66 protein-coding genes, 5 tRNA genes and 2 pseudogenes (2 of these 73 cut by a window edge) are annotated in these 115,343 nt (G+C 66.5%); 40 read left to right on the top strand and 33 right to left on the bottom strand.

Annotated features, from left to right (window positions below):
* From RAB70_RS13630 to RAB70_RS13590, 9 genes are all read left to right on the top strand, one after another.
* On the top strand, positions 1–801 hold the 3' portion of the coding sequence (locus RAB70_RS13630) for a glycosyltransferase (protein WP_148828720.1). It extends 141 nt beyond the left edge of the window; only the last 801 of its 942 coding nucleotides appear in the window; its start codon lies off the left edge, out of view; its stop codon occupies positions 799–801.
* Positions 798–1,964 (top strand): hypothetical protein, encoded by a 1,167-nt coding sequence (locus RAB70_RS13625; protein WP_148828721.1) that lies wholly within the window; start codon positions 798–800, stop codon positions 1,962–1,964. The genes RAB70_RS13630 and RAB70_RS13625 overlap by 4 nt, the downstream gene beginning before the upstream one ends.
* Positions 1,965–1,975: 11 nt before the next feature.
* Positions 1,976–2,824, top strand: a complete 849-nt coding sequence (locus tag RAB70_RS13620; RefSeq protein ID WP_148828722.1) for a Wzz/FepE/Etk N-terminal domain-containing protein — start codon at positions 1,976–1,978, stop codon at positions 2,822–2,824.
* A 108-nt stretch (positions 2,825–2,932) separates the two neighbouring features.
* Positions 2,933–3,781 carry a class I SAM-dependent methyltransferase gene (locus RAB70_RS13615; RefSeq protein ID WP_148828723.1) on the top strand — a complete coding sequence of 283 codons (849 nt, stop codon included), beginning with the start codon at positions 2,933–2,935 and terminating at the stop codon, positions 3,779–3,781.
* Positions 3,782–3,783: 2 nt separating this feature from the next.
* Positions 3,784–5,016 (top strand): amidohydrolase family protein, encoded by a 1,233-nt coding sequence (locus RAB70_RS13610; protein WP_148828724.1) that lies wholly within the window; start codon positions 3,784–3,786, stop codon positions 5,014–5,016.
* A complete protein-coding gene (locus RAB70_RS13605) occupies positions 5,013–5,708 on the top strand; it encodes a class I SAM-dependent methyltransferase (protein WP_148828725.1) in 696 nt (231 codons plus the stop codon). The genes RAB70_RS13610 and RAB70_RS13605 overlap by 4 nt, the downstream gene beginning before the upstream one ends.
* Before the next feature lie 23 nt (positions 5,709–5,731).
* Positions 5,732–7,243 (top strand): B12-binding domain-containing radical SAM protein, encoded by a 1,512-nt coding sequence (locus RAB70_RS13600; RefSeq protein WP_148828726.1) that lies wholly within the window; start codon positions 5,732–5,734, stop codon positions 7,241–7,243.
* Between the two features lie 2 nt (positions 7,244–7,245).
* Positions 7,246–8,394 (top strand): glycosyltransferase family 4 protein, encoded by a 1,149-nt coding sequence (locus RAB70_RS13595; RefSeq protein WP_192578930.1) that lies wholly within the window; start codon positions 7,246–7,248, stop codon positions 8,392–8,394.
* Positions 8,391–9,527 (top strand): glycosyltransferase family 4 protein, encoded by a 1,137-nt coding sequence (locus RAB70_RS13590; RefSeq protein ID WP_148828727.1) that lies wholly within the window; start codon positions 8,391–8,393, stop codon positions 9,525–9,527. The genes RAB70_RS13595 and RAB70_RS13590 overlap by 4 nt, the downstream gene beginning before the upstream one ends.
* A 154-nt stretch (positions 9,528–9,681) precedes the next feature.
* Here RAB70_RS13590 and RAB70_RS13585 read toward each other — a convergent pair whose 3' ends face one another.
* Both RAB70_RS13585 and RAB70_RS13580 read right to left on the bottom strand, forming a co-directional pair.
* The gene (locus RAB70_RS13585) at positions 9,682–10,965 is read right to left on the bottom strand and encodes a nucleotidyltransferase family protein (RefSeq protein ID WP_148828728.1); all 1,284 of its coding nucleotides are present in this window, start codon (positions 10,963–10,965) and stop codon (positions 9,682–9,684) included.
* Entirely contained in the window at positions 10,962–12,470 is a 1,509-nt protein-coding gene (locus RAB70_RS13580) for a B12-binding domain-containing radical SAM protein (protein ID WP_148828729.1), read from the bottom strand. The genes RAB70_RS13585 and RAB70_RS13580 overlap by 4 nt, the downstream gene beginning before the upstream one ends.
* A 185-nt stretch (positions 12,471–12,655) precedes the next feature.
* Between RAB70_RS13580 and RAB70_RS13575 the strand changes: the two genes are divergently transcribed.
* The gene (locus RAB70_RS13575) at positions 12,656–13,717 is read left to right on the top strand and encodes a serine kinase (protein ID WP_148828730.1); all 1,062 of its coding nucleotides are present in this window, start codon (positions 12,656–12,658) and stop codon (positions 13,715–13,717) included.
* Positions 13,718–13,816: 99 nt separating this feature from the next.
* A complete protein-coding gene (locus tag RAB70_RS13570; RefSeq protein WP_148828731.1) occupies positions 13,817–15,529 on the top strand; it encodes an ABC transporter ATP-binding protein in 1,713 nt (570 codons plus the stop codon).
* A gap of 191 nt (positions 15,530–15,720) precedes the next feature.
* Here RAB70_RS13570 and RAB70_RS13565 read toward each other — a convergent pair whose 3' ends face one another.
* The 3 genes from RAB70_RS13565 to RAB70_RS13555 form a co-directional block, all read right to left on the bottom strand.
* Positions 15,721–15,996 carry a hypothetical protein gene (locus RAB70_RS13565; protein WP_017910537.1) on the bottom strand — a complete coding sequence of 92 codons (276 nt, stop codon included), beginning with the start codon at positions 15,994–15,996 and terminating at the stop codon, positions 15,721–15,723.
* Between the two features lie 272 nt (positions 15,997–16,268).
* Positions 16,269–17,549: a phospholipase D-like domain-containing protein gene (locus RAB70_RS13560; protein ID WP_225851621.1), complete on the bottom strand. Its 1,281-nt coding sequence runs from the start codon at positions 17,547–17,549 to the stop codon at positions 16,269–16,271.
* 332 nt (positions 17,550–17,881) lie between these two features.
* On the bottom strand, positions 17,882–18,112 hold the full coding sequence (locus RAB70_RS13555) for a hypothetical protein (protein WP_017910539.1): 231 nt from the start codon (positions 18,110–18,112) through the stop codon (positions 17,882–17,884).
* A 190-nt stretch (positions 18,113–18,302) separates the two neighbouring features.
* On the opposite strand from RAB70_RS13555, the gene RAB70_RS13550 reads away from it, so the two are divergent.
* Genes RAB70_RS13550 through RAB70_RS13525 form a run of 6 tightly spaced genes read left to right on the top strand, consistent with a single transcriptional unit; the run spans position 18,303 to position 22,830 of the window.
* Positions 18,303–18,812: a DUF2796 domain-containing protein gene (locus tag RAB70_RS13550; protein WP_148828732.1), complete on the top strand. Its 510-nt coding sequence runs from the start codon at positions 18,303–18,305 to the stop codon at positions 18,810–18,812.
* Positions 18,809–19,522 (top strand): ATP-binding cassette domain-containing protein, encoded by a 714-nt coding sequence (locus tag RAB70_RS13545; RefSeq protein ID WP_148828733.1) that lies wholly within the window; start codon positions 18,809–18,811, stop codon positions 19,520–19,522. The genes RAB70_RS13550 and RAB70_RS13545 overlap by 4 nt, the downstream gene beginning before the upstream one ends.
* Positions 19,523–19,524: 2 nt before the next feature.
* Complete coding sequence (locus RAB70_RS13540; RefSeq protein WP_173003419.1) at positions 19,525–20,778, top strand: FtsX-like permease family protein; 1,254 nt, start codon at positions 19,525–19,527, stop codon at positions 20,776–20,778.
* A 2-nt stretch (positions 20,779–20,780) separates the two neighbouring features.
* Positions 20,781–21,374, top strand: coding sequence for a DUF3299 domain-containing protein (locus RAB70_RS13535; protein WP_148828735.1), 594 nt, complete (start codon positions 20,781–20,783; stop codon positions 21,372–21,374).
* A complete protein-coding gene (locus RAB70_RS13530; protein WP_225851622.1) occupies positions 21,361–22,011 on the top strand; it encodes a DUF3299 domain-containing protein in 651 nt (216 codons plus the stop codon). The genes RAB70_RS13535 and RAB70_RS13530 overlap by 14 nt, the downstream gene beginning before the upstream one ends.
* A gap of 12 nt (positions 22,012–22,023) precedes the next feature.
* Entirely contained in the window at positions 22,024–22,830 is an 807-nt protein-coding gene (locus RAB70_RS13525) for a hypothetical protein (RefSeq protein WP_225851623.1), read from the top strand.
* Between the two features lie 95 nt (positions 22,831–22,925).
* Here RAB70_RS13525 and RAB70_RS13520 read toward each other — a convergent pair whose 3' ends face one another.
* The 11 genes from RAB70_RS13520 to RAB70_RS13470 form a co-directional block, all read right to left on the bottom strand.
* The gene (locus RAB70_RS13520; RefSeq protein ID WP_148828736.1) at positions 22,926–23,585 is read right to left on the bottom strand and encodes an RloB family protein; all 660 of its coding nucleotides are present in this window, start codon (positions 23,583–23,585) and stop codon (positions 22,926–22,928) included.
* A 7-nt stretch (positions 23,586–23,592) separates the two neighbouring features.
* Complete coding sequence (locus tag RAB70_RS13515; protein WP_148828737.1) at positions 23,593–24,924, bottom strand: ATP/GTP-binding protein; 1,332 nt, start codon at positions 24,922–24,924, stop codon at positions 23,593–23,595.
* Positions 24,925–25,066: 142 nt separating this feature from the next.
* Positions 25,067–25,222, bottom strand: a complete 156-nt coding sequence (locus tag RAB70_RS13510; RefSeq protein ID WP_170268130.1) for a hypothetical protein — start codon at positions 25,220–25,222, stop codon at positions 25,067–25,069.
* A gap of 72 nt (positions 25,223–25,294) precedes the next feature.
* Positions 25,295–26,476, bottom strand: a complete 1,182-nt coding sequence (locus RAB70_RS13505) for a VWA domain-containing protein (protein ID WP_148828738.1) — start codon at positions 26,474–26,476, stop codon at positions 25,295–25,297.
* Entirely contained in the window at positions 26,473–28,788 is a 2,316-nt protein-coding gene (locus RAB70_RS13500) for a DUF5682 family protein (protein WP_148828739.1), read from the bottom strand. The genes RAB70_RS13505 and RAB70_RS13500 overlap by 4 nt, the downstream gene beginning before the upstream one ends.
* A gap of 14 nt (positions 28,789–28,802) precedes the next feature.
* The gene (locus tag RAB70_RS13495; RefSeq protein WP_017910372.1) at positions 28,803–29,885 is read right to left on the bottom strand and encodes an AAA family ATPase; all 1,083 of its coding nucleotides are present in this window, start codon (positions 29,883–29,885) and stop codon (positions 28,803–28,805) included.
* Positions 29,886–29,911: 26 nt separating this feature from the next.
* Complete coding sequence (locus RAB70_RS13490) at positions 29,912–31,438, bottom strand: DUF5691 domain-containing protein (protein ID WP_148828740.1); 1,527 nt, start codon at positions 31,436–31,438, stop codon at positions 29,912–29,914.
* On the bottom strand, positions 31,435–32,778 hold the full coding sequence (locus RAB70_RS13485; protein ID WP_267083448.1) for an SWIM zinc finger family protein: 1,344 nt from the start codon (positions 32,776–32,778) through the stop codon (positions 31,435–31,437). Before RAB70_RS13485 ends, RAB70_RS13490 begins: the two co-directional genes overlap by 4 nt.
* Before the next feature lie 225 nt (positions 32,779–33,003).
* The gene (locus tag RAB70_RS13480) at positions 33,004–33,204 is read right to left on the bottom strand and encodes a hypothetical protein (protein WP_148828741.1); all 201 of its coding nucleotides are present in this window, start codon (positions 33,202–33,204) and stop codon (positions 33,004–33,006) included.
* Positions 33,205–33,480: 276 nt separating this feature from the next.
* Positions 33,481–34,731: a cell wall metabolism sensor histidine kinase WalK gene (locus RAB70_RS13475; protein ID WP_148828742.1), complete on the bottom strand. Its 1,251-nt coding sequence runs from the start codon at positions 34,729–34,731 to the stop codon at positions 33,481–33,483.
* Positions 34,728–35,417 (bottom strand): response regulator, encoded by a 690-nt coding sequence (locus RAB70_RS13470; RefSeq protein WP_148828743.1) that lies wholly within the window; start codon positions 35,415–35,417, stop codon positions 34,728–34,730. Before RAB70_RS13470 ends, RAB70_RS13475 begins: the two co-directional genes overlap by 4 nt.
* 73 nt (positions 35,418–35,490) lie before the next feature.
* On the opposite strand from RAB70_RS13470, the gene RAB70_RS13465 reads away from it, so the two are divergent.
* The 5 genes from RAB70_RS13465 to RAB70_RS13445 are packed head-to-tail and all read left to right on the top strand — an operon-like array spanning position 35,491 to position 43,913.
* The gene (locus RAB70_RS13465) at positions 35,491–36,987 is read left to right on the top strand and encodes an efflux transporter outer membrane subunit (protein WP_148828744.1); all 1,497 of its coding nucleotides are present in this window, start codon (positions 35,491–35,493) and stop codon (positions 36,985–36,987) included.
* Between the two features lie 26 nt (positions 36,988–37,013).
* Positions 37,014–37,832, top strand: a complete 819-nt coding sequence (locus RAB70_RS13460) for a MipA/OmpV family protein (RefSeq protein WP_148828745.1) — start codon at positions 37,014–37,016, stop codon at positions 37,830–37,832.
* Between the two features lie 23 nt (positions 37,833–37,855).
* Entirely contained in the window at positions 37,856–38,974 is a 1,119-nt protein-coding gene (locus RAB70_RS13455) for an efflux RND transporter periplasmic adaptor subunit (protein WP_148828746.1), read from the top strand.
* Positions 38,971–42,045 (top strand): efflux RND transporter permease subunit, encoded by a 3,075-nt coding sequence (locus RAB70_RS13450; protein WP_148828747.1) that lies wholly within the window; start codon positions 38,971–38,973, stop codon positions 42,043–42,045. Before RAB70_RS13455 ends, RAB70_RS13450 begins: the two co-directional genes overlap by 4 nt.
* Positions 42,042–43,913 carry an alpha/beta fold hydrolase gene (locus tag RAB70_RS13445; RefSeq protein ID WP_148828748.1) on the top strand — a complete coding sequence of 624 codons (1,872 nt, stop codon included), beginning with the start codon at positions 42,042–42,044 and terminating at the stop codon, positions 43,911–43,913. Before RAB70_RS13450 ends, RAB70_RS13445 begins: the two co-directional genes overlap by 4 nt.
* Before the next feature lie 402 nt (positions 43,914–44,315).
* On the opposite strand, the gene RAB70_RS13440 is transcribed toward RAB70_RS13445, so the two are convergent.
* Together RAB70_RS13440 and RAB70_RS13435 are read right to left on the bottom strand one after the other, a co-directional pair.
* Positions 44,316–44,391, bottom strand: a tRNA-Glu gene (locus RAB70_RS13440).
* Between the two features lie 44 nt (positions 44,392–44,435).
* A tRNA-Ala gene (locus tag RAB70_RS13435) sits at positions 44,436–44,511 on the bottom strand.
* Between the two features lie 237 nt (positions 44,512–44,748).
* On the opposite strand from RAB70_RS13435, the gene RAB70_RS13430 reads away from it, so the two are divergent.
* The 14 genes from RAB70_RS13430 to RAB70_RS13365 all read left to right on the top strand — a co-directional run bounded on the left by RAB70_RS13430 (position 44,749) and on the right by RAB70_RS13365 (position 96,789).
* Positions 44,749–45,150: a hypothetical protein gene (locus RAB70_RS13430; protein ID WP_148830001.1), complete on the top strand. Its 402-nt coding sequence runs from the start codon at positions 44,749–44,751 to the stop codon at positions 45,148–45,150.
* A gap of 477 nt (positions 45,151–45,627) precedes the next feature.
* A complete protein-coding gene (locus RAB70_RS13425; RefSeq protein WP_148830000.1) occupies positions 45,628–47,334 on the top strand; it encodes a cyclic peptide export ABC transporter in 1,707 nt (568 codons plus the stop codon).
* Between the two features lie 138 nt (positions 47,335–47,472).
* A complete protein-coding gene (locus RAB70_RS13420) occupies positions 47,473–48,486 on the top strand; it encodes a TauD/TfdA family dioxygenase (RefSeq protein WP_148829999.1) in 1,014 nt (337 codons plus the stop codon).
* A gap of 94 nt (positions 48,487–48,580) precedes the next feature.
* The gene (locus RAB70_RS13415; RefSeq protein WP_353949533.1) at positions 48,581–66,607 is read left to right on the top strand and encodes a non-ribosomal peptide synthase/polyketide synthase; all 18,027 of its coding nucleotides are present in this window, start codon (positions 48,581–48,583) and stop codon (positions 66,605–66,607) included.
* A gap of 156 nt (positions 66,608–66,763) precedes the next feature.
* Entirely contained in the window at positions 66,764–79,879 is a 13,116-nt protein-coding gene (locus RAB70_RS13410; protein ID WP_353949532.1) for an amino acid adenylation domain-containing protein, read from the top strand.
* On the top strand, positions 79,869–87,971 hold the full coding sequence (locus RAB70_RS13405) for a non-ribosomal peptide synthetase (RefSeq protein ID WP_148828226.1): 8,103 nt from the start codon (positions 79,869–79,871) through the stop codon (positions 87,969–87,971). Before RAB70_RS13410 ends, RAB70_RS13405 begins: the two co-directional genes overlap by 11 nt.
* Before the next feature lie 27 nt (positions 87,972–87,998).
* Positions 87,999–90,290: a M20/M25/M40 family metallo-hydrolase gene (locus tag RAB70_RS13400; protein ID WP_148828225.1), complete on the top strand. Its 2,292-nt coding sequence runs from the start codon at positions 87,999–88,001 to the stop codon at positions 90,288–90,290.
* 105 nt (positions 90,291–90,395) lie between these two features.
* Positions 90,396–90,713: a PadR family transcriptional regulator gene (locus tag RAB70_RS13395; protein ID WP_148828224.1), complete on the top strand. Its 318-nt coding sequence runs from the start codon at positions 90,396–90,398 to the stop codon at positions 90,711–90,713.
* Complete coding sequence (locus RAB70_RS13390; protein ID WP_148828223.1) at positions 90,710–91,438, top strand: DUF1700 domain-containing protein; 729 nt, start codon at positions 90,710–90,712, stop codon at positions 91,436–91,438. The genes RAB70_RS13395 and RAB70_RS13390 overlap by 4 nt, the downstream gene beginning before the upstream one ends.
* Before the next feature lie 323 nt (positions 91,439–91,761).
* A complete protein-coding gene (locus RAB70_RS13385) occupies positions 91,762–92,922 on the top strand; it encodes an efflux RND transporter periplasmic adaptor subunit (protein WP_148828222.1) in 1,161 nt (386 codons plus the stop codon).
* A complete protein-coding gene (locus tag RAB70_RS13380) occupies positions 92,919–95,960 on the top strand; it encodes an efflux RND transporter permease subunit (RefSeq protein ID WP_148828221.1) in 3,042 nt (1,013 codons plus the stop codon). The genes RAB70_RS13385 and RAB70_RS13380 overlap by 4 nt, the downstream gene beginning before the upstream one ends.
* 58 nt (positions 95,961–96,018) lie before the next feature.
* Positions 96,019–96,423 carry a hypothetical protein gene (locus tag RAB70_RS13375; RefSeq protein WP_148828220.1) on the top strand — a complete coding sequence of 135 codons (405 nt, stop codon included), beginning with the start codon at positions 96,019–96,021 and terminating at the stop codon, positions 96,421–96,423.
* 169 nt (positions 96,424–96,592) lie between these two features.
* Positions 96,593–96,668, top strand: a tRNA-Ala gene (locus tag RAB70_RS13370).
* Between the two features lie 45 nt (positions 96,669–96,713).
* Positions 96,714–96,789, top strand: a tRNA-Glu gene (locus RAB70_RS13365).
* 222 nt (positions 96,790–97,011) lie between these two features.
* Here RAB70_RS13365 and RAB70_RS13360 read toward each other — a convergent pair.
* Positions 97,012–97,098 (bottom strand) — tRNA-Leu (locus RAB70_RS13360).
* 134 nt (positions 97,099–97,232) lie between these two features.
* Between RAB70_RS13360 and RAB70_RS13355 the strand changes: the two genes are divergently transcribed.
* Positions 97,233–97,613 (top strand): response regulator, encoded by a 381-nt coding sequence (locus RAB70_RS13355; protein WP_017909846.1) that lies wholly within the window; start codon positions 97,233–97,235, stop codon positions 97,611–97,613.
* Between the two features lie 159 nt (positions 97,614–97,772).
* Positions 97,773–101,576, top strand: a complete 3,804-nt coding sequence (locus RAB70_RS13350) for a PAS domain-containing protein (protein WP_225851572.1) — start codon at positions 97,773–97,775, stop codon at positions 101,574–101,576.
* Positions 101,577–101,655: 79 nt separating this feature from the next.
* On the opposite strand, the gene RAB70_RS13345 is transcribed toward RAB70_RS13350, so the two are convergent.
* The 3 genes from RAB70_RS13345 to RAB70_RS13335 form a co-directional block, all read right to left on the bottom strand.
* The gene (locus tag RAB70_RS13345) at positions 101,656–104,019 is read right to left on the bottom strand and encodes a Tex family protein (RefSeq protein ID WP_148828218.1); all 2,364 of its coding nucleotides are present in this window, start codon (positions 104,017–104,019) and stop codon (positions 101,656–101,658) included.
* Between the two features lie 96 nt (positions 104,020–104,115).
* Entirely contained in the window at positions 104,116–105,750 is a 1,635-nt protein-coding gene (locus tag RAB70_RS13340) for a hybrid sensor histidine kinase/response regulator (protein ID WP_148828217.1), read from the bottom strand.
* 75 nt (positions 105,751–105,825) lie between these two features.
* Positions 105,826–106,041, bottom strand: a complete 216-nt coding sequence (locus RAB70_RS13335) for a hypothetical protein (RefSeq protein WP_017907884.1) — start codon at positions 106,039–106,041, stop codon at positions 105,826–105,828.
* Positions 106,042–106,218: 177 nt separating this feature from the next.
* Between RAB70_RS13335 and RAB70_RS13330 the strand changes: the two genes are divergently transcribed.
* Positions 106,219–107,430, top strand: a complete 1,212-nt coding sequence (locus RAB70_RS13330) for an FAD-binding oxidoreductase (protein WP_148828216.1) — start codon at positions 106,219–106,221, stop codon at positions 107,428–107,430.
* Between the two features lie 150 nt (positions 107,431–107,580).
* Here the strand turns inward: RAB70_RS13330 and RAB70_RS13325 are convergent, their stop codons facing one another.
* Genes RAB70_RS13325 through RAB70_RS13300 form a run of 6 tightly spaced genes read right to left on the bottom strand, consistent with a single transcriptional unit; the run spans position 107,581 to position 111,543 of the window.
* Positions 107,581–108,036: a hypothetical protein gene (locus RAB70_RS13325; protein ID WP_017913022.1), complete on the bottom strand. Its 456-nt coding sequence runs from the start codon at positions 108,034–108,036 to the stop codon at positions 107,581–107,583.
* A complete protein-coding gene (locus tag RAB70_RS13320; RefSeq protein WP_026144177.1) occupies positions 108,033–108,233 on the bottom strand; it encodes a PspC domain-containing protein in 201 nt (66 codons plus the stop codon). Before RAB70_RS13320 ends, RAB70_RS13325 begins: the two co-directional genes overlap by 4 nt.
* A 28-nt stretch (positions 108,234–108,261) precedes the next feature.
* Positions 108,262–108,636 (bottom strand): DUF5329 family protein, encoded by a 375-nt coding sequence (locus RAB70_RS13315; protein ID WP_148828215.1) that lies wholly within the window; start codon positions 108,634–108,636, stop codon positions 108,262–108,264.
* Between the two features lie 52 nt (positions 108,637–108,688).
* On the bottom strand, positions 108,689–109,765 hold the full coding sequence (locus RAB70_RS13310) for a class III poly(R)-hydroxyalkanoic acid synthase subunit PhaC (protein ID WP_148828214.1): 1,077 nt from the start codon (positions 109,763–109,765) through the stop codon (positions 108,689–108,691).
* Positions 109,762–110,883 carry a class III poly(R)-hydroxyalkanoic acid synthase subunit PhaE gene (gene phaE, locus RAB70_RS13305; RefSeq protein WP_148828213.1) on the bottom strand — a complete coding sequence of 374 codons (1,122 nt, stop codon included), beginning with the start codon at positions 110,881–110,883 and terminating at the stop codon, positions 109,762–109,764. The genes RAB70_RS13310 and phaE overlap by 4 nt, the downstream gene beginning before the upstream one ends.
* A 45-nt stretch (positions 110,884–110,928) precedes the next feature.
* Entirely contained in the window at positions 110,929–111,543 is a 615-nt protein-coding gene (locus RAB70_RS13300) for a phosphatidylcholine/phosphatidylserine synthase (RefSeq protein WP_017909499.1), read from the bottom strand.
* A gap of 141 nt (positions 111,544–111,684) precedes the next feature.
* On the opposite strand from RAB70_RS13300, the gene RAB70_RS13295 reads away from it, so the two are divergent.
* Positions 111,685–112,443: a 3-hydroxybutyrate dehydrogenase gene (locus tag RAB70_RS13295; RefSeq protein ID WP_148828212.1), complete on the top strand. Its 759-nt coding sequence runs from the start codon at positions 111,685–111,687 to the stop codon at positions 112,441–112,443.
* Positions 112,444–112,984: 541 nt separating this feature from the next.
* On the opposite strand, the pseudogene RAB70_RS13290 reads toward RAB70_RS13295, so the two are convergent.
* The 5 genes and pseudogenes from RAB70_RS13290 to RAB70_RS13270 form a co-directional block, all read right to left on the bottom strand.
* A pseudogene (locus tag RAB70_RS13290) lies at positions 112,985–113,113 on the bottom strand (7,8-dihydro-8-oxoguanine triphosphatase); the annotation flags it as partial.
* A gap of 133 nt (positions 113,114–113,246) precedes the next feature.
* Positions 113,247–113,342, bottom strand: a pseudogene (locus tag RAB70_RS13285) (7,8-dihydro-8-oxoguanine triphosphatase); the annotation flags it as partial.
* A 160-nt stretch (positions 113,343–113,502) separates the two neighbouring features.
* Entirely contained in the window at positions 113,503–113,991 is a 489-nt protein-coding gene (locus RAB70_RS13280; RefSeq protein WP_148828211.1) for an 8-oxo-dGTP diphosphatase, read from the bottom strand.
* A gap of 69 nt (positions 113,992–114,060) precedes the next feature.
* On the bottom strand, positions 114,061–114,567 hold the full coding sequence (locus RAB70_RS13275; protein WP_017909496.1) for a DUF1249 domain-containing protein: 507 nt from the start codon (positions 114,565–114,567) through the stop codon (positions 114,061–114,063).
* A gap of 155 nt (positions 114,568–114,722) precedes the next feature.
* Positions 114,723–115,343 carry the 3' portion of a pyruvate, water dikinase regulatory protein gene (locus RAB70_RS13270; RefSeq protein ID WP_010342958.1) on the bottom strand. 201 nt of this gene lie beyond the right edge of the window, so the window shows 621 of its 822 coding nt (coding positions 202–822); its start codon lies off the right edge, out of view — the gene reads right to left on this strand; the stop codon is at positions 114,723–114,725.

Below are 115,343 nucleotides of genomic sequence, written 5' to 3'. Positions count from 1 at the left end.
GACGGGTCCAGCGACGGCACCGCCGAGCGCATCGCCGAGTGGATCGCGCAGCACGGCGACAGATTGCACGTGCGCTTCTGGCCGCGCGAGAACCTCGGCATCGCCGCCACGCTCAACCACCTGGTGGCGATGGCGCGCGGCGAGTTCCTGCGCCTGGGGGCCAGCGACGACTATCTGCTGCCCGGCGGGCTGGGCGTACAGGTGGCCTACCTGAGCGCGCATCCGCACAAGGCCGCGGTGATCGGCGACGCCATCGTGGTCGACACCCAGGGCCGCACCGTGCACCAGAGCAGCATGCGCGACCTGCACGGCGTGGACAAACGCCTGTACCTGAGCGAGGCCGGCATCCGCCGCGCGGTGATCCGGCACTGGGCGGTGAGCGGGGCGGTGGCGCTGGTCCGGCGCAGCGCGCTGCAGCCGGGCGCCGAATGGGACGAGGGCCTGCGCATCGAGGACTGGGACTTCTTCCTGCGCCTGGTCGCGCGCGACGCCCTGGGCTTCCTGGATGTGGCGGTCTGCGCCTACCGCGTGCACGACCACAACGCCAGCCGCACCCGGCATCTGCCCAGCCGCCTGGCCAACCTGGCCGAGTCGCGGCAGGTGGCGTTGCGCCGCGCACGCTTGTTCGATCCGGCCTGCCGCACCCTGCTGCACGCGCAGGCGCACTACATCGCCGCCAAGATCGCGTTCCTGCGGCGCAGCCCGCTGGCGCTGGGCGGGCATCTGCTGGCGCATGCGTGGCTGTCGCTGTTGGCGCGGCTGCGCCAGGGCGGCCAACCGACGCTGGCCCAGCGCGGATGAGCCGGCTGCTGCGCCTGCCGTCGGCGTATTTCGGCCTGCCGCTGCTGCTGAGCTGCGCGCTGACCCTGCTCACCTTCGACCTGCCGCCGGGCTATCTTGCCGGCATCGCACTGCTGGCCGCCGTGGCGCTGGCGACGCTGGGCCTGGATGCGCTGCTCGGCATCCGCCTGCCGCCGCTGGCGGCGTTCCGGTCGCGCGAGTACGCCGGCACGCGCGAGGCCTTCGTCGCGCTCGGCCTCGCCGCGGCGGTGGGGCTGTTCTGCCTGCTGGACCTGCTGCTGTTCCCGATCCCGTTGCTGCACAACCCCTCCGCCTACGCCGACCTGAGCCCGCTGCAAGCGCACGTGCGGCATGTGTCGAACATATGCTGGATCCTGCCGCCGATCGGCCTGCTGTGCGTGCGCGAGCGCAGCGTGCGCAATGCGCTGCTGTTGGCCGGCTTCGCGTTCCCGGTGTTGGTGATCGACCGCAACCGCCTGTTCGCGGCAGTGTTCAGCGTCGGCCTGTTGCTGTTGCTGCGCCGCGACCCGGCACGGCCGCTGCCGTGGAAACGGGTACTGGCGCTGCTGTGCGCCGGCGCCGCCGCGTTCTCGCTGTTGGGCACGCTGCGCTCGGGCTCGCTGGATTCGGTGGCGCTGCCGTTCGGTGCGCTGTACCGGGCCGCGCCGCAGGGCATCAAGTGGCTGCTGCTGTACATCGGCGCCGGCCCGTACAACTTCGGCGCGCTGCTCAGCAAGGGCTACGCCAACGCCAGTTTCCTGATCAACCAACTGGTGCCGCTCAGCGGTTCCATCGCCACGGCAGGGACCGGCATCCCGTTGGATGCGCCGAACATCAATGTCGGCACCGAGTTCCTGCCGTTCCTGCTGGCCGGCGGCCCCGGTGCCGCGCTGGCGGCGATGCTGGCGCTGTACGCGGCGCTGCTGTGGAGCGTTCGCCTGCTCGGACGCGGCGTGGCGCTGTTCAACCTGCTGGTGTTCCTGCGCATCGCCTACGCCTGCGTGATGTCGCCGTTCGCGCCGCAGGCGTTCACCTGGACCAATGCCGGCTTCGTCGCGCTGTGCCTGCTGCTGCACGCCTGCAGCGCCTTGCTGCCGAACCGCCGCGAGCCCGCCGCGGACGCGGCCCTGCCTTCCGTTTCCCCGAGATCCCCGCTGCCATGACCGACACCGCCATGCCCCAAGACGAAATCTACCTGCTCGACCTGTGGCGGATCCTGCGGTGCGAATGGCGCTGGTGCCTGCTGCCGCTGCTGCTGGCATTGGCGCTGGCGGCACTGTTCCTGCACGGCGCGACCCGCCAGTGGCAGGCCACCGCCTGGGTGCAGGTCGGCGAGTTCGGCCCGACCCCGGCCGGGCGCGACCCCAAGCTGGAGCCGTTCCAGCGGGTGATCGACCGGATCAAGACCCGGCAGTTCCAGGAACAGGTGCTGCACAGCGCCGGCGTGGCCCTGGACAGCCGCCAGGCCGCGCTATACCGCGACAGCCTGAAGCTGGACCCCGACCCGTACGCCAACCTGATCCAGTTGACCCTGCGCGCGCAATCGCCGCAGCAGGCGCGACAACTGGCCACGGCCACCATCGCACAGTTGCAGGCGCTGCACCGGCGCATCCAGGCCGGTCCGCTGCAGCAGGCCACCGCGCGGCTGCAGGAGCTGGCCGCGGACATCGCCGCGACCCAGGCCGAGCGCGACCGCCTGCTGCAGCAGCAGCGCGAAGGCCGCGGCAGCGTCGAGCAGCAATTGCTCGGCAACATGCTGTTGTCGGAGAAGACCACCACGCTGCGCGGCCTCAAAGCCGAGCGCGAGGATCTGCTCGGCCGGCTCGGCACGCGCTACACCTACGACACCTCGGCGCCCTGGGAGACCTACGTGCCGCCGCGCGCGGCGTTTCCCAACCCGGTGCTGGTGCTGGCGGCGGCGCTGCTGGCCGGGCTCGGCGGCGGCGTGCTGGCCGCGGTGGTGCGCAATGCGCTGCGCCGGCGGCAGGCGCGGCCGACAGAGGCAAGCGTCGCCGCCGCATAACAGCAGCTCGTCGATTCAACCAAACGGCGCTGCCGCCGCACCTACCTGCAGTACCGCGCGCTCGATGCGCGCGGATTCCGACAAGGGCAGGGCAGTGGAGAGGTGCAGGTGACAGCGAATGGCAAGGCGGGTGCAACGGCGCACACGACCACTCTGGACCCGGTGCGGTTGCTGGACACGCAGCGCGCCTTCGACAGCGTGGCCGCCGATTACGACGGCCCGCGCGGCAACAACGCGCTGATCCAGCGCATGCGCACCACCCTGTGGGACACGGTGGCGACGCAGTTGCCGGTCGGCTCGCGGCTGGTCGATCTGGGCTGCGGCACCGGCCTGGATGCGCACGCCTTCGCCCAGCGCGGCTACCGCGTACTGGCCACCGACTGGTCGCCGCAGATGGTGGAGCGCACCCGTGCCCGCGCGCAGGATCCCAGTCTGCGCGGCCGGCTCAGCGTGGCCCATGTCGGCATCCAGCAACTGGATCTGCTCGACGGCGAGTTCGACGGCATGTACTCCAACTTCGGCCCGCTCAACTGCGCGCCGGATCTGCCCGACGTCGCGCGCCACTGCGCACGGCTGCTGCGCCGCGACGGCCGCCTGGTGTTCTCGGTGATCGGTCGCCTGTGCCCGTGGGAGCTGGGCCACTACCTGCTGCGCGGCCGCGTTCGCCGTGCCGCCGTCCGCGCCGCACGTGGCGCCACCGCCGTGGGCATGAACGGGCACACGATCTGGACCTGGTACTACTTCCCACGCGAGTTCTACCGCGCGTTCGCGCCGCATTTCGCGCTGGAGTCGTATCGCGCGCTCAGCCTGTGCCTGCCGCCGCCGTACCTGGTCGACCACTACCAGCGCCATCCGCGCCTGGGCGAGGCGCTCGGCCGCCTCGATGACCGCGTCGGCGGCTGGCCGCTGCTGCGCGACATGGGCGATCACTTCCTGATCGTGATGCGCAAGCGCTGAGCATGGCCGCGTCTGCCGCCCCCATCGACCTCTGCCTGGAGGGTGCGCGCGTCGCGCACGCCTGTGGGGCGGTGCACGCGCCGCTGGCGCTGCGCGCCGGCCGGATCGCCGCGGCGGCCACGCCGGCCGCGCTGCGCATCGATCTGCACGGGCAATTGGTGCTGCCCGGCTTGATCAACGCCCACGAGCATCTGCACGTCAATGCGGTGCCGCCGCTGCCGCAGGCCGCACCATTCGCCAACAGCTACGCCTGGATCGGCGCCTTCGCCGCGCATTTCCGCACGCCGGCGGTGACCGCCGCGCTGGCCCTGCCCAAGTCGCTGCGGCTGCGCCATGGCGGGCTGAAGAACCTGCTGGCCGGGGTGACCTGCGTGGCCCACCACGATCCCTGGCATGCCGCGCTGGACGCGGCCGACTTCCCGGTGGCGCTGCTGCGCGAGTTCGGCTGGAGCTACACCTTGCACGGCCCCGACTACGGACCGCCGCTGGCACGGAGCTTCGCCGCGGCGTCCGCCGCCGGCTGGCCGTGGATGATCCACCTGGCCGAAGGTACCGACGCGGTGGCCGCCGGCGAACTCGCCGAGTTGGAGCGGCGCGGCTATCTGGCGGACAACACGGTGCTGATCCACGGCGTGGGCCTGGGCGCGGACGACGTCGCCCGCGTGCTCGCCTGCGGCGCGGCGGTGGTGTGGTGCCCGAGCAGCAACCTGACCCTGCTCGGACGCACCCTCGATCCGCAGCGCCTGAGCGCGGCCGGGCGCCTGGCGCTGGGCAGCGATGCGCGGGTCAGCGGCGGACGCGACCTGCTCGAGGATCTGCGCCTGGCTGCCGCCCACGGCCTGGACGCGACCCAGGCACTGCGCCTGGCCACGACCGCCGCGGCCGACATCCTGCGCGTGCCGGATCGTGGGCATCTGGCGCCGGGCGCACACGCCGATCTGCTGATCGTCGCCGACCGTGGCGGGGCGCCGGCGCAGAGCCTGGTCGGGCTGCCGCGCAGCGCGCTGCGCGCGGTGGTGCGCGATGGTCGTCCGCGCATCGCCGATCCCGATTTCGCCCCATGGTTCGCCGCGTCCGGGGTGGATACGGTGCCGGTGACGCTGGACGGCGTGCCGAAGCTGCTGGCCACAGATCTCGCCGACCCGGCGCTGCTCGCGCTGGAGCCGGGCCTGGAAGTCCAGATTGCGCCGCCGCGTTCACGACTGACCCATTTGTCGCAGGAATGCCCCGCATGAGCGCCGTCCCGACCCTCGATCCGCTGACCGCCTATGCGCTGTGGGCGGACAGCTACCCGGCGCAGGCGCACAACCCGGTGATGCAGGCCGAGCAGCGCGCCATGCTGGCCTTGCTGCCGCTGTCGTTGCGCGGCCAGCACGTGCTAGATGCCGGCTGCGGCAGCGGCCGCTACCTGCTGCATGCGCTGCAGCGTGGCGCCGGCCACGTCACCGGCGTGGACCTGTCGCCACAGATGCTGACACGCGCCGCGCAGGAACTGGGCGACGTCGATACCGGCCGCTACACGCTGCGCGAAGGCCGCCTGGAGGCCTTGCCGCTGGCCGACGCCAGCGCCGATCTGAGCCTTTGCGCGCTGGCGCTGGGGCACCTGCCGCAGCTGCCGCCGGCCCTGGCGGAACTGCGCCGGGTCACCCGTCCCGGCGGCTGGGTGCTGTGCAGCGACGTGCACCCGATCGGCCCGGCGCTGGGCTGGCGCCGCGACTTCAAGGCCGGCGGCCAGCGCTACGCGGTGCGCCACACCCAGCACCTGTACAGCCACTGGCACGCCGCCTGCGCCGCGCTCGGGCTGGCTATCGACGCAGTCAGCGAACCGATGCTCGACCCGGCGGACATCCCTGCCGGCGCCCATTTCGATCCCGCTGCATTGGAGGTGCCGGTGGCCCTGGTGCTGCGCCTGCGGCGCCTGCCGTGACCCCCGTCCTGCGTTCGCCCCGTATGTCCTCCACACCCAACACGCTGCTGGTCAATCCCACCATCACCAAGCCGTCCAGCGCCCGCTTTCCGCTGTCGCTGCTGAACCTGGCGGCGGCGCTGGATCGCACTGGCGACAGCCGCATCATCGACGGCAATGTCGACCGCGACTTCATCGACCGCAGCCTGCAGGCGCTGCAGGAGCAGCGCTTCGATGCGGTCGGCATCAGCGTGATGGGCGGGCCGCAACTGGCACCGTCGATCGCACTGTCGCAGGCCATCCGTGCGCGCTTCCCGGCACTGCCGATCGTCTGGGGCGGCTATTTTCCCACGCTGTACCCGGACACCGCGCTGGCCGCGCCGTACGTGGACTATGCGATCCGCGCGCAGGGCGAGGACACCTTGCCGGAACTGCTGGCCGCCTTGCGTGGCGAAGGGCCGACGCTGGCGCAGGTCGACGGGCTGTCCTGGAAGCAGGACGGGGCGGTGGTGCACAACCGCAACCGCGCGTTCCAGCGTGGCGATGCACTGCCGTCGCTCCCCTACGAGAAGCTGGGTGAGCCGCGCCGCTACCTCGGCCGCACCTTTCTCGGCCAGCGCACCGCCTCGCACCAGGCCGCGCTGGGTTGCCGCTTCCGCTGCACCTTCTGCGGGGTGGCGGCGATGTTCGGCGGCGCCACCGCCTTGCCGACCGCGGCCCGCCTGGAACGCGAGCTGGGCTATCTGAAATACGGCCTGGGCGCGGACTCGATCCAGTTCTTCGACCACAACTTCTTCGACCGCGAAGCCGACATGATCCCGCTGCTGGAGGTGATGGCGAAGCTGGAACTGCCGTGGTGGTGCTACGCCCGCGCCGACGCGCTGCTCAACCTGTCCGAGAGCACCTGGAAGCTGGTGCGCAAGAGCCGCCTGCGCATGGCCTACATCGGCGCCGAGTCGCCGAGCGGGGCGATGCTCAAGGAGATCCGCAAGGGCACGCGGCCGGACCAGACGCTGGAAGTGGCCGAACTGTGCCGGCGCAACGGGGTGATCCCGGAGCTGTCGTTCATGGTCGCGCCGCCGCAGGACAGCGAACGCGAGACCGAGCAGACGTTCGAGTTCATCCGCGAGCTGAAGCGGATCAACCCGCAGTCGGAAATCATCGTCTACGTGTACACGCCGCTGCCGGACAGCAGCCGCCACGAGAAGGACCGCGGCCGCCGCGCCGGCACGCCCTTGCTCGACCGCGACGGCGTGCCGGTGCAGTTCCCGCGCACGCCGGAGGAATGGGCCCAGCCGCAGTGGGTGGACTACGCCTGCCACGCCGATGCGCCCTGGCTCACCGATGCGCTGCGCCAGCGCATCCGCGATTTCGTCACCGTGCTCGGCTGCCGCTATCCCACCGCGCAGGACCAGCGCTCGCCGGGCTGGGCCAAGCGCGGCCTCAGCGCGCTGGCCGCGTGGCGCTACCGCTACCGGCGCTACGACCGGCCATGGGAACTGAACCTGGCCAACCGGCTGGTGCGCCTGCACCGGCCGCAGGTGTCCGGGATCTGAGCATGGACGGCAACGTCGACCGCGCCGTGCATGCCGTGCAACTCAACTTCGTGCCGTTGCCGGACGGGGTGACGCCGGAGCAGGCGTTCGCGCTGTGGCCGTCGCTGGTCGACATCGCCGAGGCGGTGGCCAGCGCCGGCACCCGCGTTTCGGTGATCCAGGCCGCCGCGGTCGATGCGCACCTGCAGCGCAACGGCGTGAACTATCACTTCGTGCGCCGTGCCGAGAGCGGGCGCCGGCGCCATCTGCGCCGCATCGCCGCGCTGCTGGCCGAGCTGGAGGCCGACGTGGTGCACGTGCATGGCCTGCAGTTCGCGCGCGAGGCGGCGACGCTGGCGCGCTGGCGGCCGTCGCGGCCGATCCTGCTGCAGGACCACGCCAACCGTCCGCCGCGCTGGTGGCGGCGGCCGCAGTGGCGGCGCTGGTACGCCGCCGCCGCCGGCATCGCCTTCACCTCGCTGGAGCTGGCGCGCGGTTTCGTCGGCGCCGGACTGTTCGCCGGATCCACGCGCCTGTTCGCCATTCCCGAATCCAGTTGCCGCTTCACTCCCGGCGAGCGCGATCAGGCGCGCCGCGACAGCGGGCTGCATGGCGCGCCCTGCGTGCTGTGGGTCGGCCATCTGAGCGAGGGCAAGGATCCGCTCACCGTGCTCGACGGCGTGGCCCGCGCCAGCGAGCAACTGAGCGGGCTGCAGCTGTTCTGCGCGTTCGGCGATGCGCCGCTGCTGCCGGTGGTGCAACAGCGCATCCAGGCCGATCCGCGGCTGGCCGGCCGCGTGCACCTGCTGGGCCGAATGGAGCACGCGCAGATCCAGACCCTGATGCGCGCGGCCGACCTGTTCGTGTCCGGCAGCCTGGGCGAGAGCTGCGGCTACGCGGCGCTGGAGGCCTATGCCTGCGGCACGGTGCCGGTGTTGACCGACATCCCGGCGTTCCGTGCGCTCAGCGACGGCGGCCGGGTCGGCGCGCTGTGGCCCTGCGGCGACGCCGAACGCCTGGCCACCGCGCTGCTGCGGGCCTCGCGCGACGGGCCGTCGCGGGCGCTGGTGCGCGCGCATTTCGATGCGCAGCTGTCGTTCGCGGCAGTCGGACGGCGCTGGGCGCGCGCCTATGCGCAGTTGCTCGGTGCCACGTCGCGGAGCGCGGCATGAAGCTGGCGCTGGTGGTGCCGGGCGGCGTCGACCGCAGCGGCGAGTACCGGGTGATTCCGGCCTTCCTGAGCCTGATCGAACGCCTGGCGCGCATGCATGAATTACACGTCTTCGTGCTGCACCAGGAACCGCTGCCGGCGCAATGGGACCTGCTGGGTGCGCGGATCCACAACATCGGTGCGGCGCGTACGCGCTGGCGCGCGATCGCCGCGATCCGCGCCGAGCACCGCCGCGCGCCGTTCGACGTGGTGCAGTCGCTGTTTTCCGGCCACTGCAGCCTGATCGCGGTGGCGGCAGCGCGCTGGCTGCGGCGGCCGAGCCTGGTGCACATCGCCGGCGGCGAACTGGTCGCACTGCATGCGATCGGCTACGGCGGCCGGCGCAAATGGCAGGGGCGGCTGCGCGAAGCGCTGGTGTTGCGCCTGGCGAGTGCGGTGACCGCCGCCAGCGCGCCCATCCTCGACAGCTTGCGGGCGTTGGGCATCGCCGCCGAACGCGTGCCGCTGGGCGTGGACCTGCGCGCCTGGCCACCGCGCCCGCCGCGCCCGCGCGGGGAGGGTCCGGCGCGGCTGTTGCACGTGGCCAGCCTCAATCCGGTGAAGGACCAGACGACCCTGTTGCGCGCACTCGCTGCGCTGGCCCGCGCCGGGGTCGACTTCCGCATCGACTTGGTCGGCGTGGACACCCTCGACGGCGCGATGCAGCGCCTGGTCGCCACGCTGGGCCTGAGCGCGCGCGTGCGCTTCCTCGGCTTCAAGACCCAGCGCGACCTGCGGCCGCTGGTGGAGGCGGCGGATCTGCTGGTGTTGTCGTCGCAGCACGAGGCCGGGCCGCTGGTGTTGCTGGAAGCGGCGGTGGCCGGCGTGCCGACCGTGGGCACCGCGGTCGGGCATCTGCAGGAGTGGGCGCCGTCGGCGGCGCTGGCGGTGCCCGTGGGCGACTGGGCCGGGCTGGCCGATGCGCTGCGCCAGGTACTCAGCGACGACGACCTGCGCCTGCGCCTGGCCTGGGCGGCGCAATGCCGGGCCTTGCGCGAGGACGCCGACTGCAGCGTGCGCGGCTTCACCGCGCTGTACCAGCGCCTGTGCGCACCGCGCCGCACCGATGAGCGGCGCGCGGCGCAGAACGGTTGACGCGCAGCGCGGCGTGCCGGCGCTTCGCCTTTAAGAGGGCATCGCGTTTTGTCGTAGGAGAGGCTTCAGCCGCGACAGCCATTCCTGTGGCGTGTGTCGCGGCTGAAGCCGCTCCTGCGACGGTCGTTTACTGCGCGCTCTAGGAGGGCGTGCGTCACTCCGACGACGGCGCATAGCCCTGCAGCGCGGTGCGCACCGCGTACAGCGTGTCCATCCGCGGCACCGGGCGCAGCAGGCGCTGCAGCACGCGGCGGCGCTGCGGCAGGCGCACCCAGTCCTGGCCCTGCAACCACAGTTGGGTACGGATCATCTCGGCGCGTTCCTGGCGGCTTTCCGCCGAGGGCTGCAGGCGCTGGCGCAGATAGTCCAGCACCTCGCCGCCCGAACGCGCCCATTCGATGCCCGGCAGCGCCGGCAGCCACAGGTGCGAGCACGACGCCGCGGTCAGGTCCAATCCGCGCGCGCGCAGACGCAACAGCGGCGGACACTGCGCGCGCAGTTGCTTGAGCACCGCCGACGGAATCGCCGCGCGGTAGTAACGCAGCATCAACCGCAGCGGCGGCCATGCCCACCAGGCGTCGGTGCCGGTCAGCATCTGCCAGTCGCTGGCGCGCATGCGCGGAGCGAGCAATGCCAGGTCGTGCAGGTGCATCAGCCGCAGGCTGCGGCTGCACAGTCCGCCGGCCGCGTGCAGCAGCAGGTGACGCATCAGCGCGCCGTTGCTGGGGTAGGGATTCAGGCCGGGCCTGCCGTCGCCCGGCAGGAGCTGCGTGCCAAGGTCGACCGTGCGCAGCGGCAGGCGCTCCTGGATGCGCACGTGCAGTTCGATGTTGATCGGCGTGTCGCGGTGCTCGCCCAGGCCACCCACCGCCTGCGCCTGCGCTGGACGGAAGGTCTGGTGCTTCCACTGCGCGAACTCGGCCACGTAGCCCAGCGCGGCGAGCAAAGTCGCGGCACGCTCGGCGTCCTCGGGGCGCACCAGCAGGTCGATGTCGGCCATCGGCCGGTCGCCCGGCCGATACAGGCCTTGCGCATGCAGCGCCGCGCCTTTCAGCGGCACGATCGCCAGGCCGGCGGTCTGCGCCAGGGCGTCGATTCGCTGCAGCAACGCGGCGATGCGCTGGTAGCGCTGCGCCACGTGCTCGCGTTGTCCCTCCAGGAACGCGCGCCACGGTCGGTCCGGCCATTGCGAGCGCTGGCTCAGCAGTGGCGCCACGCCGTGCGCGACCGCCGCGGCTGCGGCCAGTTGCCAGTGCAGGCCGCTCCAGTCCGGCATCGGCGCACCGGGGCGTGCCAGCTCGTGCGCCAGGGTTTCGGTGGTCAGGCGCAGGCCACGGCCGATGCGCCGCAACGGCAGGTGTGCCGGCGTCGCCGCGGCTGCCGCTGTCGGCAGGTCGGCCGCCACGGCCGGAGACGAGGGCGTCGCCAGGTCGCTCATGAGCGCTGCACCAGCGGGATGCGGCGGCTGCCGCCGGCGGCGACCGCCTTGGCCGCCGGCGCTGGCGGCGCGTCGGTCCGATGCTCGGCTTCGCGCGCGATCAGCGCTGCCCAGTCGGCGTCCAGCGCCGCCCAGTCCTGCGCGTGCGTCGGCGCCGGGCGTGCATCCTCGCGGCATTGCAGGTCCACCTGCCGGTGCAGCAGATCGCGTACCTGGCGGTAGAACGCCGAGTCGTAGGCGCCACGGAACATCATCGCCAGGTCGTCGCTGTCCTGCCAATGGGTCTTGCGCCCGAGCTGGTCCTTGACCTGCTGGTAGAACACGGTGCCGGGCAGGGGATAGGACACGCTGACGCCGATGTCGTCCGGGCGCGCCTGCGCCACCAGCCGGCGCGTGGCGAGGATGTCGTCGAGTTGCTCGTCCAGGTAGCCCAGCTGCAGGAAGAAGCCGACGCGGATGCCCTGCGCGCCAAGTCGCTGGCGCGCGGCGATCACGCCGTCCACATCGGTGCCCTTGGTCATCTTGTCGAGGATGCGCTGGCTACCGCTCTCCGCGCCGATCCAGGCCTCGCGGCAGCCGGCTCGCGCCAGGGCGGCGGTCATGCGCTCGCTGCATAGGTCGGCACGGGTCTGGATGGTGAAGGGCACCGCGCCGTCGGCGGCGGCCAGCGCATCGGCGAAGTCCTCCACCCAGTCCACGTGGAAGCCGAAGATGTCGTCGGCCATCCACACATGGTCGGGCGCGAAGCTGCGCTTGAGCTGGGTCATCTCCGCGGCCACGTCCTGCGCCTCGCGGCGCTTGTAGTGATTGCCCCAGATCGGCTTGGCGCACCAGTTGCAGCGGAACGGGCAGCCGCGCGAGGCGGCCATGTTCAGGCTGAAATGGCCGTGTCGCTGCTGCCAGAACGCGCGGTAGCGCGGGATATCCAGCAGGTCCCAGGCCGCCGTCACCGACAGCCGCGGATCCGGCGGCCGCGCGCCGATCTGCGCGCGCTTGAGTTGCGGCAGCACCGCGCTGGCCACCTCGGCGAGGCCGGCCACCCAGCGCGCCGGGTCGATGTCCGGTTCCGCCTGCAGCCGCGCCACCAGGTCCAGCAAGGCCGCGATGCCTTCGCCGATCAGCACCGCGTCGGCACCGGCCGCAAGGAACGCCTCCGGATGGTCCGAGGCGTCGGAGCCGGCGACGAGTACCCGGCTGCCGCCGGCGCGCGCCTCGGCGATCATCCGGCACGCGGCCTCGCGCATCCGGCTCAGGCACATCTTGGTGAGGAAGTTGAAGTTGTCCTCGTAGAACACCACCAGGGCCGGCCGCTGCGTGCGGACGGCGTGGTCGTAGTCCTCCACGCCCTCGGCCAGCATCGCGTCGAACAGCGTCACCTGGTGTCCGTGCTGACGCAGCAGTGCCGCCACCTGCAGCGTGGCCAGCGGCGGGTACGGCTTGCCGCGTTCCCATTGCTTGGGGTCGTAGCGCAGGAAGTAGGAGTGGCTGACCTGGATCTTGAGCATCGGCGAAAGGTCTCGTTCGGCGCCGCGGGGGAGGGGCGCATGCAGCGATGGCCGCGCGCAGGTGGCCGTGGCGGTAGGTGCCGTGGCTGCGCCGTTTGGTTGCGCGAAACACCGGCATGACCCCGCGCAACCTTTGGCCGCGGCAGGCGCACCCACGCTGCATCCACCCAAGCGACTCTTCTCCGATGCAGCGATCGACCGTGCGTGTTCTGGACGTGGCAACAAGCGACCACGCCACGCCAGTCGTCGCTGCGGGCGGTGCCTGCGATCCGTTCCACACCCAGCTGCGGCGCCCCCACACCCTCAGCAAACAACTGCTCGGTGGACGCTTCCACTTCGAGAGCAACAGTCCGTCGCTGCTGGCCTTGGTGGAAGCGGCATTCGGCGCGGTGCCGGCGCATCGTCTGCCGGAGAGCGCCGCGTTCCGCATCGAACTGACCCTGGTGGACCGTGGCGACGCGCCCTACGCGCTGGCAATGGAGCCGCCGCCGGTGCAGACCCATTCCGGCGCGGGTGTATTGAGCGGGGTGATCGATGCGCACAACTACGTCGTGCTGGTGCCCGAGCAGCGCAGGGCGCTGGTGGTGGTGTCCGAGGACATGCTCGCGCACGCCTACCACGTGCGTTACGAACTGATCGAGTTCGCCGTGTTCGTGCTTGCCGCGCACGGCATGCGCCTGGTGCCGCTGCACGGCGCCTGCGTCGGCCGCGACGGCCGCGGCGTGCTACTGCTCGGCGGCAGCGGCGCCGGCAAGTCGACCCTGGCGCTGCACAGCCTGCTGCGTGGGCTGGAGTTCCTTGCCGAGGACGCGCTGTTCGTCGCCCCGCACTACCTGCTCGCCACCGGCATCGGCAACTTCCTGCATCTGCGGCCGGAACTGTTGCACCTGCTCGATCCGCAGACCCGCGCCTGGATCGCCGCGGCGCCGATGATCCGCCGCCGCAGCGGCGCGCTGAAACACGAGGTGGACATCCGCCAGGGCGAGGGGCGCCTGGCACAGGCACCGTTGCGGCTGGCCGCGGCCGTGTTCGTCTCGGCCACCATGGCCGCCGATCCGCAGCGGCTGCTGCAACCGATGCCCGACGCGGACGTGGCGGCACGCCTGGCCGCGGACCAGCCCTACGCCGCGGGCCAGCCGCACTGGCCGTTGTTCGCGCGCCAGTTGCAGCGGCTGGGCGTGTACGAACTGCAGCGCGGCACGCATCCGGAGGCCTCGGTCGATGCGCTGCAGACACTATTGGCCTGATCCCGTGCAAAACGTGACGGTGCCGGCGACGTGCATCGCCGGCGCAGGGGAGTGCGGATGGCGCACCGCGTCGATGGTCCGCCGCATGGATACCCATCGATGAGCACACGTCCGGAACCGGCATCGCACTTGCTGCGCGCCTTCGTCGCCGTGCTCGGCCGCGGCGAACGCCTGCGCATCGCCGGGTACGTGCTGCTGTCGCTGCTCGGCGCGCTGGCCGGCGCGCTGGCCGCGGTCGCGCTGGTGCCGCTGGTGCAACCCGGCCACGTGCTGACCCTGGCCGGCCACGCATTGCCGTTGCCGACCGGCTTCCTCGCGCAGACCCTGCTGTTCGTCGCCGCCAGCAGCGGCTTCGCCCTGCTGCGTTGGTGGGGCACACGACAGGCCGCGGACCTGGCCAGCCGCCACGCGCTGGACCTGCGCCGGCAGGTACATGCGCGGCTGCTGCAGGCGCCGCTGCCGGCCCTGGCCGACGCCAGCTCGGCGGAAATCGCCAACCTGCTCACCTACAACGTCGAGATCGTGGTGCAGGGCTTCAGCGCGCTACTGCAACTGCTGGTGGCGGCGATCACCGCGGCGGTGAGCCTGGCCGCGGCGTTCCTGGTCTCGCCCATGCTGGTGCTGGCGCTGCCGCCGCTGCTGGCGCTGGGCCTGCTCGCCTTCCGCATCGCCGGCCACGAACAGGCCCGGGTCAGCCGCCAGTACGTCGCCGACATGACTCGGCTGTTCTGGCTCAGCGAGGATTTCCCGCGGCGCCTGCGCCACGTGCGCTCGTTCGCCCGCGAGGCGCGCGAGCAGGAAGCCTACGAGGCGATCGCCGGTCGGCTCGCCTATGGCTACGCGCGCCAGCAGGCGCTGGTCGCCTCCGGCCGCCTGTTGCTGGAACTGGCGGCGGTGGCGGCCATCGCCGCGATCATGCTGCTGGCCGGAGTGTGGCACGGCATCGACCGCGGCGCGCTGATCACCGTCGGCCTGCTGCTGGGGCGGCTGCTGCCGTACTTGGTCTCGACCCGGCAGAGCGTGCAGCAACTGCGCTCGGCCGCGCCTGCGCTGGAATTGTGGCAGCGCTACGTCGCGCTCAGCGCGCTGCCAACGCCACCTGGCACCGTGGCGGCACAGCCCAGTGCGGCGACAGAAGCGACGGCGCCGATCCAGATCGAACGCATCGGCCTGGCGCCGCCGCTGGCCGCGGTGGCCTTGACCGGTCTGGTCCTCGCACCGGGCACGCTGACCCTGATCAGCGGCCCATCCGGTGTCGGCAAGAGCAGCCTGATGGACGCGCTGGCCGGCATGGTCGCGCCACCGCAGTTCGCCGCGCACTGCGACGGCCGTGCGCTCGACTTGGCCGGCTATCGCGCCGCGCTGCAGCCCTTGGCCTATGTCGCCCAGGGCGTGCGGCCCTGGCAGCACAGCGTGCGGCAGTGCCTGGCCTGGGCGGCGCCGGCGGCGAGCGAGGCGGCGATGTGGGAAGCGCTACGCGACGTCGGCCTGGCCGCGCGCCTGCAGGGCGGCGCCGGCCTGGACACCGCCGCGCACGGCGCCGGCGCGCGCCTGTCCGGCGGCGAACTGCAGCGGTTGCTGCTCGCCCAGGTGCTGCTGCGGCAACCGCGCGTCGCCTTGCTCGACGAAGCCACCAGCGCGCTCGACGCCGCCGCCGAACAGCAGGTCCTGAGCACGTTGCGGCGGCGGCTGCCGCAGACCGCCCTGGTCGCGGTCTCGCACCGCCTCGGCCTGACTGCCATCGCCGACCAGTGCGTGATGGTGCAACGCGGGACCGTGTCGCCGCTGCTGTTGGCTGATCGGGCTTCCTGAGCCGACAGCATTCCCTCAGCGTCGCACTCATCAGCAGGGGCCGAACTCCGCTCAGCCCGCTACAGCCTACTGCTTCGTATGCGTCAGGCAGTCCGATATTTGGGACCAGCAGAAAAACAAAACCCCGCAAGCGGGGTCTTGTTCCTAGGCCATGCCATCTGGACAGGCAAGGCTAAATGGCCACACGCCCCCTACGGGATGTCGCACTTCATCTTTCCATCCACGTAGTACGGCTTGGGGACGTCCGGATTCTGGCTGGTCTTTTCGAACACCACCTCGAACGAGTTGGGGTCCGGCTTGCCCTTGCGTTCGGTGCAGGCGTCCTGCAACTTCTTCTTGACCGCGGCGATGCCGGCGTCGCGGTTGGCACCGTCGGCGCTGTTGGTGAGATTGGCGACCTCGGCGAAGGCCGGCGAGGCGAGGCCCAACAAGCTTCCTGCGAACACGAGTGCGTGCAGCGTCTTCATGGCGTCTCCTTGTTTTGATGTCCGTACGCGGTGGGAGGCGTGCGTTGCGGCGCATGCGGCAATGCCCGGCGCCGCGGCCGCCCTCCAGCGCGGAGCTAGGATAGGGAGCGCTGGTTAAGGCTTCGTAGGGATCGGCGCGCAAGACCGTCGCAGCAACATTCGACGGGTCAACGCAGCGCATTGACGCGGCGCTGGATCTTCGGGCCGAGCACATGCTTTGACACGCGCCGGCTCGCCCATGGACGCACAGGCCGCGCAGGACGACTCAGCGACTACTCGGTACGCGGCGCCTCGTAGTTCTGCCCAGGCTGCAGCGTGGTGACGTAGGGGCCGTTCCAGTCGCGGTCGAAGATGCGCGTCAGCGTCTCGGCTGGCCCCTTGCCCTTGACGAACACCGAGGCGTCCACCGCGGTATTGAAGTAGCTCCATTCCCAGTTGCCGGTGCCGATCACGCTGCTGCGGTCGTCGGCCACCGCGTACTTGGCGTGCTCGACCCGCGCATACGGAATGAAGCCCTGTGGCGCCGGTGGCAGGCGGCTGAACTTCACCGCGATGTTCGGCAGTGCGGCCAGGCTTTTCAGATAGGCCTGCATCGGTTCGCGCAGCGCCCAGTCGGCGACGATGATGTGCACCTGCACGCCGCGGGCGGCGGCGTCGCGGATGGCGCCGTCGACCGGCGCCCACCAGCCCTTGGGCCCGAAGCTGCGGATCGCCGAGAGCGTCATCACCTGGATGCGCAGCGCATGCTGGCTGGCGCGGATCATCTCGACCAGGGCCGGCTCCTCGGCGCTGACCCACGCCGGCTGCAGCGCCGGCGGGCTGAACGCGGGGAAGGCGACCAGCGGCGCATCGCTGCCGGCATCCAGCAGCACCGGATCGGTGGCGGTGACCGGAACGAAATCCGGCGGCTGCACACCGCGCGCCTGCGCCTTGGCCAGATTGCCTTCGTCGGCCAGGCGCCAGCTGTAGTCGAAGCTCGCGGCGAAGGTCTTGGCGAAGCGCGCGTCATCGATACGCGCGCCGATCTCATGGATCTGCTCCAGCGCCCGCCAATCCCAGTTCTGGCTGCCGACGAACACGCTGGCGTCGTCGACGATCATGTACTTGGCGTGCAGCACGCCGCCGGTCAGCGTATCGACCGGCAGCACCCGCACGGTGATGCCCGGCACCTTGCCCAGCCAGGCGACGCTGTCCGGGTTCTTGGCCAGGAAGGTGTGGTCGACCAGCAGGTGGACCGCCACCCCGGCGCGGGCGCGGGCGGCCAGTGCGTCCAGTACCGGCGTCAGGCCGGTGCCGGGCTTCTCGGAGATGTAGAACGCGGCGATGTCGATGCGCTGCCTGGCCCCGTTGATCATCGCCAGCCAGGTCTGCTGGGTGCGCGGCACGCCGGGTTCGCCGTAGACGCTGGCCTCGGGCACGCTCTCGACGATATGGAACTGCGAGGGCTGCGGCCGGGCCTGGGCGCCGGTGGCTGCCGACAGCAGCAGGCAGGCCATGGCGGTGGACAGGAGGCGGCGTGCGGGATGCACGCTGGCGATGGAAACGAGAGGCACGTTGGGTGTCCTTGCGGGAGCGTGGGAAGTGGATGCCGGGCGGCGATGCGCGTGCATGCTACCGGCAGCTGTCGTAGCTTGGCAGCCTGCTTTGCAGCGCATATGTCAGTCAGATGGTGACGGCTAAGTTGGCGTTCCCGTCCAGGGGCGTCAGCGCTTCAAGGCAGAGCGCGCCACCAATGCGCACGCAGGCCGCGGCCGACCTTCATCGCTTGACCACTCACGGTCCTGATTGGATCAGGACGTCGCCATGCCGCGCCGTGCGGCGTTCGCAGAAGGAATGCATCGCCGTCCAACGGCACCGGCGACCACGTCGTGCCGTGCGAGAAGATTCATGCCCGACCGTCGGCGAATGCGGCCTGCGCCTGCGCAAACCACTGCAGCACCTGCTGGCGATGCGGCTCGCCCCAGCAGCGCACGAACTGCTGGGTGTGGTGGTCGGTGAGGTCGTTGAGCGCGGCGATGCGTTGCGCGACGTAGGCAGGCTCCAGTCGCAGGCCGCAGTCGACCTCGATGCAGTGGCGCCAGGCGGTGTAGCTGTCGGGAATGATGGATGAAGACATGAAGATCCCTGGAGTTCGGCGCCCGTCGCGGCACAGGGCCGCCGTGCGAGGCGCGTCGGTGGTGGCCGGATGCGAACCGCGGCTGACTGACGGCAACGGCAGGCTTGCGCCCGCGCTCGATAGTTCACTACTGTTATAGTGTAACTCAACCGATGCGCTGCATATGCGACCTGGCATTCCCCTAATCCTGTTGCTCCTCTCCGCCAGTTCGCCAGCCACCGCTGCGATCCGCCACCATGGCCCGCACGTGCACGGCCAGGCCAACCTGGAGGTCGCCGTCGACGGCACCGCCGTGGACGTGCAGCTCAGCGCGCCCGGCATCGGCATCCTCGATTTCGAACACCCGACGCGCGATGCCGGCGAGCGCCAGCGGCTGGAGGCCGCGGTCGCCACCCTGCGCGGTGCGGGCTGGTTGCAGTTCCCGGTCGCGGCGGCCTGTTCGCTGCGCAGCGCGCAGGTCACCACCGAGGGCTACGACGTGGCGATGGCCGATCCGGACGAGCCCGGCCACAGCCACGCCGAGTTCCACGCCCGGTACGCGTTCAACTGCGCCCAGCCGGCGCGACTGGATCACCTGCAGGTGCTGTTGCCGCAACGTTTCCCCGGGCTGCACACGGTGCTGGTCGATGTCGCCACCGCTGCGGGCCAGGGTCGAACCGAGGTGGTGCCTGGGCAGACCCGGGTGAAGCTGCCGGAATGAACCAGCACCACGTCGTCGAACTGACCGAGGTGCGCTTCGGCTATCCCGGCGCCGCCGCACCGGTGCTGGACATCGCATCGTTTGCGCTGCCGCGTGGGCAGCAACTGTTGCTGCGCGGCGCCAGCGGATCGGGCAAGAGCACCTTGCTTGCCTTGATCGCCGGCGTGCTGCAGCCCACGGCCGGCTGCGTGCGCGTGGCCGGGCAGGACCTGGCGGCCTTGCGCAAGGCCGCACGCGATCGCTTTCGCGCCGACCACTGCGGCGTGGTGTTCCAGCAGTTCAACCTGCTGCCGTTCCTGAGCACCCGCGACAATATCGCGCTGGGCCTGCAGTTCTCGGCGCGCCGCGGCCGGCTGGCGGTGGGCACGCAGGCGCTGGACACCGAGATCGAGCGGCTGATGGTCGCGCTGGGCCTGGACGTGGCGGCGCTATGGTCGCGACCGGCTGCCCGCCTCAGCGTCGGCCAGCAGCAACGCGTGGCCGCCGCGCGCGCGTTGATCGCACGGCCGCCGCTGCTGCTCGCCGACGAGCCCACCTCCGCGCTCGACCCGGTCGCGGCGCAGGCCTTCCTGCAGTTGCTGTTCGCCGAGTGCCGGCAGGGCGGCACCAGTTCGATCGTGGTCAGCCACGATCCGTCGATCGCGCCGCTGTTCGACGCCCAGGCCGACCTGGCCACGCTCAACCGCGCCGGCGCCGGAGGTGCGCGATGAGCCTGTTGAAGCTGGCCCTGGCCAGCCTGCGCAGCCGGCGCCTGGGCGTGGCCTTGACCGTACTGGTGATCACCCTGAGCGTGACCCTACTGCTGGGCGTGGAGCGGATCCGCACGCAGGCGCACGAAGGTTTTGCCAGCACCGTGTCCGGCACCGACCTGATCGTCGGCGCGCGCTCGGGCCCGGTGAACCTGTTGCTGTACTCGGTGTTCCACATCGGCGACGCCACCAACAACGTGTCGTGGAAGAGCTACCAGGACCTGAGCGCGATGCCCGAAGTGAAGTGGGCGGTGCCGCTGTCGCTGGGCGATTCCTACCGCGGCTACCGGGTGGTCGGCACCAGCGCCGGCTTCTTCGAGCACTACCACTACGGCGCCAAGCATCCCCTGGCGTTCGCGCAGGGCAGGGCGTTCGACGATCTCTACGATGCGGTGATCGGTGCCGACGTCGCCGCCGCGCTCGGCCGCCACCTCGGCGACGAGATCGTGCTGACCCATGGCACCGGCCGGATCAGTCTGGCCACCCATGCCGACAAGCCGTTCCGGATCGTCGGCATCCTGCGCCGCACCGGCACGCCGGTGGATTCCAGCGTGCTGGTCTCGCTGCAGGCGATCGAGGCGATCCATATCGATTGGCACTCCGGCGTGCGCCTGCCGGGCCACCACGTCAGCGCCGCGCAGGCGCGGGCGATGGACCTGACCCCGGACACCATCACCGCCTTCATGCTCGGCCTCAAGACCCGCATCGCCACCTTCTCGGTCCAGCGGCGGATCAACGAGTACCCGGAGGAAGCGATGCTGGCGATCATGCCGGGCGTCACCCTGCAACAGTTGTGGGGCACGCTGGGCACGGCCGAAGGCGCCTTGCGGATGATCGCCTCGCTGGTGGTGCTGCTCGGCCTGGTGTCGATGGTCGCGCTGCTGGTGGCCACGCTGCAGGAGCGCCGGCGCGAGATGGCGATCCTGCGCGCGGTCGGCGCACGGCCGCGCGACATCGCCTGGCTGCTGCTGTTCGAGGCCGGCCTGGTCACCGTGGTGTCGTGCGTACTGGCGCTGCTGGCGGTGACCGCGGCCAGCTGGCTGGCGCGCGGCTGGGTGCTCGATCATTTCGGCCTGGCGATCAACCGCATCGCACCCAGTGCGGCGGAGTGGGGCTGGCTCGGCTGCGTGCTGCTGGCCGGCGTGCTCGCCGGCATCGTGCCGGCCCTGCTGGCCTATCGCCGCACCCTGGCCGATGGCCTGTCGCCGGAGCTGTGAGCATGACCCGCTGGATCCTTCCCTTGCTGGCGCTCGCACTGCTGTGCGGCTGCGGCCGCCAGCAAGCCGCTGCCCCGAAAAAGACGCAGGAGACTCCGGCGGCGCAGCCAGCACCGGCCAACGAAGCGGCGATCAACCCGCCACTCGGCGAGCCCGACGCCGACGGCTATCGTGAGCTGGACTGGAGCGCGATGCTGCCGCCGGCCGAGTTGAAGGCCCTGGAAAACAGCGACGAAGCGCCGGTCGACCACACCGGCAAGCGTGCGATGCCGCAGACCGGCACCTACAACACCGTGGCCGCCGTGCTGGCGCGCAAGGTGCGCCTGCCGGGCTACGTGGTGCCGCTGGACAGCGACGACGCCGGCCGCGTGCGCGAGTTCCTGTTCGTGCCGTACTACGGCGCCTGCATCCACGTGCCGCCCCCGCCACCGAACCAGATCGTGCATGTGCGCCTGGATACCCCGATCGACCCGCCCGACATGTACAGCCCGTTCTACCTGAGCGGCCAACTGCGCGCGGAAACCCTCCACGGCGAACTCGCCGGCACCGCCTACACGATGGAGCAGGCGCACCTGCATCCCTATGAAAAAGGCTGATCGCCATTTCCTGCTGACTGGAGTGCTGTGCCTGCTGGCGGGCTGCCACGGTGATGGCGGGAAGCAGCCTGACACGACGCCGGCACCATCGCCGGCAGCGACGCATGCGACCGCAGCCGCCGACGCCGTCCCGGACACAGTGGAGCGCTGGGAACAACTGGCACCGGCCAACGACATCTACCAGCGCCCGCCGCCGCGGATCGGCACCGCGTGGCGGGGCGACGCCGCGGTGCTGGATCAGCCGGCGCCGGTCGACGATGGCCCCTCGGTGGTCAATGGCATGCCGATCGACCATTCCGGCACCCAGCGCGCCGCGCAGTTCGGTTCATCGCAAGTGGTGAAGGGCCTGGAAGGCAAACGCTTCGCCCTGGACGGCTACGTGGTGCCGCTGGAAAGCGACGACCAGGGCAAGGTCAGCGAACTGCTGTTCGTGCCGTTCTATGGCGCCTGCATCCACGTACCGCCGCCGCCCCCGAACCAGATCCTGCACGTGGTGCTGCGCACCCCGATCGACGTGCCGGAGTTGTGGGACCCGTTCCACCTGCAGGGGCGGCTGCATCTGGCCGACTTCAAGGCCGATATCGCCAATGCCACCTACGAGGCGGAGGACGCCACGCTCACCCCGGTGCAGGGCTGAGGGCGCGGTCCGATGCGCCTGAAGTCGCCGATGCGTTTGGCGATCGCGATCGCCGCCTGTGGCGTCGTCGTTGCCGGCGGCGTGCTGTTGGCATTGCGCACGCACGGGCATGTGGCACCGACACCGCGTGCCGCTGCGACCACCGCGATCCACCCGCCAACGGTGCCCGCATTTCATGTCGCACCATTGTCCGAAGATGCAGCCGACAAACGCATCACCGCACTGCTGCACAGCGATCCCGCATTCGCGCGCGACGCCACATTCCTGATCGTAGCCAGCGTCCGCGAACGCTGCGCACCGGCCCATTCTGGTGAACTGGCGAAGATGGCCAACCGCGCGCGCCTGCCGGTACTGGTCGCAACATCCGAGGTGACGACGCGCGAACCCGACCTGGACCATCCGATCTACCAGGCGATCCAGCGCACCGCCGCCGCTGCGCCCTGCGGGCGCGCGCTCGACCTGACAGCGACCGGCCTGCCGCTGCAACTGGACCCGGAACGCTACGCGGCGGCGTTCCCCGACAGCTACTACCAACCCACGCTGGACACCGTGCCGCACGAGTACGCCGGCCAGCCGCTGGGCACCCGCGCGGCACAGGAATGCCAGTCGATCGCCTACGCGGTGCTGCCGCTGGGCCGGGATGGCTGGCAGTGCAGAGCGCTGTGGTCCGGCATGCGCCCGCGGATCGTCAAAGCCTGCGAACAAGCCCGTAGCGAAGGCGGGCAGGGGGCAGGTGAGGCGATTCCGCCGGAGGTCGCGAAACGGCTGACGCCGGTGGTGGCGGGCTTGCTGGAGAAGTTGCCGGAATCCTGTCGCTGAGCATGGTTATTTCGTGTTTTGCGCTGCGAAAGCAAACCGCTGCCAACAGCAAGAGTTGAGCAAGACAGAAACTCGCGCGGGGGAAGGGGGCAAATTCAGGCTTTGATGCGGAAATTTATTCGACCGTTATCGATGATCTTCTGTACCAAATTACCGACAGTCGTCGATGGGCAGCCGTTAGGGCAGCCCTCATTCTCTCTTGAGATATTTAGGTGTGCGGCTCTGGAAATTGCCGCACCGACATGACTCTTCATCATCTCAAAATCGACGCGCGCGTTATTTGTGTGATGATAGCCAGGCATCACAAGGTTGAGATGTCGTTGAACTTCATGCCTCCCCTCCTGCGCCCCGTACTCCTGGTTTAAATGCAAGAGCGGCCACAGTTCAAAACAAGGATTTGAGAACGCCAGGCCAATTTTGTTGGTCCGTGCAAGCGCAAATGCTGGTTCAACGTCGTGTTCGTCACGATCAAACACTGCCCATACGCTAAACGGAATACGGTCCGCTAAAGGCGCCTTCCGCGCCTTTAACTGGAGCTTCTCTTTCTCAGCAACTGCGGCTTTCACAACAGTCATCGGGACCCCAGTTCTGGGGAGGATTCGAAGCCTTACGAGGCCCGCGCCGTAATAGCCAATGCACTTCTGAAAGTAGTCAGGCTCAGTAACAGTTCCTTCACAAGCAATTACAACCTCAACTTTGGATTCAAGATGAGGAGATCTTCGCTTAAGTGATGGCGGGCTTGGGATGCGACTCATTTTTCGTCTATTCCGAAACGTAAAGTGGAGAGTCTTCAAAGCCGAAGAATGGAATCGCACCAAATCTGCCCCTAAGGTATCCAGCTTCGAAGTTATCGTCCGCTCGAATTCTGATATCGCTTAACGAATAGGTATGAGTAGCGCCCTCACGATCCTTCTCTGCAAACCAAATCTGGTCTCTTCTAAGAATTCTTCCAGAAAGCAAATTAGTGTCATGGGTGGAGAAAAGGAGCTGGGCCTTCCCTGGGTTTGTCTCAGGATGCGAAAAAAGTCCAATGATCTCGCGCGAAACGAGTGGATGGAGTGTACTATTTAATTCATCAATAATCAGCACGCCACCTTCCATCAGCCTCTTAAGGACTGGACCGAGCAGCCCCAAGAGTGCAATGGTTCCGGCGCTCTCCCAGGTCATTTCGAGCGAGTAGCTTTTTCCTGCAGCCCCGACGTGCTTCACTCCAACCTTTGCCTCCTCCGTTCTCTTGGGAAGGTTGATTTTCTCCTCATCAAGATGACTATTAAGGACGCGTTCAAATTCCTGCACTAGTGCCTGACGTTTTTCATCTATTGGAACTTTTGAGAAGTCTATTCCGACTATGCCAGTGTCTGCAGAAGACAAAAACTGGATAGCCCTGGATCTTAGTTCTTCGTCTTCGCCAAAATAGGCCAGAAGCTGCTCCGGCAAGAGAATCTCAGAAGTCTCCTGCATTCTATTAGTAATTTTTTGCGCAAAAAACTTGAAAATAGGAGAAAGCTGAGAGTGTGAATTCTGAGCGGCCGCGGAAAGAAATAGGCTATTTGGACGAACAAGTTTCGATATGACGCGATTCTCGCCTTTTAAATTTTTCCCAAAATAGAACTCTTCGTCCGCTTCGAAGTCTCGGGTGAACAAGGTCGTTCTAACATTTCGCGACCCATCTACCGGAAACGAGTAAAGCCACTCGCTGCATACGCGCTCGTTGGATATGATGTAACCATAATGATAGCGCACGCCGCTTAGAACTATATCGACATCATACCGTGATGGCTTCTTTCGCCCCTCTTCGTCTAGCAAAAAAGGCCTATGCGGAACTTTTCGTGTGGCAGAGCGCGCATGGGAAGATACGATTTCACCGACAAAGTGCTGCAATGCATCAAGTAAGGTTGTTTTTCCGGAAGCATTGGCGCCATAGAGTGCAAGAACTGGAACTACTTGAAGCTTTTTTCGCACCGTAACATTGGTCGCTAGCTCGACCGCCTCGAGAAGACCGTGCTCAGCGTCCTTCAGGGGAGTCGCGACTAACGAAATCTCCTGATAAGTCTTGATGGATTTGTGGTTTTCAACGCCAAATCGGAGCAACATGACTAGCCTTCAGGGTGTTCATTTGAGAAATTATCGCACAATTTCTCACTAGAGGGAGGCGTACGAGTCCTCAACGGCATCCACACAAGGTGGGGGGAGCCACACGAGTTCGTGAGCGGCATGATGATCCAGGCCGAGACTGTCAGCCCAAAAGGGTCCCCGTTTCTTTCAGCACACTGAAGACCTTCCTTGATGGAATACCGATGCCTGCCTGCCATGCGGTGAGTGCGTTGTAAGGAAACTGCACAGCCACCATGACGACGAGGCCAACAACCACCAGCACCACGTTATTTCGCATAATGTATCTTATGTAAGATCAACCAGGCCAGAGGTGGCCCCGCAACCCAAGACGCTATCAGTCCCACCAACCTCACCGCACTGTCACCAACCCCTGCGCCCCCGCCCACTGCTGGATGTCGTCACGGCGGATCGCCGCGGCCATCAGGCCGGGGAATGCGTCCGGGGTGCAAGCGAACGACGGCACGCCTAGCGCCGCCAGCTTGGCGGCCAGGGCGCGGTCGTAGGACGGTGTGCCTTCGTCGCTGAGGGCCAGCAGCACGATGAACTGCACGCCGGATTCGACCAGTTCGCGGGCACGCGCCAGCAACCGCTCCTCGACGCCGCCTTCGTACAGGTCGGAGATCAGCACCAGGATGGCGTTGTGCGGTTCGCGGATGATGCTCTGGCAATAGCTCACGGCGCGGTGGATGTCGGTGCCGCCACCCAGTTGCACGCCGAACAGCAGGTCCACCGGATCGTCCAGTTGCTCGCTCATGTCGACCACTTCGGTGTCGAACACCACCAGGCGCGTGGACACCGCCGGCAGCGAGGCCATCACCGCGCCGAAAATGCTGGAATACACCACCGAGGCGGCCATGGAGCCGCTCTGGTCGATGCACAGCAGGACTTCGCGTTGCGGCTTCCTGGCCTTGCGGCCGTAGCCGACCAGGTCCTGCGGTACCACGGTGCGCAGGTCGGGTTGCCAGTGCCGCAGGTTGCTGCGGATGGTGCGGTGCCAGTCGATCTCGGCCAGCCGCGGGCGGCGGTTGCGGCGAGCGCGGTCCAGGGCGCCGGTCACCGCCGAGCGCATCGGTTCCTCGAGCTGGCGCAGCAGGCTCTCCACCACCTGGCGCACGACCATGCGCGCGGTGTCCTTGGTCTGCGCCGGAATCACCTGGCTCAGGCCGATCAGGTTGGCGACCAGGTGCACGTCGGGCTGCACCTGCTCGAGCATTTCCTTTTCCAGCAGCATCTGGGTCAGATCCAGGCGCTGCAGGGCGTCGCGCTGCATCACCTGCACCACCGACGAGGGGAAGTAGCGGCGGATGTCGCCCAGCCAGCGGGCCACATTGGGCGAGGAGGCCCCTCGCCCGCCGCGGCGCCCCAGGCCGCCTGGGCCGTCGGGCTCGTACAGCGCGGCCAGCGCCTGGTCGATGCCCTGCAGCGGCTTGTGCAAGGCGCCGCAACTGGATTCGGCCTCCTGCCCCAGGATCAGGCGCCAGCGCTGCGCGCGCGAGGTGGGCGTGTCGGGTGTGGATGGCATGTCGGTCATGCGGGCAATCCCAGCAGTTCGCGCAGCGTCGGCACCGCGCGCTCGGCGCGGGCCAGGTTCCAATCGGGGACGACAGCGGCCTCGGTTTTCTCCACCGGCGCCTGGCGCACGCGCGTTCCCAGGTCGCGGCGGTCGGCGGGCTGGAAGGCGGCGAAGGTGCGCCGCACCAGCGGCAGCACGCGCACCAGTTGCGCCTCGTCCAGCGCCACGACCCAGGCGTCGATCATCTGCCACACGGCATCGTCGTGCAGCAGCACGGTGGCGTTGCGGTTGAGGAAGCCGTCCAGCCATTGCGCGGCCTGCAGCGGTTCGGCACCCGGCGACAGGTGCTGCTGCAGTTGCAGGTACACGGTGGTGCCCTGCACCGCCTGGGTGTCGAACAGCAGCCGCAGCGCAACGCCCTGCAGCAACGCGTTGCATGCCGGCGACAGCGCCACGCGTTGCAACGCCTGTTGCCAGTTGGCGCTGCCGTCCGCATCGCCGCGCAGGCCGATGGCGCGATCGGCGTCCAGGACGATGCTGCGCGCCTGCTCGGCGCGGGCCTCGTCGAGGCTGGACAGCGCCAGGGTCAGGCCGATGACCGCGCGCGCCAGCATGCTGTCGAACAGGTGCGCGACCTGGTGGCCCTCGGTCTGGCGGACATTGCCGTAGCGGTACACGTTGGCCAGTGGCGGCAGTGCGCCGAGCAGCGCCAGCGGGTCGGCATCGGTGGCGGCGCGGGCCTCGAGCTCGGCGGCGATCGCGCTGACCGCCTGCGGCAGATCGGCCAGCAGCACTTGGTCCACCAACGCGGACAAGGCCGGCAGCGCCTCGGCCTTGCGTGCCTGTGCGGTGGCCATGCTGGACGCGGCATCGGCCAGGGTCTGCCCGTGGCGGCTGGCTTGCACCAGGTCCACCAGGAACTGCGGCTGCCAGGCCAGTTGCCAGATTTCGTGGAAGGTGCCGCGTGCGGACTGCCCGGTGCGCGCCAGCCGGCCCCATTCGATGCCGATCAGGCGCAGCCGATGCAGCAGATGGCTGCGTGCCAGGTCGGTGTCCTTGCGCAGATCCAGATCCAGGGTTTTTTCCAGCGCTTCGGGTTTCAGGCGCAGGCGCTTCTGCTGCGCCTCCAGGTCGCGCTGCAGCGGCACCGCCGGCACGCTGTCGGGTACCTGACCCAGGGCGTCGCCGACCATCAGGCGCTCGCGGATGAGCCGCATGGGCGCGTCGTCGCCGTTGCAGATGACCGCGCGGCTGGCCTCGGCGATGTCGTCGAGGCCCGGGGCCGGATGACCACGCAAGGCGGCCAGGGTGTCGGCCAGGCGTGTGGCCTCAATCAGATGCGCCGACGAGCAGTCGAGTCCGTGGTCGCGCAACAGGCGCCCCACCCGCGCATACCAGCCGACAGCGCGTTGGTCGTGGACGCCATTGCTGCGCCACAGGTGGTCGTACCAGCCCGGCGCTTCCACGCCGGCGCCGTAGCCGCTGTCCATGCTCAGGTGGCGATAGGTCCATGGCACCCAGGTGCTCTGCGTCTTGCGCTTGGGCATGGCCTTGAGCACGCGGCTATCCGCGGTGGCGCTGTTGGCGCGCAACGCGGCCGGCTGCAACGCCGGCACATGCCAGGCGCCACAAACCACCGCGACACGCGCGAACGCCTTGCTGGCGCTGCGCAGCGCGCTGCGCATGTGGGCTTCGCGCACGGCCTCGTGTTCGCCGCGCAGGCCGGGAGGCTCCGGCGTGTGTTCGCGCACGGCGGCCATGGCCTCGGCGATGGCATCGAACAGCCCCTGCCCGTCGCCCCGCTCTTCCACCATGTGGTTCCACCAGGCCTCGCCGTCGGCATGGCCGGCGGCGCGCGCCAGCCAGTCCAGCGGATCGGACGGGCGCACCTCGGCGCGCTCGTCCCCGGCTGCGTCGGCGTCGTCCTGCGCCGGTGGCGGCGTGTCCGCCGGTTCCGGCATTTGGTCTGCAGGCGCAGCCATGCGCTCGGCACGCGCCTGCGCCTGCCATTCCAGGGTCAAGGCCGGCGGCACGTCCATGAAGCGCACCGCCACGCCGTTGCGCAGCGCCCAGTGCATGGCCTGCCATTCCGGGGAGTACGCCGCATACGGATGGAACACGGCCAACTGCGGGTCGTCGACGCAATAGGACAGCAGGGCCACCGGCGGCTGCATGCCCTCCTCCAGCACGTGCGGCAGCAATGCCTCGTTACCTGCCGGCCCTTCGATCAGCACGCAGTCCGGCTGCAACGCCGTCAACGCGGCCACCAGGCTGCGCGTGCAGCCGGGACCGTGGTGGCGAATGCCGAACAGGGAGATGGCTTCGCTCATCGAGGCCGGCTCGCTCAGGCCTGCTCGCGGAACGCGCGGTACAGGTCCTTCCAGTCCTCGCGCTCCTTCACCACGGTTTCCAGGTATTCCTTCCACACCAGCGCGTCCTGCACCGGATCCTTGACGATGGCGCCGATCATGCCGGCGGCCATGTCGCCGGGGCGCAACACGCCGTCGCCGAAATGGCCGGCCAGGGCCATGCCGTTGTTAATCACGGAAATGGCCTCGGCGGTGGAGAGCGTGGCGGTCGGGCTCTTCAGCTTGGCCTTGCCGTCTTCGGTCACGCCATTGCGCAACTCGCGGAAGATGCGCACCACCCGCGCCACTTCCTGCAGCGCCGGCGGCTCGGCCGGCAGGTCCAGCGCCGCGCCCATTTCGGCCACGCGCTTGCGCACGATCGCCACTTCGTCCTCCTCGCTGGACGGCACCGGCAGGATCACGGTGTTGAAGCGGCGCTTCAGCGCGCTGGACAGTTCGTTGACGCCCTTGTCGCGGTTGTTGGCGGTGGCGATCACGCTGAAGCCGCGCACCGCCTGCACTTCGCTGCCCAGCTCCGGGATCGGCAGGGTCTTTTCCGACAGCACGGTGATCAGCGCGTCCTGCACGTCGGCCGGAATGCGGGTGAGCTCCTCGATGCGGGCGATCTTGCCCAGGCGCATGGCCTGCATCAGCGGGCTCGGCACCAGCGCCTTCTCGCTGGGCCCGTTGGCCAGCAGCTGCGCATAGTTCCAGCCGTAGCGGATCTGCTCTTCGCTGGTGCCGGCGGTGCCCTGCACCAGCAGCGTGGAATCGCCGCTGATCGCCGCGGTCATGTGTTCGGACACCCAGGACTTGGCGGTGCCCGGTACGCCGAACAGCAGCAGGGCGCGATCGGTGGCGATGGTCGCCACGGCCACTTCCATCAGGCGGCGGTCGCCGATGTACTTGGGGCTGACCACGAAGCCGTTCTCCAGCGTGCCGCCGAGCAGGTAGGTCACCACCGCCCAGGGCGACAGCTGCCAGTTGGCAGGCCGCTGGCGGTTGTCCTGGCGGCGCAGTTCCTCCAGTTCCTCGGCGTATTGATGTTCGGCGTGCTGGCGCAGGACGGCAGTGCTCATGAGGTCTCCAGTGGAAGGCGTAAGGATCAGGATGCGGCGTGCAGGGTCTGGCGCAGGACCAGGAGCTGGCGGGCCTGCTGCACGCAATCGAGCAAGGCGGCGCTGGCGTCCGCCGGCGGATCGGCCACCTGCACCCGCGGCAATGCGGATGGATGCAGGACGGCGAGCAGTTCCAGCAGCGCGTCGCGCAGCAGATAGTCGTGGCGCAGCATCGGAGCGCCGAACAGCGAGCCCAGGTCTGTCGCCAGCGACTGCGAATAGGCGGCGCTCAAGTGCTGGCCGTGGGCGGTGCCGGCCAGCACCTCGCCGAGCAGCGCCTGTCGCTGCAGTTGCGCGGTACTCGGCGGCCAGTAGCGCTCGCGCTGCTCCGGCGGCAGCAGGGCCAGCAGCTCGCTCGGGCTGCGCTGCCGTTGCTCCACGTCGAGCAGGGCTTCCACCCAGGCCGGCTCGCTGGCGTCCACCTGCTCAAGCCAGGCACGCAGCAGGGCGGCGTCCCACTCCGTGGTGCGGGACCAGGCCAGCACCTCTTGCGGGGTCTTCTCCAGCGTGCGGCACCACCAGGCGAGCGGCAACTGCCGCGCCAGTTGATAGAGCCACCAGGCGCGCTCACCGAGCGCGTCGCTGCCGGGCCGCTTGCTGTCGATGGCCGCCTCGTTCCAGCCGGCATCGGCCGCCCTCGGCGCCTCCAGGGTCCAGCTCACCCGGCGCAACAGGCCCGTGCGCTGCTGTTGCAACACCGCCGACATCTGCGCTTGCAGGTACTGCGCATGTGCGGTGGACGGCAACCGCGCCAGCATCGGCCCGGCCAACTGGCGGACCTCGCGGCTGCGGTCCTTCAGCAGTTGCTGCAGGAACGGCGCATCGGCCTCGCACAACTGCGGCCGCAACGCATCGACGCAGGCGGCGCGTTCACGTGCGGACAGTTCATTTTGCGCGTCCTGCAGGCGCTGGCGCGCGCCGTCGGGGTCGGACGCGCGCAACTGCCGCAAGGCCAGCAGGCGCGCATCGAACGTGCCCTCCTCCCAGATCCGCGCCAGATCGGCAGGCGTCTGCGCCGCCGCTACCGCATCGGCGGCGTAGGTCCACTCCGCGTTGCGCGCCGCGAGCCAGCGGCCACGCGCGCCCAGCACCGGGCGCAATGCGCCCCGCAACGCGCTCAGGCGCGCCCCCGCGTCCAATGCCTGCGGCAGTACTGCGACCGGCAGATGCTGGCCGCGTGCGGCCAGTTGCAGGCAGGCTTCGTGGCGAAGGCGTTTCAGCCACGCTGCGGGCTGCGCGCTGGCGAACAGCGCCCGCAACAGCGGCACCCAGGCATGGTCTGCGGGCAGCGCTTGCGGATCGGGCGGCGCGGGCGGCGGTAGCGGCAGTGGCGCGCCGAGACGCAGCGCCGCACGCCGGCAGGCGGCCAACGCGCCCACCTGCAGGCTGTAGCCCAGTGCGGCATCGTCCTGCGTGGCGATGGCGGCGAGCACCTCGCCGAGTGCGCCATCGAGGGCAATCCGTTGCGGGCGATCGATACCCAGCAGCGCCGGTTTCAACCAGGCCTCGTTCATGCCGCGCTCCTTTCCCAACGCTCGCCCTGTGCGTTCCACGCGCTGAGCGGCGACAGCGTGTCGCCGTCCCACTCGCCCATCAGGCAGACAGGATGACCGCCGGCGAACGCGAGCAGCGCCCAACCCTGCATCGCGGGCAGCTGCAACGGCAGGCTGCCTTCGCTGTGCTGCGCCCGGACGCTGCGGCCATCGTGCGCGATCTGCGCCTCCTGCAGGCGCATCGGCACCTGCGGCAGCCATGGGTTGAGCGCATGCGCACGGGCGGCGGCGTCCAGGGTGTCGGTGCGTGGCAGCGCGGCGCCGGCCTCCACGCCGGCATCGAGTTCGCCCGGCACGGCGCGCAACGGCACCGTACCCGGATGGAAATGCAGGCAGCCGGCATGCACATGACCGTTACGCCAATGCTGCTCCCATCCGCGCCCCCCGTGGCTGTACTCCTGCAGCAGCGCGGGGCGGCCACTGTCCAGGCCCTGCAGCCACACCCGGCGTTCCAGCAGATTGCCCGGCTGCTCGATCAGGTGCTGGCCCTGCACATGCCAACGATCGTGCACCGCCTCGCCTTCGCGCAACACGGTGTCGCGCTCCAGCGGCCAGCCCAGCGCGGCACGCAGGTCCGCCTGGCGCGCGGCGCTGAAATCCCCTGCGTGCGGCACCGCCTGTGCCAACAGTTGCAGCAGGCCGAGGCGTTCGCCGAGGTCGGCGAGCTGCGCGAGATCGCGGCCGCCCTCGCCCACGGCGCGCTCCAACTGCGCGGCCAGGCCGGGAGCCTGCGCATCGACCATGCGCGCCATCATGCGCCGCGCGTCCTGGTCGAATTCCGCGCCCAGATTGGCCAGGCCCTGGCGGAACTGGTCGGCGATCCAGCGTTGCAGTTCGGCCGCGCCGGCCTGCATGCGCGCCCAACGCGCCTGTTCGCGCCTGGCCGCCGCCGCGGCCTGGACCTGCGGATCGGGCGGCGGCTTGCTGGCGGCGACTTCCTCCTTGCGCGCCGCGCGTTCGCGACGTCCCTGCATCCATTCCTCGACCCAGGCCGGGCGGGTGCCCGGCACGCAGCGTGGGTTGCCGTCGGCATACAGCAGCAGCATGGCCAGCCCGTGCTTGCACGGAAACTTGCGGCTGGGGCACGAGCAACGGCTGACCAGTGCGACTAGGTCCACCTGGGTCTGGTAGGGCTTGGCACCACTGCCCTGGCATTCTCCCCACAGCACCTCGGCGTCGGCGCCGAGAAGGCCCCACTTCCCGTCCGTGGCCAGGCCGGCGGCCGCCTTGGCCGATGCCGCATCCGGCGCAAGCGCGAGGACCTGCTCGCGCGTGAGTCGCACTTCCATATCCTTACTCATCTCAGCGTCTGGCCGATGATAGCCGAGGTCGTGTGGCAATCAGCGACATGGTCGGCGCCGGACACGCGGCACGTGGGCGGCTGCGTCGTTGGCCCACCGACCGCGTGTGCCTTTGCGCTGACAACTGGGCATGCGACGCCGGTCGATGGCGCCTGTCATTCCCTCGCTGGCTGCGGCATCACGCACCCCTCGCATGTCGCACTGCCGCACCTGCGGCCGCGGGATTCAGCCGCCCCGCGCCAACCGCCGCCGGATCTGGGCGCGCTGTTTAGCGCTGAACGCAGCGGCGTGGGTCTGCAGCAGCGCGATCACCGCCGTATGCGCCGCCTCGGTGCGACGTTGCAGTTCCCGGGTGGCGGCGTGCTCGATGGAGCGCCATTCGGCGGGGGTGGTTCCAGTTGGGAGGGCGGTGCTGTCTGCGTGCATTGCGGGATCCGATTTGCGGCACGGGCGGGCCGATGCAGGTGTCGACCTTGATGCACTTTACCGCCAAGCCGGTCATCGGTGGTTCGTGCCGCGTGGACAGCCAGATGAAGAACCGCATCTGCGCTCCGCAGTTCGGCGCGTGGACGTGCCGCGGTCGACGGGTTCATCGACGAGGCGCCGTTCGCCACGACATCGAGCATGGGCACTGCGATGGGGCGAATTGTGCGCCACTCCCGCTGGCCAAGCCCCCGCCACATCCCACAGTCGTTAAGAGCCTCAGGCCAGGCGCTTGCGTGGGTTCGCCGCGGACGCACCTGTGACCAGCGCATCCGCGTCGCCGGCAGGCGCATGCGGCAGGCGCACCCGCGCGCACAGCCCACCGCCCGCGCGGTTGGCGAACTCCAGCGTGCCGCCGTGGGCCTGGCAGATGGCCGCGGCGATCGACAGGCCGAGGCCGCTGCCGCCGGAATGGCGTGCCCGCGAATCGTCGGCGCGCCAGAAACGGTCGCCCATCCGCGCCAGCGCTTCCTCGTCGACGCCGGGACCGCGATCGGCCACGAGGATCAGCACGCCATCGGCATCGGCCTGCGCCTCCAGCACCAGTTCGCCGCCGGTCGCGGCGTAGCGCAGCGCATTGTCGATCAGCACCGACAGCACCTGGCCCAGGCGGTCGCGGTCGGCGCTGATGTGCAACTGCTCGGGAATGCGCACCTGCACCTGCATGCCGGCCTCCTGCAGCGGCTGCGCCGCCCAGGTCAGGCGTTCGCGGACCAGGGCGCCGAGTGCGAACCGCTGCGGCTCCAGCATCAACTGGTTGGCGCGGGCCATCGACAGCAGGTGCAGGTCGCCGACCAGGCGATTGATCTGCTCCAGCTGGCGCTGGACCATGCGCAACTGCTCCTCGCTGCTCGGGAACACCTGGTCGAGCATGCCCTGCACCCGCCCCATCGCCGCGTTGAGCGGGGTGCGCAGTTCGTGCGCCAGCATCGCGCTGGACTCGCGCACCTCGCGCTCGTACCGCTGCAGCTGCGCGCTCATGCCATTGAAGTCCGTCGCCAGCCCCGCCAGCTCGTCGGGGGCGCCAGGCACCACCCTGGCGCGTGCGGCGAAATCGCCATCGCTGATCCGCCGCGCCGCCTCGGCCACATTGGAGAACTGCCGCGACAATGGCCGCGAAGCGAGCAGGCCGCAGACCACGATCACCGGGATCGACGCCAGCACCATGCCGGCCAGCAGCCACCAGTCGCGGCTGGCCAGCCCGGGCAGGAAGTCGGCCACGTCGTAATAGGTTTCGAACAGTTCCCACAGGCGCCGCGCATTGCTGTGCGGATCCTCGCGCAGCTGCAGCATCTCCTGCCGGGCCTGCGGCGGCAGGCGGCTCAGGGTGGAGACGTCCCAGATCGCGAAGCGCAGCACCATGCCCAGCGCGATCGCGATGATGGTCAGCACCGCCAGCGCGCTCATGCGCAGGCCTACCCATTGCCACAGCGGCGCGTGGCGTTTGCGGCGGAACCAGGCCCAGTTCATCGGAAGCGGTAACCGATGGCGCGCACCGTCACCAGCAGCCCGGTGACCTGCTCGTGTTCCAACTTCTTGCGCAGGTTGTGCACGTGCGCATCCACCACCCGCTCCAGCGCATCGCTGTCGGGCAGGCAGATCTCCAGCAGTTCGCTGCGGGTGAAGGCCTTGAACGGCGTCTTCATCAGCGTCGCCAGGATGTTGAATTCGGTCGGGGTCAGTTCCAGCGCCACCTCGTGGCCGTCGGCATTACGCACCATGGCGCGCACCGCCGCGGTGTCCACGGTGAGGCGCTCGTGGCGCAGCGGTTCCTCGCTGGCGCGCGCCGGCCCGGCGCGGCGCAGCACCGCATACACCCGCGCCACCACTTCCTTGGGGCTGTACGGCTTGACCACGTAGTCGTCGGCGCCGTAACGCAGCGCGCCGAGCTTCTCCGGTTCGTCGCCCATCGCGGTGACCATGATCACCGGCGTGTCGCTGCTGCGGCGGATCGTGGACAGCACCTCGGTGCCACTGAGCCGCGGCAGCATCACGTCCAGCAGCACCAGGTCCGGCTTCCACTGCGCATGCACCGCCACCGCCTTCTGCCCGTCCTCGGCGATGGTGACCTCGAAGCCGTCGCGGCGCAGGTAGGCCTCGAGGATGCTGGCGCTGTCGGCATCGTCTTCGACCAGCAGGATCTTCTTCGCGTGCATTGCCCGGTGCCCGTGTTTGGCGTCTTGATGGAATCTTGAAGATTCCTAGAAGGCGGCTTGAACATGCCCGCCGATGCTGGCAGTCGAGTTCGATCACCCGACCGCTGCCATGATTCTACCGTCCCTGCCGCTTCGCCCGTGTCGCACCCGCGCCCTGCTCGGGCTTCTCGCACTCGCCTTGGGTGGCTGCTCTTTGGCGCCGGTCTACCAGCGCCCGCAAACCGCACTGCCACCCACCCTGGGCGCGGCCACCGCAACCGTGGCCGCGGCACCTGGCCGAAGCGATAGTGCGCTCACCGAGCAGGAGCAGCAGTTCGTGCGCACGTTCTCGCCGCAGCACGACCTGACCCCACTCGTCACCCTGGCGCTGGCACACGACCCGGACTTCCGCAATGCCGTGCTGACCGTGCAGCAGGCGCGCGCCCAGTACCGCATCGAACGCGCGCAGCAGCTGCCGCAGCTGGGCCTCGATGCCCAGGGCGCGCGCCGCAGCTACGACGACGCGGCCACGCAGGCGCGCTATGGCCAGAAGCTGAGTACCGTCGCGGTCGGCGTGGATGGCTTCGAACTGGACCTGTTCGGCAAGCTGGCCTCGCTGTCGGCTGCGGCGCAACAGCGTTACCTGGCCTCCGAAGAAGGCCGCCAGGCGGCGCGCGGCGCGCTGATCGCCGAGGTGCTGCGCGCCTACACACTGGAGCGTGCTGCCCTGCAGAGCCAGCAGCAGGCGCAGACCATCGCCGAGCGCAGTGCCGCACTGCTTGCGATCGCCACGCGCCAGCAGACGGTCGGGCTGATCTCCCGCGATGCGCTGGACCGCCAGCGCCACGACGACGACCAGGCGCAGGCGCGCGCGCAGCAGGCCACCAGCGATCACGCCGCCGCTCGCCGCGCCCTGCAACTGCTCGCCGGCTACGCTACGCCGGACGGCGCCGGCACCTTGCAGGACCTGCTGCCGGGTGCCGGGCAGGACGACGGCCGCACCTGGCGCGACCTCGACTCGCAGTTGCTGCTGCAGCGCCCGGACATCCGCCAGGCCGAGGCCGAACTGCGCGCGCGCAATGCCGACATCGGCGCCGCACGCGCCGCGTTCTTCCCGTCGATCCGCCTGAGCACGTCGCTGGGCACCGCCAGCGAGGCGTTGAACGGCCTGTTCATGCCCGGCAGCCGCACCTGGAGCTTCATGCCGCAACTGGTGCTGCCGCTGTTCGACGGCGGCCGCAACCGCGCCAACCTGGACATCGCACAGCTGCGCAAGGACGGCGCGGTGGCCGACTACGAGAAGACCGTGGAGGCCGCGTTCCGCGAGGTCGCCGATGCGCTGGATGCGCTGCCGGCACTGCAGCAGCGCGAGCGCGGCGAACGCTCCAATGTCGAACGCGAACGCCAGCGTGTGGCGCGCCTGCAGCAGCGCGTCGCGCAAGGTCTGCAGGACCGCCCCGAGCTGTTGACCGGCGACATCCAGGCCGCGCAGGCCGAACTGACGCATCTGCAGGCGCGGCAGGACCTGTTGCTCGATCGCATCGCGCTGTTCCGCGCGTTCTACGGCGTGCCGTTGTCGCACGCGCCCTGAACTTCCCCCCGCACGAGGTTGCCCCGATGAAACATCTCCTGTCCGTTCTGTCGCCCACGCTGACCGTGGCGGTGCTGGCGCTGCCGCCGGCCGCGCACGCCGCAGACCCCGATCCGGCCCCCAGCGCCGGCCTGTTCGGCGACCGCACCCAAGTGAGCGTGGGCGCCGGCGCCATGCTGACTCCGCGCTATCCCGGCTCCGCCGACGACCGCGTGCAGGCGGTGCCGGTGTTTTCGATACAGCGCGGCATCCTGTTCGCGGACACGCTGCGCGGCGCCGGCGTCCAGTTCCAGAACGCGCACGGCTTCTCCGCCAGCCAGTCGTTCGGCTACGACCTGGGCCGTCTGCAGCGCAACAGCAGCTGGCGCCCCGGCTCCAAGCGCCTGGCCGGCATGGGCGACGTGCCCGGCGCGATCACCGCACGCAGCCTGGTCATGCAGCAGCTCACCCCGTACCTGGCGCTGGACGCCGAGGCGGAGTTCGCGCTGAAGGACGGTGCGCGCCGCAACCGCTACCGCGCCGGCGCGCGCTTCACCCTGCTGCAGGCGGCGGCCGACAACGTGACCCTGGACCTGGACGCGCACGTCGGCGACCGCCGCTTCAACCAGGCGTACTTCGGCGTCACCGAGGCGCAAAACCTGACCAGCGGATTCCAACCGCACCGCGCCGATGCCGGCGTGTACGCCTACACCGTCGGCGCCGAATGGGATCACACCCTATCGCCGCACTGGACCGCCTCGCTGCTGCTCAACGCCACCCGCTACGTCGGCCCCGCCGACGGCAGCCCGGTGGTGCGTCGCCGCGCCGCTGCCGGCGGCGGCGCCACCGTCACCTACACCTTCTGAACGTTCCCGGGACACCGCCGATCATGACCCTGCGCCCCACCCTGCTTCTTTCGCTGTGCCTGCCGCTGGCCGTGCTGGCGCTGTCCGGCTGCGGCCGCGAGGCCGCACCGCCCGCCGACGCGCCGCGCGCGGTCAAGCTGGAAACCGTCGGCAGCGATGCCGCGCGCGACAGCACCCGCTACCTCGCCCAGGTGCGCCAGCAAGAACGCGCCGATCTCGGCTTCGAAGGCGGCGGCCGCATTGCCGCCATCGCCGTGGACGTGGGCGACCGCGTGCGCGCCGGCCAAGTGCTCGCACGCCTGGACCCGGAACCGAACAACCTGCGCCTGCAGCAGGCCGAGGCCGGCGTCGGCATCGCCGCGGCAGACCTGCAGCAGCAGCAGACCCAGCTCGCCCAGCAGCAGGCCATGTTCGACGACGGCGCCGCCTCGGCCGCGACCCTGACCGCGGCCAAGAGCGCCTTCGCCGCGGCGCAGGCGAAGGTCCGCAGCGCGCAGTCGGACCTGGCGCTGGCGCGCCGCGCGGTGCGCCAATCGGAACTGCGCGCACCGTTCGACGGCAGCGTGGTGGCACGCCTGCAGCAGCCCGACAGTCTTGTGAGCGCGGGCCAGCCGGTCCTGCAACTGGACGGCGCGGATCGCGCGCAGGTGCTGGCGACGCTGCCGGCCGATCGCGCGGCGGCGCTGCAACCGGGCCAAAGCGTCCTCGCCTACCGCAGCAGCGCACCGCAGCAGGCGCTGCCGCTGCGCCTGCGCAGCGTGTCCGAACGCGTGGACGGCGGCGCCACCGTGCAGGCGCTGTTCGACAGCACCGGCGCCGACGCGGCGCAGCCGCGCAGCGGCGAATCGCTGCTGCTGGCCCTGCCCGACAGCGCCGCCGATCAGGCGCCGAGCGTGCCGTTGAGTGCGCTGATCCCGAGCATGGCCGACGGCCAAACCATGCTGTTCGTGTACCGCCAGGACAGCGGCAGCGTGCGCCGTCGTCAGGTCGTCACCGGGCACGCCGAAGGCGGCCGCGTGCAGATCCTGCATGGCCTGGCCCCGGGCGAGCGCATCGTCGCCGCCGGCGCCGCCTTCCTCCACGACGGCCAGCACGTCGTGCCGTTCCGTCCCACCACCCGCCTCGGCACCACCTCGCCATGAACCTGACCCGCGCCACCCTGCAATCGAGCCGCCTGGCGCTGTTCAGCGCCGCCCTGATCCTGATCGGCGGCATCGTCACCTTTCTCGGTTTCCCCTCGCAGGAGGAACCCAGCGTGACCGTGCGCGATGCGATCGTGCAGGTCGGCTACCCCGGCATGCCCAGCGAGCGCGTGGAGAACCTGCTCGCACGTCCGCTGGAGGAACGGCTGCGCGAGGTCAGCGGGCTGAAGAAGATCGTCACCACCATCCATCCCGGCAGCGCCATCGTGCAGGTCACCGCGCAGGACAGCGTCAAGGACCTGCCGGCGTTGTGGCAGCGGGTGCGCAGCAAGGCGGCCGAGGCCGGTGCCGAGCTGCCCGCGGGTACGCAGGGGCCGCTGGTCGACGACGACTTCGGCCGCGTCGCCATCGCCTCGATCGCGGTCACCGCGCCCGGCTTCAACACCGCCGAGATGCTCGGACCGCTGCGGCAGATGCGTGCGCAGCTGTACGCCGTGCCGGGCGTCGAGCGGGTCACCTTCCACGGCCTGCAGGACGAGCGCGTCTATGTCGCCTTCGACCGCACCAGGCTGGGCGAGGCCGGCCTCACTCCGGCCGCGGTCGCGCAGCAACTGCGCGCGCAGAACGTGGTCGCCGGCGGCGGCCTGGTTGCCGCGTCGGGCATGGCGATGACCGTGACCACCTCCGGCGAGGTGCGCGATCTCGACGACCTGCGCAATGCCCCGATCGCCACGCAGGGCGCCGACGGCCCACGGCAGATCCCGCTGGCGCAACTGGCGCGGATCGAGCTGATGCCGGTGGATCCGCCGGAGGCCGGCGCCATCTACCAGGGCCAGCCGGCGGTGGTGGTGGCGGTGTCGATGGCGCCGGGCAACAACGTCGCCGAGGTGGGCAAGGCGCTGCGCCGCACCCTGGGCGAGACCGCCAAGATGCTGCCGGTGGGTTTCGCGCAACACGTGGTCACCTTCCAGGCCGACGTGGTCGAGCGCGAGATGGGCAAGATGCATCACGTGATGGGCGAGACCATCGTCATCGTGATGGCAGTGGTGATGCTGTTCCTCGGTTGGCGCACCGGCCTGATCGTCGGTGCGATCGTGCCGCTGACCATCCTCGGCGCGCTGATCGCGATGCGGGTGTTGGGCGTGGAACTGCAGACCGTGTCCATCGCCGCGATCATCCTGGCGCTGGGCCTGCTGGTGGACAACGGCATCGTCATCGCCGAGGACATCGAACGGCGCCTGGCCGCCGGCGAGGAACGCCGCGCCGCCTGCGAGGCCGCCGGCCGCAGCCTGGCGATCCCGCTGCTGACCTCTTCCCTGGTGATCGTGCTGGCGTTCTCGCCGTTCTTCTTCGGCCAGACCAGCACCAACGAATACATGCGTTCGCTGGCGATCGTGCTGGCGGTGACCCTGCTCGGCTCCTGGCTGCTCAGCATCACCATCACCCCGCTGCTGTGCATGTACTTCGCCCGCGCGCATGTCGCGCCGGCCGATGGACATGGCGACAGCTACACCTCCAAGCCGTACCGGCTGTACCGGCGCACGATCGAGGCGCTGCTGGCGCACAAGGCGCTGTTCCTGGGCAGCATGCTCGCCCTGCTCGCCCTGGCGGTGACCGTGCTGGCCTCGGTGCCGTACAGCTTCCTGCCCAAGTCCGACCGCCTGCAGTTCCAGATGCCGGTGACCCTGCAACCGGGCAGCGATGCGCGCGAGACCCTGCGCACCGTGCAATCGATCAGCCAGTGGCTGGCCGACCGCCGGCAGAACCCGCAGATCGTCGACAGCATCGGCTACGTCGCCGACGGCGGCCCGCGCATCGTGCTCGGGCTGAACCCGCCGCTGCCGGCGGCCAACATCGCCTACTTCACCGTCAGCGTGCGGCCGGGCAGCGACATCGATGCGCTGATCGCCAAGGTGCGCTCCCACCTGCGCCAGGCCTACCCGGCGGTACGCGCCGAGCCCAAGCGATTCTCCCTGGGCTCGACCGAATCCGGCGTGGCGATCTACCGGGTGATCGGCCCGGACGAAACGCAACTGCGCCGGATCGCCGCCGGCATCGCCGACGCCTTGCGCGGCCTGCCCGGTACGCTGGACGTCAGCGACGACTGGGACAGCCGCATTCCGCGCTACGTGGTGCAGGTGGACCAGGCCAAGGCGCGCCGCGCCGGCGTCGCCAGCGAGGACATCGCCCAGGCGCTGCAACTGCGCTACAGCGGCGTGGACGCCTCGGTGATCCACGACGACGGCAGCAACGTGCCGATCGTGCTGCGCGGCGACAGCGACCCGCGTGTACGCAGCGGCAATCCCGGCGACACCCCGATCTACCCGTCCTCCGGCGCCGCGCCGCTGCCGCTGTCGGCGATCGCCGACATCCAACTGAGTTCGGAACCCTCGACGATCCAGCGCCGCAACCTGAGCCGCGCCATCACCATCACCGGCCGCAACCCGGACCTGACCACCGACCAGGTGGTGGCCGCGCTGGCCGACAAGGTGGCGGCGCTGCGCCTGCCGCCGGGCTACCGCATCGAGATGGGCGGCGAACTGGAGGACGCCGCCGAAGCCAACCAGGCGCTGCTGCAATACATGCCGCATGCGCTGGGCGCGATCCTGCTGCTGTTCGTCTGGCAGTTCAATTCGTTCCGCAAGCTGTTCATCGTGGTCGCCAGCATTCCGTTCGTGTTGATCGGCGCCACCCTCGCCCTGCTGGTCACCGGTTATCCGTTCGGCTTCATGGCCACCTTCGGTCTGCTCGCGCTGGCCGGCATCATCGTCAACAACGCGGTGCTGCTGCTCGAACGGATCGAGGCCGAACTGGCCGATGGCCTGAGCCGGCACGAGGCGGTGATCGCCGCCGCGGTCAAACGCCTGCGCCCGATCGTGATGACCAAGCTGACCTGCATCGTCGGCCTGATCCCGCTGATGCTGTTCGCCGGGCCGCTGTGGACCGGCATGGCCATCACCATGATCGGCGGCCTGGCCCTGGGCACGCTGGTGACCCTGGGGGTGATTCCGGTGCTGTACGACCTGCTGTTCGCACGCCGCGCCGGCAAGCCGGCGAAGGTCGCGGCATGAAGCGGCGGCGCTGGCACCGCGCGATCCTGGCCTGTGTCGTGCTGTGCATGGCGCTGTGCACCGGCGGCTGTGCCAGCGTCACCCTGCAACGCGTGGATGCGGCGCGCTACATCCAGGCCAAGCGCGGCGACGCGCTGAGCACCGCGCGCCCCAGCGATGCCGCGCTGCAGACGCTGAACGTGGCCGGCCTCGACGCGGCACGTTGCACGGCGACGGTGCCGCCATGCATCGACCGGTTGCTCGGCAATGCCGACATGGATCAGGAGCGTACCCTGGCGACGGCGGCGGAACTGTCGCTGCTGGCCGCGCAACGCGCCGCCAGGCAGCACCCGGCCAGCGATGCCACGCTGGCCGTCTGGCTGCAGACCGCGCGTTACGCCTACGCCTACCTGTTCTTCAGCGCACGCACGCCCAGCGAACGCGCCTTCGAGGAACGCCAGACCCAGGTGCGCGACTACTACAACTACGCCGTGCAGCAGGCGGTGACCGCGTTGTTCGCCCGCTACCGGCGGCATCCGCCTGCCACGCACGAGGCCGGCGCGCAGATCGCCGCCCTACCCGAGTGGACGGTGACGCTGGATGCCAGCGGCGTCGGCAACCCGCAGGACATGCCGATGCCCGAGACGATGCTGGCGGCCAGCGGCCTGCGTTTCGACGGACTGCGCAGCGTGTATCGGCGCGATGGCTTCGGCGCGGAGATGGTCGCGGTCCTGCCGCAGCCGGCGGCGGAGGCCATCCGCAGCACCGACGCCACTCCTGTCTACAGCGACATGCCCACCCCCAACCTCACGGTGTTGCTGCGTTTCGATGGCCGCACGCTCAAGCAGGTGCTGGCCAGCCACAGCGCGCACGTGGAAGTCCACGACCCCTCGCTCGGCGATCGGGTCACGATGGGCGGTGTCGACGTGCCGCTGGCGGCCAATTTCAGCGCCGGCTACGGCGTGTGGATGGCGCGCGCCGGTTTCGCCGCGCAATCGCTGCGCACCCTGCTCGGCCTCGGGCACGGCATCGACCGGCCGCACGTGTTCCTGACCCAGCCCTACGATCCGAACCGGCGCGTGCTGGTGCTGCTGCACGGGCTGGCCAGCAGCCCGGAAGCCTGGGTCAACCTGGCCAACGACCTGCTCGGCGATCCGCAGGTCCGCGCGCGCTATCAGATCTGGTTCGTCTACTACCCGACCAACCTGCCGATTCCCTACACCCACCTGCAGGTTCGCAACGCCCTGGAGCAGACGCTGGACCAGTTCGATCCGCAACGCCGCAGCGTCTCCGCACATAACATGGTGCTGATCGGGCACAGCATGGGCGGCGTGCTGGCGCGCTTGATGGTGTCTTCCAGCGACGGCGAGCGGCTGTGGCGAACCCTGTTCGACGGGGCGGCGCTGGATCCGCAGGCGCGCCAGGCACTGCACGCCAGGCTCGGACCGATGCTGCAGTTCGCACCGATGCCGGAAGTCTCCGAGGCGATCTTCCTGGCCACCCCGCAGCGCGGCACGCCCGAAGCCGCCGGCACGGTGGGCGAACTGGCACGCGCCGTGATCGGCCTGCCACGGCGCGTGCTCGACCAGTTCCAGGACATCGCGGGCAAGAACATGCTCGACGGGCTGCCCAACAGCATCGACAGCCTCAGCGACCACGACCCTTTCATCCTCGCCGCGGCGCAGTTGCCGATCTCACCGCAGGTGACCTATCACTCCATCATCGGGCAGGAGGATCCGCGCGTGCCGCTGGCGCAGTCCAGCGACGGCATCGTGCCGTACTGGAGCGCCCACCTGCCCGGCGCCGCCTCGGAAACGGTGATCGTCTCCGGACACAGCGTGCAACGCACGCCGCAGGCGATCCTGCAGATCCGCCGGCTGCTGCATTGAACTGGTGCAGCGTCAGCCCTTCATCGATGCAGCACCAGCCCCACCAAGCCCCTCTCCCTCCGGGAGAGGGGTTGGGGTGAGGGTCCGGGGCGCACAGCGCCTGCACCAATCTGGCCATGCGAGGCGACGCCCGGACACTCATCCGCCCCTGCGGGGCACCTTCTCCCGGAGGGAGAAGGGAGCGGCCAAAGCCCCTCTCCCTCCGGGAGAGGGGTTGGGGTGAGGGTACGGGCGCCCTCGCACATCCTGGATACACGCAGACAAGGAACAGCAGCACCACTCGCTCGAAGAAGCCAGCGATCCACTCGGCTTCCAGCGCATGCTTGCCGCATCTCGCAGCCGCCGCACACGGCGGCCGCACGCACAAAAAAACACCCGGCAGTGCCGGGTGTTTTCGAAAAGTGGCGTCCCCACGGGGATTCGAACCCCGGTCGCCACCGTGAAAGGGTGATGTCCTAGGCCTCTAGACGATGGGGACGCGGATAACGATGTTGCTTTGCGGACGGCCTATGTCCGAAAAGTTGGTGGAGCCAGCCGGGATCGAACCGGCGACCTCTTGCATGCCATGCAAGCGCTCTCCCAGCTGAGCTATGGCCCCACATGTGCTGGCAGGAGCGGAATCATAGCGACGGCGGGGTCCGTACGCAAGCAAATTTTGACCAGACCGTGGTTGGGGAGCGGAAGCGTCGCCGGGGCCTGGCAGGATGCGCGCATCGACAACAGCGCCGCCCTCTGCCAGGCGCATCTGCGATCAACAGACAAAGCAGCAAGGCGCACACCTGCCAAGACCTGGTCCAGACGCGTCGATCAGGACCGGAGGCGTACAGGCATCTGCATGATGCCCTGCGATGAACGACCGCACTATCAGTCGACGCAGCCTGTTTCCCTCCAACGCCATGCGCAACAGATCCCGACCGGCGGTATCCGATGGGAGCAGAACGTCGGCGAGTGGCAAACGTTCGAAAACAATGGCCGTTTTGCCGGCTTGGCTCACTGGCAGGCCGGACCAGGCCGCGATGCTCATAGGGCGAGGCTTGCACGCGAAGCGACTGCAACCGAGGTTGGTTGCGTGGCGCATCGAAAGACCTGGAACGCCGTAGGGCATCGCTCTGTCACCCCGATTCGATCTAAGCATCGCGCCGCCGCCGAAAGACAGCGGCATGCGGACCACGGCTCGCGCATGGTCGGCCTTCATCAGGTGAAAAAAAGCGAAGAAGGAAGCTCCGTCTTTGTTTGACTCGTCGACTGGAAATGCCGGCATCGCCCCCGGCATCTTCGATGGCGTCGAAACATCGTGTTTGAGATTCGCTAAAGAACGGATGTGGGGCTTGCAAATCGCAGGACCAGATGAATCAAGCGCGAACAACACCTTAGACGAGGACGTCACCCTCGTCCCCATCTCTGCAAGCGGCCTTCGGCCAGCTTCTGACAGGCTTTCACGCGCGCGCGAGGACCGGGGCTGAATAGCACACATTGAAGAAAATTTTTGCGCACCAAACAAAGATAATTGTCTACATCGCGAGCCAAAGACGACAGGGCGGGTCGTGTATGCTGCGTGAAGTCGAGAAAATTCGCGCTCCATCGGAAGTGCGCATCTTCATTTCAGGAAGAAATGCAATCGAAGGATCTTTATGCACATGGAACTTCGTTATTTCTCAAGAATGCAACAATCCAGCAGCATTGTATCGACTCGACGCGATAGCAGGCTTGATGCGTGAACCTGCTTTGGTATCTCTATCAGCAATCTCGAAAGTTGCTGTTCTTCGCCGTAGTGACTGGAATTGCCGGCGGCATCAGTGGCGCCGCGATCGCGACAGTCATAAGCAAAAGCGTTTGGAGCCATGAAAACCCGTGGATTCTTGCGGTCGCTTTTTTTGCGCTCTGCCTCGTGTCGGTTGCGTGCAAATCGGCATCTGAAATTGCATTGCTCGACATCACCCAGCAGGCCATTCTAAAACTGCGCATCGACCTGAGTCGAAAGCTTTTGAAAACCCCTCTCAAGAAATTGCAGGGAATGGGTGCGCATAGCTTGACCGTCATCCTGACCAAGGATGTGGATACGTTCATTCAGGCATTTCAGCTGATCCCCCTCGCCTTTGGGAATCTGATTCTTATTCTGGCGTGCCTGGTATATCTTGCATGGCTTTCCTGGAAAATATTTGCAGTATTCGCCGGCTGCCTTTTGGTAAGCGTCACCTTGTATCGTTGGGCCGAACGCCATCCGATGGCGCAGCTCCCACTGATTCGAGAGCACATCAATGTCCTGCACGGGCATTTTCGTGACTTGATCGAAGGCAGCAAAGAGCTTCAGCTGAATGAGGATCGCGGCCGGCGATTCGTGAACGACGTGATAGCACCTACCTCGCATAAGTTCATGCATTCTTTTCGCAAGGCGATGAAGGGCTACACCTGGGTCAACAATCTGGGGGCAATGCAGTTCTACCTGGTGATCGGCACGATTTTGTTTATTGCAACGCCCGTGCTTGGCGAATCGGCACAGACCGTAACCGCCGTAACATTGGTGCTTCTATACATGATTCAGCCGATAAGCGCATTAATGGTAAGTCTGCCGTCAGTGCGCCAAGCCGCTGTTTCTCTAAAGCGGATAGAGCAGTTAGAAGGTGACCTAGAGCCGCTACAGGATAAAGCCTCCGAAGAGAAGCGGCCGGCTGCCACTCACGTCGCAAGTCTTGAGCTCAGGGGCGTTTTTCATAAATTCCCTTCAGATCATGGAGATCGGCACTTCATGCTTGGCCCCATAGATCTGAAGGTTGCCGAGGGCGAAGTCATCTTCATCGTCGGCGGCAACGGCAGCGGTAAAACCACACTCGCAATGCTTTTGCTTGGCCTCTATCCACCGGAGCGGGGCTCAATCTGGATGAACGATCAGGAAGTCACGGACGAAAACAGACTTCATTATCGCAGTCATTTCTCTGCTGTTTTCGCTGATTTCCATTTATTCGAACAACTACTGGATGTCGATGATGCCACGTTAGAAGCGCGCGCGATGCGCTACATCGAGACCATGGGGATTTCGCACAAGGTTTCGGTGGAACATGGAAAATTCTCCACGATCAACCTGTCTACCGGACAAAGAAAACGTTTGGCGCTGGTGTCTTCATATCTAGAGGATAGGCACATATATCTATTTGACGAATGGGCGGCAGATCAGGATCCGGTGTTCAAGCGAGTTTTTTATCGGGAGATCCTTCCGGAGCTCAAACGCCGCGGCAAAATGGTCTTTGTCATCAGTCATGACGATGCTTACTTTGATAGTGCCGATCGCATCATCAAGCTCCAGGATGGGGAACTCCGGCAAGAAGCCGTCAAAGCTTCTCTAGATATCGAAGAAATGGGGCTTGGAGGAACAGTCAACTCCATACCCACACCGTCGATGGTGCCGATCGGAGGTGGCGAATAGAGATGGCCGAGCCCATGACTGAAACGCAAAAAATCAAAAAATTGATCATGCATGGATCGATATGAAGTTCATATCCCTTCCCTATGCCAATCTTAATTCCACTATCGCCATTCAGCCGGCAAGGACCAGGACCTGAACATGCAAGCAGCCACAGCCATCATGCCTGCGAAAGCTTATCCGCTGATCAGCAAGTCCGAACATCTTCTCGAAGACATGGATCTTACCGACCGTGCTGGCGATTCCCTCCTGGTGACCGATCAGGCAGGGGCTTGCGCGGCCGAATGGGTGGGCGAGCATCGCAATGCCATTCTTTCGCGCGTGTCAGATTCGGGCTGGGTTCTGCTGCGCGGCTTGAATGTCATGGATACAAGTGGCTTTCGTGCCTGCATAGACGCACTGGACATTCCTTTGGTCGACCACTACGGGGATCTGCCAATGATGCCGACAGATGATGGCATCACCGGCGTGTTCAATGTCACCAAGTATCCGGCAAAAAATTCCATTCTTTTTCACAATGAGGGTTCGCACACCAGTGCACCGCCTCGCCATATTTTCTTTCAATGTACGCAAGCTGCACCGCAGGGTGGCGAGACTCCATTGAGCGATTGCAATAAAGTACTGACCGCTCTTCCTGAAGAGATAAAAGAACAGCTATCGAAGCGCGGCCTTCTCTACAAACGCAATTTCATCGCCGGCCTTGACGTAACGTGGCAAAAATACTTTGGAACCTCCGATCGTGAGGCCGTCGAGTCGCTCTGCGCTCGGCAAGGAGTGGTGGCGCACTGGCGCAGCGGTGACCGATTGAGCACAGAATATTTCCGCCCAGCGGTGATAAGTCACCCGGACAGGGACATGGATGTTTTCTTCAACCAGGTGCTATTGCACCATCCGGCCTGCCTGGAGCCTTCGGTACGCAGTGCAATGAACAGCATGCTAAAGGGCGAGGACTTTCCTCGCAATGTCTGCTTTGGCGACGGCACGCCAATTCCGGATGACTGGATCGCCGAAATACTGCGTGCGCATTTGCGCGCGGCGATGGTATTCCATTGGATGCCGGGCGACATCATCGTCGCCGACAACTACGCCGTTGCGCATGCTCGGAGACCATACGTTGGCTCTCGACAGCATCACGTGATCCTCGGTCGAGGATGATCATGCAGGTTTTCCATGCCGACATGGCGTTCTCCAGGTCGGCCTAAAGCGCGCGATCGTGCGTTTTAATTAATTTGCAGAGACCCCTCTTGCCATGAATGTCCTTACGCCTGTTTTCCACCACCTCTTCGATATTGCTCGTTTCCAGGCCTCCTCCCCGGAAAATGCCGGACGCATAGCATTTACTTATATTAGGGATGGTGAAAAATCAAGCGAGGAAGTTAGTTTTTCTGAGCTCGATTCGCGGGCCAAAAGTCTTGCCGCGAAGATTCAACAACTCACTAATCCAGGCGATCGTGTTCTCCTTGTCTACCCGCCGAGCCTCGACTACATCGTGGCTTTCTACGCTTGCGTCTATGCGGGAGTGATAGCAGTGCCCGCGTTGCCGCCTGCAAGCGTCCGCACGTTGCCGCGACTTCGCTCAATCGCGGAAGACTGCGAACCCGCGCTTGCAATGACACTCGCGGGCATACGGCAGTCCATGGAAGAGATGCAACAAGTTCCGCAACAGGAATATGCCCGCAACGATGCACTTGGCGACACGCTGAGCTGGCTCTCCACCGACGATCTGGCCGAAACGGATGCGTGCACGTGGGTAGAACCCATGACTCATGCAGACGATATCGTTTTTCTCCAATACACATCCGGCTCTACCGGCAGGCCAAAGGGTGTGATGGTCAGCCATCGCAACTTATTAGCTAACGTAGCACTCATCAAGCAGACCTATGGCGTCACTGCCGATGACACGGTGGTCTCTTGGTTGCCGCCGCATCACGACTTCGGCTTGATCGGAACGATCATTGCTCCCGTTGTTATCGGCTGCCATTGCGTCCAGTTCCCGCCGGCTGCGTTCTTGATGCGTCCGCATCGCTGGCTGAAGCTCATTTCGCAATACCGCGCACGCATTACTGGCGCTCCCAACTTCGCCTATCAGCTTTGCACCCAGCGTATTACAGAGGGCCAGATCGAAGGTGTCGACCTCAGTTGCCTTGAGGTCATCATCAACGGTGCCGAACGCATCCGCTATGAGACGATCAAGCGATTTGCAGACGCGTTTTCCTCATGCGGCCTCGTGCCACACGCGATGAAGCCGTCCTATGGCTTGGCAGAAACTGTACTACTGGCCTCTGCAAGCATTGAAGTACGCCCTGGTGAAGTTGCGCGATTTCAAAAAATCAGTAAATCAGCACTTGAAAGTGGTCGGGTCGAAACGGGGCACAAGGATGCAGACACGATCGAAGCGGTATCAAATGGCGTCGCTTGCGCTGGCGCCGATCATCTCCTCATCGTGGCTCCTGATTCGCTGAAAGCCTGTCAAGAGAAGGAGATCGGGGAGATCTGGATCTGTGGTGAATCCGTAGCATGCGGCTACTGGGGAGCGGACGAGGCGAGCACGCGCGAGGTCTTCTCTGCACAGCTGCCAGGCAGCGATCGATCATGGCTGCGCACCGGTGACCTGGGCTATCTGCATGACGGTCATCTTTACGTCACTGGTCGCATCAAGGAGATGATGATATTCAACGGGCGCAATGTCTATCCGCAAGATGTCGAAATGACTGTCGAGCGACTTGACTCTGCTTTCCGCGCCAACGGTTGCGCCGCATTCTCGGTGGAGGAAGGCCAAGTAACACGCCTGGTCATCGTGCAGGAAGTCGAAGGCCGCCGATCGCCCATCACAGAGACCCTTGTCGCCAAGCTGCGCGGCGAGCTCGCCGATCGTCACGATATCGTCGACCTCGCTTCTGTTCTTCTTGTCAAGGCTGGCCGCATTCCGCGGACCTCCAGCGGGAAAATTCAACGATCGCGTTGCCGCCAAGCGTTTGCCGAAGGAGCTTTCGACTGCCTTTGGCGTTGGGACTCGAAGAGCGAAGCGGTAGGCGAAAGGTGGCGTGGCCCGACTACGTCTACCGAAGCATCCCTGCTGCACATCTGGCAACAATTGCTTGGGCGGAAAGAGATTTCGATAGACGACGATTTCTTTTCGTTAGGTGGACACTCTCTGCTGGCAAGCCAGCTCGCTTCTCATGTGCGATCGACCTTTAACATGCAACTATCGCTGCGCGATCTGTTTGCATCACCGACGATCGTTAGCCTCTCGGCCGAAATCGACAAAGCGGCGCTGGAGCCCTTACAGCAGCTCCCGATGGTTGTCGCTGGACGTCGCGACCGAGCTTGCCCTGCCTCCTTCGCGCAGCAGCGACTATGGTTCCTGGATCAACTGCAGCATTCTGCGAGCGCCGCATATCACCTGCCGATCGGCATGGCGTTGCACGGCAGCCTAGACACGCAAGCATTGACTGCTGCACTCGATGCGATCGTCGCACGGCACGACGCACTTAGGACAAGGTTTGTCGAGGTCGACGGTGAAGCTTTGCAAGTTGTTGACCCCGTCACCACCGGCTTCCTCCTGCAACTTCGCGATATAAGCGCAACGTCCGAAGTGCAGCGAACAGCAAGTGTCCGGAGCATCGTTGCCGCAGAAGCGGCGGCTCCCTTTGATCTTGCGAATGGACCGTTGATCCGCGGCCAGTTGCTGCGCCTGTCGCCTACCGAGCATGTGCTGCTGGTCACCCAGCACCACATCGTCTCCGATGGCTGGTCCATCGGCGTGCTATTGCGGGAGCTCGGCGCGTTGTACACGGCCTTCCGCCTGGGCCAGCCCGATCCGCTGCCCCCACTGGCCTTGCAGTACGCCGACTACGCCGTCTGGCAGCGCCAGTGGCTGCATGGCGAGGTCACCGCCCGCCAGCTCGCGTTCTGGAAACAGCACCTGGAGGGCGCTCCGGCTCTTCTGGAACTGCCCACCGACCGGCCGCGTCCGCCGGTCCAGCGCCATGCCGGCAGCCGTGTTGCCTTGACCGTGCCGGCCGAGCTGACCGCCGGCCTCCGCCGCTTCGCCCGCCAGCACCAGGCCACGCTGTTCATGACCGTGCTGGCCGCCTGGTCGGCGCTGTTGGCACGCCTGAGCGGCCAGCACGAGGTGGTCGTCGGCACCCCGGTGGCCAACCGTCAGCGCACCGAGGTCGAGCCGCTGATCGGCTTCTTCGTCAACACCCTGGCCGTGCGCGTGCGCCTGGACGAAGACCCCACCGTCGCCGACCTGCTGACCCAGGTCCGGCACACCACCCTGGCCGCCTACGAGCACCAGGACCTGCCCTTCGAGCAGGTCGTCGAAGCCCTGCAGCCGGCGCGCAGCCTCAGCTACAGCCCGATCTTCCAGAGCATGCTGGCCTTCAACGACCTACCGGCCGACCAGCATCTGCAGTTGCCGGAGTTGACCATTGCGCCGGTGCCGTACGCTGGTGCTACCGCGCAGTTCGACCTGACGTTGTGGCTGGACGATTGCGGCGACACGCTCCAGGGCAATCTGGAGTACGCGCTCGACCTGTTCGAGCGCGCCACCATCGAACGCATCGGGGCGCAGTTGCTGACCCTGCTGGAGGGCATGCTCGCCGATGCGGCGCAGCCGGTCGCCGCCGTGCCCTTGCTGGACCGCCACGAGCGCGCGCGCGTGCTGCATGGCTTCAACCCGGCCGCCACTGCCCTGGCAGCCGAACGGCACGTTCATCAGTTGTTCGAAGCCCAGGCGCAGCGTACGCCCGAGGCGATCGCTGCAGTCTTCGCGCAGCAAGCACTGTGCTACGCCGACCTCAACGCGCAGGCCAACCGACTGGCCCACCACCTCATCGACCAGGGCGTCAGGCCGAACGATCGCGTGGCGATCTGCATCGACCGTAGCCTGGACATGCTGGTCGGGGTCCTGGCCATCCTCAAGGCCGGCGCGGCCTATGTGCCGCTGGACCCGGCCTACCCGCGCGAGCGCATCGCCTACATGCTGCAGGACAGCGCACCGGTGGCCGTGCTCACCCACACCGGCGTGCGTGCGGCCCTGCCTGCCTCCCCTGTTCTCACCCTGTGCATCGACCAGGTGCCGGAACTGACGCAGTGGCCGGCGTCCGACCCCCAGGTCGGCCCCTCGACCGTGGCCTATGTGATCTACACCTCCGGCTCGACTGGCATGCCCAAGGGCGTCCAGGTAACGCATCGCGGCGTCGTCAACCTGCTGCACTCGATGGCGCGTGCGCCAGGCATGCAGGCCGACGATACGTTGCTGGCCATCACCACCCTGTCCTTCGACATCGCGGTGTTCGACCTGTTCCTGCCGCTCAGTTGCGGTGCCTGCCTGGTCATGGCCGCCCAGGCGGACATGACCGATCCGCAGCGGCTGATCGCCCTGATCGAGCACCACCGCATCAGTGTCCTGCAGGCCACCCCGGCCACCTGGCGCATGCTGCTCGATGCCGGCTGGCAAGGCCGGCCCGGACTCAAGGCGTTGACCGGTGGCGAAGCCCTGACGCCCGCGCTCAGTGCCGCGTTGGGCACGCGGGTGGCGCAACTGTGGAACGGCTATGGTCCCACCGAGACCACCATCTACTCGAGCGTGGCCCGGATCGATCCGCAACAGACCTTCGTCCACTCCTGCATCGGCACGCCGGTGGACAACACCCGCATCTACGTCCTCGATGCGGCACGACGCCTGGTCCCCATCGGCGCCGTTGGCGAGATCCACATCGGCGGGATCGGCGTGAGCCTGGGCTACCTCAACCGCCCCGAGCTGACCGCCGAACGCTTCCTGCCCGATCCCTTCAGCGACCAGCCCGATGCGCGCATGTACCGCACCGGCGATCTCGGCCGCTGGCGGCCCGATGGCACCCTGGAGTACCACGGCCGCAACGACTTCCAGGTCAAGCTGCGCGGCTTCCGCATCGAACTGGGCGAGATCGAGGCCCAGCTCAGCGCCTGCGCCGGCGTCCGCGATGCGCTGGTGGCCGTGCGCGAGGACACCCCCGGCGACAAGCGCCTGGTCGCCTACCTCATCGCCCAGCCCGAGGCCGAGCTGCACGCCGCCGAACTGCGCGAACACCTGGCGCACGTGCTGCCCGAGTACATGCTGCCGGCCGCCTTCGTCACCCTGCCCGCCTTCCCGCTCACCCCCAACGGCAAGCGCGACCGCAAGGCCTTGCCCGCACCCGACCACACCGCCCTGGCCACCAAGCCCTACGAGGCCCCGCAAGGGCCGACCGAACAGGCCATCGCCGAGGTCTGGCAAGACCTGCTCGGCGTGGAACGGGTCGGCCGGCACGACCACTTCTTCGAACTCGGCGGTCACTCCTTGCTGGCCGTGCAGCTCATCGCCCGCCTGCGTCAGTCCCTGGCCGTGGACGTGCCCCTGCGCGAGCTGTTCGCCCACCCCAGCCTCGCTGCCTTCGCCGCCCAGGTCCACACCGCCGCCCGCGCCGAGGCCGGCACACTCCCCCTGGCCGACCGCACCCAGCCCCTGCCGCTGTCCTGGGCGCAGCAACGCCTGTGGTTCCTCGACCAACTCGACCACGCCGCCGGCGCCGCCTACCACATGCCTGCCGCCCTGCGCCTGTCCGGACACCTGGACCGCATCTCCTTGCAGCGCACCCTGGACCGCATCGTCGAACGCCACGAGAGCCTGCGCACCACCTTCGCCCTGCACCAGGGCGAGCCGATCCAGGTCATCGCCCCGCCCCAGGTCGGCTTGCGCCTGGCCGAACACGATCTGTCCCATCTGCACGACCAGGTCCAACAGCAGGCCGTGGCCGAACGCGCCGCGGCCGAGGCCGCCGCCCCCTTCGACCTGGAACACGATCGGTTGATCCGCGGCCAGCTGCTGCGCCTGTCGCCCACCGAGCATGTGCTGCTGGTTACCCAGCATCACATCGTCTCCGACGGCTGGTCCATCGGCGTGCTGATCCAGGAAGTGGCGGCGTTGTACGCGGCCTTCCGCCTGGACCAACCCGATCCGCTGCCGCCGCTGGCCCTGCAGTACGCCGACTACGCCGCCTGGCAACGCCAGTGGCTGCATGGCGAGGTCACCGCCCGCCAGCTCGCGTTCTGGAAGCAGCACCTGGAGGGCGCTCCGGCTCTTCTGGAACTGCCCACCGACTGGCCCCGTCCGCCGGTCCAGCGCCATGCCGGCAGCCGTGTTGCCCTGACCGTGCCGGCCGAGCTGACCGCCGGCCTCCGCCGCTTCGCCCGCCAGCACCAGGCCACGCTGTTCATGACCGTGCTGGCCGCCTGGTCGGCGCTGTTGGCACGCCTGAGCGGCCAGCACGAGGTGGTCGTCGGCACCCCGGTGGCCAACCGTCAGCGCACCGAGGTCGAGCCGCTGATCGGCTTCTTCGTCAACACCCTGGCCGTGCGCGTGCGCCTGGACGAAGACCCCACCGTCGCCGACCTGCTGACCCAGGTCCGGCACACCACCCTGGCCGCCTACGAGCACCAGGACCTGCCCTTCGAGCAGGTCGTCGAAGCCCTGCAGCCGGCGCGCAGCCTCAGCTACAGCCCGATCTTCCAGAGCATGCTGGCCTTCAACGACCTACCGGCCGACCAGCATCTGCAGTTGCCGGAGTTGACCATTGCGCCGGTGCCGTACGCTGGTGCTACCGCGCAGTTCGACCTGACGTTGTGGCTGGACGATTGCGGCGACACGCTCCAGGGCAATCTGGAGTACGCGCTCGACCTGTTCGAGCGCGCCACCATCGAACGCATCGGGGCGCAGTTGCTGACCCTGCTGGAGGGCATGCTCGCCGATGCGGCGCAGCCGGTCGCCGCCGTGCCCTTGCTGGACCGCCACGAGCGCGCGCGCGTGCTGCATGGCTTCAACCCGGCCGCCACTGCCCTGGCAGCCGAACGGCACGTTCATCAGTTGTTCGAAGCCCAGGCGCAGCGTACGCCCGAGGCGATCGCTGCAGTCTTCGCGCAGCAAGCACTGTGCTACGCCGACCTCAACGCGCAGGCCAACCGACTGGCCCACCACCTCATCGACCAGGGCGTCAGGCCGAACGATCGCGTGGCGATCTGCATCGACCGTAGCCTGGACATGCTAGTCGGGGTCCTGGCCATCCTCAAGGCCGGCGCGGCCTATGTGCCGCTGGACCCGGCCTACCCGCGCGAGCGCATCGCCTACATGCTGCAGGACAGCGCACCGGTGGCCGTGCTCACCCACACCGGCGTGCGTGCGGCCCTGCCTGCCTCCCCTGTTCTCACCCTGTGCATCGACCAGGTGCCGGAACTGACGCAGTGGCCGGCGTCCGACCCCCAGGTCGGCCCCTCGACCGTGGCCTATGTGATCTACACCTCCGGCTCGACTGGCATGCCCAAGGGCGTCCAGGTAACGCATCGCGGCGTCGTCAACCTGCTGCACTCGATGGCGCGTGCGCCAGGCATGCAGGCCGACGATACGTTGCTGGCCATCACCACCCTGTCCTTCGACATCGCGGTGTTCGACCTGTTCCTGCCGCTCAGTTGCGGTGCCTGCCTGGTCATGGCCGCCCAGGCGGACATGACCGATCCGCAGCGGCTGATCGCCCTGATCGAGCACCACCGCATCAGTGTCCTGCAGGCCACCCCGGCCACCTGGCGCATGCTGCTCGATGCCGGCTGGCAAGGCCGGCCCGGACTCAAGGCGTTGACCGGTGGCGAAGCCCTGACGCCCGCGCTCAGTGCCGCGTTGGGCACGCGGGTGGCGCAACTGTGGAACGGCTATGGTCCCACCGAGACCACCATCTACTCGAGCGTGGCCCGGATCGATCCGCAACAGACCTTCGTCCACTCCTGCATCGGCACGCCGGTGGACAACACCCGCATCTACGTCCTCGATGCGGCACGACGCCTGGTCCCCATCGGCGCCGTTGGCGAGATCCACATCGGCGGGATCGGCGTGAGCCTGGGCTACCTCAACCGCCCCGAGCTGACCGCCGAACGCTTCCTGCCCGATCCCTTCAGCGACCAGCCCGATGCGCGCATGTACCGCACCGGTGATCTCGGCCGCTGGCGGCCCGATGGCACCCTGGAGTACCACGGCCGCAACGACTTCCAGGTCAAGCTGCGCGGCTTCCGCATCGAACTGGGCGAGATCGAGGCCCAGCTCAGCGCCTGCGCCGGCGTCCGCGATGCGCTGGTGGCCGTGCGCGAGGACACCCCCGGCGACAAGCGCCTGGTCGCCTACCTCATCGCCCAGCCCGAGGCCGAGCTGCACGCCGCCGAACTGCGCGAACACCTGGCGCACGTGTTGCCCGAGTACATGCTGCCGGCCGCCTTCGTCACCCTGCCCGCCTTCCCGCTCACCCCCAACGGCAAGCGCGACCGCAAGGCCCTGCCCGCACCCGACCACACCGCCCTGGCCACCAAGCCCTACGAGGCACCACAAGGGCCGACCGAACAGGCCATCGCCGAGGTCTGGCAAGACCTGCTCGGCGTGGAACGGGTCGGCCGGCACGACCACTTCTTCGAACTCGGCGGTCACTCCTTGCTGGCCGTGCAGCTCATCGCCCGCCTGCGTCAGTCCCTGGCCGTGGACGTACCGCTGCGCGAGCTGTTCGCCCACCCCAGCCTCGCTGCCTTCGCCGCCCAGGTCCACACCGCCGCCCGCGCCGAGGCCGACACACTCCCCCTGGCCGACCGCACCCAGCCCCTGCCGCTGTCCTGGGCGCAGCAACGCCTGTGGTTCCTCGACCAACTCGACCACGCCGCCGGCGCCGCCTACCACATGCCTGCCGCCCTGCGCCTGTCCGGACACCTGGACCGCATCGCCTTGCAGCGCACCCTGGACCGCATCGTCGAACGCCACGAGAGCCTGCGCACCACCTTCGCCCTGCACCAGGGCGAGCCGATCCAGGTCATCGCCCCGCCCCAGGTCGGCTTGCGCCTGGCCGAACACGATCTGTCCCATCTGCACGACCAGGTCCAACAGCAGGCCGTGGCCGAACGCGCCGCGGCCGAGGCCGCCGCGCCCTTCGACCTGGAACACGATCGGTTGATCCGCGGCCAGCTGCTGCGCCTGTCGCCCACCGAGCATGTGCTGCTGGTCACCCAGCACCACATCGTCTCCGATGGCTGGTCCATCGGCGTGCTGATCCAGGAGGTGGCGGCGTTGTACGCGGCCTTCCGCCTGGACCAACCCGATCCGCTGCCGCCGCTGGCCCTGCAGTACGCCGACTACGCCGCCTGGCAACGCCAGTGGCTGCATGGCGAGGTCACCGCCCGCCAGCTCGCGTTCTGGAAGCAGCACCTGGAGGGCGCTCCGGCTCTTCTGGAACTGCCCACCGACTGGCCCCGTCCGCCGGTCCAGCGCCATGCCGGCAGCCGTGTTGCCCTGACCGTGCCGGCCGAGCTGACCGCCGGCCTCCGCCGCTTCGCCCGCCAGCACCAGGCCACGCTGTTCATGACCGTGCTGGCCGCCTGGTCGGCGCTGTTGGCACGCCTGAGCGGCCAGCACGAGGTGGTCGTCGGCACCCCGGTGGCCAACCGTCAGCGCACCGAGGTCGAGCCGCTGATCGGCTTCTTCGTCAACACCCTGGCCGTGCGCGTGCGCCTGGACGAAGACCCCACCGTCGCCGACCTGCTGACCCAGGTCCGGCACACCACCCTGGCCGCCTACGAGCACCAGGACCTGCCCTTCGAGCAGGTCGTCGAAGCCCTGCAGCCGGCGCGCAGCCTCAGCTACAGCCCGATCTTCCAGAGCATGCTGGCCTTCAACGACCTACCGGCCGACCAGCATCTGCAGTTGCCGGAGTTGACCATTGCGCCGGTGCCGTACGCTGGTGCTACCGCGCAGTTCGACCTGACGTTGTGGCTGGACGATTGCGGCGACACGCTCCAGGGCAATCTGGAGTACGCGCTCGACCTGTTCGAGCGCGCCACCATCGAACGCATCGGGGCGCAGTTGCTGACCCTGCTGGAGGGCATGCTCGCCGATGCGGCGCAGCCGGTCGCCGCCGTGCCCTTGCTGGGCCGCCACGAGCGCGCGCGCGTGCTGCATGGCTTCAACCCGGCCGCCACTGCCCTGGCAGCCGAACGGCACGTTCATCAGTTGTTCGAAGCCCAGGCGCAGCGTACGCCCGAGGCGATCGCTGCAGTCTTCGCGCAGCAAGCACTGTGCTACGCCGACCTCAACGCGCAGGCCAACCGACTGGCCCACCACCTCATCGACCAGGGCGTCAGGCCGAACGATCGCGTGGCGATCTGCATCGACCGTAGCCTGGACATGCTGGTCGGGGTCCTGGCCATCCTCAAGGCCGGCGCGGCCTATGTGCCGCTGGACCCGGCCTACCCGCGCGAGCGCATCGCCTACATGCTGCAGGACAGCGCACCGGTGGCCGTGCTCACCCACACCGGCGTGCGTGCGGCCCTGCCTGCCTCCCCTGTTCTCACCCTGTGCATCGACCAGGTGCCGGAACTGACGCAGTGGCCGGCGTCCGACCCCCAGGTCGGCCCCTCGACCGTGGCCTATGTGATCTACACCTCCGGCTCGACTGGCATGCCCAAGGGCGTCCAGGTAACGCATCGCGGCGTCGTCAACCTGCTGCACTCGATGGCGCGTGCGCCAGGCATGCAGGCCGACGATACGTTGCTGGCCATCACCACCCTGTCCTTCGACATCGCGGTGTTCGACCTGTTCCTGCCGCTCAGTTGCGGTGCCTGCCTGGTCATGGCCGCCCAGGCGGACATGACCGATCCGCAGCGGCTGATCGCCCTGATCGAGCACCACCGCATCAGTGTCCTGCAGGCCACCCCGGCCACCTGGCGCATGCTGCTCGATGCCGGCTGGCAAGGCCGGCCCGGACTCAAGGCGTTGACCGGTGGCGAAGCCCTGACGCCCGCGCTCAGTGCCGCGTTGGGCACGCGGGTGGCGCAACTGTGGAACGGCTATGGTCCCACCGAGACCACCATCTACTCGAGCGTGGCCCGGATCGATCCGCAACAGACCTTCGTCCACTCCTGCATCGGCACGCCGGTGGACAACACCCGCATCTACGTCCTCGATGCGGCACGACGCCTGGTCCCCATCGGCGCCGTTGGCGAGATCCACATCGGCGGGATCGGCGTGAGCCTGGGCTACCTCAACCGCCCCGAGCTGACCGCCGAACGCTTCCTGCCCGATCCCTTCAGCGACCAGCCCGATGCGCGCATGTACCGCACCGGCGATCTCGGCCGCTGGCGGCCCGATGGCACCCTGGAGTACCACGGCCGCAACGACTTCCAGGTCAAGCTGCGCGGCTTCCGCATCGAACTGGGCGAGATCGAGGCCCAGCTCAGCGCCTGCGCCGGCGTCCGCGATGCGCTGGTGGCCGTGCGCGAGGACACCCCCGGCGACAAGCGCCTGGTCGCCTACCTCATCGCCCAGCCCGAGGCCGAGCTGCACGCCGCCGAACTGCGCGAACACCTGGCGCACGTGTTGCCCGAGTACATGCTGCCGGCCGCCTTCGTCACCCTGCCCGCCTTCCCGCTCACCCCCAACGGCAAGCGCGACCGCAAGGCCCTGCCCGCACCCGACCACACCGCCCTGGCCACCAAGCCCTACGAGGCACCACAAGGGCCGACCGAACAGGCCATCGCCGAGGTCTGGCAAGACCTGCTCGGCGTGGAACGGGTCGGCCGGCACGACCACTTCTTCGAACTCGGCGGTCACTCCTTGCTGGCCGTGCAGCTCATCGCCCGCCTGCGTCAGTCCCTGGCCGTGGACGTACCGCTGCGCGAGCTGTTCGCCCACCCCAGCCTCGCTGCCTTCGCCGCCCAGGTCCACACCGCCGCCCGCGCCGAGGCCGACACACTCCCCCTGGCCGACCGCACCCAGCCCCTGCCGCTGTCCTGGGCGCAGCAACGCCTGTGGTTCCTCGACCAACTCGACCACGCCGCCGGCGCCGCCTACCACATGCCTGCCGCCCTGCGCCTGTCCGGACACCTGGACCGCATCGCCTTGCAGCGCACCCTGGACCGCATCGTCGAACGCCACGAGAGCCTGCGCACCACCTTCGCCCTGCACCAGGGCGAGCCGATCCAGGTCATCGCCCCGCCCCAGGTCGGCTTGCGCCTGGCCGAACACGATCTGTCCCATCTGCACGACCAGGTCCAACAGCAGGCCGTGGCCGAACGCGCCGCGGCCGAGGCCGCCGCGCCCTTCGACCTGGAACACGATCGGTTGATCCGCGGCCAGCTGCTGCGCCTGTCGCCCACCGAGCATGTGCTGCTGGTTACCCAGCATCACATCGTCTCCGACGGCTGGTCCATCGGCGTGCTGATCCAGGAAGTGGCAGCGTTGTACGCGGCCTTCCGCCTGGACCAACCCGATCCGCTGCCGCCGCTGGCCCTGCAGTACGCCGACTACGCCGCCTGGCAACGCCAGTGGCTGCATGGCGAGGTCACCGCCCGCCAGCTCGCGTTCTGGAAGCAGCACCTGGAGGGCGCTCCGGCCTGCCTGGAACTGCCCACCGACCGGCCTCGCCCGCCGGTCCAGCGCCATGCCGGCGCCAGCCTGCCCATCGTCCTGCCGGCCGCCTTGGTCGACACCCTGCAGGCCGTCAGCCGCCGCCACGGCGTCACCCCGTTCATGACCCTGCTGGCCGCCTGGTCCCTCGTGCTGGCACGCCTGAGCGGCCAGCACGAGGTGGTCGTCGGCACCCCGGTGGCCAACCGCCAGCGCACCGAGGTCGAGCCGCTGATCGGCTTCTTCGTCAACACCCTGGCCTTGCGCGTGCGCCTGGATGAAGACCCCACCGTCGCCGACCTGCTGGCCCAGGTCCGGCACACCACCCTGGCCGCCTACGAGCACCAGGATCTGCCCTTCGAGCAGGTCGTCGAAGCCCTGCAGCCGGTGCGCAGCCTCAGCCACAGTCCCCTGTTCCAGGTCATGCTGGCCCTGGACAACACCCCGCTCGCACAGCCGCTGGCCTTGCCCGGGGTGACCTTGATTGAATGCTCGCCATTGCCGACCACAACGCACTTCGATCTGAGTCTCTCTCTGGCAACGGCAGGCGCTCGCCTTGAGGGACGATTGGAATACGCGACCGATCTCTACGATGCAGACCGCATAAAGCGCTTGCTGGGGGCCTTCCAGACATTGCTGGGGGCCATCCTTGACGACCAATCGCAACGAATCGGCAGTCTGCCGTTGCTTTCCGCAACAGAACGTCGGCAATTGCTATCGGAGTTCAATGCAGGTGGCTTTCCTGCGCCCACCTCCGCACTCGTTCATCACGCGTTCCAGGCACAGGCCGTGATGCAACCAGACGCGATTGCTGTCGTCGATCAAACCAGCAAGCTCAGCTATGCAGTCCTAAACCAACGTGCCAACCAACTGGCGCACTACCTGCGCGGGCTTGGAATTTCCCCAGATGATCGCGTTGCGATCTATTTCGAGCGCAATATCGACCTGCTGGTCGCCATCCTGGCGATCCTCAAAGCAGGCGCGGGATACGTCCCCATTCCCCACACGGCCGCTCGAGACCAGCTGGCTTACATCATCGAGGACAGTTCGCCAGTAGCCGTCCTGACCCAGTCAGCATTACGTGGACAATTGCGCGACCTGCCGATGCCCGTTTTGGTCTTGGAGGATTTGGCGCAAGCGCTAGCGGGGTTGGCAGGCACAGATCTCGATGACAAGCAGATTGGACTGCAAACCCAGCATCTGGCTTACATCATCTATACATCTGGCTCTACAGGAAGACCGAAGGGCGTGATGGTGGAACACGCGAGCGTGGTCAATCTTGTCCACGATCACGCGCGCATCTGCGAACTTGTAGCGAGCGACAACATTCTGCAATTCGCGTCGATTGGTTTCGATGCTCATGTCGGCGAGATATTTCCAGCATTGTCGGTTGGCGCCACCTTGGTCATTCGCCCCTCCGATATTATTGCCCCCGATGCTGCATTTGTTTCATTGCTGCAGCAACATCGCATCACCGTCAGTGATCAGCCATCGGCTTTTTGGCACCAGTGGGTGCAGGAAATGACGACAAGCGATCACGTACCCGATACTTCATTGCGATTGATCATCGCAGGTGGTGAAAAGGTCGAACACCGGTTCCTGCGTCGCTGGCTCGCAGAGCCTCGGCTAAGCCGCTGCCGCTGGATGAATACCTATGGCCCTACCGAAGCGACGGTGGTGATGACGGCCATTACCTACGATAGCGACTCTGTTTTGCCTCCAATCGACGTACCCATTGGTCGTCCAATCGCCAACGCTCGCGTTTACGTTCTGGACCAAGCGCAACAACTCCTGCCGATCGGCGTAACCGGCGAACTGTACATCGGTGGACCGGGCGTGGCGCGCGGCTACCTCAACCGCCCCGAGCTGACCGCCGAACGCTTCCTGCCCGATCCCTTCAGCGACCAGCCCGATGCGCGCATGTACCGCACCGGTGATCTCGGCCGCTGGCGGCCCGATGGCACCCTGGAGTACCACGGCCGCAACGACTTCCAGGTCAAGCTGCGCGGCTTCCGCATCGAACTGGGCGAGATCGAGGCCCAGCTCAGCGCCTGCGCCGGCGTCCGCGATGCGCTGGTGGCCGTGCGCGAGGACACCCCCGGCGACAAGCGCCTGGTCGCCTACCTCATCGCCCAGCCCGAGGCCGAGCTGCACGCCGCCGAACTGCGCGAACACCTGGCGCACGTGTTGCCCGAGTACATGCTGCCGGCCGCCTTCGTCACCCTGCCCGCCTTCCCGCTCACCCCCAACGGCAAGCGCGACCGCAAGGCCCTGCCCGCACCCGACCACACCGCCCTGGCCACCAAGCCCTACGAGGCACCACAAGGGCCGACCGAACAGGCCATCGCCGAGGTCTGGCAAGACCTGCTCGGCGTGGAACGGGTCGGCCGGCACGACCACTTCTTCGAACTCGGCGGTCACTCCTTGCTGGCCGTGCAGCTCATCGCCCGCCTGCGTCAGTCCCTGGCCGTGGACGTACCGCTGCGCGAGCTGTTCGCCCACCCCAGCCTCGCTGCCTTCGCCGCCCAGGTCCACACCGCCGCCCGCGCCGAGGCCGACACACTCCCCCTGGCCGACCGCACCCAGCCCCTGCCGCTGTCCTGGGCGCAGCAACGCCTGTGGTTCCTCGACCAACTCGACCACGCCGCCGGCGCCGCCTACCACATGCCTGCCGCCCTGCGCCTGTCCGGACACCTGGACCGCATCGCCTTGCAGCGCACCCTGGACCGCATCGTCGAACGCCACGAGAGCCTGCGCACCACCTTCGCCCTGCACCAGGGCGAGCCGATCCAGGTCATCGCCCCGCCCCAGGTCGGCTTGCGCCTGGCCGAACACGATCTGTCCCATCTGCACGACCAGGTCCAACAGCAGGCCGTGGCCGAACGCGCCGCGGCCGAGGCCGCCGCGCCCTTCGACCTGGAACACGATCGGTTGATCCGCGGCCAGCTGCTGCGCCTGTCGCCCACCGAGCATGTGCTGCTGGTTACCCAGCATCACATCGTCTCCGACGGCTGGTCCATCGGCGTGCTGATCCAGGAAGTGGCAGCGTTGTACGCGGCCTTCCGCCTGGACCAACCCGATCCGCTGCCGCCGCTGGCCCTGCAGTACGCCGACTACGCCGCCTGGCAACGCCAGTGGCTGCATGGCGAGGTCACCGCCCGCCAGCTCGCGTTCTGGAAGCAGCACCTGGAGGGCGCTCCGGCCTGCCTGGAACTGCCCACCGACCGGCCTCGCCCGCCGGTCCAGCGCCATGCCGGCGCCAGCCTGCCCATCGTCCTGCCGGCCGCCTTGGTCGACACCCTGCAGGCCGTCAGCCGCCGCCACGGCGTCACCCCGTTCATGACCCTGCTGGCCGCCTGGTCCCTCGTGCTGGCACGCCTGAGCGGCCAGCACGAGGTGGTCGTCGGCACCCCGGTGGCCAACCGCCAGCGCACCGAGGTCGAGCCGCTGATCGGCTTCTTCGTCAACACCCTGGCCTTGCGCGTGCGCCTGGATGAAGACCCCACCGTCGCCGACCTGCTGGCCCAGGTCCGGCACACCACCCTGGCCGCCTACGAGCACCAGGATCTGCCCTTCGAGCAGGTCGTCGAAGCCCTGCAGCCGGTGCGCAGCCTCAGCCACAGTCCCCTGTTCCAGGTCATGCTGGCCCTGGACAACACCCCGCTCGGACAGCCCCTGGCCTTGCCCGGGCTGACCTTGAGTCCAGTCGAACAGGCCATCGGCTCGGCCCACTTCGACCTCTCGCTCTCGCTGCACACCGTCGGCGAGCGCATGGAAGGCCAACTCAACTATGCCAGCGACCTGTTCCAGCCCGCCACCGCACAGCGTTGGATCGGCTATTTCCTGCGCCTGCTCCAGGCCATGCTGGATGCCCCGCAGCAGCAGCGCCTGTCCACCCTGGACATGCTCGACGACGCCGAGCGCCGGCAGGTGCTGGTGGAGTTCAATGCCACGGCACAGCACTACCCGCACGATCGCCTGATCCATCAGCTGTTCGAGGAACAGGCCGCACGCACGCCACAGGCCATCGCCCTGGTCTGCGACACCCAGACCCTCACCTACGCCGAACTCGATGCACGTGCCAACCGCCTCGCCCACTCCCTGATCGGCCTGGGCGTCGGTCTTGAGGATCGGGTTGCCATGCTCCTGCAACGGCGCATCAGCTCCGTCGTGGCTATGCTCGCTGTCCTCAAGGCCGGCGCCGCCTATGTTCCGCTGGATGCGACCTATCCCCCGGAGCGTGTGGCGCAACTGCTCGCCGACTGTGGTCCGATCGCCATCCTGACCGAGCCAGGCCTGCACGATCGCCTGCCTACAGACGCACCCTCGCTCATCCTGATCGAGGACGACGCCACCCAGTTCGCCGACCTGCCGCATACCGCCCCATCTGTCTCGGGCCTCACCGCTCATGCATTGGCCTACATCATCTACACCTCCGGCTCGACCGGCGTGCCCAAGGGCGTCATGGTCGAACACCGCAGCGTCCTGCGGCTGGTCATGCAAACCCGCTACGCCGCCCTGGAACCCACCGACGTCGTCGCCCATGGCGCCAATCCCGCCTTCGATGCGGCAACCTGGGAAGTCTGGGCGCCCTTGCTCCATGGCGCAGCCCTGTGTGTCGTCCCGCACGAGGTCATGCTCGATCCGGCCCAATTGCGCGCTTGCCTGCAGCGTCACCGCGTCACCGCGCTGTGGCTGACTGTGGGCTTGTTCAACCAGTACGTCGACATGCTGGACGGGGCCTTCGCCCAACTGCGCTACCTGTTGATCGGCGGCGATGTCCTCGACCCGCGCCGCGTGGCCCAGTTGCTCTCCCAGCCGCAACGCCCGCAACAGGTGATCAACGCCTATGGTCCGACCGAGACCACGACGTTCGCCACGACCTTCCGCATCGACGCGGTGCCGCACCACGCCCACAGCATCCCGATCGGCCGCCCGATCGCCAATACCCAGGTCTACGTGCTCGACGCCGCCAGGCACCCCGTGCCGCTGGGCGCTATCGGCGAGCTCTACATCGGCGGGCCGGGCGTGGCGCGCGGCTACCTCAACCGCCCCGAGCTGACCGCCGAACGCTTCCTGCCCGATCCCTTCAGCGACCAGCCCGATGCGCGCATGTACCGCACCGGCGATCTCGGCCGCTGGCGGCCCGATGGCACCCTGGAGTACCACGGCCGCAACGACTTCCAGGTCAAGCTGCGCGGCTTCCGCATCGAACTGGGCGAGATCGAGGCCCAGCTCAGCGCCTGCGCCGGCGTCCGCGATGCGCTGGTGGCCGTGCGCGAGGACACCCCCGGCGACAAGCGCCTGGTCGCCTACCTCATCGCCCAGCCCGAGGCCGAGCTGCACGCCGCCGAACTGCGCGAACACCTGGCGCACGTGTTGCCCGAGTACATGCTGCCGGCCGCCTTCGTCACCCTGCCCGCCTTCCCGCTCACCCCCAACGGCAAGCGCGACCGCAAGGCCCTGCCCGCACCCGACCACACCGCCCTGGCCACCAAGCCCTACGAGGCACCACAAGGGCCGACCGAACAGGCCATCGCCGAGGTCTGGCAAGACCTGCTCGGCGTGGAACGGGTCGGCCGGCACGACCACTTCTTCGAACTCGGCGGTCACTCCTTGCTGGTCATCTCGTTGATAGAAAAACTTCGTCATCGCCAACTCCATGTCGATTTTCGTTCTATTTTCACCATGCCGACGCTAGCGGGCTTTGCCACGATGATCGGCACAACGCCGGATGAGAAAGAGCTCGAAGTTCCAGAAAACTTGATTCCTCATTTTTCCGAGCGGGCGAGCGAGGCCGAGGAGATCGAAGAATTACGCCTATGAACTCCATTTTTGCAGTTCACGAAATACAAGATTGCAGGCAAATCCCGTCATGGCAGACGCAACAATCTCCATGTTTGTTCGAAGAATGTCGCGAATGAAGAATTGCGTTTGATGGAATCGCCGCGCACGCGACAACACAATTAAGGAAGCTACGTTATGAGCCTGCAATCCCTCATCGCCCGGCTGCTCGAAAAAGAAATTTCCGTTAGTACGGACGGCATCGAACTGACCGTACGAGCTGCGCCTGGAGTGCTCGACAATGACACGGTCGCGCTATTAAAGACGTGGAAGCAAGCATTGATTGCTGCCTTGCAGGATGGGACGGTGACGTTGTCAGGCAGCGCGTCTGCCGCCACGAAGATCACGCCCTCGATGCTGCCGCTGATAGCGCTGGAGCAGGAGGCGATCGATCGCCTGGTGGGCCAGGTGCCCGACGGCATGGGCAACGTACAGGACATCTACCCGCTCGCCCCGCTGCAGGAAGGCATCCTCTTCCACCACATGCTCGACACGACGGGCGATGCCTACTTGCTGCGCACCGTGCTCGGCTTCGAGGCGCGTCCACAGCTAGATGCGTTTCTGCACGCGCTGCAGATCGTCATTGATCGCCACGATATCCTGCGCACCGCCATCCATTGGCGCGACCTGCCCCAGGCCGTGCAACTCGTGCAGCGTCGTGCACCGTTGCCGCGACACGAACTGGGGTTCCTGTCGTTGCAGGAACTACTCGCACATACCGATCCCGCCACCCAGCGCCTGGATCTGCAGCGCGCTCCTCTGCTTGCGGCCTACATCGCCCGCGATCCGCTGACCCACCAATGGCGGTTGTCGCTCTTGACCCACCATCTGGTCTGCGACCACATCACCCTGGAAGTGATCATCGCCGAGATCCAGGCGGTGTTGCAGGGGCACGCCGACCAGTTGCCGCCATCGCTTCCCTACCGCAACTTCATCGCGCACATGCGCGCGGTGTCGACCGAGGCCCATGAGACCTATTTCCGCCAGCAACTGGGCGACCTGAGCGAGCCGACCGCACCGTTTGGGTTGCTCGCGATCCGCGACGACGATACAAGCCCGATCACCGAAGTCAAATCGGTCTTGCCGCCAGTGCTTTGCGCACAGCTACGCCAACTGGCGCGGCAACATGGGGTCTCCCCCGCGGTGCTGTTCCACGTGGCCTGGGCGCAGGTATTGCACAGCAGCGACGGCGGCCGCGAAGACGTGGTGTTCGGTACGGTCCTGAGCGGGCGCATGCAAGGCGGGGCGGGCGTCGGCACCGCGGTGGGCCTGTTCATCAACACCTTGCCGCTGCGCATCTCCCTGACGGGACTGAGTGTGCGCGACGCAGTGACGCAGATGGCCGTGCAATTGGGCGAGCTGTTGCGCCACGAGCAGGCACCGCTGACCTTGGCGCAGCGGTGCAGTGGCGTACCGGCCACGCAGCCGCTGTTCGGCGCCTTGCTCAACTATCGCCATAGCGCGCCAGCCAATACGCATCCGGGCGCGCTGCTAGGAATGGAATTGCTGCTTAGTGAGGAAAGGACCAATTATCCAGTCTCGATGTGTGTGGACGACTTCGGCGAACAGTTCGGATTGAAAGCGATCTGCCAGGGCATCGCTCCGGAACGGATGCTGGGATATTTCCAGAGCGCCATTGAGGCGGTGGTCCAGACGCTGGAGCAGACGCCGGAACGGCCCTTGGTCGAACTGGATGTATTGCCTGCCGCTGAGCGCCAAACACTACTGGTTGACTTCAATGCCACGGCACGGGACTACCCGCACGATCGCCTGATCCATCAGCTGTTCGAGGAACAGGCCGCACGCACGCCACAGGCCATCGCCCTGGTCTGCGACACCCAGACCCTCACCTACGCCGAACTCGATGCACGTGCCAACCGCCTCGCCCACTCCCTGATCGGCCTGGGCGTCGGTCTTGAGGATCGGGTTGCCATGCTCCTGCAACGGCGCATCAGCTCCGTCGTGGCTATGCTCGCTGTCCTCAAGGCCGGCGCCGCCTATGTTCCGCTGGATGCGACCTATCCCCCGGAGCGTGTGGCGCAACTGCTCGCCGACTGTGGTCCGATCGCCATCCTGACCGAGCCAGGCCTGCACGATCGCCTGCCTACAGACGCACCCTCGCTCATCCTGATCGAGGACGACGCCACCCAGTTCGCCGACCTGCCGCATACCGCCCCATCTGTCTCGGGCCTCACCGCTCATGCATTGGCCTACATCATCTACACCTCCGGCTCGACCGGCGTGCCCAAGGGCGTCATGGTCGAACACCGCAGCGTCCTGCGGCTGGTCATGCAAACCCGCTACGCCGCCCTGGAACCCACCGACGTCGTCGCCCATGGCGCCAATCCCGCCTTCGATGCGGCAACCTGGGAAGTCTGGGCGCCCTTGCTCCATGGCGCAGCCCTGTGTGTCGTCCCGCACGAGGTCATGCTCGATCCAGCCCAATTGCGCGCTTGCCTGCAGCGTCACCGCGTCACCGCGCTGTGGCTGACTGTGGGCTTGTTCAACCAGTACGTCGACATGCTGGACGGGGCCTTCGCCCAACTGCGCTACCTGCTGATCGGCGGCGATGTCCTCGACCCGCGCCGCGTGGCCCAATTGCTCTCCCAGCCGCAACGGCCGCAACAGGTGATCAACGCCTATGGTCCGACCGAGACCACGACGTTCGCCACGACCTTCCGCATCGACGCGGTGCCGCACCACGCCCACAGCATCCCGATCGGCCGCCCGATCGCCAATACCCAGGTCTACGTGCTCGACGCCGCCAGGCACCCCGTGCCGCTGGGCGCTATCGGCGAGCTCTACATCGGCGGGCCGGGCGTGGCGCGCGGCTACCTCAACCGCCCCGACCTGACCGCCGAACGCTTCCTGCCCGATCCCTTCAGCGACCAGCCCGATGCGCGCATGTACCGCACCGGTGATCTCGGCCGCTGGCGGCCCGATGGCACCCTGGAGTACCACGGCCGCAACGACTTCCAGGTCAAGCTGCGCGGCTTCCGCATCGAACTGGGCGAGATCGAGGCCCAACTCAGCGCCTGCCCCGGCGTCCGCGATGCGCTGGTGGCCGTGCGCGAGGACACCCCCGGCGACAAGCGCCTGGTCGCCTACCTCATCGCCCAGCCCGAGGCCGAGCTGCACGCCGCCGAACTGCGCGAACACCTGGCGCACGTGCTGCCCGAGTACATGCTGCCGGCCGCCTTCGTCACCCTGCCCGCCTTCCCGCTCACCCCCAACGGCAAGCGCGACCGCAAGGCCCTGCCCGCACCCGACCACACCGCCCTGGCCACCAAGCCCTACGAGGCACCACAAGGGCCGACCGAACAGGCCATCGCCGAGGTCTGGCAAGACCTGCTCGGCGTGGAACGGGTCGGCCGGCACGACCACTTCTTCGAACTCGGCGGTCACTCCTTGCTGGCCGTGCAGCTCATCGCCCGCCTGCGTCAGTCCCTGGCCGTGGACGTGCCCCTGCGCGAGCTGTTCGCCCACCCCAGCCTCGCTGCCTTCGCCGCCCAGGTCCACACCGCCGCCCGCGCCGAGGCCGACACACTCCCCCTGGCCGACCGCACCCAGCCCCTGCCGCTGTCCTGGGCGCAGCAACGCCTGTGGTTCCTCGACCAACTCGACCACGCCGCCGGCGCCGCCTACCACATGCCTGCCGCCCTGCGCCTGTCCGGACACCTGGACCGCATCGCCTTGCAGCGCACCCTGGACCGCATCGTCGAACGCCACGAGAGCCTGCGCACCACCTTCGCCCTGCACCAGGGCGAGCCGATCCAGGTCATCGCCCCGCCCCAGGTCGGCTTGCGCCTGGCCGAACACGATCTGTCCCATCTGCACGACCAGGTCCAACAGCAGGCCGTGGCCGAACGCGCCGCGGCCGAGGCCGCCGCGCCCTTCGACCTGGAACACGATCGGTTGATCCGCGGCCAGCTGCTGCGCCTGTCGCCCACCGAGCATGTGCTGCTGGTTACCCAGCATCACATCGTCTCCGACGGCTGGTCCATCGGCGTGCTGATCCAGGAAGTGGCGGCGTTGTACGCGGCCTTCCGCCTGGACCAACCCGATCCGCTGCCGCCGCTGGCCCTGCAGTACGCCGACTACGCCGCCTGGCAACGCCAGTGGCTGCATGGCGAGGTCACCGCCCGCCAGCTCGCGTTCTGGAAGCAGCACCTGGAGGGCGCTCCGGCCTACCTGGAACTGCCCACCGACCGGCCGCGTCCGCTGGTCCAGCGCCATGCCGGCGCTAGCCTGCCCATCGTCCTGCCCGCCCCCTTGGTCGACAAGCTGCAGGCCGTCAGCCGACGCCACGGCGTCACCCCGTTCATGACCCTGCTGGCCGCCTGGTCCCTCGTGCTGGCACGCCTGAGCGGCCAGCACGAGGTGGTCGTCGGCACCCCGGTGGCCAACCGCCAGCGCACCGAGGTCGAGCCGCTGATCGGCTTCTTCGTCAACACCCTGGCCTTGCGCGTGCGCCTGGATGAAGACCCCACCGTCGCCGACCTGCTGGCCCAGGTCCGGCACACCACCCTGACCGCCTACGAGCACCAGGACCTGCCCTTCGAGCAGGTCGTCGAAGCCCTGCAGCCGGTACGCAGCCTCAGCCACAGCCCTCTGTTCCAGGTCATGCTGGCCCTGGACAACACCCCGCTCGGACAGCCCCTGGCCTTGCCCGGGCTGACCTTGAGTCCAGTCGAACAGGCCATCGGCTCGGCCCACTTCGACCTCTCGCTCTCGCTGCACACCGCTGGCGAGCGCATGGAAGGCCAGCTCACCTATGCCAGCGACCTGTTCCAGCCCGGCACCGCACAGCGTTGGATCGGCTATTTCCTGCGCCTGCTCCAGGCCATGCTGGATGCCCCGCAGCAGCAACACCTGTCCACTCTGGACATGCTCGACGACGCCGAGCGCCGGCAGTTGCTGGTCGACTTCAATGCCACGGCACAGGACTACCCGCACGATCGCCTGATCCATCAGCTGTTCGAGGAACAAGCCGCACGCACGCCACAGGCCATCGCCCTGGTCTGCGACACCCAGACCCTCACCTACGCCGAACTCGATGCGCGCGCCAACCGCCTCGCCCATTTCCTGATCGACCTGGGCGTCGGTCTTGAGGATCGGGTTGCCGTCTGCCTGCAGCGGGGTCCAGCCCTGATCGAGGCGATGTTCGCGATCCTAAAATCGGGGGCTGCTTACATCCCGATCGATCCGGATTATCCCGAAGACCGTATTCGCCACCTATTGACCGACAGTGCACCCAAATTGGTGCTGACACAGTTGCAGCTACGTGATACCGCAGCCCATGCACTGGCAAAGGTAGTCGTGATAGATGCGGCGGACACCGTTGAACAAGTTCAACGCTGCCCGGCTTCAAATCCACTTGCGCACGGTGCCACGTTCACGGCATCGCACCTGGCGTACGTCATCTATACCTCCGGCTCAACCGGTTTGCCGAAAGGCGCGATGAACCACCATCGCGGCATAGTCAACACGGTCCACGACCTGATCTCCCGATTCGCGATAGGTTCCGGGCACCGCATGCTGCAATTCGCATCAAGCAGTTTCGATGCCAGCATAGTGGAAATCATGGTCACGTTATGCAGTGGCGCGGCGCTACGCCTGATACCTACAGATACGCTACTGGCCGGCAGAGCGTTGCGTGAGGTACTTGCCGACGGCATCACACATGCATTGCTCTCGCCGACGTCGCTCTCCAGCCTATCGGAAGAGAGCAAAATCGGCGAGCTACAGACTCTAATTGCCGCAGCAGAGACACTGCCTCCGGCATTGGCCATGCGATGGGCCGCCAACTACCGCCTCCTAAATGCTTATGGCCCAAGCGAAGCGGCGATCTGTGCAAGCACCTTCGATTGCACAGGCATAAGCGGAAAAGAAAGCACGATGCCAATCGGCCGCCCCGTTGCCAATACGCGGTTCTATCTGCTCGATGCAGCGCAATCAGTGGTTCCTCTTGGCAGTATCGGCGAAATATTCATCGGTGGCATTGGCGTAGGAAATGGCTACCTCAATCGCCCCGATCTGACCGCCGAGCGCTTCCTGCCCGATCCCTTCAGCGACCAGCCCGATGCGCGCATGTACCGCACCGGCGATCTCGGCCGCTGGCGGCCCGATGGCACCCTGGAGTACCACGGCCGCAACGACTTCCAGGTCAAGCTGCGCGGCTTCCGCATCGAACTGGGCGAGATCGAGGCCCAGCTCAGCGCCTGCGCCGGCGTCCGCGATGCGCTGGTGGCCGTGCGTGAGGACACCCCCGGCGACAAGCGCCTGGTCGCCTACCTCATCGCCCAGCCCGAGGCCGAGCTGCACGCCGCCGAACTGCGCGAACAGCTGGCGCATGCGTTGCCGGACTACATGCTGCCGGCCGCCTTCGTCACCCTGCCGGCCTTCCCGCTCACTCCCAACGGCAAACTCGACCGCAAGGCCCTGCCTGCGCCCGATCACACCGCACTGGCCAGCAAGCCCTACGAGGCCCCGCAAGGGCCGACCGAACAGGCCATCGCCGAGATCTGGCAAGACCTGCTGGGCGTCGAACGCGTCGGCCGGCACGACCACTTCTTCGAACTCGGCGGCCACTCGATGCTGGCAATCGCCATCGTCGACAAGCTGAATCAACGTGGCGTCATGACCGACATCCGCGCTTTGTTCAGTACACCGACACCGGCTGGTCTAGCGGCGGTAGCAACGTCCATGGCGCCCATGGCTGCGCAGACATCCGTGAATTTGATTGCTGAAGACGCAGTATCGATCACGTCCGCGATGCTGCCGCTGATAGCGCTGGAGCAGGAGGCGATCGATCGCCTGGTGGGCCAGGTGCCCGACGGCGTGGGCAACGTACAGGACATCTACCCGCTCGCCCCGCTGCAGGAAGGCATCCTCTTCCACCACATGCTCGACACGACGGGCGATGCCTACTTGCTGCGCACCGTGCTCGGCTTCGAGGCGCGTCCACAGCTAGATGCGTTTCTGCACGCGCTGCAGATCGTCATTGATCGCCACGATATCCTGCGCACCGCCATCCATTGGCGCGACCTGCCCCAGGCCGTGCAACTCGTGCAGCGTCGTGCACCGTTGCCGCGACACGAACTGGGGTTCCTGTCGTTGCAGGAACTACTCGCACATACCGATCCCGCCACCCAGCGCCTGGATCTGCAGCGCGCTCCTCTGCTTGCGGCCTACATCGCCCGCGATCCGCTGACCCACCAATGGCGGTTGTCGCTCTTGACCCACCATCTGGTCTGCGACCACATCACCCTGGAAGTGATCATCGCCGAGATCCAGGCGGTGTTGCAGGGGCACGCCGACCAGTTGCCGCCATCGCTTCCCTACCGCAACTTCATCGCGCACATGCGCGCGGTGTCGACCGAGGCCCATGAGACCTATTTCCGCCAGCAACTGGGCGACCTGAGCGAGCCGACCGCACCGTTTGGGTTGCTCGCGATCCGCGACGACGATACAAGCCCGATCACCGAAGTCAAATCGGTCTTGCCGCCAGTGCTTTGCGCACAGCTACGCCAACTGGCGCGGCAACATGGGGTCTCCCCCGCGGTGCTGTTCCACGTGGCCTGGGCGCAGGTATTGCACAGCAGCGACGGCGGCCGCGAAGACGTGGTGTTCGGTACGGTCCTGAGCGGGCGCATGCAAGGCGGGGCGGGCGTCGGCACCGCGGTGGGCCTGTTCATCAACACCTTGCCGCTGCGCATCTCCCTGACGGGACTGAGTGTGCGCGACGCAGTGACGCAGATGGCCGTGCAATTGGGCGAGCTGTTGCGCCACGAGCAGGCACCGCTGACCTTGGCGCAGCGGTGCAGTGGCGTACCGGCCACGCAGCCGCTGTTCGGCGCCTTGCTCAACTATCGCCATAGCGCGCCAGCCAATACGCATCCGGGCGCGCTGCTAGGAATGGAATTGCTGCTTAGTGAGGAAAGGACCAATTATCCAGTCTCGATGTGTGTGGACGACTTCGGCGAACAGTTCGGATTGAAAGCGATCTGCCAGGGCATCGCTCCGGAACGGATGCTGGGATATTTCCAGAGCGCCATTGAGGCGGTGGTCCAGACGCTGGAGCAGACGCCGGAACGGCCCTTGGTCGAACTGGATGTATTGCCTGCCGCTGAGCGCCAAACACTACTGGTTGACTTCAATGCCACGGCACGGGACTACCCGCACGATCGCCTGATCCATCAGCTGTTCGAGGAACAGGCCGCACGCACGCCACAGGCCATCGCCCTGGTCTGCGACACCCAGACCCTCACCTACGCCGAACTCGATGCACGCGCCAACCGCCTCGCCCATTACCTGCGCACGCAACGGGCAGTCAGTTCGGACACGCTGGTCGGCCTATGCTTTGAACGCTCTATCCAGATGGTGGTAGCAATCCTGGGCATCCTCAAGGCTGGCGGTGCTTATTTGCCAATCGATCCGGACTATCCGGAAAGTCGTATCCGGCACATGCTGGACGATGCCACCCCGGCAATCGTGCTCATCTCGCGTTCGCTGCACATGCAGGTCTCCCTGCCGGACCGCTTGGCACTGTGCCTGGACGATCCGACGATCGAACACGAAATCGCCTTGCAGCCTGCAACTGCTCCCGATTCCCAGTTCGTCAGTTCGCGCAACCTCGCCTATGTCATCTATACGTCCGGTTCTACCGGCATGCCCAAGGGCGTCATGGTCGAACACCGCAGCGTCTTGCGGTTGGTGATAGATAATCCTTTCGCTGAAATCGGCGCGAATGACTGTGTCGTGCACTGCGCCAATATCGCTTTCGACGCGGCCACCTGGGAACTGTGGTCCGCGCTGCTCAATGGCGGCAGAGTACTACTCGTGCCGCAGGATGTCGTGCTGGATGCGCCACGCTTTGCCCGCCTACTACAAAGTAGTGGCGCGACGGCAGCATTCCTGACAGTCGCACTGTTCAACCAATATGCCGATGTCCTGTCGTTGGTGTTGCCAAAGATGAACTACCTGCTGTTCGGGGGCGAACAGACCGACATCCAACACATCCGGAAGATTTTCTCCAGCGCTGCGCCGCGTCACCTGGTGCATTGCTACGGTCCGACCGAAACCACTACATTTGCGACAACCTACGACATCGTTTCCATTTCGGAGCGGGCCACTACGCTGCCGATCGGCGCGCCGATCGGCAACACCTCTATCTATCTGTTGAACAAGCACCTGCAGCCAGTCGCTCTTGGCGCCATCGGTGAGCTTTACATCGGCGGGCCGGGCGTGGCGCGCGGCTACCTCAACCGCCCCGAGCTGACCGCCGAACGCTTCCTGCCCGATCCCTTCAGCGACCAGCCCGATGCGCGCATGTACCGCACCGGCGATCTCGGCCGCTGGCGGCCCGATGGCACCCTGGAGTACCACGGCCGCAACGACTTCCAGGTCAAGCTGCGCGGCTTCCGCATCGAACTGGGCGAGATCGAGGCCCAGCTCAGCGCCTGCGCCGGCGTCCGCGATGCGCTGGTGGCCGTGCGCGAGGACACCCCCGGCGACAAGCGCCTGGTCGCCTACCTCATCGCCCAGCCCGAGGCCGAGCTGCACGCCGCCGAACTGCGCGAACACCTGGCGCACGTGTTGCCCGAGTACATGCTGCCGGCCGCCTTCGTCACCCTGCCCGCCTTCCCGCTCACCCCCAACGGCAAGCGCGACCGCAAGGCCCTGCCCGCACCCGACCACACCGCCCTGGCCACCAAGCCCTACGAGGCACCACAAGGGCCGACCGAACAGGCCATCGCCGAGGTCTGGCAAGACCTGCTCGGCGTGGAACGGGTCGGCCGGCACGACCACTTCTTCGAACTCGGCGGTCACTCCTTGCTGGCCGTGCAGCTCATCGCCCGCCTGCGTCAGTCCCTGGCCGTGGACGTGCCCCTGCGCGAGCTGTTCGCCCACCCCAGCCTCGCTGCCTTCGCCGCCCAGGTCCACACCGCCGCCCGCGCCGAGGCCGACACACTCCCCCTGGCCGACCGCACCCAGCCCCTGCCGCTGTCCTGGGCGCAGCAACGCCTGTGGTTCCTCGACCAACTCGACCACGCCGCCGGCGCCGCCTACCACATGCCTGCCGCCCTGCGCCTGTCCGGACACCTGGACCGCATCGCCTTGCAGCGCACCCTGGACCGCATCGTCGAACGCCACGAGAGCCTGCGCACCACCTTCGCCCTGCACCAGGGCGAGCCGATCCAGGTCATCGCCCCGCCCCAGGTCGGCTTGCGCCTGGCCGAACACGATCTGTCCCATCTGCACGACCAGGTCCAACAGCAGGCCGTGGCCGAACGCGCCGCGGCCGAGGCCGCCGCGCCCTTCGACCTGGAACACGATCGGTTGATCCGCGGCCAGCTGCTGCGCCTGTCGCCCACCGAGCATGTGCTGCTGGTTACCCAGCATCACATCGTCTCCGACGGCTGGTCCATCGGCGTGCTGATCCAGGAAGTGGCGGCGTTGTACGCGGCCTTCCGCCTGGACCAACCCGATCCGCTGCCGCCGCTGGCCCTGCAGTACGCCGACTACGCCGCCTGGCAACGCCAGTGGCTGCATGGCGAGGTCACCGCCCGCCAGCTCGCGTTCTGGAAGCAGCACCTGGAGGGCGCTCCGGCCTACCTGGAACTGCCCACCGACCGGCCGCGTCCGCTGGTCCAGCGCCATGCCGGCGCTAGCCTGCCCATCGTCCTGCCCGCCCCCTTGGTCGACAAGCTGCAGGCCGTCAGCCGACGCCACGGCGTCACCCCGTTCATGACCCTGCTGGCCGCCTGGTCCCTCGTGCTGGCACGCCTGAGCGGCCAGCACGAGGTGGTCGTCGGCACCCCGGTGGCCAACCGCCAGCGCACCGAGGTCGAGCCGCTGATCGGCTTCTTCGTCAACACCCTGGCCTTGCGCGTGCGCCTGGATGAAGACCCCACCGTCGCCGACCTGCTGGCCCAGGTCCGGCACACCACCCTGACCGCCTACGAGCACCAGGACCTGCCCTTCGAGCAGGTCGTCGAAGCCCTGCAGCCGGTACGCAGCCTCAGCCACAGCCCTCTGTTCCAGGTCATGCTGGCCCTGGACAACACCCCGCTCGGACAGCCCCTGGCCTTGCCCGGGCTGACCTTGAGTCCAGTCGAACAGGCCATCGGCTCGGCCCACTTCGACCTCTCGCTCTCGCTGCACACCGCTGGCGAGCGCATGGAAGGCCAGCTCACCTATGCCAGCGACCTGTTCCAGCCCGGCACCGCACAGCGTTGGATCGGCTATTTCCTGCGCCTGCTCCAGGCCATGCTGGATGCCCCGCAGCAGCAACACCTGTCCACTCTGGACATGCTCGACGACGCCGAGCGCCGGCATTTGCTGGTCGACTTCAATGCCACGGCACAGGACTACCCGCACGATCGCCTGATCCATCAGCTGTTCGAGGAACAAGCCGCACGCACGCCACAGGCCATCGCCCTGGTCTGCGACACCCAGACCCTCACCTACGCCGAACTCGATGCACGTGCCAACCGCCTCGCCCACTCCCTGATCGGCCTGGGCGTCGGTCTTGAGGATCGGGTTGCCATGCTCCTGCAACGGCGCATCAGCTCCGTCGTGGCCATGCTCGCCGTCCTCAAGGCCGGCGCCACCTATGTTCCGCTGGATGCCACCTATCCCCCGGAGCGTGTGGCCCAACTGCTCGCCGACTGCCGGCCGACCGCCGTCGTGACCGAGGCAGGCCTGCATGATCGCCTGCCCACAGACGCACCCTCGCTCATCCTGATCGAGGACGACGCCACCCAGTTCGCCGACCTGCCGCATACCGCCCCATCTGTCTCGGGCCTCACCGCCCACGCATTGGCCTACATCATCTACACCTCCGGCTCGACCGGCGTGCCCAAGGGCGTCATGGTCGAACACCGCAGCGTCCTGCGGCTGGTCATGCAAACCCGCTACGCCGCCCTGGAACCCACCGACGTCGTCGCCCATGGCGCCAATCCCGCCTTCGATGCGGCAACCTGGGAAGTCTGGGCACCCTTGCTCCATGGCGCGGCCCTGTGTGTCGTCCCGCACGAGGTCATGCTCGATCCGGCCCAATTGCGCGCTTGCCTGCAGCGTCACCGCGTCACCGCGCTGTGGCTGACCGTGGGCTTGTTCAACCAGTATGTCGGCGTGCTGGACGCGGCCTTCGCCCAACTGCGCTACCTGTTGATCGGCGGCGATGTCCTCGACCCGCGCCGCGTGGCCCAATTGCTCTCCCAGCCGCAACGGCCGCAACAGGTGATCAACGCCTATGGTCCGACCGAGACCACGACGTTCGCCACGACCTTCTGCATCGAAGCGGTACCGAACCAGGCCCACAGCATCCCGATCGGCCGCCCGATCGCCAATACCCAGGTCTACGTGCTCGACGCCGCCAGGCACCCCGTGCCACTGGGCGCTATCGGCGAGCTCTACATCGGCGGGCCGGGCGTGGCGCGCGGCTACCTCAACCGCTCCGATCTGACCGCCGAGCGCTTCCTGCCCGATCCCTTCAGCGACCAGCCCGATGCGCGCATGTACCGCACCGGCGATCTCGGCCGCTGGCGGCCCGATGGCACCCTGGAGTACCACGGCCGCAACGACTTCCAGGTCAAGCTGCGCGGCTTCCGCATCGAACTGGGCGAGATCGAGGCCCAGCTCAGCGCCTGCGCCGGCGTCCGCGATGCGCTGGTGGCCGTGCGCGAGGACACCCCCGGCGACAAGCGCCTGGTCGCCTACCTCATCGCCCAGCCCGAGGCCGAGCTGCACGCCGCCGCACTGCGCGAACACCTGGCGCACGTGTTGCCCGAGTACATGCTGCCGGCCGCCTTCGTCACCCTGCCCGCCTTCCCGCTCACTCCCAACGGCAAACTCGACCGCAAGGCCCTGCCTGCGCCCGATCACACCGCCCTGGCCACCAAGCCCTACGAGGCCCCGCAAGGGCCGACCGAACCGATCATCGCCGAGATCTGGCAAGACCTGCTGGGCGTCGAACGCGTCGGCCGGCACGACCACTTCTTCGAACTCGGCGGCCACTCCTTGCTGGCCACTCAGTTCGTGGCACGCGTACGCGAATGCATGGAAATCGAACTTCCGCTCAAAGCACTCTTCATGCAGCCAACCTTGATTGATATCGCCGATGTGATCACCGAGCTTCAACTTGCCCTGTACGAAGAAGACGACATTCATGACATCGACAGCGATCTCGCCACACTTGTCGAGAGCGAACTGTTGGCAATGCTAAAAGAGAATCACAATGCAAAATGAAGCCACGCTGGAACAACTGAAGCGCGCCGTCAAACTGCAGAGACTTCTGCAGCAGGGCATAATCGCAAAGAAGAAAGCGGCGCGCCCGCTGCTATCTCTGGCCGACCGGACCAAGCCGCTGCAGCTGTCTTGGGGGCAGCAGCGCCTATGGTTCGTTGATCAGTTGGACAGTTCCGCAAGTGCGGCATATCACATGCCCTCGGCCCTACGGCTGTCAGGTCTTCTGGACACTGGTGCATTGCGTAGCGCGCTGGATCGAATCGTTGCGCGCCATGAAATTCTCCGGACTACGTTCAAAATTAACGAAGACGGTCCGGTACAGTCCATCGCACCCGCAGATATCGGCCTGGAGTTGCTTGAACACGATCTATGCAATCTCATGGGTGCCGACCTGGAAAATGAAATAGAACTCCTCAGCAAACAAGCGCATGGTGCACCTTTTGACCTGACCAAAGGCCCGCTGATCAGAGGCAGATTGCTGCGCATCGACAAAGACCAGCATATTCTTTTTCTGACCCAACATCACATCATTTCCGATGGCTGGTCGATTTCGCTACTGATCCAGGAAGTCGGCGCCTTATACGCCGCTTTTCTCGCAAATCAACCAGATCCACTTCCACCACTGACGATCCAATATGCGGATTATTCCACCTGGCAACGAGAATGGCTGCAAGGGGATGAGTTGCAACAACAACTGAGCTTCTGGACGCAAGAACTTTCCGGCGCCCCTGAGCTGTTGCAATTGCCCACCGACCACCAGCGCCCGGCAACTCAAAACTTTGCGGGTTCGACCATCGCCGTGGAAATGTCAGCCACGCTGGTCTCCGAACTGAACGCACTGAGCAAACGTAACGGCGCCACTCTGTTCATGACACTACTGGCAGCCTGGGCAGTAGTGCTGGCGCGACTGGTCGGCGGAAATGACATCGTGATCGGCACACCTGTGGCCAACCGCCAACGCGCAGAGGTCGAGAGGCTACTCGGTCTATTTGTGAACACCTTGGCTCTGCGGGTGCGACTGGAAGGTGATCCAAGCACGAGCCAACTGCTACAGCAAGTAAAGGCGTCGACGCTCGCCGCGTACGAGCATCAGGATCTTCCCTTCGAGCAAGTGGTGGAAGCGCTGCAGCCGACGCGCAGCCTGAGCCACAGCCCACTGTTCCAAGTCATGCTGGCGCTGAACAACACGCCTGAGCGCGGCGAACTGACGCTGCCGGGTTTAACTCTGGAAGGCATCGAACAATCACTGCAAACCTCCCACTTGGACCTGACCCTTTCGCTCAACGAGGTCGGCGGGCGTCTGGTCGGAACCCTCAACTACGCCAGCGACCTGTTCGATCGAGAAACTGTCTGTCGTTGGGTCGGATACCTGCATCGCACACTTGCCGAGATGGTTTCGGATCCAGACAGGCCGATCAGTGAAATCGAGATGTTGAGCGATGCGGAACGGCGTCGGCTGATCACCGACTTAAATGCCAACTGCGCGCCGTACCCTGACACTGTTTTGGTTCACCAATTGTTCGAAATGCAAGCAAGGTCGCAGCCTGACGCATTGGCGATCTCTTACCAAGGAACGCATCTTAGCTACGCTGAACTCAATGCCCGTGCCAATCGTGTTGCACACGCCCTGATCGCGCTTGGCGCACGTCCGGATACGCTTATCGCGATTTGCATGCAGCGAAGCGTGGATATGATCGTGGCGGTGCTTGCCGTCCTCAAGTCCGGCGCCGCCTATGTACCGCTGGATCCTTCCTATCCAGTCGAGCGTCTGCAATTCATGTTGAATGACAGCAGGCCGATGGTGCTACTAACCCAATCGGCCCTGGCTGCCACTATGCCGGCGATCCACGCACCTGTCCTGCTCCTCGACGAAGAGGATGCATCCTGGGCTATGCAGCCCTGTACCGATCCTGACACGCGCGAAATCGGGCAGACGCCGGACCAGCTCGCTTACATGATCTATACATCCGGCTCGAGCGGGCTACCGAAGGGCGTGCTGGTCGAGCACCGCAGCCTGTGCAACTTGGTTGCAGCGCAAATCGACTCGCTCCTGCTAACGCCGCAGAGTCGCGTGCTGCAGTTTGTCTCTTTCAGCTTCGATGTCTGCATCTCAGAGATCGCCATGGCGCTTTGTAGCGGGGCCAGCCTGCACCTCGCGCATCCGGACGCGCTGATCCCCGGGCAGCCATTGATAGAGACGCTGAGGCGCAAGCGCATCAGCCACGTCAGCCTGCCGCTGCCGGCGCTGGCCGCGTTGCCGACAGATGTGCCATTGGATGATTTGCACACCATCATCGTCGGTGGGGACGTCTGTCCGTCGTCCCTTGCCAGACAGTGGTCTTCCGGGCGCAAGTTCTTCAACGTATACGGTCCAACCGAAGCCACCGTCAGCGCCACCTCGTTCGCCTACGTCGACACCATCGGCAACGCTTTGCCCATCGGCACACCGTTGCCGAATGTTCGGATCTACATCCTGGATGACATGCTGCGCCCCGCGCCTTCTGGAGTCGTTGGCGAAATATACATCGGTGGCGTGGGTGTCGCGCGTGGCTATTGGGCACGACCGGAACTAAACGAAGCGCGCTTCCTGCCTGATCCGTTCGGCCTAGACGCCGATGCACGCATGTACAAGACGGGCGACCTGGGACGCTGGCTGGCGGACGGCAACCTGGAGTTCTGCGGCCGCAATGATTTTCAGGTCAAGATTCGCGGCTTCCGCATCGAACTAGGCGAGATCGAAATGCGGCTGACACGGTGCGAGGGGGTCCGCGACGCCATCGTGGATGCGCGCAACGATGTACATGGGCAAAAACGGCTGGTGGCTTATGCGAGCGCACAGCAAGGCAAGACGCTGACGGCGGCGGCTTTGCGTGGCGAACTGGCACAGGCGCTCCCGGATTACATGTTACCCAGCAGCTACGTCGTAATGGAGCGTTTTCCGCTCACGCCCAATGGCAAGATAGATCGCAAAGCCCTGCCTGCACCAGAAGCAGCCGACCAGGCTGCCTCTGAGTATCTACCGCCACAAGGCGATATTGAACAGGTGGTTGCCAACATCTGGCAGCAGCTGCTTGGGTTGGCGAGGGTCGGCCGGAACGATCACTTCTTTGAGCTGGGTGGACATTCGCTGCTTGCCGCGCAGGTGATCTCGCGGCTCCGCCAGATGTTAAGCGTCGAGGTCCAGCTCCGCGAAATTTTCGCACGGCCGATACTGTCGGATTTCGCAACGGCAGTCGAAACAGCGCGAAGTGCAAGCATCTCCGAAATCTTGACCGCCGACCGAACTCGTCCACTCCCGTTGTCGTGGGCGCAGCAGAGGCTCTGGTTCCTCGATCGGCTGGACAATGCCGGCACCGCCTATCACATGCCGGCAGCAATGCGCCTAACTGGAAAACTCGACCGAGCCTCGCTGCGCAAAGCTCTAGATCGGGTCGTCGCGCGCCACGAGATACTACGTACCCGCTTCGAGTTGGCCGATGGCGAGCCCACACAGATCATCGCACCGGCGGATAGCGGCTTTACCCTATTCGAACACGATCTACGAGCGCTGCCAGAGCACCTGAAAGCAGAAACGGTGCAAGAACTGAGCACGCAGGAGATGCAGGCGCCGTTCGATCTACAAACCGGCCCGTTGATACGCGGCCAACTTTTGCAACTCTCCGAATCTGAACACGTCTTGCTGTTGACGCAGCATCACATCATCTCTGATGGCTGGTCGATTCCGTTGTTGGTGAACGAAGTCGGCGCCTTGTACTCGGCATTCCACACCGGCACCGACGATCCACTCCCTCCCTTAGCGCTGCAGTATGCAGACTATGCTGTCTGGCAACGTGATTGGCTTCGCGGCGCCGCACTTGACAAGCAGGTCGCGTTCTGGAAAACACAGCTTACCGATGCGCCGACGCTACTGGAATTGCCGACCGATCGTCCGCGACCGGCGCTGCAGACCCACCTAGGTGGGACCGTACCGCTTGAACTGCCGGCACCGCTTGCACAAGCGTTGAGGGCACTGAACCAGCGCCATGGAACCACGATGTTCATGACGCTGCTGGCCGGCTGGTCGATCGTATTGTCCCGATTGAGCGGCCAGGAGGATCTGGTGATCGGCGCTTCGATCGCAAATAGGCAGCGCGCAGAAATCGAGCCATTGCTTGGCTTTTTCGTAAATACTCTGGCGCTACGGATGCGGCTGCACGAGGATCCGACCGTCACAGACCTGCTCAGCTACACCAAAGCGACAACCCTCGCCGCCTATGAACATCAGGATGTTCCGTTCGAGCAGGTCGTGGAAGCAGTACAGCCAGTACGCAGCATGAGCCACAGCCCGCTGTTTCAAGTGATGCTGGCACTGAACAACAACCACGACGAAGGCGAACTTGTAGTTCCAGGCTTGTCGATCAGCGGTATTGCTCAAACGCAGAATGTGAGCCGCTTCGACTTGACGCTGGCGCTGCGCGAGTCCGGTGACACCCTGGAAGGCAGCCTCACCTACTCAAGCGACTTGTTCGATCGCGCCACGATCGAACGCTGGGCTGAGCACCTGGTACAGGTTCTGTCCGACATGGCGGACCACGACAAACGCCACATCAGTCAGCTCAACCTGCTGTCTTCGGAAGATCAGCGACGGCTGATCTTCGAGTTCAATGACACAGGCAGAGACTTTCAGCAGACGGATCTTTTGCATCGCCTGTTCGAGGCTCGGGCGCACGAGCAGCCCGATGCGGTCGCCGTGGTCTACCAGAATACCCAACTCACGTATGGAGAACTGAACCGTCGCGCCAACCAGGTAGCGCACGCGCTGCTGGAGCTCGGCAGCAAGCCCGATGCGCGGGTCGCTATCTGCTTGGAACGCAGCGTGGAAATGGCAGTCGCCATTCTCGGCGTGCTGAAATCCGGTGCTGGCTACGTACCTCTGGATCCGACCTATCCGAGCGAACGCCTTGCGCACATGCTAGCCGACAGCTCTCCGTTGGCGCTGCTGACGCAGAACACACTGCAACCATCCCTTCCGGCAACCGCGATTCCAGTCATCGTGCTGGACGTCGCCACAGCAGCAATTGCCGGGAAGCCGGAGACCGATCCCGATCCGAACGTTCTGGGTTGCCATCCCCGACAACTGGCCTACGTGATCTACACCTCTGGTTCCACCGGTTTGCCAAAGGGAGTGATGATCGAGCACCGATCTGCAGTCAATTTCTGGAACGTCATGCGCGAGACGACACATCGTCCATGTCCGCCGCATGCGCGCATCGCAGTTAATGCGTCCTACACTTTTGATATGTCGCTGAAGGGATGGCTGCAGTTGCTCTCCGGCCATACGCTACACCTGATTCCTCAGCACTTGAGGGCCGATGCGAAGGCATTCTGTGGATTTCTGGAGGCTCATCGCATCGACGCCTTTGATTGCACCCCCTCGCAGTTGGAGGCTTTACTCTCCGCTGGCCTGATGGAGAGCCCCGACTATCGCGCATGCAGTGTACTGATCGGTGGTGAGGCAATCGGCAATACGCTTTGGGAACGTCTGCGACAGTCGGTCACCACCCGCTTCTTCAACATGTACGGCCCCACCGAAGCGACCATCGATGCCACAATCTGCGAAATCAACGGCTCGACGTCCTCCGCACATATCGGCGGTCCGATCCACAATGTACGCACGTACCTGCTTGATACGCACGGCAAGCCGGTTCCGCTGGGAATACCAGGTGAGATACACATCGGTGGCACCGGCGTTGCCCGTGGCTATCTGCAGCGCCCGGAGCTAAGCGCCGAACGTTTCCTGCCCGATCCGTTCGGGACGGAAACGGATGCCCGAATGTACAAGACCGGTGACCTCGGCAGTTGGCGTGCTGATGGCACCATCAAGTACCTCGGCCGCAACGACTTCCAGGTGAAGATCCGTGGCTTTCGTGTCGAGCTCGGCGAGATCGAGGCGCGGCTACGTGATTTCCCCGGAGTACGCGACGCCGTGGTGGTGGCACGCGAAGACGTCACCGGTGGCAAACGCCTGATCGCCTATCTGGTCGCTCAAGGCCCAACTTCGCCAGGCATCGCCGAATTGCGCGAGCATCTGAGTTCATCTCTGGCCGAATTCATGGTGCCCAGCCTATTTCAGATACTCGGAGCTTTCCCGCTCAATGCCAATGGCAAGCTCGACCGCAACGCGCTGCCCACTCCGGACGGCGATGCGATGCTGTCCGGCACCTACGAAGCGCCAACAGGCCCAACGGAGATAGCGTTGACCGAGATATGGAAGGAGCTGCTGGAGGTCGATCGAATCGGCCGAAACGACGACTTCTTCGAGCTGGGAGGTCATTCGTTGCTCGCGATCCAATTGATCGCACAGATCCAGCAGCGACTTGCCACTGAGCTGGGCCTGCGCGAACTATTCAGCGGCTCAAAACTGCGCGACTTGGCAGCAACTGTGGATCATCGCCGCACATGGCATCCAAATCTTGCGCCGATCCGAACGTCAGGTGATGCGCGTCCATTGTTCCTGGTGCATCCCGGTGAAGGCGAGGTCGGCTACGCGCATGCGCTTGCACCATGGATCGACACAGACATTCCTGTCTATGCCCTCGCCGCGAGCGGCTTCCTGGAGGAGGAGCCGCCCCACGCCACGGTAGAGGAGATGGCGGATTGCTACATCGGCGCGATGCGCGAAGTGCAGCCGACAGGGCCTTACCGGATCGCGGGCTGGTCCGCAGGCGGCACCATCGCCTATGAAATAGCCCACCGTCTGATTGCGGCCGATGAGCAGGTGGATTTCCTTGGCTTGCTCGATACCACCGCGGTCTACCCGCCCTTGCCTGCAATAGCGGCAGGTGCAATGGACGGCACGTCGGCACAAGCCGCCACGGTACTCGCCTGGCTCTCTGCCACGGTATCTCCGCAGCTACTCGAGCGGCTTGAGCCGTTGGCCGCTGCGGGCAGCATCGAAGAAATGCTTGCATGCTGCCAGGACGCAGACGAACTGCCCCCTGGCATCCCGATCAGCATGCTGCACCGCCATGCGTTGGTTCGCTACTCGATCGCTGCCGCGGTTCGCCGCTACGTACTGCCGTCGATCCCGGTCGAAGTCCATCTTTTCTCGGCGCAGGATCAATATCGCGAAGATCCATCGCTGGGCTGGACTCAATCGATCGGCCGCCGCCTGCGGCAGTATCCGGTCGGCGGAGACCACCGTACGATGGTGGAGCGGACGCACTTGCCCTCGCTGGCAGGCGCATTGTGCAAGGCGATGCACCAAGCGCAGGCGCAGCACCTCCCCGCTTCCGAGGCGGCTTACGAGCCCTGCATCGTCCTGAGGAGCGGAACGCGGCGCGAGAGCACCGTGCTATGCATCCCAGGCGCAGGCTCCAGCGTAGCGGTATTCGCTTCGCTTTCGCAGGCGCTGCCTGCTGGCACGGCGATGCATGGCATGCAGGCTCGCGGGCTATGCGGCACCCTTGTACCGCATCTGAGCGTCGAAAGCGCCGCTCGTGCCTATATACGAAGCCTGCACCGCGCATCATTGCGGGCGCCATATCGCCTGCTGGGTCACTCTTATGGCGGCTGGATCGCCTGCGAAATGGCATGTCAGCTGCAGGCGGCAGGCGAACACGTGTCGGCACTGGTCGTACTCGACACCGAAGCGCCGCAGGCTACGCCGTCGGGCAATGCGCGCTGTTCCCGACTAGACAGTCTGTTGCGACTGGTGGAGCTCTATGAAATGCGGCTCGGTCGCCCGTTGCCCTTGAGCGCCGTAGACCTCGTCGGATTGGACGAAGAAGCACAACTTGCCTTGCTGCTTTCACGCCTAGTCGCGGCCGGCATCGTTCCGGCCAAAACCAGGATCGAGGTCATGCGGGGCATCGTGCGTGTTTTCTGTGGCAATCTCGCCGAGCACTATGTCCTGCCAACAACCAGCCTGCCGCGCGTCCATGTCGCCATCGCCAGTGATGACGACAACGCTGCCGCACAACGCGATGCCTGGCACGGTCTTACGCCCAGCGCGGCAATTTGGTCCGCCCCTGGCAACCACATGACAATGCTGGAAATGCCGAACGTAGAAAAATTGGCCGCTTGGCTGCACCCCATCCTTTCTTCGAACTGAACCTTCAACCCCAAACCGAGAACCCGCGTGTCCAAATCCGACACCAATCCGCGATCACCGTCGATTCCCTCAATATTGTCGATCCTCTGCTTCTTGGCAGCATGCGCGTGGATAGGATTGCTGAGTACGAGCATTCCGTCCTACCAAGAAGAATCTAACGATCCCAAAGGGTTTTCGGTAGAACGGGTGATGCGGACAACGGAACAGATCGCATCGTCCCCCCATCCGATCGGGAGTGCGGCCAACGCAGCAGTACGCAAACGACTGATGGATCAACTTGGTCAACTGGGGGTGCAAGCGGAGGTGCAACAGGGCCTGGGAGTAGATGTCGCCGCAAATGGCAGCCGCGCCGGCTTTGCCCATAACATCATCGCTCGCTTGCCAGGCCGTTTGCCAGGCAAGGCACTGATGCTGGTCGCACACTACGACTCGGTGGTGAATGGCTCAGGTGCCGCAGACGACGCTGCATCGGTGGCGGCGATACTGGAGACACTGCGGGTCTTAAAGGCCGGTAAGCCACTGCGCAACGATGTGGTGGTATTGCTCACCGATGGAGAAGAGGCAGGGAGCCTCGGCGCCAGAGCCTTCCTGGACGCGCACTCCGCCGACGGGAAAATTGGCCTGGTACTCAACTTCGAATATCGCGGCAACGCCGGCCCGGTCTACATGTTCCAGACCAGCCGCGACAACGCGACATTGATCGACGGCTTTGCGACAGCGCCGCGACCAGTCGGAACATCACTGATGTCGGAGATCTATCGGCTAATGCCGAACGATACCGACCTGAGTGCATTCCTCGACGCCGGCGTGCCGGGGCTCAACTTTGCGGCGATCGGCGGCATGAGTGCATATCACACTCCCCTTGACCGCCCGGAGAACATCAGCAAGGCGACACTGCTGCATCAGGGTCAGACCATGCTGGCCATGACCCGTCATTTCGGCAACGCTGACATCAGCGCGCTGCAGACCGGTGACGCGATTTACTTCAACCTGCCTGGCCTGGGCCTTGTGCGATACTCAACCGCCTGGACCTGGCCGCTGTCGATAATCGCACTTGCGCTGCTTGCGCTTGCGTTCCATCGCGGCGTGCGTCGCGGCGAATTGCGCCCTGCGAGGGCAGTATTGGCGCTTCCCGTATTGTTGCTGCTGGCAACGATACTTGCCATCGCCGTGCTGTTGTTATGGCTGGGCATTTGCGCAATCCAGCCGGCGTACCGCAACTTGGGCGAAGTCTACAACCCAGGCTGGTATTGGCTCGGCTTCGTCGCATTCGGCATCGGCGGGTTCACGGTCCTTGCAGGAAGGCTCGGCAAGCGCATCACACCGGTGGAACTTGGCATGGGTGCCCTATTGGGCTGGAGCCTCGCTTTGTTGGCAAGCGCGGCATGGGCTCCTGGGTTCAATTTTCTGCTCGTGGCCATCGTCGTGCCTCCGTTGCTTGTGATCAATGCCGGCCTATGGCCGCATCAGGCGCTGGATACCTACCCAACGACCAGATCGCTAGCCTGGGCGACTCTCGCCGTCATTCCGGGCACCGTGCTGGCTGCTCCATTGCTGCAAGGACTGTTGCAGGCAGTCACGACGCATGCGGCGGCGTTGGCCATCTTCGTCCTGGCGCTATTGCTGGGGCCGACCACACCATTGCTGGCTGCGCTCCGCCGACGTTGGCTGATACCCGCGATTCCTTGCGTCGCCAGCGTCGTGCTAATAGTCGCTGGACTGCTGACCACTGGCTTCGACCGCGCCCACCCGATACCCGACAGTCTGATCTACGTCCAGAATGGCAACGACGGCAAGGCATTCTGGATATCGCCCGACGCTACATTGGACGCATGGGCCGGCGCCGTGTTCGGATCGCACCCGCAAAGGCGCAAGCTCACAGAAGTGTACGGCCCCCAGGCCCGTGACTACTGGGTCTCCTCCGCGCCAAGCTTCGGCCTCCCCGCGCCAGCGATCGACGTGCTGCACGATACTGTGGCCGGAGACATTCGCACGTTGCAGTTGCGAATCCGTTCGTTGCGTCGCGCGCCGGAAATCAGGGTATTTCCCGAAGGGGCGGAACTGCTCGGGGTACGAGTCGGCGGCAAAGACGCTGGAGTCAGGACAAGCAATCGTTGGGGACTGATTCTCTACGCGCTCCCCGCCGAAGGCATCGATGTGGAACTGCGCGTGAAAGCCAACAAATCGTTCGGCTTGAGGGTCATCGATCGAACCTACGGACTCGGCGGCCTCGGAGCGCCCGAGCGGGCCAGTGACCGGATGGCTGAAGGAAACTCGGCAGGCGACACCGTACAAAGCGTGAATTTCATCAAATTCTAACGCTCCAGCTTGCCGTTTTATGCAAGGTACCTTGCATTGCAAGGTACCTTGCAATACATTGCTTGCACCAGTTCGCTCTGAACCGGAAGCGCCAGGGTGGCAAGCATGAACTCGCAATTGAAGAAAGGTGCGTTGGAAATGTGCGTACTCGCGCTTTTGGCGGTCGAGAGCAACTACGCCTACGACCTCGTGGCCCAGTTGGCGAATCATCTCGACATCAGCGAAGGCACTATCTATCCGCTGATGCGTCGTCTGCAAAATGACGACTACGTGACGACATATCTTGTCGAAGCGGCAGGTAGTCCAGCTCGCAAGTATTACAAGCTGACAGCCGCCGGTGAGCAGGAGTTGAATCGCTTGCGCAAAGAGTGGCTCGAATTCTCCGGTGCGGTAAACAGCCTTCTTGAGGAGACCAGGACATGACGCGCGATGCCTATTTGAACACGCTGAGGCGTGGCCTGCGAGGCCTTCCTTCGGAGATGCAGCAGGAATTTTTGGAGGAGGTCTCTCAGCATTTCAGCGATGGACTCGCCGAAGGCCGTAACGAGGCGGAAATCGCCATCGGCTTGGGGGATCCAGAGAAACTGGCCGCCGAATACCGCACAACGGTGCGGCTGGATTCTTTTCGGCGACGTAGCAGTCTCGGAAACTTCTTTCGACTGCTACGCGCGATCTTCGGGCTCGCGGGACTCAACATGGCACTCGGAGCACCAGCAGCGGTCTTGACTCTGCTATGCATGGCACTGCATACGGTCGCCATCAGCGTTTATCTGACCGGCATACTACTCGTCTCCAGCGGAGTGAGCGGCGTGGACCGCATTGCGATCCGCGCCGCCACTGCGCCTACAATCGAAGTGCAGCAACCAATGGAGGGGCAAGACATGCCGCAGCGCGGGCTCGAACTGGAAATCGTGCACACGGGCCTACGCGTCGTCGAGTCGACAGCGGATTTGCGGCGACCTGCGCCGGATTTGGCGGAACGCTGTTTAAGTGCCTTGCTTGGCATCTTGTACGTTCTGATCGCGATTCCCATCTGGAACCTATGCATTCGCCTAGACCGTCGCGCCATTCTTTGGCTGGCAAGCTACGCCCGCACCAATCTCAGAATCGCCCGCAGCGCACGGACTGCCGATGCAGTTCAGCTTTGAGCCATCGCTCACGCTCTACGCCATCCATTCACCGCCAATGATCACTGAAGGAACCTGTCGATGATCCGGCTCTCCCGACTGCGGCATGCACTAGTGCTCGCGCTTCTTACGTCCACTCTCGTCGCAGCGGCCAGTCTGTTCCTAGCCTATTCGGCAGACACGCCGACAGCCACGGACACCGTTCGGCCCAGCCGAGCGGACCGGTGAGCGACAAGACTCCAACGAATTTTCCAGGCCGATCGAAGTACGTCTGGCCACAAGTGCGCACTTGACGGCAACCGCAAGCAGCCGCGGCATCACCGAAGCAACCGAACGGACTTCTGATGAAAAACAAGAAAAGGATTGCCGCCGTTGTCGCTCTGCTAGGTATCGGTCTGTTGGTCGTCCTAACGGCCATGCGCGGCGGCAAGCAGACGCCAAAGGGAGACACGACCACCGAAGCTGCCCCCTCCGTCCTCACCGTCAGCACGGTCGTTCCGGAGATGCAGCAATGGCCGGTCAGCGTAAAGGCCAACGGCACCGTTGCCGCGTGGCAGGAGACAATTATCGGAAGCGAGCTTTCTGGCGTACGCCTCGTTGAAGTCTTGGCAAACGTCGGCGATATCGTCGCCAAGGGCGATGTCATCGCGCGACTTCAAAGCGACAGTATTGCGGCGGAGTATGCGCAGCAGGAGGCAGTGGTGGATGCTCAAAACGCCGCCGCAGCGGAAGCCAGAGCCAATGCCGTGCGCGCTCGTACACTTAGCGAAAGCAAGTTGATGAGCGCACAGCAGGCAAACCAATACATCACGGCAGAACGCAGTGCCAACGCCAACTTGCAGGAAGCGATGGCGCGCCTTGAAAGTCAGCGCATCCGCTTGCGCCAGACAGTCTTGCGCGCGCCCGACGCCGGCGCCATTTCTGAGCGGGCCGCAACGGTAGGTTCGGTTGTTTCGCAAGGCGACCCATTGTTCAAGCTGATCCGTCAGGCTCGCCTTGAATGGCGCGCCGAAGTTCCGGCCGACATGATGTCGCGCATCAAACCCGGCCAGACCGCGCATGTGCAACTCACCGACGGTACGACCTTGGATGGGACGGTAAGAGCCAGAGCCCCTACCGTGGATCAGAGCACGTTCACTGCACTCATCTACGTCGATCTACCTAGATCAGACATGATCAGAGCCGGCATGTTCGTGAGCGGCGGGTTCGAACTTGGCAACAGCCAGGCATTGACGGTGCCGCAGAGCGCGGTGGTCTTTCGCGACGGAGCGAGCTATGTCTATTGCCTGGGACGCAACAACAAGGTCGTGCAGACAACGGTAACCATCGGGCGCCGTGCAGGCCAACGCATAGAAGTGACCCGCGGACTTCATGCCGGGACACGCCTCGTCGAACAAGGCGCAGGATTTCTCGCTGATGGCGACGTCGTACGCGTGTTGCAAGCGAAGCAAAGCACTTCGCAAACGGACCATGCGCTGTCAAAATCCGGAGGGGAAAAGACGTGAACCTCTCCAGCTATTCGATACGACACCCTATTCCGGCAATTGTTTTATTCATTCTTCTTGGTGTCGCCGGGTTTTATAGCTTTCGCGAATTGACGGTACAGCAAGATCCGGACATTGACTTCCCGATTGTGACGGTCACCACCAGCCTTCCCGGCGCCTCGCCCAATCAACTGGAAAATGAAGTCGCGCGAAAAATCGAGCACTCCCTCTCATCGGTTTCGCAGATCCGCCATGTTACGACATTGATCCAAGACGGCGTGGTGGTGACGGATGTCGAGTTCCGCTTCGGAAAGGACATCAGCGAAGCGATGAACGATGTGCGCGATGCAGTCAATGAAATCAGGACCACCCTTCCCTCGGAAATCAACGATCCGATATTCAGCAAGGCGACCACGACCGGGCGCCCCATCTTGACGTATGCGGTGTCCTCCGATCATCTGAATGAATCCGATCTTTCCTGGTTCGTCGACGAAACGATTTCAAAGAAGTTGTTAGCCCTGCCTGGAGTAGGCCGGGTCCAGCGTGTTGGCGGAGTCGAGCGTGAGGTGCTGGTCGAGCTTGACCCCGTAAGAATGACCGCAGCCAACGTATCGGCCCCTGATGTCTCGCAGCTCCTTCTGCTGGTTCAACAGGAGGCATCCGGCGGCAAAGCCGGCATTGGCGGCGGCCGTCAGAGTGTACGTATCCTAGCCACCGCCCGCAGTGCGACAGACATCGCCGCGTTGCCCATCACCCTGCCTGATGGACGCCAAGTGCAACTACGGCAAATTGCAACAGTCAGCGATAGCACTGCCGAACGCAAATCCATCGCCTTGCTTGACGGGAAGTCCGTGGTTGGCTTTGAGGTTTCCCGCAGCAAGGGAGCCGGTGAATTGGACGTCGCTGCAGAAGTGCGTGCTGCAATAGCGCGACTGAATGCGAGCGAGCAGCACATTGTCGTGACCGAAGCGTTCGACGCGATCTCTGGCATCCAGAAGAACTATGCCGAGTCCATGCGGCTCATCTACGAAGGAGCGCTTCTCTCTGTATTGGTGGTAGGCCTGTTCATGCGTGATTGGCGGGCGACGCTGGTTGCGGCAGTTGCGCTTCCGCTATCGATCATTCCCACGTTCTTCGCCATGCTCGCCCTAGGCTTTACCTTGAACATGATTACCTTACTGGCACTGTCGCTGGTGGTGGGCATTCTAGTGGACGACGCGATCGTCGAAATCGAGAATGTGATTCGTCATCTACGCATGGGGAAGACACCTTATCGTGCCGCCATGGATGCTGCCGAGGAAATTGGCTTGGCCGTTGTGGCGACCACATTCGCCCTTGTTGCAGTTTTTTTGCCGACTGCATTCATGCAAGGCTATGTCGGCCAGTATTTCAAGCAGTTCGGCTGGACTGCTGCCACAGCAGTGCTTTCGTCATTGTTGGTTGCACGCCTACTGACCCCAATGATGGCTGCATATCTGATCAAACCAGCGCTGACGAAGGAAGAGGACAAGCCAACACCGCTCACAAATCGCTATCTTGGGCTAGTGTCATGGTGTCTGAGTCACCGTCGCACCACCGTCGCTCTGGCCATCGCGCTGTTTGTCGGTTCGTTGGGCTTGATTCCTCTGCTACCGACCGGCTTTCTACCACCGAGCAACGCCAATCAAACAAAAGTTTCGCTGGAGCTTGCACCGGGCGCCACGCTCCAGCAGACCCACCTCTCGGCAGAGCGAGCGCGTGTCCTGATGCAACGCGTTCCGGACGTAGCAAGTGTCTTCAGTGTCGTCAGCGCGAGCGGCCAGGCTGACCTTACCGTCAACCTGAGGAATGCCGAGCAGCGTACGCGTAGAAAGACCGAGGTCGACCAGGCGCTGCGCGCCGCACTGGTGGATTTGCCCGGCGCACGCGTCACGGTCGGCAATAGTGGCAATGCCGAGATGCTTGACCTGACCTTGCTTAGCGAGGACGGTCCGGCGCTGGAGAGAACTTCCCAGGCGATCGTGCGCGAGATTCGCGGCATTCGTGGCATCGGCAATGTCAATTCCAGCTCCAGCCTGGTCAAGCCAGAACTGGTGGTCACTCCGGATTTCGTTAAAGCGGCCGAGCTCGGCGTCAATGCCGCGACGATCGGTGAGACTTTACGCATTGCGACGGCGGGCGATTACGACATCCGCCTCGCCAAGCTCAATCTGCCAGAGCGCCAAGTGCCTATCCGTGTACGTTTGCCGGAAGGCGTGCGCCAAGACCTCGAGCAGATTGCACAGCTGAAGGTCAGGGGCAACAACCAGATACAGATACCGGTAGGCGTGGTTGCCAACTTGCGCATTGACGGCGGTCCTTCACGCATCGAGCGTCTCGATCGCATGCGCCAGGTCACGATCACAGCCGAACTCAATGGTTTGCAGCTCGGCGATGTCATGGAGCAAGTCGATGCTTTGCCGTCCGTAAGGATACTGCCGCCCAATGTGATGATCGGCGAGTCTGGAAACGCCGAACTGATGCACGAACTGTTTTCTGGCTTTGGCATCTCGATGCTGGCGGGATTGCTTTGTGTTTATCTCGTACTGGTGCTTCTTTTCAAAAATTTCTTGCATCCCCTCACCATTCTCGTGGCTTTACCTTTGTCGTTCGGGGGGGCCTTCACAGCGCTTCTGCTCACCAACAGCGCATTTTCGATGCCCGCCTTGATCGGTATCCTGATGCTGATGGGCATTGCCAGCAAGAACTCCATCCTTTTGGTGGAATACACCATCCTCGCCAGGCGCGATCACGGCATGTCTCGCTTCGATTCACTCATCAGCGCCTGTAGATATCGCGCACGCGCGATCATCATGACCAGCATCGCGATGGTGGCCGGAATGCTGCCAACCGCGTTAAGTATCGGAAGCAGTTCAAGCTTTCGCGCCCCCATGGCGATCACGGTCATTGGTGGCATTGTGACGTCCACGCTATTGAGCCTCATCGTGATTCCCGTGATTTTTACCTACATCGATGACCTTGTGAGTTACTTGATGCGCCTCACCGGCCTGGGCCGTCCGGTCGGCATGGCGCCCAACTAGGCATCGGCGAGCTTTGCTTTGATAACATTCCGCCCCCCACTCCGTCCGGAGAACCGTCATGTCCCAGCGCCAGATTGCCATCGCTCTTTTCCTGATATTCGGTCCCGCTCAGGTAGCGCTTGGCAGCGATGCGACCCAGGACATTTCCATAAGCATTGCCGACAATGACGACTCGACGCCAAGATCGGCCCAATGCACGGCGAGCAACAAGTTCGGTACAAAGCAGTTGGTCGTGCCCGGCACTATCACGGTGCATACCAGCGATGACGACCTAGTCATCGCATGCACTAGCAATGGCTACTCAGCACGAGAGACCTATGGAGCAAAAATGACGGGCAAGGCTTGCACCAGCATCTTGCATTGCGGTGGCTTCGGCTTCGTCATCAACAGCCGCACCGGCGCAGGCTATAGCTATCCGGCCAAGATCGAGATCATGTTGCGCGCAGATTCCTCCATACAATGATCGAGCAGGCCTCCGCCGACCTTTGGCGGGATGCGGAGGAACATGCCAGCGATGGTGAGAGCAGACCGTCCCCCCCCCCCCGAGCGATGGACGGGAAGTTGAAGAATTTGCGTTTCACCCCTTGCGTCATCGTGTAGGCATCGCTAACATCTCGCTCCTCGCAGCACGTGGGGCCATAGCTCAGCTGGGAGAGCGCTTGCATGGCATGCAAGAGGTCGCCGGTTCGATCCCGGCTGGCTCCACCAACTTTTCGGACATAGGCCGTCCGCAAAGTGACATCGTTAAACAGCGTCCCCATCGTCTAGAGGCCTAGGACATCACCCTTTCACGGTGGCGACCGGGGTTCGAATCCCCGTGGGGACGCCAATTTTTGCAGTGCATGAAAGCCCGATCTGAGCATCGGGTTTTTTTGTTTCGGCAATTGTCTTCCCTTGCCCCGCCGACTCAGGCGATCGGTTCAGCTCAGAAGGCTCGGCAACCAAGCACCTTGAAAAAGCCAGAGCTGCTCACGCTCAGGCGCGCCACCGGCGCGATACACGCGCAGAATCTCTGAAAACGCAAACGGCAGCCGAGGCTGCCGTTTGGACTTGGTGCCGAAGGTGGGACTCGAACCCACACGCTTTTAAGGGCGGCGGATTTTGAGTCCGCTGCGTCTACCGATTCCGCCACTTCGGCGCGGCTGGCGAGTATAGACGATTGGAAGCGCCTGCGACAGGATTAAATGCTTCATGTTCGCTCGGATCTCTGCTTGGTCGACTCCAAGTTCGCTACCGCTATACTCCTCATTCCCAAACCTTAACGAGCAAGCGATGTCGGCATTGCGGGGCCTGCGTATCCTGGTGGTCGAGAACGACGAAATGAACGCCACGCTGCTGGAGTTGCAGCTTGCCCAGGCCGGTGCCGAGGTGGTCGGCATCGCCGCATCCGTGCAGCAGGCCCTTGCGCTGATCGACAGCGAGCGCCCGGACCGGGCGGTGCTCGACTTCCGCCTCTCCGCCGGCGAGACCAGCGAACCGGTGGCCCGGGCGCTCAGCGAACGTGGCACCCCCTTCGTGCTCGCCACCGGCGTGGCCGCCGACGCGCTCCCTCCCGGTTTCGCCGCCGGTGTGGTGCTGACCAAGCCGTACCTGTCCGAACAGCTGATCAAGGCATTGCAGGACGCTCACGCCAAGACGACCGCGCGCCCCTGAGAATCCTCGGCCGTAAGCCCGCCGCCTGGCGGGAACGCTTCGAGGAACTCCGCCATCAACGCCAAGGACTGTTCGCCGCCTCCTGTCCGGTTTCCTGCCGGCAGCGCCACGGGGGCCTTGCTGCGCGCCATCGATTGGCGTGAGCACGAACTGGGCCCGATGGAGCACTGGCCGCGGAGCCTGCTCACGGCGCTGTCGATCTGCCTGAACTCGCGGTTCCCGATGGCGGTGCGCTGGGGCGAGCGCCAGTTCAACCTGTACAACGACGCCTACGTGCCGATCCTCGGGTTGCGGCACCCGCAAGGGTTCGCGCGGCCGATGGAAGAGGTATGGCCGGACGTCTGGCCCGAGGTGCGGGCGCAGGCCGACCAGGTGATGGCCAGCGGCGAATCGACCTGGAACGAACATATTCCGTTGACGATGATGCGCAACGGCTACGGCGAGCAGGTGTATTTCACCTTCTCCTACAGCCCGCTGTTCGACGACGAGGGCCGCATCGCCGGCGTGCTGTGCGTGTGCACCGAGGATACGGCGCGGATCACCCTGGCGCGCGAACGCGACACGCTGCTGAAGGCGCTGGACGCGCAACGTGCGCAGATGGCCGATGCCTTCGAGCAGTCGCCGGCGGCGCTGGCGATCCTGCGCGGCCCGGATTACGTGATCGAGACCGTCAACCGGCGCTACCAGCAGCTGGTCGGACCGCGCGAGGTGGTCGGCCGGCCGCTGACCGAGGCCATCCCCGAAATCCAGCATCAGGGCGTCATTGGCCTGCTCGACAACGTCCGCACCAGCGGCGTGCCGTTCATCGACGAGTCGATGACCTTCCAGCTGTGCCGCAGTCCGCACGAAGCGACCTCGGACACCACGCTGGAATGCGTGTACCAGCCGATGCACGACGCCGAGGGCCGGGTCAGCGGAATCCTGGTGCATGGCATCGACCGCACCGAACAGGCGCGCGCGCAGGCGCACGACAGCTTCCTGCTGATGCTCGAGGACACCCTGCAGAACCTTCACAGCACCGAAGCCATCTGCGAGACCGGTGCCGCCCTGCTCGGCCAGCACCTCGGCGCCAATCGCTGCGCCTACGCGATCGTCGAGGCGGACGAGGACGTGTTCGACGTGCGCGCCGACTACGTCGACGGCGCCTCGCACCTGACCGGGCGCTCGCGCTTCAGCGATTTCGGCAGCGACCTGCTGGACTGCATGCGCGAAAACCGGCCGTGGGTGGTGCAGGACACCGAGACCCACCAGCCGCCGATGCGCCTGGACGACCAGAACTACCGTCGTCTGGGCATGCGCGCCGTGCTGACCGCGCCGCTGCACAAGGCCGGCCGCCTGGTGGCCGCGATCGGCGTGCACCAGGCCCAGCCGCGCGTGTGGACCTCGGCCGAGATCGAGCTGGTGCGGCTGGTGGCGGCGCGCTGCTGGGAATCGATGCAACGCGCGGGCGCGCAAAGCGCACTGGCCAGCAGTGCCGCGCGCCTGAGCGAACTGGCCGATGCGATGCCGCAGATCGTGTTCACCGCCATGCCCGACGGCCACGTCGACTACTTCAACCGCCGCTGGTACGAGTACACCGGGCTGCCGGTCGGCGAGGCCGGCTACGACAGCTGGCGCCATGTGCACACCGAGGAAGGCCTGGCACGGGTCATGGAGGTGTGGCCGGAAGCGCTGCGCAGCGGCAAGCCGTACGAGATCGAGTACCCGCTGCGCCGCCACGACGGCGAGTACCGCTGGCATCTCGGCCGCGCCCTGCCGATCCGCGACGACAGCGGCCGCATCGTGCGCTGGATCGGCACCAACACCGACATCCACGACCGCCGTCTGGTCGAGCAGCGCCTGCAGGAAAGCGAACTGCGCTTCCGCCAGCTGTGCGACAACGCGCCGGTGATGATCTGGATGTCCAATGCCGACGGCGACTGCGAATACATCAGCCGCCAGTGGTATCTGTTCACCGGGCAGAGCGAGCAGGAGGCGCTGGGCAGCGGCTGGCAGGAAATGATCCATGCCGACGACCTGGCCACGGTCGGCCGCACCCTCGCGCGCGCCTGCGCCGACCGCCGCGCCTACACCGTGGAATACCGCCTGCGCCGCCACGACGGCGAGTACCGCTGGTGCGTGGACACCGCCACGCCGCGCTTCAGTTCGTCCGGCCAGTTCCTGGGCTTCATCGGCTCGCTGCTGGACATCGCCGAGCGCAAGCGCATCGAGAATGCCACCACCGCCGAGCGTGCGGCGCTGGAGATGATCACCACCGGCAAGCCGCTGAGCACGGTGCTGGAGGCGATCGCGCGCGGCATCGAGTCGCAGAGCGATGTCGGCCTGCGCTGCACCATCATGCTGGTCGACGAGCACCGCCAGTGCCTGCTGGAAGGCGCCGCGCCGAGCATGCCGCCCGCCTTCCGCAAGGCGGTGCAGCGCCTGCCGATCGACCCCAACACCGGCTGCTGCGGGCGCGCCGCCTATCTGCGCCGGCAGGTGCTGTGCAGCGACGTGCGGGTGAACCCGCATTGGCAGGCGTATCTGGCGACCGCCCTGGAGGCGGACATCGTCGCCTGCTGCTCGACGCCGATCCTGGCCAGCGACGGCGAAGTGCTGGGCGTGGTCGCGCTGTACTACCCGTTCGTGCACTACCCCAACCCGCACGAACAGGATCTTGCGCGCTCCGCCTCGCACCTGGCCGGCATCATCATCGAGCGCCGCGGCACCGACCTGCGCCTGCAGCAACTGCTCGCCGCCGAGCAGAGCGCGCGCAGCGAGGCCGAACGCGCCAGCCGCATGAAGGACGAGTTCCTGGCCACGCTCAGCCACGAGCTGCGCACGCCGCTGAACGCGATCCTGGGCTGGTCGCGGCTGATGCAGGACGATGCGGTGCGCCAGAAGGACCTGACCAAGGGCCTGGAGGTGATCGAGCGCAGCGCGCATTCGCAGGCGCAGATCATCGACGACCTGTTGGACATGAGCGCCATCCTGTCCGGCAAGGTCCGCCTGGAGGCCGGCGAGCTGGACCTGCGCGCACTGCTCAGCGAGACCATCGATGCGGCGCGCCCCGGCGCGCAGAACAAGGGCATCGACATCGCGCTGGTCGCCGACGAAGCGACCGCCCTGCCCTATCTGGGCGATCGGGTGCGGCTGCAGCAGGTGCTGACCAATCTGATCGGCAACGCCATCAAGTTCACCCCCAGCGCCGGCACGGTCACGGTGACCCTGGACAGCACCAGCACCCACGTCCGCATCGCCGTCGGCGATACCGGCATCGGCATCGACCCGGCGTTCCTGCCGCACGTGTTCGACCGCTTCCGCCAGGCCGACGCCAGCAGCACGCGCAGCGCCGGCGGCCTCGGCCTGGGCCTGGCGATCGCCAAGCAGCTGGCCGAACTGCACCAGGGACAGTTGTCGGTCAGCAGCGACGGCGTCGGCCTCGGCGCGACCTTCACCCTGCTGCTGCCGCGCAACGACGTACAGAGCCTGGATCCGATCCGCCGTGGCAACGATACCGCCCTGTCCGGCGGCATGCTGCGGCGTGACGGCATTCGCCTGGATGGCGTGCGCGTGCTGGTGGTGGACGACGACATGGATTCGCGGGGCGTCACCCAGCGCTTCCTGCAGGAAGCCGGTGCCGTGGTCGAGGCCGCGGTCTGCGCCGACGATGCCGAAGCGCTGCTGCGCGAACGGCCCTATGCGCTGCTGGTCAGCGACGTCGGCATGCCGCGCCGCGACGGCCACAGCCTGATCCGCAGCATCCGCGCCCGTGGTGTCGGCGCAGCCAGCCGCATCCCGGCCATCGCGCTGACCGCCTACGTGCGCAGCGAGGATCGCGCGCTGGCCCTGGAGGCCGGCTTCGATGCGCACCTGGGCAAGCCGGTGGATCCGGTCAAGCTGCTCGGGCTGGCCGCATCGCTGGTGGCGCCGGCACCGGCCGCGCTCGCCACCGACCAGAGCCAACGCGCCGAATCGGCCTGAGTCGGCGCTGCGCGGCTGCACCGTGCGGCCGGCACTGGATGCACCGGCGCGAGCGCGCCGGATTTTTTCTGCTGGAACCTCAGCTGCGCTTGGCGCGCGCGAACGCGTCGGCCAGCGCGCTGTTGACCGGCGCCGCGGCAGCCGGCCGCGGCTTGGCATTGCCGCCGCCCGCATTGCCACGCCCGTCGCGCTCGCGCCGCGGCGGGCCGCCGGCGCCACGTGCGTCGCGGTCGCGGTCGGTCGGACGCGCCGGCGCCGGCGTGTCGTCCAGGCGCCGGGTCAGCGCGATGCGCTTGCGCGCCACGTCCACTTCCAGCACCTTGACCTTGACGATGTCGCCGGCCTTGACCACGTCGCGCGGATCCTTGACGTAGCTGTCCGAGAGCGCGGAGATGTGCACCAGGCCATCCTGGTGCACACCGATGTCGACGAACGCGCCGAAGGCAGCGACGTTGCTGACCACGCCTTCCAGCACCATGCCCGGCTTGAGGTCCTTGATGTCCTCCACGCCGTCGGCGAAGCGCGCCGCCTTGAACTCCGGGCGCGGATCGCGGCCCGGCTTCTCCAGTTCCTTGAGGATGTCGCGTACCGTCGGCAGGCCGAACTTCTCGTCAGTGAACTGGTCCGGCTTGAGCCCGCGCAGGAAGCCGCCATCGCCGATCAGCGCCTTGATCGGCTTGCCGGTGGCACCGACGATGCGCTCCACCACCGGATAGGCTTCCGGGTGCACCGCCGAAGCGTCCAGCGGTTCCTCGCCATCGGCGATGCGCAGGAAGCCAGCGCATTGTTCGAACGTCTTGTCGCCCAGCCGCGGCACCTTGAGCAGATCCTTGCGGCGCTTGAACGGGCCGTTGTCGTCGCGGTGGCGCACGATGTTCTCGGCCACGCTCGACGACAGCCCGGACACGCGCGACAGCAGCGCCGCCGAGGCGGTGTTGACGTACACGCCGACCGCGTTCACGCAGTCCTCCACCCGCGCGTCCAGCGCCCGCGCCAGGCGGTACTGGTCGACGTCGTGCTGGTACTGGCCCACGCCGATCGCCTTGGGCTCGATCTTGACCAGTTCCGCCAGCGGATCCTGCAGGCGCCGCGCGATCGACACCGCGCCGCGCAGCGACACGTCGAGCTGCGGGAACTCCTTGGCGGCGAACTCGGACGCCGAATACACCGAGGCACCGGCTTCGCTGACCACGATCTTTTCCAGCTTCAGCTGCGGATTCTGCTTGATCAAGTCCGCAGCCAGCTTGTCGGTCTCGCGGCTGGCGGTGCCGTTGCCGATCGCGATCAGCTCCACGCCGTGCTGCGTGCACAGCTGCCGCAGCGTGTGCAGCGACTGGTCCCACTGCCGGCGCGGCTCGTGCGGATAGATGGTGTCGGTGGCCAGCAGCTTGCCAGTGGCGTCGACCACCGCGATCTTGCAGCCGGTGCGGATGCCCGGGTCCAGGCCCAGGGTCACGCGCGGCCCGGCCGGCGCGGCCAGCATCAGGTCCTGCAGGTTGTCGCCGAACACCGCGATCGCCTCGGCCTCGGCCTTTTCGCGCGCCTGGTTGAACAGGTCCAGCAGCAGGTGCATGTGCAGCTTGGCGCGCCAGGTCAGGCGACAGGCATCCAGCAGCCAGCGGTCGCCCGGACGGCCCTGGTTGGCGATGCCGGCGCGCAGCGCGACGCGGCCTTCGGCGTACTGGTGGCCGGCTTCGGCCTCGCTGCCGGGATCCAGTTCCAGATACACGATCTCCTCGCGGCGCGCGCGGAACAGCGCCAGCAATCGGTGCGAAGGAATCTTGGCCAGTGCTTCGGCGTGATCGAAGTAGTCGCGGTACTTGGCGCCTTCCTGCTCCTTGCCCTCGGCCACGCGGGCGCGGATGACGCCCACCTCGCCCAGCCAGGTGCGCAGTTCGCCGACCAGAGCGGCATCCTCGCCCCAGCGCTCCATCAGGATCGCGCGCGCGCCTTCCAGCGCGGCCTTGACGTCGGCCACGCCCTTGTCGGCATCGACGAAGCCAGCGGCGAAGGTTTCCGGCACCTGGCCCGGATCGGCCAGCAGGCCATCGGCGAGCGGTTCCAGCCCGGCCTCGCGGGCGATCTGCGCGCGCGTGCGCCGCTTGGGCTTGTATGGCAGGTACAGGTCTTCCAGCCGCGACTTGGTGTCGGCGGCGACGATCTCCGCACGCAGTTCGTCGCTGAGCTTGCCCTGCTCGGCGATGCTGGCGAGCACCGAGGCGCGGCGCTCTTCCAGTTCGCGCAGATAAGTCAGGCGCACTTCCAGGTTGCGCAACTGGGTGTCGTCGAGCCCGCCGGTGACTTCCTTACGGTAGCGTGCGATGAACGGGACGCTGGCGCCCTCGTCGAGCAAGGCGATGGCGGCGCGCGCCTGCGCCGGCTGCGCGCCGATCTCGGCGGCGATGGTGTTGGCGATCTGCTGGGCGAGCTGAGTGTCGTGCATTGCGTCCGGCCGAAGCCGCCTTGCGGAAAACCCGCATTTTCGCAGTGCGCGCGCCGCCGGGGAACCCGTTGACAGGCGCGCGCCAAGCTGGCGGCGTCAGGTGACGCCGTTCGGCCCGTCCAGCACCATGCGCACCTTGCGGATCAGCTCCTGGCGGTTGTACGGCTTGGCCAGCACCTCGAACTCGTTGCCGCCGGCATCGGTACGCTCGATCGAGGACTCGGCATAGCCGGTGGTCAGCAGCACCTTGATCTTGGGCCGGCGCCGCCGCGCCTCGCGCGCCAGCATCACGCCGTTGAGGCCGCCGGGCATGATCAGGTCCGAATACAGCAAGTCCACGTGCACGCCGGTGTCGAGCAGCTCCAGCGCCTCGCGCGCGTTGTACACCACGTGCGTGGCATAGCCCTGGTCGCCCAGGAACAGCCGCGCCAGTTCGGCGATGTCCGGCCGGTCCTCGACGATCAGGATGGTCTCGTCGCCTTGGCGATCGAACGGACGGCGCGTGCGCGAATCGCGCGGGGCCATGTTCTCGACGTTGTCGTCGATCGGGAAGTACAGGCGTACGGTGGTGCCGTGGCCCTCCTCCGAATACAGGCGCACCGCACCGCCGGACTGCTTGGCGAAGCCGTAGACCATGGACAGACCCAGGCCGGTGCCCTTGCCCTCTTCCTTGGTGGTGAAGAACGGATCCAGCACGCGCGCCAGCACCTCCGGCGGCATGCCGCTGCCGTTGTCGGTGATCGACACGCACACGTAGTGGCCGGGCAGCAGGTTGTCGTAGGTGGTGGGTTCGTCCGCGCGCACCGAGACGTTGCGGGTCTGGATCACCAGACGCGGCGCCGCCTGGTCGGCCATGGCGTCGCGCGCATTGATCAGGATGTTGAGCAGCGCCACTTCGGCCTGCGTCGGGTCGATCCGGCAGTTGCGCAGGTCCGGCGACAGCTCCAGCGAGAACGCGATGCCGTCGCCCAGCGTGCGCTCGGCCACATCGCTCATCCCGGCCACCAGGGCATTGAGATTGAGCACGCGTCCTTCCAGCTTCTGCTTGCGCGCGAACGCCAGCAGCTGCTGGGTCAGGCGTGCGGCCTGGCCGGCGGCATCGCGTGCGCGGTCCACGCTCTTGCGCAGCAGCGACGGATTCAGCGGGTCGCTCTCGACCGCGTGCTCGATCAGTTCCAGATACCCGGACATGACCTGCAGCAGGTTGTTGAAGTCGTGCGCGATGCCGCCGGTCAGCTGACCCAGCGCCTCCATCTTCTGCGCCTGGCGCAGCGCGTCCTCGGCATCGCGGCGACGGCTGACGTCCAGCTGCGAACCGAAGAAATACACCAGCTCGCCGCGGTCGTCATACACCGGGGAGATATACAGCGCATTCCAGAAGCTGGAACCGTCCTTGCGATAGTTGAGGATCTCCACCGCCACTTCGTCATGCGAGGTAATGGCGTCGCGGACGCTGCGTACGGTCTCGCGATCGGTGTCCGGCCCCTGCAGGAAGCGGCAGTTATTGCCGATCAATTCCTCGCGACCGTAACCGGTCATTTCCAGGAACGCGCGGTTGACGAAGATGATCGGATTGTCCGGCTGCCGCGGATCGGTCACGATCATCGGCATGCGCGTGGTCTGCACCGCAGCGAAGAAAATATCGCTGCGCTGATTGGACATGTCGGTGGGTGCGTTGGGGTCGACGGTCGTCGGCGGCGCCGAGGTGTTGCTGGTTTCTGGTGCGGGCATGGTCGGTGGCAGGTCGATGCGAACCGTCGCTGGCCCGCCTAGGCGGGCGGCCACACCGGGGTTCGCACGCCGGCGTCAACGCGAATAATACCTGTGCAGGCGTTCTACCACGATATCGTCCTGCAGCGACTCCAGCGCCATGATCCGCACCTGCCGATCGCTCAATGCCAGCACGCGCTCGACATAGATCTCCGGGCCTGCCTCGGTTTCCTTCATGGACTTGCGGAACCCGTAGGGCACGACGCCCTTCTCTCCGTCCTTGCTGCCACCGATATACAGAACGACCGACATGACGCTTCCTCTACAGGGAATTCGTGGAACTGGCGCGCACCATACACAGCGCCATGTGAGGGACTTCTGCACCGAGATTAATCGCGGCTGTTTGCCCGAACATGACGTCCGCGGCGGCTCACGCGGACTTAACCGGACCTGCGCCTAAGTCGCACATCCTTTCTGCGCCGGGGCGTCATGGATCTCAAGAGCGGTTATCCCTTCTGGTCGGTCCGCAACGGCCTGATGCAGAGCTTTCCGCAGCTGCGCGACGACGTGCGCTGCGATGTCGCGGTCGTCGGCGGCGGTATCACCGGCGCCTTGATCGCCGAAGAACTGAGCGCGCACGGGCATGCCGTGACGGTCCTGGAGCAGCGCGACATCGGCTGGGGCAGCACCGCGGCCAGCACCGCCCTGCTGCAGTACGAGATCGACACCCATCTGATCGATCTGGCCAAGCGCTATGGCGAACCTGCCGCCGCCCTCGCCTACGGCGCCTGCGCCCAGGCGCTGGAGCAGTTGCGCGACCTGGTCCGGCCGCTGCGCGATGTCGACTTCGGCTGGAACGACAGCCTGTACTACGCCAGCAAACGCCGCCACGTGCGGGTGCTGCTGGAAGAGCTGGAAGTGCGCGCGCGACACGGCCTGGACGTGGAATGGCTGGACGCGCAGACGCTGGACGCGGACTACGGCCTGCAGGCGCACGGCGCGATCCTCAGCCACCAGGCGGCACGGGTGGATCCGTACCGCCTCACCTATCGCCTGCTCGGCCGCGCCTTCCGACGCGGCGTCGGCGTCTACGACCGCACCCGCATCGCGCGGATCGTGGTCACTGGCCGCGGCGTGACCCTGCACACCGATCATGGCGCGCAGGTGCGCGCCGGCCATGTGGTGATGGCCGCCGGCTACGCCAACCAGCACTGGCTGGATCAACGCGTGGCACGCAACCGCAGCAGCTACGCCTTCGTCAGCGACCCGCTCGAGCCTTCCGTCCTCGGCCCATTGCGCGACACCATGATCTGGGAAAGTGCGCGGCCGTATCTGTACCTGCGCAGCACCGGCAACGGCCGCATCGTCGCCGGCGGCGAGGACGACAGCGTGGACGTGCCGGCGCGCCGCGACGCGCGCGTGGACAGCAAGGCGCGCACGCTGTCGCGCAAGATCGCCAAGGTGATGCCGGGACTGGATTTGCAGCCGACCTTCGCCTGGGCCGGCACCTTCGCCGAGACCGAGGACGGCCTGCCGTTCTTCGGCCCGCACCCGCAGCACGGCCCGCGCGTGCAGTTCGCCATGGCCTACGGCGGCAACGGCATCACCTACAGCATGATCGGCGCCGGCCTGCTGCGCGCCCAGATCGAGCGGCATGCGCACCCGCTCAAGCGCCTGTTCGGTTTTTCCCGGCTCGACTGACCCGAGCCACCAACAAGCGCCTCTGGTACATCCGTACGAGTGGCTTCAGCCGCGACCGGGGCGTTCCCGGGAAAGCCCGTCGCGGCTGAAGCCGCTCCTGCGCGGCAACGTCGTGCATTGCGAAAGCAGCGGTTTGCGGACGCCACGCGCTCAACCCGTCCCCGGCCACCAACCCCGACCGTACAGCGCATAGCGATCGGCGGCGCGTTCCAATGGATTGCGCACGCTGACCCCGCCGCAGGCCAGGTACACCGGCAGGAACAGCGGCCCGAGCAGCATGTACTGCAGCACGTGCGCACGTTCGTGGTCGCCGAGCCGTACCGCAGGATGCCGGCAACGACCGGCAGCGTGTTCGTAGGTGGCGCAGGCCACGTCCAGATCGTCTGCGCTGAGCAGGATCACGTTGCCCAGCGTCATCGCCCCGCGTGGCCGCATCGGCACGCGTTCGAACACCAGCGCCAGTTCGCGTCGGCTGAAGCGCAGGCGCGCACCGAAGGCCAGCGCGATGGTCCCGACGAGCATGCCCAGGACAGTGTTCGGCGAGGTCCAGAGGACGCCGACGGCGATGCCGGCACGGCGCCAGACCCGCGACAGCGGCCGCGTCAATCGGCTTCGTTGGGAATCAGCAGCCACAGGATCAGATAGACCAGGATGCCGGGGAAGGCGGCCGAGACGATCGACCCGACCACGTACAGCACCCGCAGCAGAGTTGCATTCCAGCCGAAGCGGTGGGCGATCCCGCCCATCACGCCCGCGATCATGCGGTCGTTCAACGAGCGCGACAGCGAACGGGGTTGCGACATGGCAGCGGCTCCAGCGACGGCGGCTGGCTCACTCTACGCGCGCCGGCGCGGGCGCGGCGTGACGGCGCAACGCCGCCAATTGTTGCTCGAACCAGGCCGCCGCCTCCTGCTCCGGCCGGCCAGGACAGGCGACACGGTAGGCGCTTCCGCTGACGCTGCTGCGGCTGGCGCCTCGCGCGATGAACTGCTCGGCGCTGTCCACCAGGTCGCGCGAACGCAGTGCCGCATACTTGCGCTGCAGATGCGCCTCGGCCTCGCGACCGGAGTACCAGGTCCCGTTGCGTTGGAACCGGCACGGCGAGGACTGCAACGCCGCCAGCAGTCCGCGGATTTCACGGTCGGCCGCGGCCGCAGGCGCAGCGATGCCGCGCTCCACGCTCAGCCAGGCCAGCGCCACCGCCAAGACGACGCCAGCAAGACGCGCCCCTGGCGGCACGACGCGTCGCCGCTGGCGCTCAGTGCCCGCCATCGCGCTCGGCCAGCCACTGATGCAGCGCCGCCGGCACTTCGCGTTGGGCGCGGCCGGAGACGTAGATACCGATATGGCCGCCGCGGAAACTCAGTTCGGCGTAGTCGCGGCTGCCGACCACGCCGCGCAGCGCCCGCGACGCATCCGGCGGCACCAGGTGGTCCTGCTCGGCATAGACGTTGAGCACCGGCATGGTGACCCGACCCAGGTCCACCGTGTGCGCACCGATGCGCGCGCGCCCGTGCATCAGCGCGTTGTCCTGATAGAACTGCTTGACGAACTCGCGGAAGGTCTCGCCGGCCAGATCCGGCGAATCGAAGATCCATTTCTCCATGCGCAGGAAGTCCTCCAGCGCCCGCGGATCGTCGAGGATGTCGAGCAGGCCGACGTACTTCTGCAGGTTCAGGCGGAACGGCTTGAGCATCAGGTAGCTGACGTTCATCAGGTCCGCCGGCACGTTGCCCAGCGTGTCCACGAACAGGTCGACGTCGACCTGGCGCGCCCAGTTGGACAGCATGTTGTCCGGGGTGTGGAAATCCACCGGGGTGACCATGGTGATCAGGTTGCGCACTTTCTCCGGCTGCAAAGCCGCGTAGCACAGCGAGAACGTGCCGCCCTGGCAGATGCCGAGCATGTTGACGGGGGCGCCGCCGCCGGCGGAACGCAGATGGTCCACCGCGCCGTCGATGTAGCGCAGCAGGTAGTCCTCCAGCGTCAGGTAGCGCTCGGAGCGGTCCGGGTAGCCCCAGTCCAGCACATAGACGTCCTCGCCCAGCGCCAGCAGTCCCTGCACCAGCGAGCGGTCGGCCTGCAGGTCGACCATGTACGGGCGGTTGACCAGGGCATAGACGATCAGCAGCGGCACCTTGGCGGTGGGCGGGCGTTCGCCGACGAAGCGGTACAGCACCACCTTGCCGTCGCGCCACACTTCCTGGCGCGCGGTGGCGCCGTAGTCCACCGTGTCCAGGCCCGGCAGCACGCGCAGGCCCTCAAGCAGCTTGCGCTGCAGCTCCAGGGTTTCCTGGACCAGATCGTCGCTGCTGAAACTCAGCGGTCCCTTCATGCGCGACTCCGGCGTGCCGCCGGCGTGGTCCCGGCCCGCCGCGACTTGGCGGCGGGCGTGGCCTTCGCTGGCGTGGCGGCGTTGGATTTGGACTTGGATTTGGGCGCGGCGGCTGCCGCCCGCGCAGGGGCCGACTTGGCCGCGGTCTTCCGGGGGCTCTTCTGCGGCGCAGCCGGGACCGGAGCAACCGGTGCAGGTCCGGCCTCGGCAGTCGCGCCCTGCCCTTCGCCGCGCTCTAGTCGTCGCAGCCGCCGTTCCAGGTCGGCGATGCGCCGATGCGCGGCATCCAGTTCGGTACGCGTGGGCAGGCCCACCTGCTCGCACACCTGCTCTGTCTCGCGCTGCAGCAGGGCGCGCAGGCGCATCTGCGCGTTCGCGACGTCGGCGTAGACCTGGCGGAACTCCGGCGACAGCGCGGCCGCCGCGTACGCTTCCTCGGCCGCGTCGATCCACAGATCGAACATCGCCCGCGCGTTGGTCAGTTGCCGGCCCGGATCCTCGTGCGCGCGCAGCTTCTCCTCGAACAGGCCGAAGGCGCGGTCGATGGCAACCTGCAGCAGCCCCAGATAGGCCTGCAACTGCGCCTGATAGTCCTGCTGGGCCTTGGCCAGCGCCCGCCATCGCGCCTGGTGGTTGCGCGCCGGGCCGAACCCGGGCATCTGCAACCATGGGCCACTGTCGCGTTGCAGGCCCTGCAGCCACTGCGCCGCCTGCTGCAGCCACGGGTCGATCCCGGCCTGGCCGGCCCCGCGCACCGCACCCAGCAGCCACTGCAGCAATTGCTCGCGTTGACCCTGTACCTGTCGCTTCCAGGCGTCGGCGACGTCGGCACTGCTGGCGTCGCGACCGGCGAACTGCGCTGCCACCTGCTGCATCGCGCCGAGCCAGTCGCCGGCCTGCTGCTGGAACTGCGCCAGCGCGTCCTCGGCCTGCGGCGCGCTGCCGCGCGGCAGCCACTGGCTCCAGGCCGCGATCGCCTCGCGCCAGGAACCGGCGCCATCGCCAGCTGCGTGCGACGCGGGGGCCACTGCGCCCTGGCGCAATGCGGCGCTCCAGGCGTCCCAGTACTGCCGCGTCATCGCCTCGAAATCGCCGGCGCCACCGCCGCTAGCCTTCATCGCCACTCTCCAGACCTGGCCCGCGATGATAGCAACCCGCTGCGATCAGGGCTTGGGGATGCGTAGCGTCTTGCTGATCATCAGCGAGCCGGACAGCGCGAACAGCAGCGCCAGCGGGTGCAGCAGCCACGGCCCCAACCGCCACTCGCCCCACCACAAGGCGTCGCCGATATGGCCCAGGTGCGCGGCGATCGCCAGCACGATGACCAGGCCGAGGCTGCTCGGGATCGGCGTGCCCTCGAAGTACGGCACCTTGTCGCCGTCGCCGGCGATCTGCTCGGCGGTGACGTTGTAGCGGGCCAGGCGGCTGACCCCGCAGCAGACGAAGAAGCTCAGCACCAGCCAGTCCCAGCCGCCCTGCATGCCGCAGGCGTAGGCCAGCGCCGCCGGGGCCACGCCGAAGGAGATCACGTCGGCGAGCGAGTCCAGCTCGCGGCCCAGGGTCGAGGACGACTTGCGCCAGCGCGCCACCCGCCCGTCCAGCGCGTCGAACACGAATGCCAGCGGGATCAGCGCCATGCCGAACAGCAGGTCGCTGCGGCGGCCGTCCTGCAGGAAGCGCATCGCCGCGAACACCGCGCCGGTGCCGCAGAAGGCGTTGGCGAGGGTGAACCAGTCGGCCAGCTGGAACTCGCGCAGCATGGAGAAGTGGCGTTTCATCGGCATAACGTGGCGGATCCGGCGTGAGCGGCGAGCGACGGCACAGGGTAGCGTGGCGCCGCCGCACTGGCGAGCGGCCGCTGCCAGGCGTCGCGGCGCGCTGCTACGCTGATCGCCCCCCACTCCGCGCAGGTACTCCCCATGCAGACCGTCCTGATCACCGGCGCCGCCAGCGGCATCGGCGCCGGCATCGCCCACGCACTGGCCGCCGACGGCCGCCACATCGTCGTCAGCGACCTCGACCTCAAGGCCGCCGAAACGGTCGCCGCGCAGGTGCGCCAGGCCGGCGGCTCGGCCGAGGCGGTGGCGCTGGACGTGGCCAGTGCGGACAGCATCGCCGCGGCGCTGGCCGCCGTCAGCCGGCCGGTGGACGTGCTGGTCAACAACGCCGGGCTGCAGCATGTGGCGCCGCTGCAGGAGTTCCCGATGGACAAGTGGAGCCTGCTGGTGGAGGTGATGCTGACCGGGGTCGCCCGGCTGACCCAGGCGGTGCTGCCGGGCATGCGCGAACGCGGCTTCGGCCGCATCGTCAACATCGGCAGCATCCACTCGCTGGTCGCCAGCCCGTACAAGAGCGCCTACGTCGCCGCCAAGCACGGCCTGGTCGGCTTCTCCAAGGTGATCGCACTGGAGACCGCCGACACCGACATCACCATCAACACGCTCTGCCCCAGCTATGTGAAAACGCCGCTGGTGGACAAGCAGATCGCCGACCAGGCGCGCACCCGCGGCATTTCCGAAGCCGACGTGATCGCCCAGGTGATGCTCAAGCCGATGCCCAAGGGCGTGTTCATCGCCTACGACGAACTGGCCGGCTGCGTGGCGTTCCTGGCCTCGCCGGCGGCGCGCAACATCACCGCGCAGACCATCGCCATCGACGGCGGCTGGACCGCGCAGTAGCGCTGCGGCAAGCGCGCACGTGCGCCTGCTGGGTCGCGCGATCGACGCTGGTCAATTTTTCGCCATTGCGGCGGCTGCCGTTGTGGCACAACGCCACTGGCATCTTATCCACAGCGTTCGTGCGCTTTCATCCACACCAGCTGTGGAGAAGCGCGACCGGGACTGATGAAATTTTCGCCACACGGCAGAATCGGGCAGCCATTTCAGCGACTTGGCCAGTTTGCCCACAGGCTTGTGCAGGATCGATCCACAGCCGCTGTGGACAAAACGGAGGCGGTGTCGCGCGAGCGTTCGACCGAGCGGCGCGCCGGCCCCTCGCCCATCCCCCGACGCGAAAGGCAGAGGCTGTTCCTTCTCCCGACGTGAGAAGGTGGCCCGAAGGGCCGGATGAGGGTACGGGCGAAACCTGGTGCAACCAAACATCGCGAGACGCTTGGCGCCGCACCCTCGCCCCCCCAAACTCCGCGAGTCGCTTTCGCGCCATACCCTCACCCCAACCCCTCTCCCGATGGGAGAGGGGCTTTACGGCAGCGCGAGCGCGTCAGACCCGCGAGTAGCGCCAGGACTGCATGCATCCGTCGCGGTACGGCATGACCCCGTGGAACGGGCGTGGGTCGCCGTCGAACGCCAGCGGCAGGAATAGGCTGTTCCTTCTCCCGTCGGGAGAAGGTGGCCCGAAGGGCCGGATGAGGGTACGGGCGAAGCCTGGCGCAATCAAACTCCGCGCGTCGCTTTCGCGTCGTACCCTCACCCCAACCCCTCTCCCGATGGGAGAGGGGCTTTACGGCAGCGCGAGCGTGTCGGACCCGCGAGTCGCGCCAGGACTGCATGCGTCCGTCGCGATACGGAATGACCCCGCGGAACGGGCGTGGGTCGCCGTCGAATACCAGCGGCAGGAACAGGCTGTTCCTTCTCCCGTCGGGAGAAGGTGGCCCGAAGGGCCGGATGAGGGTACGGGCGGAGCCTGCTGCAACCAAACTGCGCGCGTCGCTTTCGCGCCGTACCCTCACCCCAACCCCTCTCCCGAGGGGAGAGGGGCTTTACGGCAGCGCGAGCGCGTCAGACCCGCGAGTAGCGCCAGGACTGCATGCGTCCGTCGCGGTATGGCATGACCCCGTGGAACGGGCGCGGGTCGCCATCGAACACCAGCGGCAGGAAATGGCGATCGCCCTCCCACAGCGGCAGCGTGTCCATCTGCGCGATCGGCACCCAGGCCAGCGTGCCCTCGGCGTTCTCGGCGAACGGCTCGCCCGCGTAGGCCTCGATCAGGAACACGAAGCCCAGCCAGTCCTCGCCGTGCTTGCCGAAGCCCGGCCAGCTGATGGTGCCGCGCAACTGCAACGCCTCGCAGGTGATGCCGGCCTCCTCCAGGATCTCGCGGCGCATGCCGGCCAGGACGTCCTCGTCCGCCTCCACCTTGCCGCCCAGGCCGTTGTACTTGCCCAGGTGATGGTCGCCGGGCCGGGCATTGCGATGGACCAGCAGCACCTGGCTGCGATCGGGCGAGAGCACGTAGCCCAAGGTGGCGACGATGGGGGTGTAAGGCATGCGACGAAGGCAGAGGACGACGGGCGCGCAGTATGCCGTAACCGCGCCGTCGCCTGGTCCAGCCTGTGGCTAGACGGCGGGCGTCGCCGCGTCCTGCGCCGCGCGCGGCAACGGCGGCGCCGATCGCAGCGTGGCCACGCCGTGGCCGCGCTCGGCCAGATATTCCAGCCATTTGCCGAGGAAGGTGTTCATACGCATGCGATGGCTGATCAGTTCCGCCGGCGGCGGGTACAGCCCCATCACGTCCTGCCAGCGGCGGCCGACATAGCAATGCGTGGTCTCGGCCTGGCGCGCGTCCAGGTACAGGCGCACGTAGGCCGACGGGTCCGGCTCGCCGGTCAGCGGGTCGCACAGATCGTAGGTCAGGCGCAGTTCGACGGTGTAGCGGTGACGCTCGATCACGTCCAGGCGCAGGTCCAGGCCGTCGCCGATGCTGGACACGTAGCTGCCGGCGGCCAGGTCGGCCGGCACGAACAGGCGATTCAGGTGCAGATAGTTCTCGGCGTACAGCCCCATCAGCCAGCCGAAACGGCTGAGCCGGGGGATGCGTTCGCTGCGGGTCATGGCGTGCTGCATGGACCGATCCTACACGCTGGATCGCGCCGGCGGCAGCATTGACGGATCGGCGCCAGCGGCCTACCGTGGAAATCCCTGCGAGGACGTGCGGAAATGCCGTCGCCGCCAGGAACGGCCCCGCCCGACCGGCGCGCGCTGGCCAGTCACACCCTCTCTCAGAACATCTCGCGCTGCAGTCCCAGCGTCGCCAGCACCTTGCTGGAAATCTCCTCGATCGAGGTATGCGTGGTGCTCAGGGTCGGAATCCGCTCCATGCGGAACATGGTTTCGGCCGCCGCCACTTCGCGCCGGCAGGTCTCGGCGTTGGAGTAACGCGAATTCGGCCGCCGCTCCTGGCGGATCTGCTGCAGCCGCTCCGGATCGATGGTCAGCCCGAACAGCTTGTTGCGATACGCGCGCAGCCGCGGTGGCAGCCGATCGCTCTCCAGGTCCTCGTCGGTCAACGGATAGTTCGCCGCGCGCACGCCGTAATGCAGCGCCAAGTAGATGCAGGTCGGGGTCTTGCCCGCGCGCGACACCGCCACCAGGATCACGTCGGCTTCGTCGTAGGTAAGCGCGATGCCGTCGTCGTGCGCGAGCGCGAAGTTCATCGCGTTGATGCGGCGGTGGTAGGTCTCGAAGTCGACCAGACCGTGCGCCTGTCCCACCCGCGAGTGCCGCGGCGCGTTCAATTCGCGCTCCAGCGGCTCGATGAAGGGCGCGAACACGTCGAGCATCAGCGCCCCGCTCTCGGCCAGCAGCATGCTCAGTTGCGGATCGACGCAGGAGTTGACCAC

This window comes from Xanthomonas sontii (genome assembly GCF_040529055.1).
Classification (GTDB): domain Bacteria; phylum Pseudomonadota; class Gammaproteobacteria; order Xanthomonadales; family Xanthomonadaceae; genus Xanthomonas_A; species Xanthomonas_A sontii.
The sequence above is the reverse complement of the archived record's forward strand: the minus strand, read 5'-3'. Positions and strand labels throughout refer to the sequence as shown.

What these genes read in the sequence shown, in the direction of transcription:
- RAB70_RS13625 (WP_148828721.1), top strand. Translation starts at nt 798, where the DNA reads ATGAGCCGGCTGCTGCGCCTGCCGTCGGCGTATTTCGGCCTGCCGCTG.
- RAB70_RS13620 (WP_148828722.1), top strand. Translation starts at nt 1,976, where the DNA reads ATGCCCCAAGACGAAATCTACCTGCTCGACCTGTGGCGGATCCTGCGG.
- RAB70_RS13610 (WP_148828724.1), top strand. Translation starts at nt 3,784, where the DNA reads ATGGCCGCGTCTGCCGCCCCCATCGACCTCTGCCTGGAGGGTGCGCGC.
- RAB70_RS13605 (WP_148828725.1), top strand. Translation starts at nt 5,013, where the DNA reads ATGAGCGCCGTCCCGACCCTCGATCCGCTGACCGCCTATGCGCTGTGG.
- RAB70_RS13600 (WP_148828726.1), top strand. Translation starts at nt 5,732, where the DNA reads ATGTCCTCCACACCCAACACGCTGCTGGTCAATCCCACCATCACCAAG.
- RAB70_RS13595 (WP_192578930.1), top strand. Translation starts at nt 7,246, where the DNA reads ATGGACGGCAACGTCGACCGCGCCGTGCATGCCGTGCAACTCAACTTC.
- RAB70_RS13590 (WP_148828727.1), top strand. Translation starts at nt 8,391, where the DNA reads ATGAAGCTGGCGCTGGTGGTGCCGGGCGGCGTCGACCGCAGCGGCGAG.
- RAB70_RS13585 (WP_148828728.1), bottom strand. Translation starts at nt 10,965, where the DNA reads ATGAGCGACCTGGCGACGCCCTCGTCTCCGGCCGTGGCGGCCGACCTG.
- RAB70_RS13580 (WP_148828729.1), bottom strand. Translation starts at nt 12,470, where the DNA reads ATGCTCAAGATCCAGGTCAGCCACTCCTACTTCCTGCGCTACGACCCC.
- RAB70_RS13575 (WP_148828730.1), top strand. Translation starts at nt 12,656, where the DNA reads ATGCAGCGATCGACCGTGCGTGTTCTGGACGTGGCAACAAGCGACCAC.
- RAB70_RS13570 (WP_148828731.1), top strand. Translation starts at nt 13,817, where the DNA reads ATGAGCACACGTCCGGAACCGGCATCGCACTTGCTGCGCGCCTTCGTC.
- RAB70_RS13565 (WP_017910537.1), bottom strand. Translation starts at nt 15,996, where the DNA reads ATGAAGACGCTGCACGCACTCGTGTTCGCAGGAAGCTTGTTGGGCCTC.
- RAB70_RS13555 (WP_017910539.1), bottom strand. Translation starts at nt 18,112, where the DNA reads ATGTCTTCATCCATCATTCCCGACAGCTACACCGCCTGGCGCCACTGC.
- RAB70_RS13545 (WP_148828733.1), top strand. Translation starts at nt 18,809, where the DNA reads ATGAACCAGCACCACGTCGTCGAACTGACCGAGGTGCGCTTCGGCTAT.
- RAB70_RS13535 (WP_148828735.1), top strand. Translation starts at nt 20,781, where the DNA reads ATGACCCGCTGGATCCTTCCCTTGCTGGCGCTCGCACTGCTGTGCGGC.
- RAB70_RS13530 (WP_225851622.1), top strand. Translation starts at nt 21,361, where the DNA reads ATGAAAAAGGCTGATCGCCATTTCCTGCTGACTGGAGTGCTGTGCCTG.
- RAB70_RS13525 (WP_225851623.1), top strand. Translation starts at nt 22,024, where the DNA reads ATGCGCCTGAAGTCGCCGATGCGTTTGGCGATCGCGATCGCCGCCTGT.
- RAB70_RS13520 (WP_148828736.1), bottom strand. Translation starts at nt 23,585, where the DNA reads ATGAGTCGCATCCCAAGCCCGCCATCACTTAAGCGAAGATCTCCTCAT.
- RAB70_RS13515 (WP_148828737.1), bottom strand. Translation starts at nt 24,924, where the DNA reads ATGTTGCTCCGATTTGGCGTTGAAAACCACAAATCCATCAAGACTTAT.
- RAB70_RS13510 (WP_170268130.1), bottom strand. Translation starts at nt 25,222, where the DNA reads ATGCGAAATAACGTGGTGCTGGTGGTTGTTGGCCTCGTCGTCATGGTG.
- RAB70_RS13505 (WP_148828738.1), bottom strand. Translation starts at nt 26,476, where the DNA reads ATGACCGACATGCCATCCACACCCGACACGCCCACCTCGCGCGCGCAG.
- RAB70_RS13500 (WP_148828739.1), bottom strand. Translation starts at nt 28,788, where the DNA reads ATGAGCGAAGCCATCTCCCTGTTCGGCATTCGCCACCACGGTCCCGGC.
- RAB70_RS13495 (WP_017910372.1), bottom strand. Translation starts at nt 29,885, where the DNA reads ATGAGCACTGCCGTCCTGCGCCAGCACGCCGAACATCAATACGCCGAG.
- RAB70_RS13490 (WP_148828740.1), bottom strand. Translation starts at nt 31,438, where the DNA reads ATGAACGAGGCCTGGTTGAAACCGGCGCTGCTGGGTATCGATCGCCCG.
- RAB70_RS13485 (WP_267083448.1), bottom strand. Translation starts at nt 32,778, where the DNA reads ATGAGTAAGGATATGGAAGTGCGACTCACGCGCGAGCAGGTCCTCGCG.
- RAB70_RS13480 (WP_148828741.1), bottom strand. Translation starts at nt 33,204, where the DNA reads ATGCACGCAGACAGCACCGCCCTCCCAACTGGAACCACCCCCGCCGAA.
- RAB70_RS13475 (WP_148828742.1), bottom strand. Translation starts at nt 34,731, where the DNA reads ATGAACTGGGCCTGGTTCCGCCGCAAACGCCACGCGCCGCTGTGGCAA.
- RAB70_RS13470 (WP_148828743.1), bottom strand. Translation starts at nt 35,417, where the DNA reads ATGCACGCGAAGAAGATCCTGCTGGTCGAAGACGATGCCGACAGCGCC.
- RAB70_RS13465 (WP_148828744.1), top strand. Translation starts at nt 35,491, where the DNA reads ATGCTGGCAGTCGAGTTCGATCACCCGACCGCTGCCATGATTCTACCG.
- RAB70_RS13460 (WP_148828745.1), top strand. Translation starts at nt 37,014, where the DNA reads ATGAAACATCTCCTGTCCGTTCTGTCGCCCACGCTGACCGTGGCGGTG.
- RAB70_RS13455 (WP_148828746.1), top strand. Translation starts at nt 37,856, where the DNA reads ATGACCCTGCGCCCCACCCTGCTTCTTTCGCTGTGCCTGCCGCTGGCC.
- RAB70_RS13450 (WP_148828747.1), top strand. Translation starts at nt 38,971, where the DNA reads ATGAACCTGACCCGCGCCACCCTGCAATCGAGCCGCCTGGCGCTGTTC.
- RAB70_RS13445 (WP_148828748.1), top strand. Translation starts at nt 42,042, where the DNA reads ATGAAGCGGCGGCGCTGGCACCGCGCGATCCTGGCCTGTGTCGTGCTG.
- RAB70_RS13430 (WP_148830001.1), top strand. Translation starts at nt 44,749, where the DNA reads ATGATGCCCTGCGATGAACGACCGCACTATCAGTCGACGCAGCCTGTT.
- RAB70_RS13420 (WP_148829999.1), top strand. Translation starts at nt 47,473, where the DNA reads ATGCAAGCAGCCACAGCCATCATGCCTGCGAAAGCTTATCCGCTGATC.
- RAB70_RS13415 (WP_353949533.1), top strand. Translation starts at nt 48,581, where the DNA reads ATGAATGTCCTTACGCCTGTTTTCCACCACCTCTTCGATATTGCTCGT.
- RAB70_RS13410 (WP_353949532.1), top strand. Translation starts at nt 66,764, where the DNA reads ATGAGCCTGCAATCCCTCATCGCCCGGCTGCTCGAAAAAGAAATTTCC.
- RAB70_RS13405 (WP_148828226.1), top strand. Translation starts at nt 79,869, where the DNA reads ATGCAAAATGAAGCCACGCTGGAACAACTGAAGCGCGCCGTCAAACTG.
- RAB70_RS13395 (WP_148828224.1), top strand. Translation starts at nt 90,396, where the DNA reads ATGAACTCGCAATTGAAGAAAGGTGCGTTGGAAATGTGCGTACTCGCG.
- RAB70_RS13390 (WP_148828223.1), top strand. Translation starts at nt 90,710, where the DNA reads ATGACGCGCGATGCCTATTTGAACACGCTGAGGCGTGGCCTGCGAGGC.
- RAB70_RS13385 (WP_148828222.1), top strand. Translation starts at nt 91,762, where the DNA reads ATGAAAAACAAGAAAAGGATTGCCGCCGTTGTCGCTCTGCTAGGTATC.
- RAB70_RS13375 (WP_148828220.1), top strand. Translation starts at nt 96,019, where the DNA reads ATGTCCCAGCGCCAGATTGCCATCGCTCTTTTCCTGATATTCGGTCCC.
- RAB70_RS13355 (WP_017909846.1), top strand. Translation starts at nt 97,233, where the DNA reads ATGTCGGCATTGCGGGGCCTGCGTATCCTGGTGGTCGAGAACGACGAA.
- RAB70_RS13350 (WP_225851572.1), top strand. Translation starts at nt 97,773, where the DNA reads ATGGAGCACTGGCCGCGGAGCCTGCTCACGGCGCTGTCGATCTGCCTG.
- RAB70_RS13345 (WP_148828218.1), bottom strand. Translation starts at nt 104,019, where the DNA reads ATGCACGACACTCAGCTCGCCCAGCAGATCGCCAACACCATCGCCGCC.
- RAB70_RS13340 (WP_148828217.1), bottom strand. Translation starts at nt 105,750, where the DNA reads ATGCCCGCACCAGAAACCAGCAACACCTCGGCGCCGCCGACGACCGTC.
- RAB70_RS13335 (WP_017907884.1), bottom strand. Translation starts at nt 106,041, where the DNA reads ATGTCGGTCGTTCTGTATATCGGTGGCAGCAAGGACGGAGAGAAGGGC.
- RAB70_RS13330 (WP_148828216.1), top strand. Translation starts at nt 106,219, where the DNA reads ATGGATCTCAAGAGCGGTTATCCCTTCTGGTCGGTCCGCAACGGCCTG.
- RAB70_RS13320 (WP_026144177.1), bottom strand. Translation starts at nt 108,233, where the DNA reads ATGTCGCAACCCCGTTCGCTGTCGCGCTCGTTGAACGACCGCATGATC.
- RAB70_RS13310 (WP_148828214.1), bottom strand. Translation starts at nt 109,765, where the DNA reads ATGAAGGGACCGCTGAGTTTCAGCAGCGACGATCTGGTCCAGGAAACC.
- phaE (WP_148828213.1), bottom strand. Translation starts at nt 110,883, where the DNA reads ATGAAGGCTAGCGGCGGTGGCGCCGGCGATTTCGAGGCGATGACGCGG.
- RAB70_RS13300 (WP_017909499.1), bottom strand. Translation starts at nt 111,543, where the DNA reads ATGAAACGCCACTTCTCCATGCTGCGCGAGTTCCAGCTGGCCGACTGG.
- RAB70_RS13295 (WP_148828212.1), top strand. Translation starts at nt 111,685, where the DNA reads ATGCAGACCGTCCTGATCACCGGCGCCGCCAGCGGCATCGGCGCCGGC.
- RAB70_RS13280 (WP_148828211.1), bottom strand. Translation starts at nt 113,991, where the DNA reads ATGCCTTACACCCCCATCGTCGCCACCTTGGGCTACGTGCTCTCGCCC.
- RAB70_RS13275 (WP_017909496.1), bottom strand. Translation starts at nt 114,567, where the DNA reads ATGCAGCACGCCATGACCCGCAGCGAACGCATCCCCCGGCTCAGCCGT.